Source organism: Siphonobacter sp. SORGH_AS_1065, from assembly GCF_030818595.1.
Classification (GTDB): domain Bacteria; phylum Bacteroidota; class Bacteroidia; order Cytophagales; family Spirosomataceae; genus Siphonobacter.
Map to the genome: position 1 here is coordinate 4,449,872 of NZ_JAUTAM010000004.1, position 115,343 is coordinate 4,565,214.

At 43.4% G+C, this 115,343-nt stretch carries 104 protein-coding genes, 2 tRNA genes and 1 riboswitch (2 of these 107 running past the window's edge); of the genes, 55 read left to right on the forward strand and 51 right to left on the reverse strand.

All coding sequences use genetic code 11. The features are described from left to right. On the reverse strand, window positions 1-355 hold the 5' portion of the coding sequence (locus QE390_RS19230; RefSeq protein ID WP_307143365.1) for an OsmC family protein. It extends 65 nt beyond the left edge of the window; 355 of the gene's 420 nt are visible here — the first part of the coding sequence; its start codon is at window positions 353-355; its stop codon lies off the left edge, out of view. A gap of 187 nt (window positions 356-542) precedes the next feature. Here QE390_RS19230 and QE390_RS19235 point away from each other — a divergent pair, with 187 nt between their 5' ends. Continuing rightward, on the forward strand, window positions 543-1,139 hold the full coding sequence (locus tag QE390_RS19235) for a hypothetical protein (RefSeq protein WP_307143366.1): 597 nt from the start codon (window positions 543-545) through the stop codon (window positions 1,137-1,139). 51 nt (window positions 1,140-1,190) lie between these two features. Here QE390_RS19235 and QE390_RS19240 read toward each other — a convergent pair whose 3' ends face one another. Beyond that, window positions 1,191-2,165 (reverse strand): polyprenyl synthetase family protein, encoded by a 975-nt coding sequence (locus QE390_RS19240; protein ID WP_106637811.1) that lies wholly within the window; start codon window positions 2,163-2,165, stop codon window positions 1,191-1,193. Window positions 2,166-2,351: 186 nt separating this feature from the next. Here QE390_RS19240 and QE390_RS19245 point away from each other — a divergent pair, with 186 nt between their 5' ends. Genes QE390_RS19245 through pssA form a run of 4 tightly spaced genes read left to right on the forward strand, consistent with a single transcriptional unit; the run spans window position 2,352 to window position 5,255 of the window. Further along, window positions 2,352-3,122, forward strand: coding sequence for an alpha/beta fold hydrolase (locus QE390_RS19245; RefSeq protein ID WP_307143367.1), 771 nt, complete (start codon window positions 2,352-2,354; stop codon window positions 3,120-3,122). Beyond that, window positions 3,122-3,844, forward strand: coding sequence for an SAM-dependent methyltransferase (locus tag QE390_RS19250; RefSeq protein ID WP_307143368.1), 723 nt, complete (start codon window positions 3,122-3,124; stop codon window positions 3,842-3,844). Before QE390_RS19245 ends, QE390_RS19250 begins: the two co-directional genes overlap by 1 nt. A 28-nt stretch (window positions 3,845-3,872) precedes the next feature. Further along, entirely contained in the window at window positions 3,873-4,529 is a 657-nt protein-coding gene (locus QE390_RS19255; protein WP_307143369.1) for an MBL fold metallo-hydrolase, read from the forward strand. A gap of 27 nt (window positions 4,530-4,556) precedes the next feature. After that, on the forward strand, window positions 4,557-5,255 hold the full coding sequence (pssA, locus tag QE390_RS19260; RefSeq protein ID WP_307143370.1) for a CDP-diacylglycerol--serine O-phosphatidyltransferase: 699 nt from the start codon (window positions 4,557-4,559) through the stop codon (window positions 5,253-5,255). A 252-nt stretch (window positions 5,256-5,507) separates the two neighbouring features. Here pssA and QE390_RS19265 read toward each other — a convergent pair whose 3' ends face one another. Continuing rightward, complete coding sequence (locus tag QE390_RS19265; protein ID WP_307143371.1) at window positions 5,508-5,864, reverse strand: CoA-binding protein; 357 nt, start codon at window positions 5,862-5,864, stop codon at window positions 5,508-5,510. A gap of 206 nt (window positions 5,865-6,070) precedes the next feature. Between QE390_RS19265 and QE390_RS19270 the strand changes: the two genes are divergently transcribed. Continuing rightward, entirely contained in the window at window positions 6,071-6,649 is a 579-nt protein-coding gene (locus QE390_RS19270; RefSeq protein WP_307143372.1) for an NUMOD4 domain-containing protein, read from the forward strand. Between the two features lie 70 nt (window positions 6,650-6,719). On the opposite strand, the gene QE390_RS19275 is transcribed toward QE390_RS19270, so the two are convergent. Then, entirely contained in the window at window positions 6,720-7,016 is a 297-nt protein-coding gene (locus QE390_RS19275; RefSeq protein WP_307143373.1) for an iron-sulfur cluster assembly accessory protein, read from the reverse strand. A gap of 207 nt (window positions 7,017-7,223) precedes the next feature. On the opposite strand from QE390_RS19275, the gene QE390_RS19280 reads away from it, so the two are divergent. Further along, on the forward strand, window positions 7,224-7,751 hold the full coding sequence (locus QE390_RS19280; protein WP_307143374.1) for a hypothetical protein: 528 nt from the start codon (window positions 7,224-7,226) through the stop codon (window positions 7,749-7,751). Between the two features lie 114 nt (window positions 7,752-7,865). On the opposite strand, the gene metF is transcribed toward QE390_RS19280, so the two are convergent. Next, window positions 7,866-8,819, reverse strand: coding sequence for a methylenetetrahydrofolate reductase [NAD(P)H] (metF, locus tag QE390_RS19285; RefSeq protein ID WP_106637803.1), 954 nt, complete (start codon window positions 8,817-8,819; stop codon window positions 7,866-7,868). A 418-nt stretch (window positions 8,820-9,237) separates the two neighbouring features. On the opposite strand from metF, the gene hflX reads away from it, so the two are divergent. Next, a complete protein-coding gene (hflX, locus tag QE390_RS19290; protein WP_373424552.1) occupies window positions 9,238-10,395 on the forward strand; it encodes a GTPase HflX in 1,158 nt (385 codons plus the stop codon). Between the two features lie 60 nt (window positions 10,396-10,455). Then, window positions 10,456-10,527, forward strand: a tRNA-Arg gene (locus tag QE390_RS19295). Window positions 10,528-11,639: 1,112 nt separating this feature from the next. Here the strand turns inward: QE390_RS19295 and QE390_RS19300 are convergent. The 5 genes from QE390_RS19300 to QE390_RS19320 all read right to left on the reverse strand — a co-directional run bounded on the left by QE390_RS19300 (window position 11,640) and on the right by QE390_RS19320 (window position 16,781). Next, window positions 11,640-12,305, reverse strand: coding sequence for a hypothetical protein (locus QE390_RS19300; RefSeq protein WP_307143377.1), 666 nt, complete (start codon window positions 12,303-12,305; stop codon window positions 11,640-11,642). Then, entirely contained in the window at window positions 12,302-13,765 is a 1,464-nt protein-coding gene (locus QE390_RS19305) for an NACHT domain-containing NTPase (protein ID WP_307143379.1), read from the reverse strand. The genes QE390_RS19300 and QE390_RS19305 overlap by 4 nt, the downstream gene beginning before the upstream one ends. 128 nt (window positions 13,766-13,893) lie before the next feature. Then, entirely contained in the window at window positions 13,894-14,310 is a 417-nt protein-coding gene (locus tag QE390_RS19310; protein ID WP_307143380.1) for a hypothetical protein, read from the reverse strand. 332 nt (window positions 14,311-14,642) lie between these two features. After that, the gene (locus QE390_RS19315) at window positions 14,643-16,370 is read right to left on the reverse strand and encodes a diadenylate cyclase (RefSeq protein ID WP_307143381.1); all 1,728 of its coding nucleotides are present in this window, start codon (window positions 16,368-16,370) and stop codon (window positions 14,643-14,645) included. A 249-nt stretch (window positions 16,371-16,619) separates the two neighbouring features. Then, window positions 16,620-16,781, reverse strand: a complete 162-nt coding sequence (locus tag QE390_RS19320; protein ID WP_307143382.1) for a hypothetical protein — start codon at window positions 16,779-16,781, stop codon at window positions 16,620-16,622. 160 nt (window positions 16,782-16,941) lie between these two features. On the opposite strand from QE390_RS19320, the gene QE390_RS19325 reads away from it, so the two are divergent. Continuing rightward, complete coding sequence (locus QE390_RS19325) at window positions 16,942-18,126, forward strand: sorbosone dehydrogenase family protein (protein ID WP_307143383.1); 1,185 nt, start codon at window positions 16,942-16,944, stop codon at window positions 18,124-18,126. Between the two features lie 65 nt (window positions 18,127-18,191). Beyond that, window positions 18,192-18,264 (forward strand) — tRNA-Thr (locus tag QE390_RS19330). Window positions 18,265-18,628: 364 nt separating this feature from the next. Here QE390_RS19330 and QE390_RS19335 read toward each other — a convergent pair. Next, a complete protein-coding gene (locus QE390_RS19335) occupies window positions 18,629-18,799 on the reverse strand; it encodes a hypothetical protein (RefSeq protein ID WP_307143384.1) in 171 nt (56 codons plus the stop codon). A 210-nt stretch (window positions 18,800-19,009) separates the two neighbouring features. Between QE390_RS19335 and QE390_RS19340 the strand changes: the two genes are divergently transcribed. Then, window positions 19,010-19,588, forward strand: a complete 579-nt coding sequence (locus tag QE390_RS19340) for a hypothetical protein (RefSeq protein WP_307143386.1) — start codon at window positions 19,010-19,012, stop codon at window positions 19,586-19,588. A 384-nt stretch (window positions 19,589-19,972) separates the two neighbouring features. Here the strand turns inward: QE390_RS19340 and QE390_RS19345 are convergent, their stop codons facing one another. Continuing rightward, window positions 19,973-20,419, reverse strand: a complete 447-nt coding sequence (locus QE390_RS19345; protein WP_307143387.1) for a tellurite resistance TerB family protein — start codon at window positions 20,417-20,419, stop codon at window positions 19,973-19,975. 624 nt (window positions 20,420-21,043) lie between these two features. Here QE390_RS19345 and QE390_RS19350 point away from each other — a divergent pair. Beyond that, complete coding sequence (locus QE390_RS19350) at window positions 21,044-22,474, forward strand: hypothetical protein (RefSeq protein WP_307143388.1); 1,431 nt, start codon at window positions 21,044-21,046, stop codon at window positions 22,472-22,474. A gap of 9 nt (window positions 22,475-22,483) precedes the next feature. Continuing rightward, complete coding sequence (locus QE390_RS19355; protein WP_307143389.1) at window positions 22,484-23,518, forward strand: T9SS type A sorting domain-containing protein; 1,035 nt, start codon at window positions 22,484-22,486, stop codon at window positions 23,516-23,518. Between the two features lie 310 nt (window positions 23,519-23,828). Here QE390_RS19355 and QE390_RS19360 read toward each other — a convergent pair whose 3' ends face one another. The 8 genes from QE390_RS19360 to QE390_RS19395 all read right to left on the reverse strand — a co-directional run bounded on the left by QE390_RS19360 (window position 23,829) and on the right by QE390_RS19395 (window position 35,299). Further along, window positions 23,829-24,359 carry a ferritin-like domain-containing protein gene (locus QE390_RS19360; protein WP_307143390.1) on the reverse strand — a complete coding sequence of 177 codons (531 nt, stop codon included), beginning with the start codon at window positions 24,357-24,359 and terminating at the stop codon, window positions 23,829-23,831. Between the two features lie 157 nt (window positions 24,360-24,516). After that, window positions 24,517-27,651 (reverse strand): efflux RND transporter permease subunit, encoded by a 3,135-nt coding sequence (locus QE390_RS19365; protein WP_307143391.1) that lies wholly within the window; start codon window positions 27,649-27,651, stop codon window positions 24,517-24,519. A 102-nt stretch (window positions 27,652-27,753) separates the two neighbouring features. Next, window positions 27,754-28,809, reverse strand: a complete 1,056-nt coding sequence (locus QE390_RS19370) for an efflux RND transporter periplasmic adaptor subunit (RefSeq protein WP_307143392.1) — start codon at window positions 28,807-28,809, stop codon at window positions 27,754-27,756. Between the two features lie 18 nt (window positions 28,810-28,827). Beyond that, window positions 28,828-30,168, reverse strand: coding sequence for a TolC family protein (locus tag QE390_RS19375; protein WP_307143393.1), 1,341 nt, complete (start codon window positions 30,166-30,168; stop codon window positions 28,828-28,830). 41 nt (window positions 30,169-30,209) lie between these two features. Continuing rightward, window positions 30,210-30,689, reverse strand: a complete 480-nt coding sequence (locus tag QE390_RS19380) for a MarR family winged helix-turn-helix transcriptional regulator (RefSeq protein WP_307143394.1) — start codon at window positions 30,687-30,689, stop codon at window positions 30,210-30,212. 157 nt (window positions 30,690-30,846) lie between these two features. After that, entirely contained in the window at window positions 30,847-31,287 is a 441-nt protein-coding gene (locus QE390_RS19385; RefSeq protein WP_307143395.1) for a hypothetical protein, read from the reverse strand. Window positions 31,288-31,396: 109 nt separating this feature from the next. Then, window positions 31,397-32,896, reverse strand: coding sequence for a glycoside hydrolase family 130 protein (locus QE390_RS19390; protein ID WP_198555168.1), 1,500 nt, complete (start codon window positions 32,894-32,896; stop codon window positions 31,397-31,399). A 105-nt stretch (window positions 32,897-33,001) separates the two neighbouring features. Then, window positions 33,002-35,299, reverse strand: a complete 2,298-nt coding sequence (locus tag QE390_RS19395; protein WP_307143396.1) for a glycosyltransferase family 4 protein — start codon at window positions 35,297-35,299, stop codon at window positions 33,002-33,004. Between the two features lie 232 nt (window positions 35,300-35,531). On the opposite strand from QE390_RS19395, the gene QE390_RS19400 reads away from it, so the two are divergent. Next, window positions 35,532-36,413 carry an SDR family oxidoreductase gene (locus QE390_RS19400; RefSeq protein ID WP_307143397.1) on the forward strand — a complete coding sequence of 294 codons (882 nt, stop codon included), beginning with the start codon at window positions 35,532-35,534 and terminating at the stop codon, window positions 36,411-36,413. A 48-nt stretch (window positions 36,414-36,461) separates the two neighbouring features. Here QE390_RS19400 and QE390_RS19405 read toward each other — a convergent pair whose 3' ends face one another. From QE390_RS19405 to QE390_RS19420, 4 genes are all read right to left on the reverse strand, one after another. Beyond that, complete coding sequence (locus QE390_RS19405) at window positions 36,462-36,911, reverse strand: response regulator (protein WP_307143398.1); 450 nt, start codon at window positions 36,909-36,911, stop codon at window positions 36,462-36,464. A 174-nt stretch (window positions 36,912-37,085) separates the two neighbouring features. Then, entirely contained in the window at window positions 37,086-37,418 is a 333-nt protein-coding gene (locus QE390_RS19410; protein WP_157830247.1) for a hypothetical protein, read from the reverse strand. A 21-nt stretch (window positions 37,419-37,439) separates the two neighbouring features. Next, window positions 37,440-38,012 (reverse strand): hypothetical protein, encoded by a 573-nt coding sequence (locus QE390_RS19415; protein WP_106635930.1) that lies wholly within the window; start codon window positions 38,010-38,012, stop codon window positions 37,440-37,442. A 141-nt stretch (window positions 38,013-38,153) separates the two neighbouring features. Continuing rightward, a complete protein-coding gene (locus QE390_RS19420) occupies window positions 38,154-39,515 on the reverse strand; it encodes an FAD-binding domain-containing protein (RefSeq protein WP_307143399.1) in 1,362 nt (453 codons plus the stop codon). A gap of 979 nt (window positions 39,516-40,494) precedes the next feature. Between QE390_RS19420 and QE390_RS19425 the strand changes: the two genes are divergently transcribed. The 5 genes from QE390_RS19425 (at window position 40,495) to QE390_RS19445 (ending at window position 46,641) form a co-directional block, all read left to right on the forward strand. Then, window positions 40,495-42,699 (forward strand): hypothetical protein, encoded by a 2,205-nt coding sequence (locus QE390_RS19425; protein WP_307143400.1) that lies wholly within the window; start codon window positions 40,495-40,497, stop codon window positions 42,697-42,699. A gap of 180 nt (window positions 42,700-42,879) precedes the next feature. Beyond that, window positions 42,880-43,923, forward strand: coding sequence for a hypothetical protein (locus QE390_RS19430; RefSeq protein WP_307143401.1), 1,044 nt, complete (start codon window positions 42,880-42,882; stop codon window positions 43,921-43,923). A gap of 518 nt (window positions 43,924-44,441) precedes the next feature. After that, window positions 44,442-45,038 carry an outer membrane protein gene (locus QE390_RS19435; protein WP_106635919.1) on the forward strand — a complete coding sequence of 199 codons (597 nt, stop codon included), beginning with the start codon at window positions 44,442-44,444 and terminating at the stop codon, window positions 45,036-45,038. Window positions 45,039-45,257: 219 nt separating this feature from the next. Continuing rightward, window positions 45,258-46,046 carry a carboxypeptidase-like regulatory domain-containing protein gene (locus QE390_RS19440; protein WP_106635918.1) on the forward strand — a complete coding sequence of 263 codons (789 nt, stop codon included), beginning with the start codon at window positions 45,258-45,260 and terminating at the stop codon, window positions 46,044-46,046. A gap of 193 nt (window positions 46,047-46,239) precedes the next feature. Then, window positions 46,240-46,641, forward strand: a complete 402-nt coding sequence (locus QE390_RS19445) for an Hsp20/alpha crystallin family protein (RefSeq protein ID WP_106635917.1) — start codon at window positions 46,240-46,242, stop codon at window positions 46,639-46,641. A gap of 406 nt (window positions 46,642-47,047) precedes the next feature. On the opposite strand, the gene QE390_RS19450 is transcribed toward QE390_RS19445, so the two are convergent. Further along, window positions 47,048-47,413 (reverse strand): hypothetical protein, encoded by a 366-nt coding sequence (locus QE390_RS19450; RefSeq protein WP_106635916.1) that lies wholly within the window; start codon window positions 47,411-47,413, stop codon window positions 47,048-47,050. Window positions 47,414-47,592: 179 nt separating this feature from the next. On the opposite strand from QE390_RS19450, the gene QE390_RS19455 reads away from it, so the two are divergent. Further along, on the forward strand, window positions 47,593-48,309 hold the full coding sequence (locus tag QE390_RS19455; RefSeq protein WP_106635915.1) for a YebC/PmpR family DNA-binding transcriptional regulator: 717 nt from the start codon (window positions 47,593-47,595) through the stop codon (window positions 48,307-48,309). An 85-nt stretch (window positions 48,310-48,394) separates the two neighbouring features. Here QE390_RS19455 and msrB read toward each other — a convergent pair whose 3' ends face one another. Continuing rightward, entirely contained in the window at window positions 48,395-48,943 is a 549-nt protein-coding gene (gene msrB, locus QE390_RS19460; protein ID WP_106635914.1) for a peptide-methionine (R)-S-oxide reductase MsrB, read from the reverse strand. A 192-nt stretch (window positions 48,944-49,135) separates the two neighbouring features. Here msrB and corA point away from each other — a divergent pair, with 192 nt between their 5' ends. From corA to QE390_RS19475, 3 genes are all read left to right on the forward strand, one after another. Further along, window positions 49,136-50,221, forward strand: coding sequence for a magnesium/cobalt transporter CorA (gene corA / locus QE390_RS19465; protein WP_307143402.1), 1,086 nt, complete (start codon window positions 49,136-49,138; stop codon window positions 50,219-50,221). A 175-nt stretch (window positions 50,222-50,396) separates the two neighbouring features. Continuing rightward, window positions 50,397-52,748 carry a bifunctional UDP-N-acetylmuramoyl-tripeptide:D-alanyl-D-alanine ligase/alanine racemase gene (locus QE390_RS19470; protein WP_307143403.1) on the forward strand — a complete coding sequence of 784 codons (2,352 nt, stop codon included), beginning with the start codon at window positions 50,397-50,399 and terminating at the stop codon, window positions 52,746-52,748. Window positions 52,749-52,835: 87 nt separating this feature from the next. Beyond that, window positions 52,836-53,762, forward strand: a complete 927-nt coding sequence (locus QE390_RS19475) for a fasciclin domain-containing protein (protein WP_307143404.1) — start codon at window positions 52,836-52,838, stop codon at window positions 53,760-53,762. Window positions 53,763-54,056: 294 nt separating this feature from the next. Here the strand turns inward: QE390_RS19475 and QE390_RS19480 are convergent, their stop codons facing one another. Both QE390_RS19480 and QE390_RS19485 read right to left on the reverse strand, forming a co-directional pair. Further along, window positions 54,057-54,734 carry a hypothetical protein gene (locus tag QE390_RS19480; RefSeq protein ID WP_307143405.1) on the reverse strand — a complete coding sequence of 226 codons (678 nt, stop codon included), beginning with the start codon at window positions 54,732-54,734 and terminating at the stop codon, window positions 54,057-54,059. Between the two features lie 108 nt (window positions 54,735-54,842). Then, window positions 54,843-56,048 carry a class I SAM-dependent methyltransferase gene (locus QE390_RS19485; protein ID WP_106635909.1) on the reverse strand — a complete coding sequence of 402 codons (1,206 nt, stop codon included), beginning with the start codon at window positions 56,046-56,048 and terminating at the stop codon, window positions 54,843-54,845. A 111-nt stretch (window positions 56,049-56,159) separates the two neighbouring features. Here QE390_RS19485 and QE390_RS19490 point away from each other — a divergent pair, with 111 nt between their 5' ends. Continuing rightward, the gene (locus QE390_RS19490) at window positions 56,160-57,620 is read left to right on the forward strand and encodes an MFS transporter (protein ID WP_307143406.1); all 1,461 of its coding nucleotides are present in this window, start codon (window positions 56,160-56,162) and stop codon (window positions 57,618-57,620) included. Window positions 57,621-57,659: 39 nt separating this feature from the next. Here QE390_RS19490 and QE390_RS19495 read toward each other — a convergent pair whose 3' ends face one another. Genes QE390_RS19495 through QE390_RS19505 form a run of 3 tightly spaced genes read right to left on the reverse strand, consistent with a single transcriptional unit; the run spans window position 57,660 to window position 60,276 of the window. Next, window positions 57,660-58,631 carry a sensor histidine kinase gene (locus QE390_RS19495; protein ID WP_307143407.1) on the reverse strand — a complete coding sequence of 324 codons (972 nt, stop codon included), beginning with the start codon at window positions 58,629-58,631 and terminating at the stop codon, window positions 57,660-57,662. After that, on the reverse strand, window positions 58,573-59,472 hold the full coding sequence (locus tag QE390_RS19500) for a tetratricopeptide repeat protein (RefSeq protein WP_307143408.1): 900 nt from the start codon (window positions 59,470-59,472) through the stop codon (window positions 58,573-58,575). Before QE390_RS19500 ends, QE390_RS19495 begins: the two co-directional genes overlap by 59 nt. Before the next feature lie 30 nt (window positions 59,473-59,502). Then, on the reverse strand, window positions 59,503-60,276 hold the full coding sequence (locus tag QE390_RS19505; protein ID WP_307143409.1) for a response regulator: 774 nt from the start codon (window positions 60,274-60,276) through the stop codon (window positions 59,503-59,505). Window positions 60,277-61,517: 1,241 nt separating this feature from the next. On the opposite strand from QE390_RS19505, the gene QE390_RS19510 reads away from it, so the two are divergent. The 3 genes from QE390_RS19510 to QE390_RS19520 all read left to right on the forward strand — a co-directional run bounded on the left by QE390_RS19510 (window position 61,518) and on the right by QE390_RS19520 (window position 63,828). Then, window positions 61,518-62,555: a PmoA family protein gene (locus QE390_RS19510; protein WP_307143410.1), complete on the forward strand. Its 1,038-nt coding sequence runs from the start codon at window positions 61,518-61,520 to the stop codon at window positions 62,553-62,555. Between the two features lie 301 nt (window positions 62,556-62,856). Further along, on the forward strand, window positions 62,857-63,354 hold the full coding sequence (locus QE390_RS19515; protein ID WP_106635904.1) for an AAA family ATPase: 498 nt from the start codon (window positions 62,857-62,859) through the stop codon (window positions 63,352-63,354). A 9-nt stretch (window positions 63,355-63,363) separates the two neighbouring features. After that, window positions 63,364-63,828, forward strand: a complete 465-nt coding sequence (locus QE390_RS19520) for a methylglyoxal synthase (protein WP_106635903.1) — start codon at window positions 63,364-63,366, stop codon at window positions 63,826-63,828. A 51-nt stretch (window positions 63,829-63,879) separates the two neighbouring features. Here the strand turns inward: QE390_RS19520 and QE390_RS19525 are convergent, their stop codons facing one another. Together QE390_RS19525 and QE390_RS19530 are read right to left on the reverse strand one after the other, a co-directional pair. Beyond that, window positions 63,880-65,049 carry an MFS transporter gene (locus QE390_RS19525; RefSeq protein WP_307143411.1) on the reverse strand — a complete coding sequence of 390 codons (1,170 nt, stop codon included), beginning with the start codon at window positions 65,047-65,049 and terminating at the stop codon, window positions 63,880-63,882. Window positions 65,050-65,123: 74 nt separating this feature from the next. After that, window positions 65,124-65,510, reverse strand: a complete 387-nt coding sequence (locus QE390_RS19530; protein WP_307143413.1) for a DoxX family protein — start codon at window positions 65,508-65,510, stop codon at window positions 65,124-65,126. A gap of 233 nt (window positions 65,511-65,743) precedes the next feature. Between QE390_RS19530 and QE390_RS19535 the strand changes: the two genes are divergently transcribed. Next, window positions 65,744-66,268: a GNAT family N-acetyltransferase gene (locus tag QE390_RS19535; RefSeq protein WP_307143414.1), complete on the forward strand. Its 525-nt coding sequence runs from the start codon at window positions 65,744-65,746 to the stop codon at window positions 66,266-66,268. A 4-nt stretch (window positions 66,269-66,272) separates the two neighbouring features. On the opposite strand, the gene QE390_RS19540 is transcribed toward QE390_RS19535, so the two are convergent. Next, complete coding sequence (locus QE390_RS19540; RefSeq protein ID WP_106635900.1) at window positions 66,273-66,704, reverse strand: hypothetical protein; 432 nt, start codon at window positions 66,702-66,704, stop codon at window positions 66,273-66,275. Between the two features lie 341 nt (window positions 66,705-67,045). On the opposite strand from QE390_RS19540, the gene QE390_RS19545 reads away from it, so the two are divergent. After that, window positions 67,046-67,672: a DUF1080 domain-containing protein gene (locus tag QE390_RS19545; RefSeq protein WP_106635899.1), complete on the forward strand. Its 627-nt coding sequence runs from the start codon at window positions 67,046-67,048 to the stop codon at window positions 67,670-67,672. A gap of 171 nt (window positions 67,673-67,843) precedes the next feature. Continuing rightward, window positions 67,844-69,481 (forward strand): M1 family metallopeptidase, encoded by a 1,638-nt coding sequence (locus QE390_RS19550; RefSeq protein ID WP_307143415.1) that lies wholly within the window; start codon window positions 67,844-67,846, stop codon window positions 69,479-69,481. 72 nt (window positions 69,482-69,553) lie between these two features. Here the strand turns inward: QE390_RS19550 and QE390_RS19555 are convergent, their stop codons facing one another. Next, window positions 69,554-69,727 (reverse strand): Arc family DNA-binding protein, encoded by a 174-nt coding sequence (locus QE390_RS19555; RefSeq protein WP_106635897.1) that lies wholly within the window; start codon window positions 69,725-69,727, stop codon window positions 69,554-69,556. A gap of 67 nt (window positions 69,728-69,794) precedes the next feature. Continuing rightward, complete coding sequence (locus QE390_RS19560) at window positions 69,795-70,643, reverse strand: SPFH domain-containing protein (RefSeq protein WP_106635896.1); 849 nt, start codon at window positions 70,641-70,643, stop codon at window positions 69,795-69,797. 1,530 nt (window positions 70,644-72,173) lie between these two features. Between QE390_RS19560 and QE390_RS19565 the strand changes: the two genes are divergently transcribed. The 3 genes from QE390_RS19565 (at window position 72,174) to QE390_RS19575 (ending at window position 75,396) form a co-directional block, all read left to right on the forward strand. Next, the gene (locus tag QE390_RS19565) at window positions 72,174-72,947 is read left to right on the forward strand and encodes a DUF4290 domain-containing protein (protein ID WP_307143557.1); all 774 of its coding nucleotides are present in this window, start codon (window positions 72,174-72,176) and stop codon (window positions 72,945-72,947) included. A gap of 82 nt (window positions 72,948-73,029) precedes the next feature. Beyond that, a complete protein-coding gene (gene murA / locus QE390_RS19570) occupies window positions 73,030-74,337 on the forward strand; it encodes a UDP-N-acetylglucosamine 1-carboxyvinyltransferase (protein ID WP_307143416.1) in 1,308 nt (435 codons plus the stop codon). 84 nt (window positions 74,338-74,421) lie between these two features. Next, on the forward strand, window positions 74,422-75,396 hold the full coding sequence (locus QE390_RS19575) for a polysaccharide deacetylase family protein (RefSeq protein ID WP_307143417.1): 975 nt from the start codon (window positions 74,422-74,424) through the stop codon (window positions 75,394-75,396). A 205-nt stretch (window positions 75,397-75,601) separates the two neighbouring features. Here QE390_RS19575 and QE390_RS19580 read toward each other — a convergent pair whose 3' ends face one another. The 4 genes from QE390_RS19580 to QE390_RS19595 all read right to left on the reverse strand — a co-directional run bounded on the left by QE390_RS19580 (window position 75,602) and on the right by QE390_RS19595 (window position 83,125). After that, window positions 75,602-76,348, reverse strand: coding sequence for an NIPSNAP family protein (locus tag QE390_RS19580; protein WP_307143418.1), 747 nt, complete (start codon window positions 76,346-76,348; stop codon window positions 75,602-75,604). A gap of 109 nt (window positions 76,349-76,457) precedes the next feature. Beyond that, a complete protein-coding gene (locus QE390_RS19585; RefSeq protein WP_307143419.1) occupies window positions 76,458-78,602 on the reverse strand; it encodes a carboxy terminal-processing peptidase in 2,145 nt (714 codons plus the stop codon). 144 nt (window positions 78,603-78,746) lie between these two features. Further along, complete coding sequence (locus tag QE390_RS19590; protein WP_106635891.1) at window positions 78,747-79,517, reverse strand: FKBP-type peptidyl-prolyl cis-trans isomerase; 771 nt, start codon at window positions 79,515-79,517, stop codon at window positions 78,747-78,749. Between the two features lie 626 nt (window positions 79,518-80,143). Further along, window positions 80,144-83,125, reverse strand: a complete 2,982-nt coding sequence (locus QE390_RS19595) for a DUF5689 domain-containing protein (RefSeq protein WP_307143420.1) — start codon at window positions 83,123-83,125, stop codon at window positions 80,144-80,146. 469 nt (window positions 83,126-83,594) lie between these two features. Between QE390_RS19595 and atpA the strand changes: the two genes are divergently transcribed. The 5 genes from atpA to QE390_RS19620 all read left to right on the forward strand — a co-directional run bounded on the left by atpA (window position 83,595) and on the right by QE390_RS19620 (window position 89,295). Continuing rightward, window positions 83,595-85,184: a F0F1 ATP synthase subunit alpha gene (atpA, locus tag QE390_RS19600; protein ID WP_106635888.1), complete on the forward strand. Its 1,590-nt coding sequence runs from the start codon at window positions 83,595-83,597 to the stop codon at window positions 85,182-85,184. An 80-nt stretch (window positions 85,185-85,264) separates the two neighbouring features. Further along, window positions 85,265-86,146: an ATP synthase F1 subunit gamma gene (gene atpG / locus QE390_RS19605; RefSeq protein WP_106635887.1), complete on the forward strand. Its 882-nt coding sequence runs from the start codon at window positions 85,265-85,267 to the stop codon at window positions 86,144-86,146. Window positions 86,147-86,370: 224 nt separating this feature from the next. Next, window positions 86,371-87,333, forward strand: coding sequence for an alpha-E domain-containing protein (locus tag QE390_RS19610; RefSeq protein WP_106635886.1), 963 nt, complete (start codon window positions 86,371-86,373; stop codon window positions 87,331-87,333). Between the two features lie 141 nt (window positions 87,334-87,474). Then, window positions 87,475-88,221: a peptidase gene (locus QE390_RS19615; RefSeq protein ID WP_307143421.1), complete on the forward strand. Its 747-nt coding sequence runs from the start codon at window positions 87,475-87,477 to the stop codon at window positions 88,219-88,221. 222 nt (window positions 88,222-88,443) lie between these two features. Next, window positions 88,444-89,295 (forward strand): transglutaminase family protein, encoded by an 852-nt coding sequence (locus tag QE390_RS19620; protein ID WP_106635885.1) that lies wholly within the window; start codon window positions 88,444-88,446, stop codon window positions 89,293-89,295. A 5-nt stretch (window positions 89,296-89,300) separates the two neighbouring features. Here the strand turns inward: QE390_RS19620 and QE390_RS19625 are convergent, their stop codons facing one another. The 4 genes from QE390_RS19625 to QE390_RS19640 all read right to left on the reverse strand — a co-directional run bounded on the left by QE390_RS19625 (window position 89,301) and on the right by QE390_RS19640 (window position 92,590). After that, window positions 89,301-89,552, reverse strand: a complete 252-nt coding sequence (locus QE390_RS19625; RefSeq protein ID WP_106635884.1) for a NifU family protein — start codon at window positions 89,550-89,552, stop codon at window positions 89,301-89,303. A 90-nt stretch (window positions 89,553-89,642) separates the two neighbouring features. Continuing rightward, window positions 89,643-90,752: an Mrp/NBP35 family ATP-binding protein gene (locus QE390_RS19630; RefSeq protein WP_106635883.1), complete on the reverse strand. Its 1,110-nt coding sequence runs from the start codon at window positions 90,750-90,752 to the stop codon at window positions 89,643-89,645. Between the two features lie 123 nt (window positions 90,753-90,875). Continuing rightward, window positions 90,876-91,856: a GSCFA domain-containing protein gene (locus QE390_RS19635; protein ID WP_307143422.1), complete on the reverse strand. Its 981-nt coding sequence runs from the start codon at window positions 91,854-91,856 to the stop codon at window positions 90,876-90,878. Window positions 91,857-91,909: 53 nt separating this feature from the next. Beyond that, window positions 91,910-92,590, reverse strand: coding sequence for a YggS family pyridoxal phosphate-dependent enzyme (locus tag QE390_RS19640; RefSeq protein WP_307143423.1), 681 nt, complete (start codon window positions 92,588-92,590; stop codon window positions 91,910-91,912). A 161-nt stretch (window positions 92,591-92,751) separates the two neighbouring features. Here QE390_RS19640 and QE390_RS19645 point away from each other — a divergent pair, with 161 nt between their 5' ends. From QE390_RS19645 to moeB, 11 genes are all read left to right on the forward strand, one after another. After that, window positions 92,752-93,726 (forward strand): hypothetical protein, encoded by a 975-nt coding sequence (locus tag QE390_RS19645; RefSeq protein ID WP_307143424.1) that lies wholly within the window; start codon window positions 92,752-92,754, stop codon window positions 93,724-93,726. A 212-nt stretch (window positions 93,727-93,938) separates the two neighbouring features. Beyond that, window positions 93,939-94,301 carry a 30S ribosomal protein S6 gene (gene rpsF / locus QE390_RS19650; RefSeq protein ID WP_106635879.1) on the forward strand — a complete coding sequence of 121 codons (363 nt, stop codon included), beginning with the start codon at window positions 93,939-93,941 and terminating at the stop codon, window positions 94,299-94,301. 84 nt (window positions 94,302-94,385) lie between these two features. Further along, the gene (gene rpsR, locus QE390_RS19655; RefSeq protein ID WP_106635878.1) at window positions 94,386-94,637 is read left to right on the forward strand and encodes a 30S ribosomal protein S18; all 252 of its coding nucleotides are present in this window, start codon (window positions 94,386-94,388) and stop codon (window positions 94,635-94,637) included. Between the two features lie 88 nt (window positions 94,638-94,725). Then, the gene (gene rplI, locus QE390_RS19660) at window positions 94,726-95,169 is read left to right on the forward strand and encodes a 50S ribosomal protein L9 (protein WP_307143426.1); all 444 of its coding nucleotides are present in this window, start codon (window positions 94,726-94,728) and stop codon (window positions 95,167-95,169) included. A gap of 560 nt (window positions 95,170-95,729) precedes the next feature. Further along, window positions 95,730-95,824: riboswitch (TPP riboswitch) on the forward strand. 91 nt (window positions 95,825-95,915) lie between these two features. Continuing rightward, window positions 95,916-96,131 (forward strand): sulfur carrier protein ThiS, encoded by a 216-nt coding sequence (thiS, locus tag QE390_RS19665; protein ID WP_307143427.1) that lies wholly within the window; start codon window positions 95,916-95,918, stop codon window positions 96,129-96,131. A 1-nt stretch (window position 96,132) separates the two neighbouring features. After that, entirely contained in the window at window positions 96,133-97,998 is a 1,866-nt protein-coding gene (gene thiC, locus QE390_RS19670) for a phosphomethylpyrimidine synthase ThiC (RefSeq protein ID WP_307143429.1), read from the forward strand. Next, window positions 97,995-98,762, forward strand: coding sequence for a hydroxymethylpyrimidine/phosphomethylpyrimidine kinase (locus tag QE390_RS19675; RefSeq protein WP_307143430.1), 768 nt, complete (start codon window positions 97,995-97,997; stop codon window positions 98,760-98,762). Before thiC ends, QE390_RS19675 begins: the two co-directional genes overlap by 4 nt. Further along, on the forward strand, window positions 98,759-99,394 hold the full coding sequence (locus tag QE390_RS19680) for a thiamine phosphate synthase (RefSeq protein ID WP_307143431.1): 636 nt from the start codon (window positions 98,759-98,761) through the stop codon (window positions 99,392-99,394). Before QE390_RS19675 ends, QE390_RS19680 begins: the two co-directional genes overlap by 4 nt. Further along, the gene (locus tag QE390_RS19685) at window positions 99,369-100,139 is read left to right on the forward strand and encodes a thiazole synthase (RefSeq protein ID WP_307143432.1); all 771 of its coding nucleotides are present in this window, start codon (window positions 99,369-99,371) and stop codon (window positions 100,137-100,139) included. The genes QE390_RS19680 and QE390_RS19685 overlap by 26 nt, the downstream gene beginning before the upstream one ends. A 24-nt stretch (window positions 100,140-100,163) precedes the next feature. Further along, window positions 100,164-101,282: a 2-iminoacetate synthase ThiH gene (gene thiH, locus QE390_RS19690; protein ID WP_307143433.1), complete on the forward strand. Its 1,119-nt coding sequence runs from the start codon at window positions 100,164-100,166 to the stop codon at window positions 101,280-101,282. Further along, window positions 101,279-102,340, forward strand: a complete 1,062-nt coding sequence (moeB, locus tag QE390_RS19695) for a molybdopterin-synthase adenylyltransferase MoeB (RefSeq protein WP_307143434.1) — start codon at window positions 101,279-101,281, stop codon at window positions 102,338-102,340. The genes thiH and moeB overlap by 4 nt, the downstream gene beginning before the upstream one ends. Here moeB and QE390_RS19700 read toward each other — a convergent pair. From QE390_RS19700 to rfbC, 3 genes are all read right to left on the reverse strand, one after another. Then, on the reverse strand, window positions 102,329-102,892 hold the full coding sequence (locus QE390_RS19700; RefSeq protein WP_307143435.1) for a thiamine phosphate synthase: 564 nt from the start codon (window positions 102,890-102,892) through the stop codon (window positions 102,329-102,331). The two genes, moeB and QE390_RS19700, sit on opposite strands and share 12 nt — an antisense overlap. A 1-nt stretch (window position 102,893) precedes the next feature. Continuing rightward, on the reverse strand, window positions 102,894-103,415 hold the full coding sequence (locus tag QE390_RS19705; RefSeq protein WP_307143436.1) for a hypothetical protein: 522 nt from the start codon (window positions 103,413-103,415) through the stop codon (window positions 102,894-102,896). Window positions 103,416-103,480: 65 nt separating this feature from the next. After that, on the reverse strand, window positions 103,481-104,050 hold the full coding sequence (gene rfbC / locus QE390_RS19710; RefSeq protein ID WP_307143437.1) for a dTDP-4-dehydrorhamnose 3,5-epimerase: 570 nt from the start codon (window positions 104,048-104,050) through the stop codon (window positions 103,481-103,483). 188 nt (window positions 104,051-104,238) lie between these two features. Here rfbC and pyrF point away from each other — a divergent pair, with 188 nt between their 5' ends. Further along, entirely contained in the window at window positions 104,239-105,084 is an 846-nt protein-coding gene (gene pyrF, locus QE390_RS19715) for an orotidine-5'-phosphate decarboxylase (protein WP_106635867.1), read from the forward strand. A gap of 6 nt (window positions 105,085-105,090) precedes the next feature. After that, window positions 105,091-106,323 carry a glycosyltransferase family 39 protein gene (locus QE390_RS19720; RefSeq protein ID WP_307143438.1) on the forward strand — a complete coding sequence of 411 codons (1,233 nt, stop codon included), beginning with the start codon at window positions 105,091-105,093 and terminating at the stop codon, window positions 106,321-106,323. On the opposite strand, the gene QE390_RS19725 is transcribed toward QE390_RS19720, so the two are convergent. The 3 genes from QE390_RS19725 to QE390_RS19735 all read right to left on the reverse strand — a co-directional run bounded on the left by QE390_RS19725 (window position 106,295) and on the right by QE390_RS19735 (window position 109,721). Continuing rightward, on the reverse strand, window positions 106,295-107,332 hold the full coding sequence (locus QE390_RS19725) for a hypothetical protein (protein WP_307143439.1): 1,038 nt from the start codon (window positions 107,330-107,332) through the stop codon (window positions 106,295-106,297). The two genes, QE390_RS19720 and QE390_RS19725, sit on opposite strands and share 29 nt — an antisense overlap. A gap of 281 nt (window positions 107,333-107,613) precedes the next feature. After that, window positions 107,614-109,350, reverse strand: coding sequence for an alpha-glucosidase (locus tag QE390_RS19730; RefSeq protein ID WP_307143440.1), 1,737 nt, complete (start codon window positions 109,348-109,350; stop codon window positions 107,614-107,616). A gap of 188 nt (window positions 109,351-109,538) precedes the next feature. Next, window positions 109,539-109,721, reverse strand: coding sequence for a hypothetical protein (locus QE390_RS19735; RefSeq protein WP_307143441.1), 183 nt, complete (start codon window positions 109,719-109,721; stop codon window positions 109,539-109,541). A 287-nt stretch (window positions 109,722-110,008) separates the two neighbouring features. Between QE390_RS19735 and QE390_RS19740 the strand changes: the two genes are divergently transcribed. Next, window positions 110,009-111,529: a DUF4394 domain-containing protein gene (locus tag QE390_RS19740; RefSeq protein ID WP_307143442.1), complete on the forward strand. Its 1,521-nt coding sequence runs from the start codon at window positions 110,009-110,011 to the stop codon at window positions 111,527-111,529. Window positions 111,530-111,585: 56 nt separating this feature from the next. Here QE390_RS19740 and QE390_RS19745 read toward each other — a convergent pair whose 3' ends face one another. Next, window positions 111,586-112,101: a DUF1877 family protein gene (locus tag QE390_RS19745; protein ID WP_307143443.1), complete on the reverse strand. Its 516-nt coding sequence runs from the start codon at window positions 112,099-112,101 to the stop codon at window positions 111,586-111,588. 188 nt (window positions 112,102-112,289) lie between these two features. Here QE390_RS19745 and QE390_RS19750 point away from each other — a divergent pair, with 188 nt between their 5' ends. Next, complete coding sequence (locus tag QE390_RS19750) at window positions 112,290-114,425, forward strand: M3 family metallopeptidase (protein WP_369804093.1); 2,136 nt, start codon at window positions 112,290-112,292, stop codon at window positions 114,423-114,425. Window positions 114,426-114,912: 487 nt separating this feature from the next. Then, a protein-coding gene (locus tag QE390_RS19755) for a hypothetical protein (protein WP_307143444.1) crosses the window boundary here: on the forward strand, window positions 114,913-115,343 show its 5' portion. Its footprint extends 238 nt past the window's final position; the window shows 431 of its 669 coding nt (coding positions 1-431); the start codon lies at window positions 114,913-114,915; its stop codon lies beyond the right edge, outside the window.

The window sequence follows — 115,343 nt, forward strand, 5'->3', positions numbered from 1 at the left end:
TGGCTCCAGCCGCAATTTCCTGAAACTGTTCTTCACTGATATTCGGAATTTTAGCCGTCAATACGATATTACTTTCCGTTACTTCTCCTTTAGAGGGGTCCAGCACAACGGTAGCCTTCGCGTTGATCTCGTCAGCGATGAAACCGGCTGCGTTCAGGTCGAAGCTGAGTTTCATGGCAAAACAACCCGCGTGAGCGGCTGCAATGAGTTCTTCAGGATTCGTTCCCACTCCGTCTTCAAAACGCGTATTAAATGAATATTGGGTTTCGTTTAATACCGTACTTGCAGTAGATACTACTCCTGAACCTTCTTTGCCGGTGCCTTTCCAGACGGCTGTTGCGTTACGTTTGATCATGGTTGTGATAGATAATGAAGATAGATTAGAAATCTTCGAAAGATACATTCAAAATAAGTATACCTCCTTTATAGCTCCCCGGTAATTTCTGCAACTCCTTAATCTTCGTCCCTAAAATAGGGGATTTCCAACGATCTGCCGAAGTCTGACCTTTGTACCTGTTCATTCAAAAAACCTTCAACATAAGATGAAAGCTATGATTACCATTGTAGGTCTGGTACTGGTTGTACTAGCTACAGGATGCAAAAAAGGAGAAGACGCTAAACCTAGCAAACCAGCCGAAAGGCCCATGGAAACGTTCCTGAAACGAACGGATCTCACGACTACAAATTTCACTACAGGCCGCTGGGAAGTAGGGTATGTGTTTACGGGGAATGTGCCGGGGAAAATTACTGAAATCGGGTGTAAATTGCCTCAAACGGGTACCTATGTCGTAACGGTGTGGGATGTGGCTACAAAAACATCCTTGCGTCAGAAGAGCATTGAAATTTCTACTCCGGAAAAGATGGTAATGGCCCCCATTGATCCGCTTGAAATTACGGATGCCACTAAAAAATACCTTATCAGCGTCAATACGCTAAGCGGAAACGTAAACAAACCTTACTATATCATTAAAAAAACCGGAGGAGAAAGTTTTATGCCTTTCACTACGGGTAGCGTAACCATCCTGCAAAAGCAATCCAAATCCATTACATCGACGACAACAGAATCGGTATTTCCTACGGATAATATAGCTACGGATCTATTTACTGGAGTTGCTGATTTTACCTTTATTCCCGACTAATTCTCCTTCATTAAAAAAGCTCCCGGCTAGATTGGTCCGGGAGCTTTTTTATTATTTCGTCCGCTCAATCGTGAATTGAACCAGATTTTTCAGGGATTCACTAAAAGGATTAACCGGAAATTCCTTTAAAATTTCAAGAGCTTCATCTACATAGCGTTTCATTACCTGCGTGGCGTATTCGATGCCCCCCGATTTCTTCACAAAATCAATCACTTCGGCCACTTTCTTCGGATTCTCAGAATCGTTCTTGATCATGTTTATAATCCGGCGTTTGGTAAACCAGTCGGCCTGATTCAAGGCAAAAATGAGCGGTAAGGTCATTTTCTTTTCCTTGATATCAATTCCCACGGGTTTCCCGATTTCAGCATCGCCATAATCGAATAAATCATCCTTAATCTGAAACGCAATGCCTACTTTTTCTCCGAAGAGACGCATCCGGTTCACAATGTCCATCGTCATTCCCACCGAACGGGCTCCGACGGCACAACAGGAAGCAATCAAAGTAGCCGTTTTCTGACGAATGATTTCAAAGTAAATATCTTCTGAAATGTCCAGGCGACGGGCTTTCTCTATCTGCATTAACTCCCCTTCAGCCATTTCCTTCACCGTCTGGTTAATGAGTTTTAGAAAATCAAAGTCCTCGTGATCGACCGCCAGCATCAAACTTCTGGACAGCAGGTAATCCCCCACCAGAACGGCGATTTTATTTTTCCAGAGAGCTTTCACGGAAAAGAAACCCCGACGGTAATTCGAATCGTCCACTACGTCATCGTGTACGAGCGTGGCCGTGTGAACCAGCTCAATTAAAGCGGCTCCGCGATAGCTTGAATCGTTAATAGTTCCGCAAACGCCGGCCGCCAGAAAAACGAACATGGGCCTGATCTGCTTCCCCTTCCGCCGAACGATATAATTCATGATTTGATCCAGCAACATGACGTCGCTTTTCATGAAATCACGAAATTTTCCCTCGAATGCCTTCATTTCGGCATCGATGGGGGCTTGTATTTGTTGAATGGAAAGACTCATGTGTGGTGATCAGTATTCAGAGAAGACCGTTCTTCACTCGCTAAGACCTCGAAATTTTCTCTATGAATACGGTAATCCTCGGCAAGTTTACGAAGGATTGGCTTCGCGTGGATAACTTTGTCCGCAAAAGTTGTATAGTTAACCCGGAATTTTTTCAGAAAATTCCAGAAACAGACTTCAGTACCTATGAAATTGTTCTTTCGGCAAGCGGGCGAGACTGGCCCCGCCATCGTGATATTGCATGGAGTTTTTGGCTCGGCTGATAACTGGCTGACCGTGGGCAAACAAATGGCCGACCTGGGTTTTCGGGTTTTTATGCTGGATCAGCGAAATCATGGCCGCTCGCCCTGGAGTGATGACTTCGGTTACCAAGAAATGGCCGAAGATCTACAGGAGTTTCTCAACGACCAGCAGATTACCGATCCTATCCTGATTGGGCATTCGATGGGTGGCAAAACCGTTATGCAGTACGCCATGAACTACCCCGATACCTGGCAGAAAATGGTGGTGGTGGATATTGCTCCCCGCTTCTACCCCGTTCATCACACCAGCATTCTCAAAGGCATGAATCTGATGCCGCTGGCGGCTATGAAAAGTCGGCAGGAAGCGGAGATGTTCTTTACGCAATACGAAGATCACCCCGGCACCCGGAATTTTATTCTGAAAAACCTCGCTCGTGGAGAAAATGGCGGCTTTAGCTGGCGGCTGAATCTGCCCGTATTAACCCGGGAAATTGAAACCGTGGGCGGTGAATTGAGCGGCATTCGGACGATTACCAAACCCGTTCTGTTCCTGAAAGGGGCTCTATCGTCTTACATTACCGACGAAGATGAGAAGGAAATTCGCCGCCTTTTCACGGACGTTCGCATTGAAACCATAGCCGGAGCGGGCCACTGGGTACAGGCCGAGCAACCGCAGGCGTTTATTGAAGCAGTGATGAAATTTATCCGGGGTTAATGATGGCAGAAGAAACGCACCCAACTTTGTTTTTATTACCCACCGTACTAGCTCCCGAAACGGCAGAGACGGTATTGAGTCCACAGATTCGGGAAGTGATTAGCCGCACGGATATTTTCTTCGTTGAAAACCTGCGAACAGCCCGTCGATTTATCTCTGACCTGAAAACCGGACGAAAAATAGACGAGCTTACTTTTTTTGAGTTACACAAGGACACACCGCGAACAGAAACGCAGCAACAGGTAAAAGACTTACTCAAGTTGGGGAAAGATGCGGGCATTCTCTCGGAAGCGGGCTGCCCCGGCATTGCCGATCCGGGAGCGGTAGCTGTTGGACTAGCTCACGAGAATGGCCTTCGGGTTACTTCACTGGTAGGGCCGTCGTCCATTTTATTAACGCTGATGGGTTCGGGTTTTAATGGGCAGTCGTTCACCTTTCACGGTTATTTACCGATTGATAAAGGCGAACGTTCGAAACGAATCAGGGAGCTGGAAAAGAAAGCCCAAAGCGGCCAGACCCAGCTTTTTATGGAAACGCCTTATCGAAATGGAGCCTTATTTGACGATCTGTTACGGACTTGCCAGCCCCATACGCTGTTATGTCTCGGCAGTAACCTCACGGCGGAAGATGAGTTACTCCGAACGCTAACCATTAAACAGTGGCAACAGCAAAAGCCCGATTTACATAAAAAACCAACGATGTTTGCCCTGGGCACTTACTAATCCCTTTACCCAATCATCTACTGAATCTATGCTGAATTTACAGGTTTTTACATTCAACGCCCTTCAGGAAAATACCTACGTGCTTTGGGATGATACGAAAGAGGCCGTGATTATTGATCCTGGTTGTTATACCAAAGAAGAACAGGAGGAGTTAAAGGATTTTATTGAAGATCAGGGTTTGAATGTGGTGAAGCTCCTGAACACGCACGCTCACGTGGATCACGTGCTGGGTAATGCTTTCGTGAAGCGGACCTATCACGTTCCCTATTTCCTGCACCCGCTTGACTTGCCGATTTTAAAATCCGTAGTTGTTCGGGCACCCTCCTACCGATTCTTTAACTACGAAGAGGCCGAACCCGATGCCTGGCTGGAAGAAGGTACGAATGTAACCTTTGGGAACACTACCCTTGAAATATTGCACGTGCCGGGCCATGCTCCGGGTCATGTGGCTTTTGTGAACCGGGAATACAATCTCTGCATCGGCGGGGATGTTCTGTTTCAGGGAAGCATTGGCCGCTGGGATTTTCCCGGCTGTAACTTTGATGACCTGATCAGCAGCATTAAAAACAAGCTTTTTAAATTGAACGACGAAGTACAGGTCTTTCCCGGACATGGTCCTTCGACTACCATTGGTCGCGAGAAACAATACAATCCTTATGTGGGGGCTAATGGGCAATACGCCTGATTAACAAACTTTATTTTTCTGAAATGTATGCTCAAGCACCTTCCTAATGCCATGACCTGCGGTAACCTGCTGTGCGGTTGCGTCGGCATTGTTGCGGCTTTTAATAATGATCTTTTGCTGTGTTCGTACCTGATCGTCATCGCCGGAATTCTGGATTTCTTTGATGGCTTTGTAGCCCGGTTAGTCAAAGCTCAATCGGCCATTGGTAAAGAACTTGATTCGCTGGCCGACATGGTCACTTTTGGCGTTTTACCATCCATTATCATTTATCATCTGATTCTGGAAAGTGTTCCTGATTTAGTCAGCACCTGGAAGTGTTACTTCGCCTTTGTCATTGCTGTATTCTCGGCCCTGCGACTAGCCAAGTTTAATATCGACGAACGACAAACCTCTGGATTCATCGGCCTGCCTACGCCCGCCAATGCCTTCCTTATTGCTTCCATTCCGGTTATTCTGCGTCAGCACGAAGAGTGGGGTCCTATCATTCTCAATGCCAATTACCTAATTGCGTTTAGCTTCATCATGTCCTTTTTGCTGGTGATGGAAGTCCCCCTTTTTGCTTTGAAGTTTAAAGGGTTTGGCTGGAAGGGTAATGAAATTAAATTCATTTTCCTCCTCGTCTCGGCCTTACTGGTTATCCTGCTAAACTTCACATCTGTTCCTTTAATCATTGCCTTATACATTTTGCTTTCGCTTTTTAATAATACCCGAAAGACTAGCTATTAAATTCAGCAATAAAAAGAAAAGAAGCCCCTTAGTTAAGGGGCTTCTTTTCTTTTTATTATTCAGGTAATTGAAACAATAATTGACTAACACCAACGTTTACTAGGCACTATTTAAATCAGTACACTTAACATATAAGGATCTATTAAGAAATTTCAATTATAACAAACGTAGGGCCAATTATACCCAGTTCATATTCGATAGTATTTAGGAAAAATCACTCATTAATAGAATCTAACCTGCCTTGGTTAATACTTAATACTGCCTAGTACTCAACATGACCAGCGTGCATCCCTCAATCGCTTCAACTCCTTGATCCTCTGCCATTTGCTCGAACTCAGGATTCTCTGTACCGGGGTTAAAGATGATTCTACGAGGTTTTAAACTAAGCAAATAATCGTACAATTCGGGTTGCCGTGTTGGGTTAATGTATAGAGTAATAGTATCAATGTCTTCGAGCTCGGGTTGTCCATTTAAGATCTGATTACCAGATACTTGCCCATTTTCTTTTCCAATTAATACGATTTCATGCCCATGCCCTAGCAGGCTATTCGCTGCCAGATATGAGTATCGGCCGGGATAGGTAGAGGCTCCAACAATTAAAGTTTTCATATTTTTTTTATTTAATAGGATAAATCATGTGAATCGTGAAAATTTCTTACGATATTCGGCACTGGTTTTGTCGTGATGAATAAAAAAAGTTTACCATCTGCTCTGAACAACTATATCTTCTTTCATCTCCGCCCGCCCAAAACCAATCTACATTTAAAGTAAGTTAACCCGTCAACCTGACTTGAACGGATGTTAATTAATTAATCATGAGCGAGAAGAAATCTAGTAGTTTTTGGAATGAGAAATGGATTAAGATTCCTTTTGAAGGCATCGAAAATCCCCCCCATTACGAAGTATCAAACTATGGAAGGCTTCGTAGTTTCCAGAACGATCCTGAGGGGGAAATTATTAAGGGGTCTATCATTCAGGGATATCGTTCTCTGAATATCCGTATCCGAGGAGGTAAAGTCATTAACCGCTACCTGCATCGGCTGGTTGCTGATTTTTTTGTGGAGCGTTCCGACGCCGACCGTAAATTTATCATTCACCGTGACCACGATAAGCTGAACAACCACTGGGAAAACCTGAAGTGGGTTACTCGCGATGAAATGACCGAGCACCACCGAACCAATCCCCAGGAAAAACCACGCCCAAAACGCACGAAAAACTACAAACTGACCGAAAGTAAAGTACTGATGATTAAAAAGATGCTGAAGAGCGATAAGAATCGTCTGAAGATGATTGCCAAGCAATTCGGCATTACTCATACGCAACTAAACCGCATTCGTTCCGGTGAGAACTGGGGACACGTGAAAGTTGAGGACGATACTGAAGGTATGAAATAGACCTTTGATTCCTTCACAAGAAAAGCCCGATAGCAATCTAATCTATCGGGCTTTTTTTTGGGGCGTTGATTTAAGATCTGGGCTGAAAAACAAACCCTTCGCCGTCTTCATCAAAATCAATGGTCAGACCAATCACGTACATCAAATGCCGGCGATCTACGTAAATCGTAATTCCTTCCAGAGTATACTCATCATCGTCAGGCGACTTGGTATCGAACCCTAACAGAAACGAAGCCCCACAAGCCGCCCCTTTCAGCCCTACCCGCAAGCCATAAAACTCAGGCAGGCTCTTGCTCTCGATGATCGCACGGATCTGCTCCTGGGCCTCCGAAGTTAGAGTGATGGGTATTATGTTCTGCGTAATCATTCTGTTCGTTTCGAGTTTAGTGTTTTGGGTTAGGAGTTGAATCCATTCAAACAATATCCTCTATATTTACTGGTTTAATATTTTCCTGCAAACTGCAAACTGCAAACTGCAAACTGCAAACTGCAAACTGCAAACTGCAAACTGCAAACTGCAAACTGCAAACTGCAAACTGCAAACTGCAAACTGCAAACTGCAAACTAAACTCCTATGCAAGACCTTATCAGTGATCTTATTAAAGTAGCCTTACCCGCCGGATTCGTTTTATATGCTTTTTACCTGACCATAAAAGCTTTCCTGAACAAACAGCTTATTGAACAGCAGCAGAACGCCCAGGGAGAAGCTCTGAAGCAGGTATTACCCTTACGTTTGCAGGCTTACGAACGCCTCACACTCCTACTTGAACGCATTAGTCCCAATAGTCTGCTTATTCGTAACGCTGGACAAGCCATTACCGCCGTTGAACTACAACAGCTATTACTCGCTGAAATCCGGCAGGAATTTCAGCATAACGTAGCCCAGCAGATTTACATCAGCCATGAAAATTGGGAACGCCTGCGTTTAACCGTACAGGAGGTTACTTCCTTAATCAATCGTTCGGCCTCAGAAGTTCCCGCCGAAGCCCCAGCTCTCGACCTCGCCCGCAAGATTAGCGAGTTATCCGTAGGCCGCCCCATGGAAGTATGGCAAGAAACCCTAAACGCAATCAAACAGGAAGCCCAGAAAATCTGGCAATGAGTTGATGTGTTTAGCGTTTGGGGTTTAGAGTTAAAATGTTCAGCAAATAGCTTTATCATTTATTTTATGAGATCAATAACTCAAAACACTAAACCCAAAACGCTAAACATTAACTTAAAATACGGCTTCCGCGATTCGCTTTACGGAATCGGATTTACCCATGGTGTAGAAGTGCAATACCGGCACACCGAAGTCTAGCAACTCCTTGCACTGCTTGATACCGAACTCTACACCTACTTCCCGTACCTGCTGATCATTCTTACAGTCTTCCACGGCCTTCACCAATTCCTCGGGAAAATCGAGGTGGAAAATGCGGGGTAACACCGTCAGTTGTTTCTTCGTGGAAATGGGTTTCAGTCCCGGAATGATGGGGACGTTAATGCCTTCGGCCCGGCAGCGTTTCACGAAATCAAAGTATTTCTGATTATCGAAAAACATTTGAGTCACGATATAGTCGGCTCCCAGCTCTACCTTCTTTTTGAGGTAACGCAAATCATTGGCGTGATTGGGAGCTTCAAAGTGCTTCTCTGGGTAACCCGCCACCCCAATGCAGAAATTCGTAGGCTGAGCTTCCGTTTCTTCATGCAGCAGCCGACCACTATTCATATCTACAACCTGCGAAATCAGATCCGTAGCGTACGCGTGTCCGCCTTCTTTGGGTTTGAACACACCCGCAGATTTCTCAGGGTCGCCTCGCAGAACCAGCGTATTATCAATGCCGAGGTAATGTAAATCGTAAAGAAAATCTTCGGTCTCGTCCTTCGTAAAGCCACCGCATATCACGTGCGGCACGGGATCGACCTTGAAACGTTCCATTAACTTCGCACAAATCCCAACCGTTCCGGGGCGACGACGCACGGGAACCTTCTGAATCAGGCCACTCGGATGCTTTTTTTCAATGAGTTCTTCGCGGTGATAAGTAACGTCTACGAAGGGAGGTTTAAACTCCATCAGAGGCTCAATGGAATCGAATAATTCAGTGACACTCTGTCCTTTAATCGGAGGGATGATTTCGATAGAAAAAAGCGACTTTCCGTTCGCCTGCTCTATGTGTTCGGTAACTTTCATGGGGAAACTAGGATAAGTCTGGCAAAGTACGGAAAAACTTCAGGCTTTGTGCTGATTGGGCTTCATAGTTTTACTTTTCTAAGCGTCAATTTCCGCGAACAGTTCAGTTTTTTCTGGAATTTTAATTATTTTTGCACTGATTTTGAACCGAATATCAAGGTTCTGCTGTTGCCTTATCAACCCTATTATTCGACGATTCTACCATCATGTGGATTAATTTTTTCTTCTAAGTACGTTCATGATTCATTCCTGAATCATTTTCTTCTATTATTCACAAGTAGTGGTGACGGGACCAGGCGGCCGTTCTGCGGTAAACACCTGATTTTGCAACCTGATTACCCTGTCTTGCTACCTTAAAAGACCTTATATAGTTTTGTTTAGCACCGAAAAAGATATAGAAACGGCGGTTTTAATCGCCATGATTACGCCTAAGCAATCCGAAGAACAGACCACGGAATATCTGGCCGAGCTGGAGTTTCTGGCTGAAACGGCGGGCGTAAAAACTGTTAAAACCTTCGTACAACGCCTCGAACGCCCCGATCTGAATACGTTTCTGGGCAAAGGACGTTTCGAAGACGTCGTGGCTTATGTCATCGACAACGCAGTGGATCTCATCATCTGTGATGACGACCTGAGTGGCCGACAAATCCGCAACATGGAAACGGCGTTTCAGGCTCGCAATAAGGAGGTGAAGATCATCGACCGAAGCCTGCTTATTCTCAACATATTCGCCATGCGTGCCCAGAGCGTTCAGTCCCGCACGCAGGTAGAACTGGCCCAGCAACAATACGTATTACCCCGCCTGACCCGGATGTGGACGCACTTATCGCGGCAACGCGGCGGTGTGGGGATGCGTGGACCCGGGGAGAAAGAGCTGGAAACGGATAAACGGATTGCCAACGACCGCATTTCCTTTCTAAAGGACAAACTGGCTAAGATTGACCGTCAGGCCGTAAACCAGCGGAAAAACCGCGAACAGATGGTTCGGGTGGCTCTGGTGGGCTATACCAACGTTGGAAAGTCTACCTTAATGCGGCGTTTGGCCAAAGCGGATGTATTCGCCGAAAATAAACTCTTTGCCACGGTAGATTCGACCGTGCGAAAAGTAACCATCGAAAACATTCCTTTCCTGCTGACAGACACGGTTGGGTTCATTCGTAAGCTGCCTACCATGCTGATTGAATCCTTCAAATCAACACTGGATGAGGTACGTGAAGCGGACATTCTGCTGCACGTAGTCGATGTTTCACACCCCAGTTACGAAGAGCACATTGAAGTAGTTAATCAGATTCTGTCGGAAATTGGAGCGGCGGATAAGCCCGTCATCCTGGTCTTTAACAAGATTGACCTCTATAAACCCAGCCCTGAACTGGAATTTGAGGCTCAGGAAGGGAATTTCTCGCCCATCGAGTTTCTGAAAAACAGCTACCTCGACACCGAGAAGCCCAAAGCGATTTTCATCTCGGCGGAGAAAAAAGAAAACATCGACGAGCTGCGTCAGTCGCTGTTAAATCTGGTCAAAGACAAGCACTTCCAGATTTTCCCGAACTGGCTCGACCTGCCGAATGCATATTAAATGAAAACAGAGTTGGTTTTTGTGAAGATTCCTTAGAATTTTGCAAAAACCAACGCTTCTGGCACTGTAGTTCAACGGATAGAATAGGCGTTTCCTAAACGCTAGATGCGGGTTCGATTCCCGCCGGAGCCACTTTCAACAAATAAAGCCCTGAATTTCAGGGCTTTATTTGTTTTAGGTCACGAAATAGGTCACATTACTTTCCGCTATAGATGACACTTCGCTAAATATCAACTGTGACGTAATGATGAAAGAACTTATAGTGAACCCTTGGAATTATATTCTTTATCTAGATGTAAAAGGATCCTACGTACTGTCTGTAATATGCGGTTCTATAGGGCTATATGATATTATGTTTCTTCTAAATAAAAAAGAAACGGCTCTCTTTTTGGAAAATGGTACTGAGTACTTAGACATTCTAAACTCTGAAGTAAGAAATAAACCATACGAATACATTAATCGTAAAGTCAATTAAAAACATTAAGGAAGATGATTACTTGCTACTATTATTATTTAATTTAATCGAATCATCGCTAATAATAAGCGACCGATATCTAGCTAAGTATTCATTAAATAGATAATAATTATTGAGGCAAATAGCCTACAATACCTGTACACCTCCATACTGGAATTCAAACCAAGCAATCCGTTTTCTTAATGGCTATTTGCTTCTTATAGTACATTGATCCATTCGTATAAAAACAACAATTAATGTTCAAATTGGCGTCTTTTAGGATTAACACTTGGGGCATTCAAAATGCATATTAAGCTCCTTTAGAACCAAGTAAAATGCTCATTCGAGGTCTATCTATTCCTCAAATGATGCAACGTAGTATTCATAGGTTTTTCATCGATGATAGCTATGCTAGAAGCTATCCAAAAATCAACTATTCACTTGTATTATTAAAAGCAAGCGGATACATCTACCCCCCCAGACATCCAACCCATGAGTTACATAAAACTAGGAAGCGAAAATGAGCAGCTTCTACGAGATTTAGATCAACTGATCGAAAAAAGGCTTGACAAGAAATTGAATAGCCATCTGAACAAGATTTTACAAGCTATTCAGAATATGACAACAGAGTTACCGGAAGGTATATAGGTATCTGAAGTTTGTAGGAAGCTTAATATTGAATACTCTTTGTTTAAAGATCTTAAGAAAAAGCACAATCTCAATACATTCAAAGTAGGAGTAAGGTTTTTTATTGAAATTGACAGTTTAAAAAAAACATTCCCAAATACTTTTATTTATTATTTAACATATAATTTCTACATTTTTTTTGAAAATTATCCATCTTTGTTACAAATTCAACTTGTTTAATACTCGACTTTATATTATAACCTTTAATTAAATCAATTTCTTTTTCAGTTAAATTATTATATTTACTTGTATTTGTATAGGCTCTTAATTTTTCTAAAAAACTAACAACTAGAGGCAATGCTTCATCAAATAAATACTGTTTAATTATATAGGCATCATTTCTCAAATCTTCATCAGTCACAAATAGCCTAAACCTAGATTCAAAAACAGATAATTCATTATAATTATCCTTAACTATAATCGCTACACGATTAATTTCATTGATATCCAACATATTATTAATATACGTATATATATTTAAAGTCATACTTTGAACAACATAAAGTTTTTCATTAAACTCTACTATAGATTTTCTAGCTTCTAATGCTACACCTAATTGAAGATTACTAGATATATTTAAATTAAATCTAAGTTTCTCATTTTCAATTAGAAAAACATTCCTGGTGGATTCAATTAGATGTGTTATTTCAGTTATATCTTCTTTAGTAGCTAGATTTTCTCCTTTTTTAGAGAAATAAGATGGCAGCATCTTACCAAAAACGAATCCAAGACCAATTAGGCCTAAAGTTGACAAAATTTCATTAATCATAGACCTTTCAATAAAAAATCATCACTATTTTGTGATTGAGATTTAATATCTTCAATAAATTGAAACAATTTATTGATATCGAAATAAAATTTAAAACCAATACCTTCTTCTAGAATCGCGTTTAAATTACCAACATTTTCTACCTGCTCATTTTTAACGAAAGGGCTTTTAATATGTATTGACGCTCCTTCACCTTGACTTAAACAAATGGATTTAATTATCCAGTTATATTCTTCTATAGTTTTATAAACATGGCTAGATACCCTAGTAATTCCTAACATTTCTTCTATATCATTAGTAAATAAATTAAGAATACTATAGGCACTATTATGAGATACTAACATAGCAATCCTTTTAGTAGATAATTCAGGTACTATCCATGACCTTGGAGACATTTCATTGGGCGTCCTAAATGAAGCTACTTTCCTATATACTTCATCTCTAAAATCTTTACTTTTTGTAAATTCAATCACATCTTTTTTGGGAACTAAGTAAAATCTAATTTTATAAAAAAATAGTATAATCTTCCTATTGATTACATCATTATTATTTCCAACATTATCATTGGAATAAATGCTGTTATATAGATTTTCAGCATAGCGTAACAAAAATATATTTCTAAACCCTAGCGAATCAATACTCCTATAAAGATCGAGCATATTTAAAATTTTATAGACATCATCTCTTTGACACATTTTAGTAAGAATAACTTCCTTATTCTCACCGGCATCTGTAAATACGAATTGTGCAGCAAAATATTCTTGCAATGACTTATGAGCCCATTTAAAATAAAACCCATCAATTATAAACAATGGCACAGCACTAGTCAAATCATTTAGAAAATCACTTTCTCTAAATTTCAAATCTTTATGGTATTCTTTAGCTTTTGTCAGTAAAGGGATAATTTCATCTCTAGTAAACTCAATTGTATTGTTTTTTAAACTTATAAAACCTATATATCTCAGAATTTTATGAAAATCTTCTATATCTAAGTTATGGCAGTGTTTTGTTCTTTGAAAAGCACCTTCTTTTGTCAAATCATGGTTTTCATACAAAGCATCATATACTTGTCTATAAAAAACATGTTTTTTCAAGGGTATAGTATTTTTAAATTCATAAGAAGTATAGAGTAAAGAAACTAAAAGAGGGTTAACTAAAAATTCCTTAATTGAGCCATATACTTCTTCAACTTTCTTAATTAATTGACCTGATAATTCACCATTTTGGTTATACTTTCTCAATAAAGAAAAGGCTTCATTCTTCTTCAATGGTCTTATAAAAAAATGCTCAAAACCTGAAAATGTAGCTAATGCTGGTTCATTTCTAGAACTGATTAAAAATAAATTATTAGAATATCTACTTGTAAAATTTTGAATCTGATCTGTTGTTTCACCTCTAGAGTCAAGCGGAATTTCATCATACCCATCTAACAATATGACAAATCCACCTGTAGTCAACATACTAATTACAAATTCGCGGCTAAAAAATGTATCATTTGGTGATAATTGATCTATTATTTCATCAATTATATTTTTACTTTTATTTACTCTTCTAAGTTCGATAATGATAGGTATATAATTACCCTTGTCTAAAACAGATAAAAAATCTTCTTAATTAAAGTCGATTTACCCATACCAGCAGTATCCTTTATAATAACCTTTTTATAAAAAGGTAGAAAATTATCATGAAATCCATTTATAATATACCTTCTCTTATTATTACTTTCCAACACAAGTTCTAAATCTATGTAAAGGTCAGATAGAGCTTTATGTTGATTTTTAAAAACCAGTGTACTTACTACAGAATATTTGGATTTGGATCTAGATCTTTCAATGTAATCTTGAAACTTATTAAATAATCTATGAACTGCTTCATCATACCTAAGACCTAGCTTTGAACCTACAGACTTGATAGTTGGTATAAAGTATGTTTCAAATAATAATTTCACACTTGGCACCGCTACTCCAGTAGTAACTATTGTATCCAACACATTCTTATCAGCCATTCTTGGTATGTAGTTAGAGTTTGCCTAAAGATAACTTTTTGATACTTATAGTGCTACTAAGATTTCCAAATAATATTAACACATTGATTGTAAGTAATTTACACATTCCCGCCGGAGCCACTTTCCACGAATAAAGCCCTGAATTTCAGGGCTTTATTCGTTAAATATCGCAAAATAAGTTGCATTGCTTTGTGCTATAGGGTAACTGCTAAAAAACATAATATAAGCAGTTATCAATCAGAAATAAACCGATTAAAACTGCTTATTCTAGCCATCAATATAGACAATTACTACCAAATAATAAGTATAAATATTCAACAAAACACTATCAACTAATCCAAATAATAAGAATCATTCATATCACTATTAGGCTGGAATTTACCGTAGTCAATGTTCGCTAGTCCTTCTTCCGTCAATTCATTTCCCAGTTTTTCGCTGAGGGTATTGATGATGTTACATTCTTCTTCCGTTAAGTAGAAAGAATGTTCTCGGAAATAATTCATCAGTTTATTGTAGCTATGCCTTCTGTTTCCGTGAATTGTCTCCATTTCTCTCAGTTTCTTAATGGCTTCTTCTATATCCTTGTGGTGAATTTTAGGCATTAGATTCGGAATCAAGTCAATCATGCCATCTTCTGAAACAATCACAATAACCGTGGGAATTTCTTTAGCCACGTAGTCATAATAGCGGATGGCGGAATTGAATCGGGCCCCTCTGGACGAGTCGCCGTTTTTGGTAGCCATACCATCCAGTATCACCCCAATGGCATAACAGACGGAATCTTTGTCTAATAAAACCGATCCATCAATAGAGGTGATCTGTTTCATTAAAGACGCTTCCAGTTTCCTGGGCTTGATACAGAAACATTGATTACTGAGTCTTTTCGCTTCGCTTTCGGCCTGGTCTGAAATCACCAGCATGGTGCCGTGCTTCTGTTCAGATGCCACGGTACATATCTCCCAAAGCGAATTCAGATCGCCTTCGGAAATGTCTTTAAAAATACGACTGATGCGAACATGGAAATCTTCCCGGTCTATTCTCTCTTTAGGGAGGGCAGGAATCTGATAATCGACAATCATCATGACCTTGTCGTCGTGAAGCACTTCCCAGACGTAATGGCTTTTAAAGTTGATTACAAACAGTGATTCCTGATTGGCGTTGTAGGTTCCTGTTATCTTTCCTAATCCGTATATTCGGTAGGAGTCAGAGACAATTAGCGTCTCGTCATTACATACTTCCAGAAACTTCCTTACTTTCCTGTAATCGTATATACTGATGGGCTCTTCCAGTTCTAGCACCAGACTAACATTCATGTGATGCTGCTTGGCGATAACCATCTTCCCGATGCTTTCACTTCCTTCGTATTTAAGCGAGGAAATGGAATTACAGACCTCATAAAGATCTACCAGAGCTTCGTGCATTTCGACGGACATGGCTACCGAATGCATGAAATCTTTTGCCGCGTTGATCATTAATTCTTTTTCGGCTCTGATGATTGAATGAGGGGTATTTACTTTAGAACTGTTAATGGTATGAATACACTCTTTCAAAAAAAGCGTGATCACGCTATGGATAAAGGATTTAGATTTTACTACATAGTCTAGATACGTATCCTTTTTTAAGGAATAAAACTTATCTAATGTGTTTTTATTCAGCTCCAGCACCACAAATAACTGGTAGCCTTTCAGCAAAGAAGCCCCTGAGATAAATCTTTCAATATTACTGTCGTATAGCTCTCTATTTAATATTTTATGGACCGCCTCGCCCAACGATTTACTTTTTATATAGTCTTTATGGGTTTTCGCATAGGACTTATTTGAATAATTAAGTCTGCTTTCAATATCTACTTTTTCTAAGGCAGAAGCTAATAATTTTACCTCTTCAAAAGCTTCAGGATTTACTTTTTCTCCTGAGGTAATGATGGATACGGCCTTTCCCTCTTCTTCAGGAATACAAATGATCGATACCAATGGCTCGAATTGTACATCCAGCAGTGCAAATAACCTTTTTGCATACAATTCAAATAAAACCTGGAAGGTTTGTTCAGGGGCAGGTATCATAAACGAGGGTTCTGTTTCAATGAAATGCTAGGGACTCTATTCAACTTCAATACGGCTAACACAGACCGTCTCAACGCTAATTAACTTTAGGGATTTTTCTTTAGTGGGTAAAGCCATTTTTATTACTTCTAAATCATCCGAAAGCTTTACCCGATTACTAATCCTATTTCGGCTTTAGATTATCTGAGCTACTTTTCGGATGATACGACGTTAGAATGAATCGAAAAAGGATGACGCTTTTATTCGCTACTACTGGCTTCTTCTTCGAATGAATTCTTCAATCAACGATTCCGTCAGAGGTTGCCCCTGACTCTGAATTTCTTCCAGTTCCTGGGCTGTTAACTGTTCCTGGGCCCGCTTCATCAGGGCTTCCTGATCGGTCTGCGTTGGTTTCTGATCTTCCATGCTCATGAGTATTTTAAGGTATTACTTGATTCTGGATATTCCTAAAAAAGCTCTTCCAGGCTAACGACGTAACGTCATTTTTCGTAACATTACTATTAGTCATGGCCTCTGGTATTCAATTTTAAGTTATTTCAGAACCGAAACGGTATTAACCAATTCTATTCCTATGCTTCGATCTTTTGTTACCCTGGGACTTTGTCTGAGTCTGAGTTGTGGGTACGTCGCCTGCCAGTCTACCGACGGAGCCCTCACGGAGAAGCCTCTTCCGGTTCATATTCAGTTAATTTCTGATCAACTCCTCTACCCCACTGCCTTTGCTGTGCCGGGTGATGGATCTGGACGTTTATTCGTGACCGAACAAGTCGGTCGCATTCGGATCATCGAAAAAAATAAACTCAACCCCACGCCTTTTCTCGACATTAGTTCGATGGTCATCAAACGCGATGGTTACGATGAACGCGGTTTACTGGGACTGGCCTTCCATCCCCAGTTTTCAAAAAATGGGAAGTTCTACGTCTATTACAGTGCCAAAACCAGCGGTCGGGGTAATCATAAGAGCGTCATTGAGGAATTCACCAGCCATCAGAAAACCGCTGACCCTAAAAGTGGAAAAGTGGTGCTGGAATTTGACGAACCCGAGTCCAACCATAATGGTGGCGATCTCAAATTCGGTCCTGATGGGATGCTATACATTGCCGTAGGTGACGGCGGAGGAGCCGGAGACAAGCATGGCGAACATGGTAACGGCCAGAATATGAATACCCTATTAGGAAAAATTCTGCGAATTGACGTCAACCAATCGCCTTACGGCATTCCGCAGGATAATCCTTTCAAAAATAAACCGGATGTTCGACCAGAGATTTTCGCGTATGGCCTACGTAACCCCTGGCGAATCAGTTTCGACCAGGGCACGGGCAAACTCTTTGCGGGGGACGTCGGACAGAATCAGTACGAAGAAGTGGATATTATTACCAAGGGCGGCAATTATGGCTGGCGGGTGCGGGAAGGCTATCACGCCTACAACGAAAAAGATCCAGACCCTAAAAACTACATCGACCCTATTACCGAGTACTCTCACAGCGAGGGCATTAGCATCACGGGCGGTTTTGTGTATCGGGGCAATAAAATTGCAGCCTTGAAGGGCAAATACATCTTTGCCGACTGGTCAGGCCCCACCTGGTACTTATCTGAATCTCAAGGAAAAACCTGGCCCCGCGGATCATTGCAATTACGAAATCGCCCGGCTAACTGGCAGGTCTATAGTTTTGGAGAAGATGAAGACAAGGAACTGTACATTCTCGGCGTAAACACGGAAAATAATAAAGGCTTTCTCTACAAATTAACACCCTAGCCTAGAAATATTACCCTAGAGCTTGACAAGCAACCTATTCAGGCTCTATCTTTGTGCGACCAAAAGCCTCCTTAGCTCAGTTGGTAGAGCGACGCATTCGTAATGCGTAGGTCGCAAGTTCAAGTCTTGTAGGAGGCTCAACATCTTAAAGTAGATCCTTCTTACCGCTGATTCTTCAGCGGTTTTTTTTATTTCAGGCAATTTGTTCAAGACGTGTACCCTATTTAGTTACCGTTCAATCAGCGAGTTGTTTGAAGGCACCCCACATTTCCTTCCCTTGGTCAACTTCATCATTAAATCCTTTGACCTGCTTCTTGGTTTCAGCAAGCTTTTCGTCAACTTCCTAAACTTCCTTGAGCTTGGCAATCCATTTTTCCGAGCCAATTTTAGGTTGGAAAGTTCCCGATGTAGCAGTTTGAAACTTGCCTAGAGCTCTTTCTTGGTAACGTCGTTGACATCGATGCTTTTAGCCATTTCCTTTATTTTTGGCATTGACCTTTTTCTAGACTAGTTTAAGTTGATTCCAACCCTCCGAGCCCTTTTCACCATTGAGCTCCATCAAACGAAGCTCGGAATTGATGTTTTTACTAATCTGTTGTAAATCGTCCAGGGATTCTTTGGCTGAAGCAGCTTCAATCTCCAACCGCAATTTCCCAATCTCTTCGAGTGTCATAAGCTATAAAAACAGAAGGTCACGATGCGAAAAAGCACCGTAACCTTGAGCCCTGCCAGAACAGTTTTAAATTTAATTTGAATAAGTTAAACAACTTAGTTAAAGTTGTAGTGATATATTTATATACGTCTGTTCATTATGACTAAATACACTCGAAAAAAAGTATCTATATATTCATTACACAAAAAGATCAAACAGAAGCGGAAATTTATGCCTGACCCAGTCTCATTAAAAGATGTAGCTGATCTAGTTAATCCCCTATTTTCACTGGTAGGAAGCATTTTTACTGGTTTTGCAACATTTGCTGGACCGATATTAGCAGTATGGTTAACCTACCAGTATGCCAAAGGATCAGGGCTTCTAGATGTACAGAAAGAAAAAAATGAATTAGCCAAAGAAAGAATTGAATACCAGAAAGAGAAACTTATTGACGAAAATGATGCATTAGAAAAAAGAAAACATGAGCTCAGTAAGTCTAATGAAGGTTTAATTGAGAAAAATACTACTCTTAATAAAAGCTATAATGAGTTAAATGAAAATTATAGGATTACCAAAATTGAAAATGATAAAGCAATAGCAGAAAACAATACATTAAAATTAGAAAAATCTAAATTATTGGATGATATCCATAATTTGCCATCAGCAATCTTATTTTTTAAACAGCTTGGATTCATAGGAGAAATATACATAGACCAAAAGGAATATTTTAAGTATAGTGGATTTAAAAAAACCACTGAAGATATCATTAACCTTAATCTAAATAATTTAAGTCTAGCTGAATCCTTTTAGAGATTGGGAATTTCGAAATCAGTGACAATACAAATAGCATGAATAATAGGGGAGACAAGTCCGCATGTCTTAAATTATACGATTCAGCTAATACAGCTATAAAGGGCCCTATGATTATCCTGAGCTCAAGTTATACAGGTTCACAACGGTCAATACATGAAATCTATGCAGGATTCAAAGCTTATAAGAAGCTTTCTATAGAAACTAAGCGACTATTGATTAAATCCATCAAGTCGAAATATCCATAATTAATATACTAATTTTCAATAATTTAAATATTATACATATTTGATTTGATCTTAAATTTTCGAAACAGAGAATCTTTAACACAAGGTCATGGCACTTCACACTCCATGACCTTGAATATAACAAAGACAGTTAGTATTACCGAATTTTGTTTTTCAGTAAAGCTACTTCTGTAATCTTTTGAGCTTGTGCTTCTGAAACTGAAAGAGCATCCTTTAAAAAATCCAGTACTTTAGCCTCCTCCGGGTCTACTACTCCATCTGCTAGAATAATATCTACTGCATAAAATAGTGTAGTTTCCCTCAAATCAGCACTAATTGATTTTGCAGCTACTTCTACCAGACCCTTAGCCCCTCCTAGGGTTTTAAAGTTATCGCGAGCCTTATGGATATAGGGCATGGCATTAGAGGTTCTTAAGAACTTGTCTTTAGTACTTAAAAATGAGGCCAATTCATCTATTTCATCATCGCTTAAGTACCCATCGGCACAGGCACAAGCATAGAGAATAGATACAAAAGCTTCACGCTCATCATTAATAGTAATTTGAACAGGTTGGGCTTTAAAAAGAGAATCAAAGAATCCCATAAATTTAATTATTTGCGTTTGAGCTGGAAATTTAGTAAATTCTCTAATTTTGTTAATATTTAGCAATAAATAATTTTTCTATTGAAAATTCCTATGTACTCATAATCCAGACTTCAATTATCACTATACCATATAAAAAAGAATTATAGCTTATATAGTAAGTAATATAGCTCCCGGAATAATGTAGCTATCAAAGTTATGGGTTTCCGTTTTCATTAGATAGTAGTAGGTACTTAACTCCCTACTTCTTCCAGAAAGGCAATCTAACCTTCGCTCACTCCAACTATTACAACATTAAGCCTAAAAACAACATTTGAAACATCAGATATTGCCAGTTATAGACTAGATAATGAGCAACATAAATCGCTCCTTCAAGTCCTATAGAGAACTTACCAACGGCTAGACGCCCTCCTACTTGGTCAATCTCAAAAGTCTACTTTTAGAATATATTCGAGAACATAGTTTTGAGTTAGGAATATCTAAATCCTATAACTTTTGAACTTATTGTCTATCAACAATAACTCTTGAGCATATATTTCTAACTCTTGCTGTCTTTATGATACGTATATTGCCGAATATTCAAACTATGGAATAGCCATAACCCCCTATCTATCAAACTTATTTATGAAACAGCATTACCTTAGTGGGCTATTGTTAGGTTGCCTATTAGCGGGCGGGGCTGCTCAGGCTCAGCTAGTTATAGATGGCACTAATTTCACTAATATGGGTACAGTCACCAACCGCGATGCCTATACTCTCATTACCAATGCCTCTGGTTCCGCTTACTCGGCTTCGGGTGGAGCCGTTTTCCAGCATTACGAAACCTCTGCTGATGCTTTCAGAGTGAATAGTGCCTACAATGCCAACGGAACTGGAGGAAGTACCGATGCCTTTAGTGGTCCCAACGGAACCGCTGGTACGCAGGGGGTGTCAGGGTCAGTAGCTCCTAACTTTTCTACCCTGCTGCTTCAAAATGGCAGTACCAGTCTGTTTGCCTTTACCAATACAGCTGGGGCCAACGTTTATACTGCCGTTACCTTTCAAAACGCCTTAACGACTACCCTCCGCAATTTGCATCAGGCGGGAGCCCTTCGCTTCCAAGCCGGGGCTACTTACTCAGGCGGCACTACCGATGCTCAGCACGTGGACGGCTATGTTTCCAAAATCGGCAACACGGCTTTTACTTTTCCTATAGGTTCTGCTACCGACCTGCGGACGTTGGCTCTGGCCGCTTCCACGGATGCCAGTAATCACATCAGTGCGGCTTGGTTTGCCGGTAGTCCCGCTACGGTGACGGATCCTTCCGATAATGCTACCCACTCGGTGACTTCTTTAACTGGTCCTATCACGGGTGTTTCTACTGTGGGCTTCTGGGATTATATCCGCGTAGCTGGATCAGGAGCTGTCAATGTAACCGTCTCCATCCCCGATGTTACCAGTTTTGGTACGGCTGCCTCACTACGACTGGTGGGCTGGAATGGCTCATCCTGGATTAACTTAAGCGGTTCCACCGGAGCAAGCGGCAATACTGAAAACAGTACGCTCTCAGGCACGATTCCTGCCGGCACTACCATTACGGCTCTGGCCATTGGTAAAGCCGCTGCTGCTCTGCCCGATTTGACGGTAAGTGCAGAGATTGATAACAGCGAGTTCACACAACCCGGTCAGACTAACGGCCACGGCTATCTCGTCACCCTCTACGAAATCAAAGGCGTAGCCACTTCTGACGTGATCACTTTTATCATCCAGCGGCCCGCCAACTGGAGCTTTGACTACCCCGCCAACGCGACCACCATCAATGTCAACGGCGGTACCACGGTTGATAATGCCAACTGGACCCTCTCTGCCTCAGGTCGCTTTCTCACTGTCACTTCCAAACCGGGCGTGAGCATTCCGGCCAATGGCTCCGTTAGAATCGGTATCAATTTCTTCGTACCTACTGCTCTGGCTGAAAACACCACCCAGAACGTAACCATTAACATTAACGCCGGTACTGGCGGCGGGGAAACGCCCTCCTCCAACAACCTTGCAGTCACCGCCCTGACTTTCAACTAATTATCATTCGTGAAAAAAAACTATTTTCTTACCCTGGCCCTGCTTGGCTCAGCTTTAGGGCTGCGGGCTCAGGATATGAGCGTCGAGCTCGCGGCTAACTCCCCTGCCGTGGTGCAGGGTGGAACCGATTTCATCACCCTGCGACTCTGTAACAACAGCTCCAGCATTCCCCTGGCCGCCAATCGCATTCGCCCCCGCGTCAGCTTTCCCTCGGAGATCACCACCCCCACTACCGTCACCAACGCCGACGGATCACCCCTGACGGGTTTCAGTGAAGAAACCCGCCTCTCGACCAACGTCGTTCGTCTGATCAATACTTCCCCCATCGCCGCAGGCACCTGCGTCAACCTCCGCCTTTACTACGAGGGAACCCAGGCTGGCAGCCAATCAGCTACCGCCAATACTGCCTGGCAGGGAGCTCCCCCCATCGAAAACGATGCGACCAACGATAACGCGACCCTCACCCTCAACGTCACGGCTAGTACTCCCGTCTCGCTGGCAGCCTTTACCCTGCGAGCTCAGGGGCATAACGCCGAGCTGAGCTGGAGCACGGCTCAGGAGCGAAACAATGCCTTCTTTGAGGTGCAGCACTCCACCAATGGCCGCAGCTTTGAGACCGTGGGACAGGTCGCTGGCAAGGGTACCACTGCCCAGCGGCAGCAGTACCACTTTACTCATGCGGAACTCAACCCCGCTCTGACGCATTACTACCGTCTCAAACAAGTAGATTTCAACGGTAAATCAGAGCTGAGTGTGGTGCGTTCGCTGCAACTCGAAGGCTATCAGGGCATTAGTTTGTGGGCGGCTACCCAGAGCGATCGGACCGTCAAAGCGGTGGTGAATTATGGCGATGAGGAGCTGGCCAAAGCCGCCCGGGTGAGTCTGCTGGACTTATCAGGTCGCACGCTGAGTACCCAACAACTTGAGCTGGTGAAAGGGCTCAATGCCATCGAATTCCAGACATCTTCGCTGGGTTCAGGCCTGTACCTCATCCGACTGGAAAACCCCAGCAAAAACCAGGCCGTCAAAGTAGCTCTGCCTTAAATTAAGGCTTTACGTATAGACTTGAAGAATTGTATTTCAACCGTCCATGGGCTGACCGTTCGCTCAAAAACAACCTAAACATTTGTTAATAATATCTATTTTATGATTAACATTGCTTAGCTATTTTACACAACCAAACTTCACCTGGAGTCGTAAATAGCGTGGGAGTAATCCCATGGTTGGAGACGTTGGCGGACGTCGTAGCGTTCGGGTAAAACCGGGCAGTTTATAAAAACCAACCCATCAAAAAAATCCATACTGGTAGTATGGATTTTTTTTTCAAAAGTTTCTTACCTATAAAAACAGAAAGCTAGTTTTCTATCAATGACGAAGCGTTAATAAACGTTTCTGCCAGATTGGTAAGCTTTACATCCGTTGCTTCTTCTTCCTGTAAAGTAGCATGCAACAGCCGGGCTGCTTCTTCGTAACCCAGAATTTTTGCCCATGCGGTCAAGGTACCGTACGAAGCAATTTCATAGTGCTCTACTTTCTGACAAGCAGCAATAATACCCGCGTCTCGCGTCAGCGTACCCGATTGCGTCTCAGCGACTATATCCTGACCTTCTTCTACCAGTCCAGCCATGGCTTCGCACTTGACGCCTTCGGCTTCTACGCCAATAGAAGTAAAGATTTGCTCCAGGCGGGCAATCTGTCCTTCCGTTTCTGCCAGGTGTTTGCGTATACCGTTTTTCAATTCATCCGAGGTAGCCGCCGCTTCCATTTCGGGTAGGGCTTCGGTCAGTTTGTTTTCTGCCCAGTAAATGTCTTTTAATTGAGCGATGAATAATTCGGAAAGGCCCTCAGCCTTATCTGTTTTAAATAAATCTGCAATACTTGCCATGATTGTACATAGGTTGGTTTGTATCAATCATTCCGAAAAGGATATTCCACTGCTGAAAAGGGGTGATCCAGCCACGACAGAGGCGAAGAGTTACCCCAAAGAGGGCAAAAAAAAACGGCTCCCTTTTGAAAAGGAGCCGTCGTTTGCAAATGAAGTGTTATTCATTCATTAATCGGGAAGCCGTCAACTCTTCAGGCTTTTGGGGTTGAGGTTCTTTTTTCTGGAAACGAGCCAGAATACGATCCACAACTAGGTACACCGAAGGTACCACAAACAAGGTTAAGACTAACGAACTCGTCAAGCCACCAATGATTACCCAGGCCATCCCATTTTTGGTTTCGGCCCCTGCCCCACTAGCCAGAGCGATAGGTAACATCCCGAAGATCATCGCCAGCGTAGTCATCAGGATTGGACGAAGACGTTCTTTACCTGCTTCTACCAGAGCAGCTACTACCTCTTTACCTTCAGCCTTGAGGTGGTTGGCAAAATCTACGATCAGAATGGCGTTTTTCGCTACCAGACCCATCAGCATGATCATACCTACAATGGAGAATACCGTTAAGCTTTCCATCGTCAGAGCCAGAGCTAGTAAAGCTCCAATCAGGGCCACGGGGATGGAGAAAAGTACTACGAATGGATACACTACACTTTCGTACAGGGCCACCATGATAAAGTAAACCAGCAGGATAGCCATGATTAAGGCCAGACCCAGGCTACCAAAGGCATCCGACTGTTGCTGTAGCTGACCTAAGTACTGCACAGAAACGCCTTCGCCTAAATTCACAGACTTCATCTTTTCCTTGATGTCGTCCCCTACCGTTCCTACCGGACGGCCCACTACCTGAGCGTTAACAGTAATCGAAGATAATCGATCATTACGCTCCAGCACGCTTTCTCCCACGCGTTCGTCTACCTGAGCAAACTGCGATAACTCAAAAGAACGTCCCTGGTTGTTCACAAATAAGAGGTGTCCTACGTCATTGGCACTGGATCGGTTAAATTGATCCAGGTTCACCAGAATGTCATATTCATTACCATTCTGCTTGAATTTAGCCCGGTCGTCACCACGGAAAGCCGTTTGCAGGGCCACCCCAACATCAGCGGCACTAATGCCCAACTGAGCCATTTTTTCACGATCCAGCTTGATGGAAACCTCGGGCTTCGGATCTTTTACCGAGTATTTTACGTCCTGTGTACCGGGGGTCGATTTTGTTATCTTCAGCACTTCCGCTGCTGCTTTGCGGATGGAGTTCATGTCGGTACCTTTTACGGCAATCTGAATGGGTGCTTCGGATGCCCCTACAATACCTACCGGGCTTGCCGTTACTTTCACTCCAGGAATTTTACTGATTTCTTTCTTAACCTCCATCCCGAACTCATCGGTTGAATAGGTTCGTTCTTTCTTATCCACCAGTTTCACGTTAATATCCGCGATGTTACTGTTGGAAGTCGAAGCGATAGCCGTACTGGTATACCCTACGTTTGAAAACACGTTTGTTACGCCGGGGTGCTTGAGCAGAATTTGTTCTGCTTTCTGAACGGCTTCGTTGGTTTGGTAAACCGAAGTCGTTGGAGCTAACTCCAATTGAATGGCAATCTCGCCCTGATCAGAGGCAGGCATGAAAGCACCTCCAATGAATCCAGCGGGAACCAGAGCAATGGAGCCTACAAAAAGTAGAATCACCACCAGGAACACCCAGCGTTTATGGCTCAGAGCCGTCTTCAGTACGCTACCGTAATAAGCAATGAGGCGATCAATGAACCGTTCGAACCCTATGTTAATTTTTCCCCAAAGTGATTTTGGATTCAAATGCTCCAGCTTACCGAAACGAGATACCAGCAAAGGCGTGATGGTAAAGGAAACCATCAAACTCATCAAGGTAGAGAATACTACCACGAGGGCAAATTCCCGGAGGATATTTCCAATCAAACCGCCCGTCATGGCTAGTGGCACGAATACCACAACGTCAACCAGGGTAATAGCCAGAGCGGTAAACCCAATTTCACTCCGTCCGTCGATAGCGGCCTGACGACGATCCTTACCCATTTCCATGTGGCGGGTAATATTCTCCAGAATTACAATGGAGTCATCGACGAGGATCCCTACCACCAGCGAAAGGGCCATCAGCGTCATCAGGTTTAGCGAGAAGCCTGATAAATACATCAGCATAAACGTCGGCAGAATCGACGAAGGTACCGCGACAAGAACGAATAAAGAGGATCGGAAACTGTGCAGGAATAAGAGCATTACAACCGACACAATCACCACCGCCAGAAATAAATCGTCTACTACGGCAGTGGCTGAAGCCAGGGTATAAATAGACTGATCCGCCGCAATATTGAATTTCAGTCCAATGGACGAGTACTGTTTTTCAAGCGTAGCGATCCGTTCTTTTACCAGCTTACTTACGTCAACGGCATTGGCATCACTTTGCTTTAATACCTGAAGACCCACCGAAGGAATACCATTGATGTGGTTGATGGCAGTAACCTTAGCCGTACCATCCACTACTTCTCCCAAATCTTTCAGTAATACGTCACCACCGCCGGGTTTACGAGCTACGATCAGCTCCCGCATTTTGGCAACGGATTGCACCGTCGCATCAAAGTGAATGGAATACTGGGACTGTTGCGTTTCAATTTGACCCGCCGGGTAACTAGCATTGGCATTATATACGGCCTGAGAAACCTGACCGATGGAAATACCATAGGCCCGTAATTTAGCAGGGTCAATGTTCACCTGAATTTCCCGCTCGGTTCCACCGACTAAGTTTACCTGACCTACCCCAGCTACATTCGATAACTGTGGTTTCAGTTTTTCATCGATCAAATCGTAGAGTTGCGTTGGGGCCAGTTTGGCCGTTACGCCCATCCGCAGAACGGGTAACTCATCCGTTGAGAATTTATTGAGAATCGGATCGTCTACGTCGTCGGGTAACTGCGAAAGAATCTGATCGATTTTCCGCTGAGCATCCTGCTGGGCCTGATTCACATCAACGCCGTTTTTCAGCTGAATGATAACGGAAGAAACACCTTCCTGAGATGTGGATTTCAAACGATCCAGACCTTCCAGAGACGAAAGGGCATCTTCTATTTTTTTGGTAACGTTGGTTTCCACCTCATCGGCGGCAGCCCCCCGATAAACCGTAGAAACACTGATTACGTTCGCCTCAAATTTGGGCAGCAGGTTATACGAAAGCTGCTGATAACTAATGACTCCAAACAGAATGAGTACCGTAAAAATGGTAGTCACCAGCAAGGGTCTTTTTATGGCTACTTCGGTTATCGACATATTTTTATTTAGTTTTTCGTTGATGGTTGTAAGTTGTTAGAAAGGGGTAATAACACCTCCAACAAACTGTCAATCAAACAACTAGTAACAAACAACTATCAACTACTTCGTAATTTGCACGGCAGAGCCTTCGCTTAGGTTGATCTGACCTGTGGTTACTACTTTTTCTCCGGCGTTGAGGCCCGATAATACTTCAATGTTATCGCCTAATTCACGACCTACCTGAATCTTCCGCTGCTTCACTACCTGGCCTTCTACTACATACACGTAAGGATTTTTCACACTCTCTACCAGAGCTGAACGTGGAATTTGCAGGGCTCTCTGATTTGATTTTTGTGAGAAATCAACGTTCACGAATGTTCCCGCCTTGAGTGTATTACCGTTTTGAATCGTGATCTCTACGGGATAATTGTGTTGCTCATCCCCCTGAGGAGCGATATAACTGATGGAGCCGTTGAACACGCGATCAGGAAATACGCTGGTGGTTAACTTAACGCTGTGTCCTTCTTTCAGTGCATACACATCACTTTCGTTCACTAATACCTGCACTTTCAAACGGCTGATATCCAGAACGGTACCCAGAGAAGTTCCTACGTTTACGTATTCGCCGGGTTCGATGTTTTTCTTTACGACACGACCGCTAATCGGAGCTTTGATCGTAGCATCCGAAATCTGTTTTTTGATTTGCTGAGCCTGATTAACAGCGTTATCGTAGTTATACTTGGTGTCGTTTACCTGTAATTCGGTTGTAGCGTTGCCCGCGTAAAGCGTGTTGTAACGGCTTACATCCTTTTTCAGCTTTTCGATGTTCAGTTGAGTTGCTTCAAGGGATAACTCTTTCAGTTGGTTATCTACCTGTACCATCGTAGCCCCCTGGCGAACCGACGAGCCTAACTCGAAATTAACCTTCATTACCTTACCTGCAGCCGTAGCCATAATTTCGGCTTCCCGGAACGGAATCAGGTTACCCGTTTTGATGAGTTGCTGGGACACTTCGCCTTCCTGCACCGTTGCAACGGTTACTGGAATCTGGACGTTTGTGTTGGTCGAAATTTGATTTTTCTCGTCAAGTTTTTTCTTGTTCGACGCAAGCTGGAAGCCAATTAACCCAATAATGGCAACGATTGCGATGATGACGATTATGGTTGTACGTTTCATGGTTATAGGGAAAGACGTCTAAAGTTGATTATAGAAATTCAGAAGTGTACCCTGCGACTGCTCCAGATCGAGCTGAGCCTGGTAATAGTTAATGAGTGAGTTGATATAATTCGATTGAGCCTCACGGTAAGACTTATCCGCATTCAGTAAGTCCGTCAGGTTTTTAACCCCCTGCTTGTATTGAAGCGTCGTGATGTCATACACCTGCTGAGCAAGTTTCACCGTCCGGTCGTCATTTTCCGTATTGGTTCTGGCCCGGATCAATTGAGACTCAGCGTTGTTATACTGCAACTTGTATGCCTCCGTATTCAAACGCTGCTGTTCTTCCTGCGTCATTACCGTCAACCGATTCTGCTGATACTGAGCGTCTCTTCTAAAGCCATCAAAAATGGGCAGATTCAAACGCAGGCCAACCGTACCAAAACCCAGGAAGTTTTGAAAAGCTCCCCCGAACTGATTCGAAAAAGAAAGCGTACCGTAACTCGCATTGGCCGTTAATGTGGGAAGATACCCAGCTTTTGTACGGGCCATCTGAATGCGTTGCAGGTCCAGATTCCGTTCGCCCTGTTGGAAACTAACCAGGTTTCGGGGATCAAATTCCTGCTTTTGTGCCTTAGGTAATTGTTTCAGAATACTCGAGTCCGTTAACATTAAGGGCTGATCCTGAGACAATCCCATTTGATACTTCAATTGATTGATGGCTAATTCCAGCGAATTCTCGGCTAATACCAACTGTGAGCGAGTGTTGTTGTAACTCACTTCCGTATTAGTATAATCCACGGGCTGAATCACGCCGTTGTCCCGTTGCAATTTCAGAACCCCTAGTACCTGTTCGGTACGGGTCATGTTATCTTTCAACAGAGCAATCTGTTGCTGGGAGACAAAAACCTGGTAATAGTTTTTGGTGATGTTATAAATCACATCTTCCTGCGTCTGGCGAGTATTTAGCTCGGCTAATTTCTGGTTGGGCTCATTTGCCTTGATGCCCAGAATAAGCGTTTTGTCGTAAATCGTCTGCGTAGCCTGAGCCGATACTGTATTTTGGTACTTCTGACCAAAAGCAACGGTCAGTGGTTCGGGGTTGCCGAAGGTTCCAGCGGGAATAACACTTCGCTGCAACTTGATGTTATCCGTAAACGTACCCGTACCCGTTACCTGTGGTAAATATTGAGAGATTGCTTCACGGGCCTGCTGGTTGGCCGTTTCAACTTTGTACTGGGCAAGTCTTACGCCTCCAAAGTTTTTCAGACCATATTCCAAGCACTGTTTTAAGGTCCACCCCTGCTGCGTATTTTGAGCTCCGCTGAGTGAGGGTAACACCGCCATCAACATTGCAATCAAAAAAGTGTTCGTTTTCATGGGAAACTGTTGATATATCAATAATAAATCAAATAGGAAGATTACTTTTCTGCATTTTGGGCAATGGCTTCTATTTTGCTTCGGATTCTTCGCAAGACGGCGATTTCATCCGCTTCAAAATACTTTTCAATTTCAGTATTCATGCCTTCCAAAGCCTCAGTAGCCTTCTCCACAAAGAGCTTACCTGCTGGTGTTAGAACTACTACATTCTTTCGCTTATCCTGACCATCAGTCGTACTTCTCAAGTAACCATCTCGCTGTAAGGTCTGGATAGACCGCTGAATACCAGCTTTATTCTTTTGAAGAATATTTGCAATATCCTGTTGAGAAGGTGGATTTTTCAAATAATTGATCGTCATCAAAATTCGAATCTGCTCAATTTGAAGAGCATATCCCAGCTTGTTCAGCCAACGATTGGTATCCCGTACAATCAAATGAGAAAGCCCCAAGATGTTTACGATAAAAAGCTTCTTAATTCGTTCAACGGAAGCCTCATCTTTTAATTCATAATTTTCTTTCATGGGATTCATGCTGCAAAACTAACATTCGTTTACATATCAACCAATACCGTTCAAAAAATGTTTCCACCGATCATCATTAATTTAGGGCATAAAAAATCCCGTCTGCGGTTACACACAGACGGGATTTTTTTATGTACTCAGCTATAAATAGGGCTGTTTATGCAAGAGCGGTAGTACGAATGTTTCGTAACCAGCTTAAATTTTCAGACATGTATTCCCGACGCTTGGTCAGGGTTTTGTATAACTCAGGGAAAGCGGTCAGACAACGGTGCTCCATTACTGATTCAAAAGCGTTCAGAATAGAAACGGTACCGCTCTCACAACCATCCAGTTCTTCATCCCAATCCATGGCAGGAGAAGCAGCCACCACTTCCGTTTCCTCTTCTTCCTGTATTCCATATTGACGTGTATACCGATGGAGTTCATCTGCCAGGCATTCGTTTTCAACGTTCATCCGTGATAAACGTTGTCTGAGCCGAGGCATTTTAGCTTCATGACTCAGGTGAGCATACTTGGATTGACATTCCCGGGCCGCCCGAACGAGCTGGCTTAGAGATTGGACCAATACGCGAAGTTCGTTAGGTGCAGTAGTTCCCATGATATATAGTATGTTAGTCTGACGGATTACGGATTACCTATTTAGTATCAAAACCATGCCGTGCGATTAAATTACTATCAATCAATGAATTAAGGCAATAAAATCCCCATTATCTGGATTCAGTCTCAACCGTTTCCGCATTTTTCCCCACCGCATTGTCCCGCTCCTGTAACAAGGCCTGCATCAGCTCATCCATGGGAACTGTTGCAAAGCCCGTCGAATAATCAGACATGGCATAGGGAATTAACAGCTTGTCAGCGTGAATAACCGCTCCACAGGTATAAACCACGTTAGGTACATACCCCTCCCGCTCTTCCCCCTGCGGGGTTAGAATGGGGTAAGGCAAGCGGGCTAATACTACCTCTGGATTATTAAGGTCCAGCAGGAACACACCAATGCAATACTTCCGCATTGCTCCCACCCCGTGGCTTAATACCAGCCAGCCTTCCGGCGTTTCGATGGGAGAACCACAGTTTCCTAACTGCACAAACTCCCAGGGATACTTGGGAGCTAATAATAGCTTGCTGGTTTCCCAGAAAAACAGGTTATCCGATTCCATCAGGAAGATGTTCTCACCATCCTGCCGACCCAGCATGACGTATTTCCCATTTACTTTTCGTGGAAACAAAGCCATGCCCTTGTTCTTGACGACATCCCCAGCCATGGTTTTTACCCGGAAATCAATGAAATCCCTGGTTTCGAGTAACTGCGGAAAAATAACACGTCCGTTATAAGCCGTGTAAGTGGCGTAATAGGTGGTTTTTCCATCTTCCTCCGTGAATTCTACGAAACGGGCATCTTCCATGCCATTCATTTCATTGGGAGAATAAGGGAACAGGATGCGTTCGCTCAACGCCCGATCATCACTGTAGTTAATGATGTAATTCGCCTTCATTAAAGCCAGAATTCCATCGCCTGCCACCCGATGCGTCTGGTAGGCCGGGGCTTCCTTCACGACCGGATAAACATCTGAATAACAAACTTCTTCGGGCAACTTACTGACAATGCTATTCGCAAATCCATCGTCAAGGCCCAACTCATGGAGTTTTCGCTGAAAAACGTCTCTTGAAAGATACGCTTCTTCGTAAGAGTCAGGCGGCGTTACATACCGGGAATACCCATCAAGCCAAATGCCTGCATTCTGATCGACAAAGCCGGAGCGGAAAACGATGGACGAGATGTGCCCCTCACCCGTAGCCCGCAGACTAATAATGAATCGACGGCAACCTTCGGGTAGATTGGATTGGTCGGGATGCCAGACGATGGAAGGATTAAAGAGAGCCGCAGCTTCCAGGGCGTACTCGTTAGTAAAGTAAGCCCCAATCAATAACTGGTGTAAGGGGCTCAATTCTTCCTCCAGATCAAAATAGGAAAGAATTTCTTTGGCCCGACGGTCCAGATACGTTTCAACGGCTTGGTGGCGGTGGCGAAACTCCTGAAATACCTGAGAGAGCTCTGCTTCGACTTCCTCTGCTGTCAGAGCTAGCAAACGGTTCACAATTAACACCATTCGCTCGTTGCCCAAATGAAAAGGCCGAAACAAAACCCGGCGGGGGTCTGGGTTAATAATTAGTGGGTAACGTTCTACATTCAACAGAGATTTGGTCATCTTTCAGTTCGATAGAAGTGAATTGTTCTCAATCCTAATTACCATTAGATAATGATAATCAAAATTGAGAACAACAATAAATAGTATACTAAACCTACGTTTACTTTAGTTATTCAGAGACTTGGATTCAGCCTGCTTCCGGGCTTTTTTCTGCATGATAGCAGATTGTTGCTGCGACTGGGCGGCCCGGATTTCAGCTCTGGCCATTAAAAAGGCCAGGCACGATTCAGCTCCCTGATTACAGTTCACCGAATGCGGCTGTAATCCATCATAGCAACCACCAGACGTCTCGTCATATAACGGTAAACCGGTATCATTCTTGCCTAAATACCATTCAAAAGCAGTATTAGCCGCATCGTGCCAAACATCCAGTCCCGTATAAGCGTGAGCTGCCAAGTACGCTCCAATGGACGCTGCTGCCTCCAGAGGCTGCTGATCAAACAGAGCAGGTTCACTACCCATAGGATAGAAACCTTCGGAGCCAATGGGTCTGAAGTGCCCTGCCGGAGCAGTTTGCACATCGCGTAACCATTCCAGCGTATGCAGACCTACCAACTGATGTTCAGGAACATCCGAACATAACAGAGCCTGTGATAAACGAGCGTTATCGTAACTCAGGATAGGTTCGAACCAATACCAGTGTGGACGAGCGGCCTGACGCAGAAGACCACACAAACGATCACCTAACTGTTTCCTTAACTCTCGTTTATGACGTTCACCAGGATAACGATGCAGGTATTCGCTCAGACCCAGCATGGTGAAAGCCCAGCTTCGGGGTGAGGTCATTTCCAGAACTTTATCGATAGAACGGTCGAACAAATCACGAGCCCAGTTCCGAAGATCAGGACGTCGAATTCGGGCAATCATCCCACCTAAAGCCCAGATAGCCCGGCCATGACTGTCATCCGAACCGTAGCTTTCCAGCCACTCCCTTCCGTAAGACATAAAGTTACGGAAACGTCCCTTTTCGGGATCAAAAGCATGATTTAAAAACGATGAAAATACATCGATCATCCAGGGAATACGGGCATCAACGATTTCTCCGTCGGCATCCAGATACGAAGCCAGCAATAAGGCCCGGGCGTTGTCGTCCGTACAATACCCTTCTTCGCGGTGAGGCAAGGTATAACGGGCGTGCTGAATGATTCCGGTAGAATCGGTTAATCGGTATAAATGATCCAGTTTAAGACTCGGCATTACCGTATAGTTCAGGTTAATCCGAGACGAAACACTGTATCCAAATAATTGTCGGTAATTGCCTACCACTTCCCGCCATACCATCGGACGGCTGAATTCATAAGCCCGCTCCCGCATTTCCTGACGATATTGTGGATCATCAAACATATGAATCAGAGCTTCAGCGATGGCTTCAGACGAACCAAAGGGTACCAGTATGCCGCGGTTATTAGCCAATAATTCTTCGGCATGCCAGTAAGGCGTGGACACCACGGCTTTACCACAGCCTACCGAATAGGCCAACGTTCCCGAGGTAATCTGGGCGGCATTCAGGTAAGGGGTTAAGTATACATCCGCCATTTCCAGATACTGAAGTAAATCTTCAAGCTCGGCGAAGCGGTTATGAAACTGAACGTGTTCGGCTACTCCTAAATCTTCAGCCAGTTTGATAAGGCTGTTTCTATATTCTTCACCACGCTCCCGAATCAGGTTAGGGTGCGTAGCTCCCAGCACTACGTACGTTAACTCCGGGTGTTTAGCTACTACGGCAGGTAAAGCGGCAATAGCCGTTTCGATACCTTTATTAGGAGAGATTAACCCGAAGGTTAATACTACCTTTTTATTTTCCAGCCCGAATTTGTTTTTAAAATCATCGGGATTAGAGAAGGGAACGTCGGGGATGCCATGAGGTATAACCGCAATTTTTTCAGGGCTGATTTCATAAATCGTTTCCAGAAACTGACGTCCTTTTTCGGACATTACCACCAGAAACGAAGAGCGTTCGGCAATTTGACGCAACACGCGGTCCTGTGAGGGCGAAGGGTCCTGAAGAACGGTATGCAAGGTGGTAATGACGGGCATTTTTACCCGATTGAGCAAATCAATGATGTACTCACCCGATTCCCCACCGTAAATACCGTACTCATGTTGTAAGCAAAGGGCTTCTACACCCGACTCATTTAAATATTTAGCTGTTTCCAAATAAGCTGACCTACTGTTCTGGTCGAAGGTATACTTTACTTCAGCGGGATAATCATAGGTTCCGGGATGATCCTCAACGGCCACTACAAACGTGTCCAGATCTTCGTAACGTTTTTGAAAATACGTTCTCAGATCATGCGTAAAGGTGGCGATTCCACACTGACGAGGGAAGTAATCTCCCAGAAAAGCAATTCGACGAACAGGTAGAGTATCAATCAAATCAGAAAAGAGCTTGTTACTATTCATAGTAAAGACGATTTATGACTCATTTTGGGTTGCTAGCACGTATAGGCTTTTATCTTAATAAAAGACAATATTTTCTTAGGCAGACAGGTTGCTTGATGAACTAAAAAATCGATACCAATTCATTAATAAGGCCACTATTCAGCGTTTTTTTCAAATTGTGGTAACATTTCCCCGTATGATTAGGGTACAATTCCAGATTTTCATAGAGCGATTGGGTACTGTTTTTTAGCTCTTGGCGGTTCCAACCAAAAATAAAACGCATATGGAAACGCAAACACCCGCTCAAACGCAAAGTCATCAACCGGGTCTGGAAACGGAAATGAACCCTAAGCCAATTTTCATCCGGGCTTCCTATCGAGGGTCAGAAAAATTAAAAGGGAAAGTAGCCCTGATTACGGGTGGTGATAGTGGCATTGGTCGCTCCGTGGCGGTTCATTACGCCCGCGAGGGAGCTGACGTAGCTATTGTTTACCTGGAAGAGAACGAAGACGCTTACGATACTCGCGAACTCGTGGAAGCGGAAGGTGGCCGTTGTTTATTGATTCAGGGGAATGTCCAGCAACCGGAATTTTGCAAAGCAGCCGTCCAGACGACCGTTCAGACGTTAGGGCAACTGGATATTCTGGTCAATAACGCCGCCGAACAACACCCTCATACATCTTTCCAGGAGTTGAGTCCCGAAGAAATGGAAAGTACTTTTCGGACGAACATTTTCTCTTTCTTCCACTTTAGCTGGGCCGCTTTGCCCTACTTGAAGACCGGTAGTAGCATTATTAATACCACTTCGGTAACGGCTTTTCGGGGCAGCGGAGGCTTAGTGGATTACTCTTCTACCAAAGGAGCCATTACTTCCTTTACTCGTTCGCTCTCGCAGCAACTGGCAGAGAAGGGCATTCGAGTCAATGCCGTTGCTCCCGGTCCAATCTGGACGCCTTTGATTCCGGCCACCTTTACGGCTGATAAAGTTGAAAAATTTGGAAAAGATACCGCTCTGGGCCGAGCCGGGCAACCCTGTGAAGTGGGTCCGTGTTACGTTTTTCTGGCTTCCGAAGATGCCAGTTACATGACGGGGCAAACGCTACATCCAAACGGGGGTGACGTGGTAAATGCCTAATAAAAAAGGACGATGCCTCTCTTCACTTCTAGGCATCGTCCTTTTGCTTTATCCGCAGGGAGGAAGTTTAACGGTATTAAACCAGAATTTCCCCAAATGTTCAACCATACTCAGTGTCTCAGTGTACGAGCTCGGCTTAACCAGATAAGAGTTAGTGCCTATGTCGTACGTATCCTGAATGTCTTTGGGGGCGTGCGATGTGGTTAATACCACCACCGGAATTTTCTTTAAATCAGGATCATTCTTCAGCTCTTTCAATACCTCTTTGCCGTTTTTGCGGGGCATATTCAAGTCTAGTAAAATGAAGCCCGGGCGAGGACTGTCTTCAGGATTTTCGTAACGACCCTTTCGTTTCAGGTAATCGCAACACTCCTGTCCGTCTGACACAAAACGAATGTCGTTGACCTGGTAATACTGTTCGAGAGCCTCCCGGAATAAATCCCGATCATCGGAATCGTCTTCTGCCATCAACAGGACGAAATCCAGCACCTTTTTCATCTGATAAGTTTCTAGAATAGAGCAAACACCTGAGCTAAAATAAGTGCCTAACTAACCTAAAGGTGTGAATAAATGTTTAAAATAGATTTTATTTCTACTTTTTTGATGGGTAAAAAGAAAGCCTCATCAACTGCATTGATGAGGCTACCTGACGTTTGTCTGCAAACGTAGTTTCTAATTGGTATTGGTCAGCGTGTTGTCTCCGTAATATTCCTGCGAGGGATGAGGCTTTGAGACACCCTGATCGCGGGTATCCATCTGCTCAATTTCGTCGATTTCATCATCGCCAATCACAATGTTGGAATCATCGGGGAAGTCTTCCTCAATAACGGCTTCATCGTCTGTTAGCTCTGGGTCTTCTTCGTCATCATAAACGGTTAGATCTTCTTCCTCGTATTCTTCATCATCCAGATCTTCATCTAACTCTTCGTCTACCTCATCTTCTTCTGGAGATAAGGAGGCTCTTACTAACTCGTCTTCTTGTGTTAATTCATTAGCCTGGTACATATCATTTATAAAGTTTAGTGATTAATCGATCTGTGTTAACTCGTCAACGGGTATCTCCCCCTGATCCGTTAATAATACCAAGGTGTTCTTTCCCTGTTGCAGGTTCTGACCCAGTCCCAGCACAAAGTAAGGGGCTGTACTGTAACGTTTGCCGGAGTTAAGAACCAATAAAGATTGCTCGGGATAAAACACATAGGAAACGCCATTTTGCGTGCCCTGCCAGCCCCCCATTGGTGTCTTTTCAGGCTCGGCGGTGGTTGCCTCCTGGGTACCTAGCCCAGTAGAAGACTGCTCCTGTCGGGAAATCGTCTCACCTGCGTGTAATGTCTCATAAGCCATCTCCTGTGAAACGGCTCTCGGAGCGAGCTCGTTAATCAATCCCAGCAAACGAGTTTTAAGACTATGATTATTCCAGTCAGTGATCATGAGCATTCCATTTTGCCATTGTCCCTGACCACCCAGCTCGGGCGAATTGAATTGTACTTGCCGACCTTTTGAACGTAACAAACCGTGCCAGATTTGATCTACGGCACTAGCACTGAAATCAAAACGTTGAGCGGCCTGTTCTAGAAAAACTGCTGTTCCCTCTCCCATTGTAATAGTTGTTTTTTCAATTGAAAGAAAAAGCCGTTCCAACTATTCCTTTCTGTACCCTCTAATCAACTGATTAGATAAAGCTTCTTTTATAAACTAATGACAAGAATCTGTTTTCCAATTCATTACCAATAAACGTTATTAACTGCTTAACAATCTGCTTTGTAACTTTTTCTTACGCATTCTTCGAGGAATCCATTCTTTAGGCGGTACTGGGTAGGAACTTCCCAACCAAACCGAGTATCTGTTTTGATCTGCTCGTTTGAGTAACCAGGGTTCATGTAAAAATCGGGGAGGTAATGCCACCAGCTCAGGTAACCAAATTCGCATAAAGTGAATGCTGGAAGGCATGGTATGTGATTCTTTAACGGGGTTCAAAAACGTTCTGGAACCGAGCGGCTGCGAAGCGTAATAATAAAAGAGTCGAGGTTCAAAGTCGAGTGAATGCTGAGCCAGCCAGCATAAACCCCTGGCTTCAAACTCAGGTAACCTTTGTTTTAAAACCGAGCGTAATAAGGATCGTAAACGAGGGATGAGGTAACCCGTTTCCAGCAGACATCGCATGGCGGCATCTACCAGCGGGAAACCCAACGTCCCCGTTTTCCAGCGATCGAATAACCTTTGCTGATTTTCATCGGCAGTAGTCCCCAAATCTTCACTATCACAGGCATACCCTTGATGAGTAGTGAACAGGATGTGATCTCGCTTGTATAAGTGCGTAAGGAATTCTTTTAAAGCCTTGGGGTAAAACCCTTCCTTCATGGCCTGTTGGCTCGCCTGAAACACTTGCCGAACCGAAATATTTCCCCAGGAAATGTACGGAGACAAACGGCTCGCATTATAGCGACTTAAATAAGGGTTGTTATCGGCTTCAAGGTACTGCACAGCCCTGATTTTCAGAAAGCTGTTTAACCAGTCTTCTGCCTGTTCTGGCCCTCCTCGCTGAAAATGAAAATCTGGAATGTGATAATGGTCGGGTGTATCAATAACGGCTAGTTCCTCAATAAACCCAATACTAACCGAAGCAGGCTTTAGTTTGGATAGATCAGGGATCATCACTGGCTTTTTCATTTCTTTTTGCCAGAATTTTTTCCAGTCAGCCGCTAGTGGTAACTCCTCCAGCGGTTCAGAAGCGTGCCACTGAATTTCGTTTTCATCACAGAAAGCCTCAATTGCTGCATTTCGATGCTCAAGAACGTTAAGCCCCCTTTCCCGATAAGAAAACACACAACCTACACCGTAGCGACGATGAATCTTCTTTAGAACGGCCAGAAAATCGTTTCGGAAGACGTGTAGCACAATACCCGAGTTTTTCAGTATGCTGTTCAGGTTTTGTAACGATTCCATAATGAATCGTCCATGCCGGGGGTTAAAGTGACCTTCACTTAACAAAGCGGGTTCGTAGCAGTACAACAGCAACAATGGTTGCCCCGCTTCAATGGCAGCCTGCAATGGGGCATGATCTGCTAGTCGAAGATCTCGTTGAAACCATAGAATATTCATAGCTGAAGATTAAGTCTTAAATGGGCGAAAGAATTGTACCAGTTTTGAGCGGCCGCCGTTGCGGTTTTGAGTTTTGAGTTTTGAGTTTTGAGTTTTGAGTTTTGAGTTTTGAGTTTTCTAACCCTTGCAGGGTTAGAGCCGGTGGCTACGTTCTTCCTCAACTAGTTTGCCAACGTTAGAAAGCGGTTTTTAGCTTTGAAGCAGATCATATAAAACCAGAGGGGTTCAACAAGAATGGCCACAGACTGGACAGATCTTCTGCCCTGGCTGGTGTCTTCACCAGCCATTCATAGCCTAGTGGTTGGTGTCCTCACCAACTAGAGCGGATTATTACCAATCCCCAAACGCATAGCAATCAAGCATTTCTACTAGAGACGCAACTTCATTGCGTCTGGGTACAGGCGGTTTTCGTCACTTCCGCCCTGGCTGGTGTCCTCACCAGCCATTAATTAGTAGCCTAGTGGTTGGTGGGGACACCAACCAGAGCATGAGACGCTCGTACGCTAAATCCTTCGATGGACTTTGTTCTAAAATTAGTGGTATTACTATACTTTATTGGATCAATTTTAATAAAAATAAGCCTTTAAATCTTTTAAAACATGCGGTAGCTTTTAATCCGCACAACAGGTTAAACTTATTCAAGAGTTGCTAGGGCATAACGACATAAAAACCACCCCACGATATACCCACGTAAGTAACAGAACGCTTGAGAAAATACAGAGCCCTTTTGATGAACTAAAAATAAGTTGGATTAAGGTTAGAAAAATCTTATCCTTAGGCGTACAAACTTGAATAATACAAAAGTACGACAAGAATAGGACAACAAAATATTGTTTTAACACCAAACAATACAAAAAGTACGACAAAACTTTCGTTTATTTGAGAGTTATGTGCCATTTTAGGAGCGACAGTGCAAATTTGAACGGACAATAGTAAATAAACAGAAACGACTTGCAAACAACAAAACAAAATTGACCTTATGGCGGAAGCTTTTCTCACGACAAGAAGAGGTTTTGTTGACAGCATAACCTTATCACGATATGACTATTTGGATTGGGTTATTGAAGATCAGACAAAAAAAGACAAACTAAAATATTGGCTTGAAAAGAAATCGGGCTTTCTACTTTACGATATTGAAGACACTTGCTTTTTTACATTTTCCAAACTTGCTGACGAATCCACAAAACAATATCGTATAAATGGTTCAAAAACAATTTCTGCCCCGTTCAAAAACACTCAACTTATCTCAAATCTAATTGCGACACTTCTGAAAGAAGAATTGTCCAAGCATTATAAGCAACATCTTAATCAAAATGTTTTTACGATTGAAACAGTTGATTTATATCCATTTCATTTACTCAAAGCAATTGAGTTCAACATTGAAGTATTTCCAACAGGACATTACTTAATTCATATTCTACCTGTTTCAAAAATTATTGGGAGCAAATCACCCGTTGACAAACCTTTTATTAGTCTTTTGAAAACGACCAATAAAAATAATTCCAACACAGACGAAATGGAGTTTAGTTTGGTTAATGGAGAAAAGTTTTATAGAAAAAAATTTGATTTACTTGATAAGAACCTAACCAAGAAGTTGGATGATATACTTACAGGCAACGCACACTTCATAGCAACTTTTGATTATCATTTTTTAGCAAACTATTCTCCTGATATATTCGGAAATGTAACTGAAAATACTTCAAAAAATTTGAAGAATGCAATCAAGTTTATTAATCCAGTTCTTGACAATATTAACCTTCCTGACTTCCTCAAATTATCAGAGGAAAAATATTTCAAGGTGAATGTTCTTGAATTGGAAACAAAAAACAATTTACTAGTTGGTAGCCAATCAGAGAATGTTACGATACATTCAAAAACACAAACGAAATTTGGACTCCGTTTGGAATACACACGAAACGATATTGCAGCGGATGAACTAATTGCAATATTTCTTAAAAAGGAAAGCCTAATTGAACAAATCAATCAATTCACCTTACCGTTAACTCTAAAAGCGAAAGTTGAACAACAAGAGGGTTGGAAACATCCATACATTACAAAGTTGTTTACCAACCCAAACGACATTTATTCAAAATCAAATGTTCAAAGTGCTTGTTTCTACAATGGAATTTACAAACCAGTTAGTGATTGGAATATACTTCCAATTGTTTGCGATAACTTGAACATTTCAATATTTAAAGAGCTTGTAAGCACATTCAATAAAGGTTCTTCCCATTTTAATATTCTTCCATCAATTACAATTGACAAGAATGCAGAAATTAATCGTGAGCAAGTTCAAGAAATAATTCGGACACAAACTAACAAAACAATGATTGCGGTGTTTTGCAAATACCAAATGCCGAGAGATTTTTTTGAACCACTCAAAAATTTTAAATTACAAATCTATCAAGGCGACACTTCTGACAACAGGCAAAACAGAGCAAAACTTTCAAACTTCGTTTGCAAATGTCTTGAAAAATTAGGCGGTGTAATTGCTGCAATTGCTGACACTCACACAGGTGAAAGTGGTTATTTTATTGGCATTGACTTAGGACATACAACACACGGAGAAGAAAAATTTTCAAACTTAGCAACTGTAATTTTTGACCACCGTGGACTTTTGATAGGAAATTATATCGTAAAGCAAATTCCAAGAAAGGAAAACTTAATTGAAAACCACTGCATAACTGCTTTCAAAAAACTTGCAGGCATTCTTACAAAAGGCAGGTTGCAACAACCAAAATATATTGTTATTCATCGTGACGGAAAACTTCATTCCACAGACATTACTGTATTGACAAATGCTATTCGCAATGTTTGGGGAGAAATAACAATTGATATAGTTGAAATAATCAAATCAGGCTTTCCAGTCATTGCAATGAAAGACGAGAAAGGAATTGCAATTAACCCATCATCAGGAAGTTCCTATCAAGACAATGAACACCAATATTCAATCCTTGTAACAAACATTCAAGCAGAAGAATACAGTGCAGTTATTAGTCCGATTATCATAAAACATAAATTTGGAAACACCGACTTTAATAAAATTGTTGACCAAGTTTATTGGTTTACCAAAGTTTATACGAACAACCTTTATAATTCTACACGACTTCCAGCGACAACATTAAAAGCAAACAACATTGTCGGAACTTCAACGAAACAACACAAACCAACTTACTTAGGATGAAAAGAAAAACGGCACATAAGAGCGGTTTGGCAAAAGTGGCGGTTTCGTTCTCCGCAGACACATTTGGGGTTAATCAAACATTGGTACTCCGCATCAACGATTTGTGGTAAAAATCGCCACCTTCGCCAAGCCGCAAACCGTTAGATGCTATGGTAGTGCGACAACGAACAGTTACTAAAAATGGATAACGAAAACGATATATTAAAACGCTATCAACAGCAACAATTTGAAGAACGAATGGAAGAGCTGACCCAAAACTCATCTCTTATCCAGTCTTTCATTGACTATTGCGACAGTAAACAAATAAAACTAACCCAAGACAACTTTGATTATGTCCAGACTATTGGAATTGTAGCGACATATCCAAACATAGTTCATCTCCTAAATGATAAAATTTCTACAGACAAAGAAGAATTAGTAGAAGTAAGTGTTTTAGACAAAGAGTTCAAAAAAGAACGCTTTGCTTCGGGTTATTACTACTCAGACAAATATATGGTAATGGCTCACCCATATTTCAGACGAGGGCATTACGAAAACAGCAACTTTGCACCACGCTTTATAGACATTTATTGGGGCTATGACAAAGACAACATTCAAAAATATATTGCGATTGACAGTGACAGAGTAAGAATTAATGTTGACAATCGTATGTATATGGAGTTTGACACTTGGTATGGTGCTAAATTCAAAAAAACAATTTCTGACATTGAAGACGGAATTGTTAAACTTCGCCCACCGTTTGGACTTGAACAATTTGACATTGAGTTCTTCTTTGGTAATACATATTCTCTTGATATAAAATGGACATCTAAAAATGGAATTAAGGTTTTCCAAGCAGAAGAATTTAAAGCAGACAAAAGCAGAATTATTAAAAACGGAAAGGAATACTATCCAGTAAAATATTTACACGCTGAATTTGACAACCACGCAGGGACATTCAGGCATTTTGATGGTGCTATTCATTTTTATACCGAAGAAGAATATTATCAAAGACGAGACAACGACTTTAATCATAATAACAAGAACAGTTTGCAATTAAAAACTCTTTCTCAAAAGCTATTTAAGGTAAACGGACAAGTAACGATAGACGAATGGATTCAACTAGTTAGTCATTATCTACAGGGCGACCCACTTATCTTTGAGTATTTTGAAGGTAAATTACCCGACAACATATTAGAGACACTTGAAAAACTTACGACATACAGACAAAACCACAGCACCTAACAAGGGTTTTGCGTCAGGCGGGGTGACGTGCAAACTTGGAGTTTTGTTCATCTAATGAATTTTAGCAATAAATTGAAACTTTGTACTCCGAAGCCCGCCCGAACGCAAAGCCCTATTCGTTATACCCAATGGTATAAGGACAGACCATAAAATTAAAGTCTCCTGCCCTGGCTGGTGTCTTCACCAGCCATATCCATCTGGACAACAATCAGGGCAGATGGATATTCATAGTAGAGACGCGAATTCATCGCGTCTGGGTAGAAGCCGCCTTTGTTACTATCCCAATGATTCCCGTCTCCCAGCCAAACGCGATAAAGTTGCGTCTTTGAATAGAACGGCGTTTGTCTTTTCATCGGGCCATGCAACGAAAAAGGTCCCATTTGCATCTACCTTTTAATTCAAAACGCGGGGATGGTGGACAGAAAACCCGAACGGTTCAGCAGCTTTCTTATATAGAATTTGACCATCTGAGCGTTTTGCTTTTGTTTTGTGATTAAAATTTAGAATTCCATCGGCAGATGCTTCGACAACTCCCCCTCCTATTGTCCCTGATTTTCATTAGCTTAGTATCAACTAATGGCTCAGCTCAGGTGTTACATTTAAAACCCCATTTTGGTCTGAAAGCCGGTTTGAGTTCTGGTAATACCATTCGTACGCCTCAAAGTGACGTAGTCTCTCGTTTTAATTCGGGCTTGCACCTGGGTGGATTCTATCGCCAACGCTTCAACAAATTCGTGATTCAGCCGGAAGTAGTACTTACCCAGCGAGGTGGTTCTTTTAAGACAGGTACGTCCATCACGCGTAATACTTTTTATTATGCCTCGGCAGCCGCCGTTTTGGGGTATATCATCACGGAAGGATTAACCATCGAAGCAGGCCCTGAATACGCTTATGCTCTGAACGGACCCAATAGCACGCCTCGCGGTCCTGACAATCGTACAGATTATGGATTCACGGCAGGTTTACGCTACGATTTCATGGATGCTGCTGACAAAGTAAGCCTGGGGCTTCGGTATAGTCGCGGATTTAATAACCTCATCACCAGTGAACCCGGCATTACCTTTACCAACCAAACGGTTCAGGTTTCACTGATTTACAACTTCTATAAAGAATAGTAGACCATTGAGGTTGGACTGTTTACAGAACGGGCTAAAGTCGGTTTAGTAAAAAGTCATAAAAACGCCCGAAGCCATGCATCCTTCGGGCGTTTTTTTGCATCATGCCTCTGTATTGGTTTAAACAGAGCGTTAGGGCCTGGCACAGCTTTCGTACAGCAAGCTTCGTAGATTGCCTGATCTTTATGGGAATTCATTTCCTAAAATCTCATAACAGCCATGAATACTCGTCGAAAATCAATACATTTGTTTATAGATATGTTTGCCAAAGGTAATCACCTATACCGAATGACTAACCGATTATTTATAGTACTCTCAGCGTTCTTACTCGTGTTCTTATCCAACGAGTCAGGCTTTGCTCAGGGTCAAGTGAAAACCATTCAGTTCTCTGGAGTTGTTGTGGGTGGAAAGCAATCCGAAATTTTGCCCGGAGCTACCATCTGGATTCCTAAGTCTGGCGGGAGTACCGCCACCACTAACAACGGTTATTTTAGCTTACCCGTTTTTCCCGGTGATAGTATCATTTTCAGTTATACCGGTTACCGCCGCCAATACCTGATCATTCCTAAGAACTATCATGAAGCTTCTTACTCAGCCAAAATCGTGCTGCGGGAAGATGCTATTACCCTGCGGGAAGTAAAGATTTATCCGTTTCGGAACTACGAAGAGTTTAAAAAGGAGTTTCTCGCGATGAATCTTCCCGATGCTCGAGAACGTGAAGCTTTAGCTCGTAATACTGACCCTGATTACCTTCGTCGCATGGCGGTAATGCAGGGAGACGGTCCTAGTGCTTCTTTCCAGGAATCTCAGCGACAGATTACCAGTTATAATGCCAATAAAGGTTTTGCCAACACCATTCCTTTCTTTAATCCATTTGCCTGGGCAAGTATGATTAAGGACATCAAGAATGGGGCCTTGAAAGATAATTCCTGGAAATCGCTTTACAACGATGCTCCGCTTTTGAACACGAATCGTGATTCTTACATACGGCAGCAACGAGGTAACTAGTCTCCTGAAATCTACAAAACAGAACGTCCGCCCTAAAAAGCGGACGTTTTTGTTATCTAGCTCAACCTCAGCCTGTCATAATTACATTCTTTCAAAAAATACGTAGATTATATTCCCCATTCCAATGTCATTATGGCTTCTCTAGGGTTCTGGTAGGGTATTTTAACTTTACCCACTAAAATTCATTAAAGCCATGAAATCTCAAATCTCAATACCGAAAGAAATTCTTGCTAATATTGACTTTGCGAATACACTCAACGGAGGGCGGGCTGAATCATTAGTCTGGGTTAACCGTGGAGAGAGTGGTTATGAAGTATTCGTAAAGATGCCGGGAGTTGATCCCGATGATTTACAGGTTGACGTTGAAGACGGACACCTTTGGTTATATACGTTGCATCCTGTTTTGAAAATAGAAAAAGATGAAGAGGTAGAAAGCTTTTTACCCTTCACCCTAGGAGACTTGATTATTCCCAGTGACGTTGACGTGGAACATATCTCTGCTCGATACCGCAATGGTCGTTGGCGGGTGTTTCTTCCCTTTCACGAAGGCAATGATGAGGGTTACCAACGTCACATTGATTTGGACTGGGAATAACTTTTGTTGATCTATTCTTTCGGCAGGAGATTTTCTAACATATTAGCGAAGGGGCTGGCACAGGTGTCAGCCCCTTTTTTCATGATCCATTCGAGGCTCGTTTCTTGTGTAGTCGCTCGGCTCTAGCCAATACGGTGCAAACGCTTTCCTACACAAAACGCCCTGGTTAACATCGGCCAGAGGCTTACCAAATTATAGCCTCACCAGGCTAGAGCCGAGCGACTGCGGGTATTCAATTTCACTAAAGGGCTGCCAACAATAATGTAATGTACTTTTCTCCATTAATCCGCGTTTCCGACGTTTAGCGTCTCGGACGAACCGTATACCCCCCCAGACGCGATCAATCACGTCTCTATATATTTAAAGCACAAAAAAGGACTGGTAAATTACCAGTCCTCTTGATGACTTACAGTCCTTTCGTCTCTTCGTCAGTTTCGCTCTTATCAGACTGAACGGTTTCGGATTGATCGATTGGCTCCTGAACCGTTTTTTCCTGTTCCTGGGATTCTCCCTCGTTGTGAGCCATTTCGTAACTTTCTTTCAGGTTTTCTGCATCGGCTACCGGGTCCTGCGTAATTCGGTCGGTGTCTTCGTCGCGTAACGGGTAACTTACACCCGGATCTCCCTGACCCGGATCAGTGCTGTAACCCTTCTCGGGGTCGCGTTTTTCCAGGTGTTCGTAATGATGCTTATGTTGATTATCTTCCTGCCACTCCAGATCATGCTGAGGGACATGATAAGGATCCTGTTCTTTTTCTTTATCCGGATTCATGATACACAGATTTATGTTGATTCTGGTTATGAAAAAGAAAAGACTATTCCAGTGAATAAAAATCCCATTTCATAAGTCAGCTCTCATCATGTATTTTTGCAGAAAATCAGATTTGGGTAACTCCTCTAAAACCCGGATTCATCAAATCTGACAAAATCACTAACGATTCACTACTTAGTATGGGAAGAGCTTTTGAATTTCGAAAAGCCCGTAAGTTCAAACGATGGGGCCAAATGGCCAAAACCTTTACCCGAATTGGAAAGGATATTACGCTGGCAGTAAAAAGTGGTGGCTCAGATCCAACCGCTAACTCGCGTTTGCGGGCGATGATTCAGAATGCGAAAGCGGCGAACATGCCTAAAGAGAACGTAGATCGTGCCATCAAGCGGGCTACAGCTAAGGATCAGGAAGATTACAAAGAAGTAGTATACGAAGGATACGGCCCTCACGGCGTAGCAGTTCTGGTGGAATGCACCACTGATAACACCAACCGTACTGTGGCAAACGTACGCAGTTACTTCAACAAGCTGGGTGGTAGCATGGGTACTTCCGGCATGCTTGATTTTATCTTCGACCGTAAATCGGTATTTAAAATTGCCAATAAACCCGGTTTGGATATTGAAGAACTGGAGTTAGAATTAATCGATTTTGGTGCCGAAGAGTTATTCCTTGATCAGGAGACCGATCAGGTTATTATCTACGGAGAATTCACTGCTTTCGGCGGCTTACAGAAATACCTGGAAGAAAACGGTTACGAAATTCAGGGAGCAGAATTCGAAAGAATCCCGAACGACTCGAAAGAACTTTCGGAAGAAGAAGCCCTGGAAGTTGAAAAACTCATTGAGCGACTTGAAGAAGACGATGACGTTCAGAACGTGTATCACAACATGAAGTAATTCCGCTTCGTTACTAAATCATAAAGGCCTGAAAGATTTACTTTCAGGCCTTCTGTTATTCATAACTTACCAAATCTAGCAACCATTATTTAGCCGCTTGCTGCGAAGCATCGTCAGGTTCAAAATCAAGCACTACCGAGTTCATGCAATAACGTTTGTGAGTGGGAGCCGGACCATCATCAAATAAGTGTCCCAGGTGCCCGTCGCAACGTCCACATAACACTTCAATGCGGTGCATACCGTGCGAATGATCTTCTTTGTATAAAACGCTATGAGGTCGTATTGTTTCAAAGAAACTGGGCCAGCCACAGCTACTGGCGAATTTGGCGTCTGACTTGAATAAAGCGTTGCCACAAGCCCGACAGTAATAAGTACCTACACCCGTGAAGTTCCAGTACTTTCCACGGAAAGCCCATTCCGTGGCAGCCTCACGAGCCACTACATACACTTCAGGTTCCAGAACTTTCTTCCACTCCGCATTCGATACATGAAGTTTCGTAGTATCCGTCCGGGAATAATAAGGGTTTTTCGTTTTCACTTCCATATTTTTAGGCTTATCCTTTGATTGTGACTGGCAGCTTCCCATCATCACTGTGGAGATAACCAGTAGTAAACTTAGCAATGATGCTTTCATAGATGGATTTAGAAAAATGTTATGCCTTTCCAGATAAAACATGAAATCAACCCCTAACGTTCGTTAGTAAACAAAGTTTTTCTACTTACAAAAACGCCTGCTGCTTTATAAAAATGGTACATGTTTTTCTAAGTCTTTAAGCGTTAACCGACTTTCGATTTCTATCGCTCCAGAGCATTTCAATTGGCACTTATGTCCTCTCGCAAACATAAATTTGAACGTAAAAATTTAGGTACTTCTCCTGGTACACTCGAATACATTGGTCCTCCCCTGGACGATCATGTTCAAATCATACGAACGGTATTCAATAAGGCTGAACAGCAAATCGTATCGGTTAAAAGCATGGCTGATGTCGGTCCCTCGCCTAATCCCGATTTTATTACCTGGCTCAGCATTGATGGTATTCACAAACCCGATCTCATTGAACAAGTCGGACGGATTTATGACCTGCATCCGCTGATGTTGGAGGATATTCTGAATACCCTGCAAAAACCCAAATTCGACTTTTATGGAGATAATACCCTATTTCTGGTGATGAAATGGATTAAATACAATCCTGTCACTCGTGAAGTAGAACCCGAACATGTTTCCTTCGTACTTGGTCCGAATTGGGTCATTTCCTTTCAGGAAGAACGAACCCGCGATATTTTCGAAACCATTCGCCAACGAATCAAAGCCGGAGCTGGGAAAACCCGTCAAAACGGGCCCGACTACCTGCTCTATGCCCTGGCCGATGTGATAGTCGATCAGTATTTTCGGGTGCTGGACTGCGTAGAAGAGAATCTGGCGAACCTCGAAGAAGCCCTTTTTCAAAAAGCTCAGCAAAAGCACATTCAGGAAGTGTACACGGTTAAACGCGAATTAGGTGTGATGCGGAAAGTGGTGGCTCCATTGCGGGAAATTGTACTGGCCCTGACCCGGGAAGTCCCTTCAACGGATAAGTCACTTATTTCCAGCAATACCGAGTTATACCTCCGCGATTTATACGACCACATTAATCAGGTGAATGAAACCATTGAAATCTACCGAGATCAGATGACGGGCCTCATGGAATTGTATAACTCTACCATCAGTAACCGGTTGAACAACATCATGAAAGTGCTTACCATCATTTCCGTGATTTTCATGCCTTTAACGTTTATTGCGGGTATCTACGGAATGAATTTCGAGTTCATGCCTGAGTTACACTGGAAATACGGCTATCCTTTCGCCTTAGGACTAATGGCTGTTATGGTCATAGCCATGCTAGCCTGGTTCCGGGTCAAAAAGTGGATTTGAGTAGTTTTCGGTTTAGATTTTAACCACAGAGTTTCACAAAAGAAAACTCGGAGTTACTCTGTGCTAAACTCAGTGCAACTCTGTGGTTGAGACTTGGTAGCAAACCTGAAAACTGTCAACCGAAAACTGAAAACTCTATTACCTTTGCCCTTTCTTCGTACGTCTTTTGATTGCCATGAATACTTCCGCTCGTTATTTACTTACTGACAGCCGTCAGTTAACCAGTCCTTCTGAATCTGTTTTTTTTGCGATACGCGGGCCGCATCACGATGGGCACAAATTCATCGCCGAATTATACACCAAAGGCGTTCGGGAGTTTGTAGTTGAATCGCCTGATTTTCAGACTGATTTATTTCCTCAAGCTACCTTTCATCGGGTAGCTAATTCGATCCATGCCTTACAGGAATTAGTAGCCGAGCACCGAAAACAATTCGATATTCCAGTTATTGGCATTACGGGTTCTAACGGGAAAACCATTGTTAAGGAATGGCTGGCTCAGCTTCTGAGCCCCGAGTTTACCATTTGTCGTAGTCCCAAGAGTTATAATTCCCAGTTAGGAGTTCCCCTCTCGGTTTGGCCGCTTGATTCGCACGATACACTGGGTATCTTTGAAGCGGGCATTTCCCAGCCCGGCGAAATGGCCCGACTGGAGGCCGTTATTCAACCCACAATCGGGATTTTTACCAACATTGGTACGGCTCACGATGAAGCTTTTACGGATCGTAAACAGAAGATCCGGGAAAAGCTGGAGTTGTTCCGTCACGTAAAAACGTTCGTCTATTGCCGGGATTTCGAGGAAATCACTGCCGAATTAGCCGACTTTCTTCCCGCGAATTGCCAAATCATTGGCTGGTCTACTAAGGATTCTTGGCATTCCTTTACTACCCAAAGTAACATTAGTTCGGCGTGGTGGGAGAACCTGAATCACTGCATTGCCATTCTACGGTTATTCGGCGTTTCAGATGAAGAAATTCAGCGTCGAATTTATGCCCTTCGCCCGGTTTCCATGCGTCTGGAACTCAAGGAGGGGATTAACGACTGTTACCTGATTGACGACAGCTACAACAATGATTGGGCGGGGCTAAAAATGGCTCTGGACTTCCTGTCAAACCAGCACGAACGTCCGCATAAGGTTGTCATTCTGTCGGATGTATTGCAATCTGGCATGCCCGAAGCGGAATTGTACGAACAGATTGCCCGATTACTGAAAGATAAAGGCGTTAATCAGCTCATTGCCATCGGACCTGCTTTGCAACGCAACCAGATGGTTTTTGCTTTACCCGCCAAGTTTTTTGAAAGCACTGAAGACTTTCTGAGCAGATTCCGTACCACTGATTTTACCGAAAGTGTGGTGCTGGTCAAAGGAGCCAGAACCTATCATTTTGAGGATATCATCCGTAAACTTTCCCTGAAAACGCACGGTACCGTTCTGGAGGTAAACCTGGATTCCTTATCCCATAATTTGAATTATTTCCGGGAAAAAATTGGTCGCCAAACCAAGCTAATGGTGATGGTGAAGGCTTTCGCCTACGGAAGTGGCATTGAAGAAGTAGCTAATTTGCTGCAATTTCACCGGGTCAATTACTTGGCTGTTGCCTATCCTGACGAGGGGGTTCGCTTACGGCAGGCTGGTATTCAGTTACCCATCCTGGTACTAAATACTTCGCCCGATAACTTTCAGCAGGTTCTAGACTACAACCTCGAACCAGAGATTTTCAGTCCCCGCATCTGGAATGAGTTTATAGAATATTTAAGTACCCGAAAGAACCGCACGGAACCTGTTTCTATTCACCTGAAAGTCGAAACGGGCATGCATCGACTGGGATTTGAAGAATCTCATCTGGATTGGTTAGGTTCTGAATTACAGCGACATCCAGAGATCAAAGTAGCCAGTATTTTCAGCCACTTAGCGGCTGCCGACGAAGCCCAGTTTGACGATTTCACCCGAACGCAAATCGCACGGTATACGTACATGGCGGATCGGATTTCCTCTTTCATTGCCTATCAACCCATCCGGCACCTGGCTAATTCACCCGGTCTGGCCCGTTTTCCTGAAGCTCGCTTTGATATGGTTCGGTTAGGGAAAGGGCTCTACGGAACCGCCGTGAAAGAAGACGATCAGCTTAATCTGAAAACCGTCGGAACCCTGAAAACCATCATTTCTCAGATCAAAAATGTCCCCCAAACCGAAACGGTTGGGTATGGTCGTAAAGGTGTTTTATCGCGTGATTCCCGAATTGCGACGATTGCCATTGGGTATGCGGATGGGTATGACCGTAAATTTAGCCGGGGAACGGGTAAAGTACTGATTCAGGGACAACTGTGCCCCATCGTCGGAAACATTTGTATGGATATGTGTATGGTGGATGTGACGGATATTCAGTGTTCGGAAGGCGATGAAGTCATTATCTTCGGCGACTTCCCTACCATCCGCGATTTGGCTTCCTGGATCGGAACCATTCCCTATGAAATCCTGACCAGCGTGGGCGAACGAGTAAGCCGCGTGTTTTATCGGGAAGGTAATTAAACGGCTTGACCACTTATTCGGAAAATCATAACCTACAACCCATTCTAAGCGTTACCTTTAGGACTGATTAAACAGACAGTACAACCTATGAAAATGAATCTGAGTATTGTACCAACCCTTCGATTATTATCTATTACCCTACTAGCAGGATTAGCCCTCGTAAGTTGCAAAAAAAGCACGGACGAGTTAATTGATGAAGAAGCCGGCGACAACATCATGGTGGTTGCCAAAGCTGATCCTGAGTTATCAACCTTCGTTTCGGCCCTTACTAAAGCCCAGTTGGTTACTACACTGGAACACGGAAAATACACCGTGCTAGCCCCCACTAATGCGGCTTTTTCCAGCAGTGGCATTGATATTAATGCCCTTTCTTCGGACTCACTCAGAGCTATTCTTTTACCTCATATTGTGGTATCAGAATATAAAATAGAAAACTTGGATTCTTCTTCCCATGTTACGGCTATTAACCGACCCGTTTATTTTTCGAGCGTAGATGCCATTCTTTACGTCAATGGAGGTTCTAAAATCGTCAGTGGTGATCTTGAGGCTTCCAATGGTATTTTGCATAAAGTCGATCATCTTATCTCTACTTCTCAGCATAATATCATTCAGTATATCCGATATACGCCCGAATTTTCTACGCTCTATAGCTTACTGAAAAGGCCCGCGTTAAGAACCCTGACAGACTCCATTGCCAAAGGGACTTATACATTACTGGCTCCCACCAACGAGGCATTCCGCAATTTTAAAGATACGTTGAGCAGCGATTACCCAAGAAATATCGTTGCCCGTCATGTCATTAGTAACCGCGTTTTTACCAGTAACTTTAAGAGTAATACGGTAAACACTTTGTGGAGAAATCACCCAATTAACGTAAGCCGGGACGCTTCGGGTATTATTACGCTGTATGCCGGAGCAGATTCAACGGCTACTAAAGCTAAGATCCTTACTACAGGATCTAATATTTCTACTACCAATGGAGTCGTTCATCGGATTGATGCCGTAATTAAATAACATTTGAATTTTTCCATAACAGAGAGGGCCCGGTTCTAATAACCGGGCCCTCTCTGTTATGGAAAATACTTGCCGTTTACAGGCGAACTGACTTGATCTAGGAATTCTTTATTAACCCCGATACCTCCGCATTCTCCAGAAGGTCTCTCCCTGCGTTCGAGATGACAGAGGATTGGACGTTTACAGGCAAGCTTAGTGAAAAAGCGATTGTAATATGGAGTGTCACAGACGCTTTTCTCAGGCATCCGCGATACTGTCGCGGACGAACTTGCTTGAATAAATCTTAGGTAGTCATTAGGGTTTGCGGCTTTTTACCGATTCATTATTTTTCTTCTGATCTTGCAGCAAATTCGAAGCCTGTTCTACTTCACTTCTCAGCCTGACACTGTCTGCCTGTAATTGAGCTAATTCCTTCTCGTTCTCTTCCAGACGTTTGAACAACTTGGTTTTTTCGGCTCGATTATCCTTTAAATTCCGCAGATTTCGTTCTGACTTACGAACCACATCTTTCTGTTTATCCGTCGCTTCTTTCAGCGTCTTATCTGCATCACTTACCTGTGATTCGTAATCCACTTCTTTGTGAAAATCCTGAAGAATGGCCTCTACTTCACGACCGTAATTGTTAGTGCTGGAAGCATACTCGTAACTCCCCATATCTACCGAAAGAAAAAGCGTTGTGCCTTTCGATCTGGAATCGATCTGACTCACGATCAGTACGTTTTTATCGGAAAAAGGCACCTTTGCATATTCCACTTTGTAAACGCCACCCCGTTCCGATAATACCCGTCCGTATTGAGCCAGCTTTTTTTTCCAGGCCTGTTCTACAATTCGGCTATCAACGCTGGTAGTCATTAAATAACCTACTCGCTTCACTTTAGCTACGTCCTGTTGAACGGGTTTAATATCTGCCTGAGCGAACACTCCTGCACTACTCATTAACAAAAGGACAAGAGTCAAAAATTTCGTTTTCATAAAAGGATTAATTTGAAGGTAAATTTGATGTGTTGATACCTCTAACGGAATAAGTAATTTAAGGGCTAATTAATAACGAAAAATTAAATTTATAAGTACAAAGACTCACTATAACTTTTCTGGATTTACTTTTTCGGTAACCAGGATTAATTTCTTCTGATTTTCATCCGAAGTAGCAAATACATACACCTCTCCTCCATCGTTTAAACTCAGTTTTTTCCTTAAATCTGCCACTCCCATTGGAAAGTTACGCACCGTAATATGAGCTTTTCCTGAGGGTATTAATCGATGAATTTCCTTTTTATCAGCCTTAGTTACCGCATTGATTTTAAAAATCCGTCCGGGAAATTCAGGCTTGTAACTATCCGATGTATATAAATGACTACTTACCGCCAGTTTGTATAAGGAATCTCCGGCAATACTTTTGAAAGCTCCGGCTTTTAAAAGGGCTGCATTAGGCTCATATAAATAGGTTAAGGGTTGCGAAAATGGGGGGCTTGCCGACTGCTCTTCCGCTCTGGTAAAAGTAAACTTCTGTTCCTGATTGTTCTTTAAAAGATTTACTGCGACTATTTCCGTTTCGGTCCGTTGATTACTAACCTGAAAAAGTAATTCCTTCACCTCATCTTCCACTGCAATCACATATACTTTCTGCACGCATTGTAACTGTTTCACCGCCAGGTCAATATCCAGCATGGGCGAAAGTTTTATCAATACATTATTGGCCTTTTCAAGCAATAGGTCTCTAATTTCCAGCACATTAGGTTCACAGTCTGACAAGTAAACCATTTTCTGATTGCTTTGATTCCGGCGAGCGGGGTCCAAGTAAAGCCAGTCCAGTTTTTCAGTACTTTCCTTTAACCATTCCACGCCATTGCCCGGTACCCAGTTTACTTCTGCGGTAAGCCCAACCTGAGGAAGATTCCATTTCGTCAATTCAAATAAATCAGCTTGTTGCTCGCAATACGTCGCCTTTCGAAAATTAGCGGAAGCCGCCCAGAAATCTACGCCCATTCCGCCCGTCAGGTCGGCATAAGTATCGCCACGCATCAGGGAAGATTTCCAGCGTGCGGTTCGTTCGGAAGAGCACTGTTCCAGCGGAATGATTCCAGGAAAAAGTACGTCAGAAGCCGCTAGCCAGGAAGGCAGTTTTCCTTTTGCTTTCTGTCTACACTGAATTTGCAGAGCAATCTCTTTAATGGGTAACCCCGGAAAACGGTGTGCGGAGAGCAGCAACCGTTGCCAGTCTTCATCCTGATGTTGAGCAATAAACGAACGGACTTCGGGCTGGGTCAGGATTGAAATCAGGGACATATTTGACGGGTAAGCGTACGGAAAAGTTTCTTCCAATACTAGAATAAATTAACAAAATAACCTTATTTTTCGACCAAATGCTCCATCGGGCAAGCAGTCAAACCTCTACACATGCAAAGTAAAACGTCTCCCCTGATTACTTCAAAAAAACGTCTTTGGGAAGTAATATTCGCTTCTTCCGCCGGAACCGTAATTGAATGGTATGATTTCTACATTTTTGGCAGCCTGGCAGCCATTATTTCTACCAAGTTTTTCCCGCCAGAAAACCCTGCCGCAGCGTTCTTAAGTACCCTGGCCACCCACGGAGCCGGATTTGTGGCTCGTCCTTTCGGGGCCATTGTCTTTGGCAGGTTAGGTGATATGATCGGGCGAAAATATACTTTTCTGGTTACACTGATGCTGATGGGCGGCAGTACGTTCGCCATCGCATTTATCCCACAGTACGCTTCTATTGGCATTTTGGCCCCAATTATTCTTTTAGTACTGCGGGTTTTGCAGGGGTTGGCTCTTGGGGGAGAATATGGTGGTGCGGCTACTTATGTGGCTGAACATTCTCCTGATAATCAAAGAGGTAAGTTTACCAGTTATATCCAAACGACGGCTTCCATTGGCTTTTTCATCTCCATTATCGTTATTCTCGGCTGTCAGTTTACGTTAGGAAAATCAGTATTCAACGAATGGGGCTGGCGATTACCCTTTGCTTTGTCTGGTTTTCTGGTTGTCCTCTCCTATTTCATTCGCAGAAATATGGATGAATCCCCCGCGTTCGCCAAGCTTAAGAAAGAAGGTAACATTACCAAAACTCCTTTACGGGATGCTTTTAAGAGTAAAGCTAATGTTCGGCTTATGTTAATTGCAATGTTTGGAGCCATTATTGGTCAGGGAGCCATCTGGCACACCAGCCAGTTTTACGCCCAGATTTTCATCACTAAAATTCTGAATGTTGAATATAGTTCGGCCCAAACAGTAATGGCTGTTGCCGTTACCTGTGCCACGCCATTCTTCGTTATTTTCGGAACCTTATCCGATCGAATTGGCCGTAAAAAGGTAATGATGGCGGGTTTATTGGGAGCTAGTTTGTTTTTATATCCACTCTACAAAGGATTAGATCACGCAGTCAATAGCGGCACTATCCTGGAAACTAAAATCACTCCCGAAGCTCAGGTTTCTACTTACACGGATGGCAAAAAATTAACGCAAACGTATCTTAAGCTTCCTAACGGGAAAACAGAAATAAAAACTGAAATCATACTTCCTACCACTACTCTTTTTATCGTTGGGTTATTAGTCTTTATTCAGGTCTTATTTGCAACGATGGCCTATGGCCCCATTGCTGCTTTTTTAGTGGAATTATTTCCTACAAAAATTCGATATACGTCACTTTCCATCCCTTACAATGTTGCTAATGGAATATTTGGTGGTTGCTCACCATTCGTAGCTACGTGGTTGGGGAGTTTAACAGGCTCAAAATTTGCCGGTCTTTATTACCCTATTTTATTAACGTCCATTTCTTTCATCGTAGGGATGATTTTCATTAAGGAAACCGCCGGCAGTAAGCTGGAAGACGAATAAAAAAAGGCTGCCTGTGCAGCCTTTTTTTATTCATATCCTTTATACAGTCATCACTAAATCAAATCGTGTTCCATTTTCATTATTAACCTTCAGAATTGCCCCAATTTGTTCACTTAGTATAACGATCAATCGTTTTCCAAAGGAGCCCGTTGGCTGTTGCCATTTATTCATATCTATTCCGGGACCATTATCTTTAATTTCCAAATGAAAAGGTTTATTTTCATTTAGGATGATACTCAATTGCGGGTTATCAATATGTGCGAACGCATGTTTAAATGAATTAGTAATAATCTCGTTTAGTATTAATCCTAAAGGAACGGCTACTTCTACGTCAAGCTCTATTTCAGCAATATCCACTCGTAAATCGAAATCTTCAATTTTATAGCCGTAAGCGTATAACAATCCTTGGGCCAGATCACTAATATATTCTTTCATATTCACCTTCGTTATATTCTCACTTTCGTAAAGTTTCTGGTGAATCAGAGACATGGCTTCTACCCGTTGCTGGCCTTCTTTTACAGCTTTTACGGCTCCCTCGTCTTCCAGTCGGGTGGATTGCAATCGTAATAAACTGGAAATAATGGCCAGGTTATTTTTAACCCGGTGATGCAGTTCTTTCATCAGATTTTTCAACTGATCAGACTGTTCACTTATCTGTTTATTGCGACTCCATATTAGAGCATTTGTCGACTCCAACTCCTTATTCACCTGTCGAATACGTCTGTATTGCCACAAGGCTACAGTGAACATAATTAGTAAGGCACCTGCCCCGCAAAATAGCCACCAGAATTGTCTGCTTTTAGAGGTATTTTCTTCGTCCAAACGAATAATTTCCTGTTCTTTTTCCTGCGTTTTGAAGCGGGTTTCTGCCTCTGCTAATTGCTTATTTTTGTCCGTTCTATTGACCGTATCGTTGGACGCAATCCATTTTTCCTGGTACTGAAATGCACTTTTAAAATCCTCTTTTCGTTCCGATATTTTTGTTAATGTACCGTATAATTTCCTGTTCATATCGGTATCTTTCAGGCTGAATTTCGCACCATTGAAGAGCCATTTTAGCATACTTCTCAGCTTCGTCCAATCGATTCAAGGCAATCAATGTATTAGGATAATTCATGTAAATATATCCTTTTATATAATTATCATTTTTTCGATTGGCTATAGCCAAGCATTCTTTATACATAGCTTCAGACTCTTTATACATACCGGCATTTTTATAAATAATGCCCCGATTAAACCAGATCATTAAATATTCTTCTTTCTGGTTACCAGCGTATTTCATGGCTTTGCTATTGTATGTAAGAGCTTTTGCATAATTTTTACGCATATCCTCCATCGTAGCCAATTCCATGTTAAACTGGATAATCAGATCTTTATCCTGTATGGAATTAGCTAGTACCATTCCCTTTTTAAAATAAGGCTCTGCCGAGGCAAAATCATTTAGCGAAATATACGAGAACCCAATGAAGTCCAGTATTTTGGCTTGACGCTTTACCTCTTTCGTGACAGTGAAAAAATGTAATGCTTTTTCGTAATGCAATAGAGCTTCTGGCAGGTTGCTTTTATCCCTTGCCAGAAGCCCATACGAGAAATAGGTTCTCCCCAGGAGGATGGTATCCTTTAGATGCGTAGCGATTTTCAATAACTCATCAATAGCCTGTTTTGAATCAATGTATCGGGCATGGTTCGACATGTTTGCTTCATATCTGGAGATAGAATCAAACTTTGCCTTTTCCGGTAAATTTTCAATACTTTCTAGGTAGGCATTAAAAGGCTGAATTTTAGAGGTTTGAGCCTGTGTAGGTAAAAACAATCCCAGATTTAGGATAAGGGTTAATAAAATACTTCTCATTCGATTCAATATTGGAGAATACAAAACCCATCAATTAATCTGGAAAATACGCATGAACTCATCTTTATACTGCCGTCCCATGGGAATGGTGTACTGATCAGCGACAATTTCTTTTTCACTGAAACTCTTTATCTTACGAATATTAACCGCATATGAGCGATGTACCCGCATTAATTTTTCGACCCCAAGTCGCAGTAATGTCAAATTCAGGGTTAAACGAATCGAATATTTTTTATCGCTGGTTACAATCGTTGTATACGTATTATCAGCTTCCAGGTAAATGATATCCTGCATATCAATTCGCACGAACTGATAATTATGTTTGATGAAGATAGATTGTTCAATTTTCAATATGACTTCTTTAGATTGAACATCTTTATCCGTAATCTTATTCTGATCTTTCGTATAACCAGAAGCATCCCGGGCTAAAAAGTTCTGAATAGCCAATTCAATAGAAATATTCAGATTAGCATTATTAATAGGCTTGAATAAATAGGCAGCTGGATAGGTAAGTTTAGCCCGGTCTTTGGTTTCCTTGTCGGCCAATGCAGTAATATAAATAACTGGAACATTTTTAATGTTCTGCAACTGATTTATGGTTTCGATCCCATCCCATTCCCCTTTAATATTAATGTCACAAAGCACCAGGTCAACCTGGTTTTGCTGGTAGATTTCTAAAGCTCTTTTTCCATTGTTTGCAATTCCAACTACATAATAACCTTCGGTTTCAAGGGTATCACATAAATCCATTGCCAAAACGGCTTCATCTTCAATGATTAATACTCGCACACGATTTTCCTGCATTGGATTAACGTTTACCTAATTTTAACACCGATTGATTAACTTACTTTGTATTACCTAATCACTAACCATTAAATTATTATCACTTGATATTAATTCTAACTAGGATTAACTAATACCATTTATATGACCCTATAAAAATAATAAACGGAGCAATAAAGCTCCGTTTATTTATGTATTCTCCGTATTAAATGTTGTTTTTTAAAATTTAGCAAAAAATCTTCTACATCTTAGACAGATAAACCACTTCAAGGGAATAAAAAAGAGAAAGGTACGAATCGCTGCAGGACGGCGGCGGCGTTCTATCTCTGAAGCTTTGCAAAAAGGGCAACACTTCGTAGTAGCCATGTTCGTAGTAATGATTTAGGCGTGGTGGGTTGTATTGGTGAGGAGACTAGCGTTCCCTTTTGGTGTTTCTGGTGCTTTTGAAAAGTGGCACGGACAGAACAGTAATGGCGATACAAAATTACTCTCGAGAAAGAGAAGACTCCTTAGTCGTTTGCCCTCTTGTAAAAAGCCTCTCTTCCTCTTGAGTATTCATAAATTAATCCAAACCGGATTTAAGTTCTTGCAATGCATCTCTTAACAGAGCTCTGAATAAGTTTAAGAAAAGATGCAATTCCTTATGGCGGGTAATTCGGTTTCTTATAAGTACTACAAATGTAGTGTATTTAGGTACCTGAATTTTATAAATGTAGGTAAACTAAACTTGAAGGGTAGTCAATGACTTATTTTAGTGAGTAAACACGCTAAAAAGCTATTTTTTAAAATTTATTTTGATAATTATTTCTTAAAATAATCCAGTAAATGAATTTATTCACCCCACCCTTTCTTATACAGAAACTATTGACTATCAAATACTTAAATTATAATTTACATTTGTACATATATTACCAAAAGATAATATGTACAATTTTAAAATTTTATTCTATTCAGGATGAACAACTTATGAAAACATTATTCATGCAAATTTAGATACACTATCATTCTTCTTTATTACCAGATTTTAATAGCCTGTAAAGCTATTATATTTACACTTATTATATAAGTTTTTATTAAATTAGAATAGTTTTCAAATTAACTGTATCTACATTTAAATTAGAGATTTCTATTCTCCTGTAATCTTCCATTTCGCTTGTCCTTAATTTTCTCTCAGTAATAAATAATGAATGCTTTGTGGGGTTAGCACCATGGTTAAGGGTCATATCATTGGTAGTTTCGCATGGATTTAACATTACTACTCTATGACTTCTCTCTCTAAACTTCTATTATGTAGCTCAGCCTTTTTCCTCAGTGTTCAGGTAATGGGGCAAAAAATGATTGAGCTGAAATCTGACGAAAAAGCTAAAAAGGTGAATGTTCTCGTGGACGGAAAGCCCTTCACCAGTTACTTCTATCCGGGAGAGCAGGTACTGAAAAAAGCCGTGCTTTATCCCGTTTATTCACCTCAGGGTAACCTTATTACTCGCGGCTGGCCTATTGATCCACGTCCTGGCGAACGAGTAGACCACCCTCACCACGTAGGCATCTGGTTTAATTACGAGGATGTAAATGGGTATGATTACTGGAATAACTCTAACACACCACCTAATCCCAAAGCCAAATATGGTACCATTCGGCACACGGGAATCAAGGCTAAAAAGGACGGAAAACGAGCCGAGTTAACCGTTACTGCCGATTGGCTGGAAGACAACGGTAAAGGTCGAAAAGTACTGGAAGAGCGTACCACCTATTTCTTTACCGCTACAGACAAGCAACGCATCATTGATCGGATGACCGTTCTTAAAGCAACCGAAGATGCTCATTTTAAGGATGTTAAAGATGGCATGTTTGCCATTCGCGTAGCCCGTCAGTTGGAGTTACCTTCTACGAAAGCAGAAAAATATACGGATGCCAATGGCGTAGAAACGGCAGTTCCTAAGCTGGACAATACGGGCGTAACGGGTAACTATCGTTCCAGTGAGGGCATCGAAGGTGCTAAAGTGTGGAGTACGCGGGGTCGGTGGATGAATCTGACGGGAAAAATTGGGAAGGAAACGGTTTCCATTGCGATGATTGATCATCCTAAAAATGTGAACTATCCTACTTTCTGGCACGCCCGCGATTACGGATTGTTTGCCCTGAATCCATTAGGTGAGAAGGTTTTTACAGAAGGTAAAAAAGAGCTTAACTATCAATTGAAGAAGGGACAGTCTGTTGTTTTCCGGTATCGGGTTGTGATTACTTCCGGCGGAGCTACGGATGCGGAATTAAACAAACTAGCCGATGCTTTTGCTAAATAACCGTGGTTAACTAACTCCTGAAAAGTCCGCAAATGTTCTGATTTGCGGACTTTTCTATGAATAGCGTAGTGCGTTACCTAATGACTGATCCCTACTGGTAATCCTCCCCTTTCATTCCGAGCGAAGCATGTTGCTTCCCCGAATTTCACCCAAGGACTCTGAAGGTATGTATGGTCTCTCGATTCTCAATCGGTAAAGATTGCCCAGGCCATAACTCACATCAAGGCCCCGCGATTATAAATTTTAAACACTCGCGAAGCTAATGGATTTACTTTCACGGAATTTTTAGACCTTGCCAATTATGAAACAAATGGTCGTTTTGATTGGCGTTAGTGGAAGCGGAAAATCAACCTGGGCGAAAGAATTTTGTCTGAATCAGCCGAACTGGTTGCGAATCAGTCGGGATGAATTAAGGCGGAGTCTGTTGCCCGTTTCACTTGGCACCTACTGGCACTGGCCTAAGGAAGATCAGAGCCGAATTGAAAATCTGGTTGATCGGATGCATACCAAACTATTGATTGATGCCTTACGGTTAGGCTGGAACGTAATGATGGATAACACGCATCTGAAAAAGACGTATTTTGAAGAATACATTACCTTAATGCTGCGAAATTTCCCTTCTTTCCATATTCAATACCGATTGTTTGATACACCTCTTGAAATTTGTCAGGAAAGAGACCATCTTCGGGCTGATTCAGTGGGTGCTAATGCCGTAGCGTATCAGTACTCGCAATTGCAGGAATTAAAAAGCAAATTTGATTTTCAACCTTTTACATGGCCTTCTGAAACCAATTCATAAATTACCCTTATGGCAAGCAGACACTTAAACGCTCATAAACGCATCGCCCTCGTGGCTCACGATCATAAAAAAGCCGAGATTCTGGAATGGGCTTTGGCGAATCAGGAATTCTTGAGTAAGCACCAGTTATTTGCTACCGGCACAACGGGCCGATTGCTGGAAGAAGCGTTGAAACTCCCAGTTACTAAACTACTCTCAGGACCACTTGGCGGCGATCAGCAAATTGGAGCCATGATTGCCGAATCGAAGATTGATGCCATCATTTTCTTTTGGGATCCGATGGAATCTCAGCCGCACGACCCGGACGTGAAAGCTTTATTACGACTGGCAGTAGTTTGGAATATTCCGATGGCCTGTAATCGGGCCACTGCCGACTTTCTGCTTAGCTCGCCCTTCATGCATCAGGATTACGAATCACAGTTGACCGATTACAGCACCTACCTGAAACGCCAGGTAGTCGAAAACTTCGATTAATGAAAAAGGGGCCGTGCAAATGATTTGCACGGCCCCTTTGAGTAGCAATAATTAAGCTAATACCCGTTCTCTAACCGCATTTTTCTGACGATAGTAGACCACCACAGACATCAGGAAACCCGTTAACGCCAGCATGGCTCCCACCCACTGGGGCGAAGTATAACCCAAACCTGCGGCAATCGGTAAACCGCCCAGGTAAGCTCCGAGGGCGTTGCCCATATTAAAACCAGCCTGACTTACAGAAGACGCCAGCATTTCTGAACCATTGGCAGCCCGAATCATCAGGATCTGAATGGGTGCTCCAAGCGTGAAGGAAATGGCTCCGGTTACGAAAGTCATTACCAGAAGCGGTATTTTGAAAGGAGCGATGAATGATACAACCGTCAACGAAACCGCCATTAATAAGAGGAATAAAGCCGTGGCTTTGATGGGAGAGAGTCGATCAGCCGTGAAGCCCGCAATGGCATTTCCAACGGCCATACCCACACCTGCTAGCACCAAAATCCAGGTAATCTGGTCGCTTCTAAATCCTCCTACTTCGGTTAGTAAAGGAGCAATGTAACTAAACCAGGCAAACAGTCCACCCGTTCCAATGGCGGTAATTCCTAGAATCAGCCAAGGTTCTACGCGGGTAAAAATCTTCAGATCTTTGATAATATTAGAATCCCCCACCGTAGGTAAATTGGGTAATAACTGCTGGATACTAAACATCGTTATCAAGCCAACCCCTGAAATGATCAGGAAAGTAATTCGCCAGCTCATGTTATGCCCGATATACGTTCCCAGTGGAACACCAATGATATTGGCAATGGTTAAACCCGCAAACATGACCGAGATTGCCTGAGCTTCTTTACCCGGCGTTGCCAAACGGCTGGCCACTACCGCACCCACACCAAAGAATGCCCCGTGAGGTAAGCCCGACAGCAATCGGGTTAACATCATGAGTTGGTAGTTCGGAGCAAAAGAAGACAGAGCATTACAGAAGGTAAACAAGGCCATTAGGCCCAGCAGAATTTTCTTCGGAGGATAATTCCCAGCGATACCAACCAGCAGAGGTGCTCCTAAAACTACCCCCAGAGCATAAGCCGAAATCAGGTGCCCTGCTTCGGGAATGGTGATTTGCAGATCTCTGGCAATATCCGGCAAAATACCCATCATGACAAACTCCGTCATACCAATGCCGAAGCCGCCCACAGTTAAGGAAATAAGACTCTTTTTCATATAATTTTCAAAGGGAAAAACGCTGTTTGCTCAAAAGTGCTGGATCATAAATGCCTGGTGACATGCTTGGTCAGCTATTTCCGGGTCATTTTATCCAGTGAATACGAATTATGGGAATGTTCAAATACAAGTAATACAGTCAGAAAAGCTACATGAATGAGCTGTGACGGAATGGCTCCCCAGTCTTCTACCATTGACGAACCAAAAATGAGACTAATCATAATCCAGCTTCCCGCAGTCAAGGCCAATCGAGTAAACAAACCCAGCACAATCAGAACGCCTACCATTAACTCGGCAATCGGCAAAGCATAACTAAATGGCGTGACCAGGGATTCAGGCAACAAAGAATCTTTGAATTTATCTACCATCCAGGCACTAAAGCCACTTAATTTCGGCATCCGAACCAGTCCATGCCCTAACAAACTAGTGCCGACCGCTAAGCGGGCTAGAAAAAATGACATTCCATTATTCATCTGACTGCCAGGTAAAGTTCTGATCGTCTACGAGTGGCCACTAAATATGCAACCCTATGCTTGCAGACACTAGGTAAACAAAGTTCATCAAATCCTTTGAGTTAAATAAAAAAAGTACAAGAAACATTCCACAATCTATAAATATTCTAACTTATTGGTTTGGCAATCCAATTCAGTCTTCATGACAATGATTGCTCTTCACTTCATCACATTGGCGTTTTATGTTCATACGTATTCAGAACGAACATCACCCCTACTTCCCTGAGGTTTGGAATTTGTTACAATCCGCTTTCCACACAGGCGAAAGACGCGACCTGAAAACTTTAAAAAGAACGTTGGCAGACGAACAAATGCAATTACTGGTTTGGGAAGAAAACCATGAGTTTTTAGGAATGGCCGTCTGCTGGGACTTCAAAAAGTTCCATTTTCTGGAATACCTGGCCGTCCATGCCAACGCCCGGGGCAAAGGAACGGGAACGACCCTCATGCAGCAACTGCTGACGGATCAACCCCTATTACTCGAAGTGCAACCTCCTACGGATGCTATTAATGAATCCAGAATCAGGTTTTACGAACGGCTGGGTTTATGCCTCAATGACTACTCCTATTACCAGCCTCCCTATCAAAAAAGAGGCGAGACCTTTCCCTTACGGATCATGTCTTCGCCTCAGTTATTAACTTCCGAACAATTTGAAAACTATACAACTATAGTTAAGCAGGAAGTCTATGAAAAATGGTATCTATAATTACCTAACGTTTTAGCAATTTGAAAGTCAGTCCTGCTGCTAACCCACCCGCCAGGTACCAGCCAATAGTCATCAGCTTAGTAGCTGTAGTACGATTGCTCGGAGCCTCTCCCAAGCCTAGCGGTCCCGGCAACAGTACAGCTCCAATACCGGCAGCCAGTCCTAAAATAGCCCCATTTCTAAGGCCGTTTTTGGGCTTATCCATGCTTACCAATCCATAATAAGCGGCATTCGACATGATATCGCCTACCAGAGAAGCTTTGTGCAGCGTCTCTTCTGAAGGTGACAGGTAATCGGGTAGTAATTTAGAAATAGCCCGTTTACCTAACAAATCAATTCGGGGAGCATCATCAACGGTTTTACGAGCCGTTTCATGCAAGAGTGTCAGCGTAGTAGCTCCAACGACTCCACTGGCAGTTGCTGCAAAAGAATCCATACAGTATATCTATTTTTTTATCCGTAAACTTATAAATAATGTATGCCAGCCTATTTTATTTTTAATATAGCATTTCTAAACTTGTTTCAAGTATCAAAAAACAATGCTTCATTATCCTAAAATGATGCTCAATAATCATGATTATTTTTTTTCATAGCAAACAACTCCCTAACCTACCTTTTTAACGTAAGTTAATTTTAATGAGGGTATTTAGGAGCGATCTTACATTCAAAATCACTCTTTATTGCTAATAACTATTAGCATTCTTATCATTTATGTTTAAAATTTACTTTGTCATTACTTCTTCTAATTTTTATTAACCTCTACATTTTTATTGAAAAATGAAAAAACACGTAGCATTACTCATTGCTCTTACCACTTGCTCCTTGAGTTTTATTCCTCCCAAAGACCAGTGGATTTCTCTTTTTGATGGCAAGACCTTGAAAGGCTGGAAGGTCGGTAAAAACGCCGACACCTTCAGTGTTGAAGATGGCTGCATTAAGGTAGCAGGGCCCGTGGCTCACTTGTTCTACGAAGGCTCCGAACAGCCTTTCAAAAACTTTGAATTTCAGGCTAAAGTTAAAACTACACCAGGCTCTAATTCAGGGATTTACTTTCATACTGCGTATCAGGAAGACGGCTGGCCAGCGAAGGGTTATGAAGTTCAGGTAAACAATTCTCATACCGACTGGAAACGCACCGGCAGCCTTTACAATATTCAGGATGTAAAAGAGGTTTATGTTAAAGATAATGAATGGTATACTGAACAGATTACCGTGCAGGACAAACACGTGGTTATCAAGATTAATGATAAAACTGTGGTAGACTACACTGAACCCGCTAATGCAGAGCGTCCGACTGACATGAAGCAACGCCTGATTAGTTCTGGAACCTTTGCTTTACAAGGCCATGATCCCAAAAGTGTTGTGTATTTTAAAGATATTAAAGTTCGAAAGTTAGCTGATTAAATGTATAGAAATCAGCCAACAAGGGTTAGTTGTCGCAGGACGGCTCGTCGTTATCTAAAAATGGGTATTTCACATACTCATTTTTAGATATATTTAGTTAGTTTTACTTTCCCTTACCAAAAATTCACTACACTTTTCCAGCAGCTCATTGCTCAAATGAATGTATAACCCATGAAATTCTATTTAAGTATTTTTATTACCATTGGTATTGTTTTTCCAACCTTCGCTCAAACGTATGAATTCTCCAGGCTTGATACTTTACGCGGCACCATAACCCCCGAAAGGGCCTGGTGGGACCTGGCTTTTTATGATCTCAATGTTCGTTTTAATCCTAAAGACAGTACACTTAAGGGCAGCAATCAGGTTTACTACAAAGTCCTGAAATCCGCTCAGGTCTTACAGATTGATTTACAAAGACCCATGCAAATCAATCGAATCGAACAGGATGGTCGGTCACTTACCTATACTCAGGATGGCGATGCGTACTTTGTTCAGCTTCAGAAATCGCAGGTTCCCAATCACCAGGAATCATTAACGGTTTATTACGAAGGTAAACCCCACGTAGCCCGGCGGGCTCCCTGGGATGGGGGTTTTGTTTTTTCTAAGGATAAAGCCGGACAGCCCTACATTGCAACGGCCTGTCAGGGTCTGGGAGCTAGTTCCTGGTGGCCGAATAAAGACCATCCTTACGACGAGCCGGACAGCATGAATATAACCGTGACGGTTCCACAGCCGTTGATGGATGTATCCAATGGCCGGTTAATAAAAACTACCGAAAACAGCGACGGAACCCGGACTTTTCAATGGAAAGTAGTTAACCCCATTAACAACTACGGCGTTAATTTAAACATTGCCAATTATACGCATTGGTCGGAAACGTACCAAGGATTAAAAGGGCCACTGGCGTTGAATTATTACGTATTACCGGAACACCTGGAGCTTGCGAAAAAACAGTTTCAACAGGTTCCGATGATGCTGAAAGCTTTTGAATACTGGTTTGGTCCCTATCCTTTTTACGAAGACGGATATAAACTCGTAGAAGTGCCCTACCTGGGCATGGAACACCAGAGTTCTGTTACCTACGGCAATGGCTTCAGAAATGGGTATTTAGGCCGGGATTTATCGACTACTGGCTGGGGTTTAAAGTGGGATTTTATCATTGTTCATGAATCCGGCCATGAATGGTTTGCTAATAGCATTACCAATTATGACGTGGCCGATATGTGGATTCACGAAAGTTTTACGAACTACTCTGAGTCTTTATTTACTGAGTATTACTTCGGAAAAGAAGCCGGAGCAGCATATGTAATTGGGTGTCGAAAACTGATTAAGAATGATCGGCCTGTGGTTGGTATACATAATCTTAACTATTCAGGATCAGGAGATATGTATTATAAAGGTGGAAACCTGCTTCACATGATCCGTCAGATTGTTAATAATGACGAACGCTGGCACCAGATGTTATTAGGTATCAATAAAACTTTCTACCATAAAACAGTCACCGGAACGCAGGTTGAAAATTTCATAAGTCAATCTTTAAACTTAAAGCTTGCTAAAGTTTTCGAGCAATATTTACATGACATTCGTATCCCAGTATTTACCTATGAGTTTAAAAATAATGAACTCGTTTATCGCTGGGAAAACTGTGTATCTAAATTTGACATGCCCATTAAAGTCAAAATTGACGATCAAGAAATAGTTTTAAAGCCAACAGATCAGTGGCAAAAATTAAATAAAATCAAGCCCAACTCTACCGTTACTGTAGATATTAATTACTACGTTAACAGCAAAAATATTACCAAGAGTTAGTAGTTTAATTCTAGAAATCATAAAAAAGGACAGATACGAAGCGTGTCTGTCCTTTTTTATGACTGATACTCCTTAGGAACGCTCTTTGGGGAGGCGATTTTTACTTTTTAATGCTTCATGTAATAGAAATTCAATTTGTCCATTCAAACTACGGAATTCATCATCTGCCCATTTTTGCAAAGCTTCCAGTTGTTCAGGAGCCATTCGTAAAACAAAGGCTTTTTTTGCTTCTTTCTCTTTCGCCATAACTTGTAATTGGACCTTTAACAAGAGTTTCTATACTCCCTTCAATCTATTCCTGCCCATCGATCTGTTAATGATATAAAGTGCCCGTATTGACTACGGGGTTAGCCGCTTTGTCCGAACAAAGTACCACTAAGAGGTTACTCACCATAGCGGCTTTTTTCTCCTCATCCAGCTCAACTATGGCGTTCTCGGTCAATCGTTTTAAAGCCAGGTCTACCATACCCACCGCTCCTTCTACAATTTTAGTTCGGGCGGCAACCATGGCCGTTGCCTGCTGACGCTGCAACATGGCGTGTGCAATTTCTTCCGCGTAAGCTAAGTGCGTAATCCGGGCTTCAAGAATGGTTACCCCAGCCCGAGCCAGACGTTCACTTAATTCACTTTCAAGCTTTTCATTAATCAAATCTCCCCCCGAACGGAGCGTTATTTCCTGCTGATCATCGTCAAAATGATCGTAAGCGTAGGTACCCGCCATGTGACGTAGGGCGGCATCACTCTGAAGTTTCACGTACTGAACGTAATTATCTACCTCAAATTTAGCTTGGGCGGTATCATTCACCTGCCAAACGACCACCGCACCAATCACGATTGGGTTACCGAGTGAATCGTTGACCTTGATTTTATCCCCTTCCAGATTTCGAGCCCGCAGTGAAATCGTTGATTTCATGTAAAACGGATTCGACCATTTAAAACCGGAATCTTTAACTGTACCCGCGTAATTTCCAAATAACACCAGAATTTTAGCTTCGTTGGGGTTTACAATGAAAAAGCCAAACGAAGCAATGAGGGCGGCCAAAAGGACTACAACCGCCACAATCGGCGAGTAAAAGAATAACCCAATCCCGACCGGAAAAGCCAGCAAAGTCAACGCCAGCATTAAATAACCTGAAGGAGGATGAACGATTTTGTCTCTCATAGTAGTTGATATTAAAATGATATTACAATAATACTAACGTATTTAGAACTGTCTCGGTGAAACTGGATAAGTGGCTTTAAAAGAGGATCATCTGATTATTTGGTTGTCAGGTGGTTAACTAGCAGTTTTTTAATTGTAAGGTGAGTTTGCTTCTCTTGGTTCAAGAGATCCGTTGCAGGAAGAGCTTATACTCCATATTATCATCTACAGTGACGCGAAGGACGTTATTATCTTTTCGAACCCATTAACTTGGTTACCGTCAAGCTACCCGCAATCCTAAGTAAGGTCTCTCCCTGCGTTCGAGATCACAGTTGAAGGATTTAGGTTAACTCCCGCAGTCGCTCGGCTCTAGCCGAGTGACTACCTAGCTCTAGGCCTTTGGCCGGTAGACTGCGAACCAGTAGGAGATCAGCCAACAATGTTTCCCCAACCAAAACAGGCTTGCTAACACCGGCCAGAGGCCTGCCAAACCATAGCGTCACTCGGCCAGAACCGAGCGACTGTGAAGAAATTCCCTAACGAGGGATAACAGCGAAAAAGCTCCCTGCTGTCATCCAGAGCGAAACGAAGGACCTTACTTAGGATTGAGTAACACTTTCTAGCCGAGCGACTGCGTGCGGGGGTGGATATGAAGCGTTAGACGAATGATGCCAGCTTTTCCGCTGGCATCGGTTGGGCTGAAGTAGTTGGGGTTGTCTCTTCTCCTGTCATCCAGAGCGAAGCGAAGGACCCTATTTAGGATTTAGCAACACTTTCTGACTGGAAGTTAATCCCGCAGTTGCTCGGCTGTAGTAAAGCAATTGCGAGGTAATTTATACTAACCTTAACACTGCCCCATTCCTACATAAGGTCTCTTCCTCCGTTCGAGATGACAGCTCGAGGAGTTAGGTTACCTATGGAGGGAGATTCCTTACTAGCATTTTCTTACAGTCGCTCGCCTTTGGCCAGTAGGATACGAACCAGTAACTGGTGAGCCAACATCTTTCCTCAACAAAAACAGGCTTGATAATCTCGGACAGAGCCGAGCGACTGCTAGAAGGGCTTTGGAAAATAAAGGCAGATAGGAACCTGTCTCATAAAATAAGAACGAGATGGAATCTCGCACCATAGGAGGACACCTTATTTAGGATCACGGATAAGCATGATGCTCACTAACCTTGTCACTAAACGCTAGGCATTTCTAGATTGCTTAAATCACAAACGATAAAACGTTTAAGGCCTACAGGAAGCATATGATTATGCGTACAAAAGTCGTTAAACTTTATACAGCTGGAGGTTTCTAAGTGAGTAATAAGCAAATGGCTGGTATTACATTTTAGTCTTCTAGCGATGAGAACAGTCTAGTCGATTTTAATCCATTATTTTACGGATTTTATCAATAATTTTCTATTTCTGGAAGCTCTTACCGTTTGGAACTTAGGGGCTTCTTTATACATTTGCAAAACTTCACGAGTATGATGGGTTTATATCTTCTCCCGGTTACGCCGGACGCTTTGTCAGGGCTTATCCTTATGTGACCAACAATCCACAATCTCGTCCACTGAAAACAAATACATTCGATTGAAAGAATACGGAAGTAATATCCAAAAACTCGTGGATTATCTCGTTACGATTTCAGACCGCGAGAAACGCACGAAGCAGGCCTACGTACTGATTGAGCTGATGCGACAAATCCACCCATCCATGAAGGAGGGTCAGGATTACACTAATAAGCTTTGGGATGATTTATACATTATGTCGCGGTTCCGCCTCGATGTGGACAGCCCATTCCCTCCTCCATCGCCAGAGGCCATTGGGAAAAAACCTAATCCTGTTCCTTACAATACCCATCATCTACAGTTTCGTCACTACGGTCGAAATCTGGAAGTTATGGTGGAAAAAGCGATTTCATTAACTAACGAGTACGAGCGATGGGCTTTCGCCAGTTACATTGCCAAGATGATGAAGAGCTTTTACACCGCCTGGAATAAGGATAACGCCGATGATTCGACCGTTTTAGAGCACCTGAAAATTATTTCGAAAGGCGGCCTGAATACGGAAATTGACCGTATCCGTAATGAAGGGTATTTAGACATTGCTCCCCGGGACCGTTATTCCAGCAATGCAGGTGGCAGCAGTGGTCATCACCATTCGCACACGCATAGCCGTCCGAATAATAACTATCGGAACAATGATCGAAATGATCGCAGCGACCGGAGCGAACGTGGGGGTCAACCGAATAATTTCCAGCGTCGGAATAACAACAATAATAACAATCGGAATAATCCGAATAATCATTTCAATCGTAACAACCGAAAAAAATAATTTATAGGTTTTAAGGAATCAGCAAGAGCCGTACGTGGCTTTCCGCCTGATCTCGTTTTTCTATACATTATTCACTGTAAAGATGGCTTCATTCAAAGTAACAGGAGGAAGAAAACTGAAGGGCGAAATTGTCCCTCAAGGTGCTAAAAACGAAGCACTTCAAATTATCTGTGCGGTACTTTTAACGAAAGAACCCGTTACGATTCATAACATCCCCGGCATCCGTGATGTCATTGCCCTGATTGATTTATTGGGGGAAATGGGTGTAAAAGTAACCTGGCTGAGTGAATCTTCCGTTCGTTTTCAGGCGGATGACATTAACATGGGTTACCTCGAAACGGAAGCCTACAAGCATAAAGCAGCCTCTTTACGTGGGTCAGTAATGACGCTGGGCCCCCTGTTAGCCCGCTTCAAAAAAGGCCGGATTCCCCGCCCCGGTGGTGACAAAATTGGTCGCCGTCGTCTGGACACTCACTTCCTGGGTTTTGAACGCCTCGGGGCCCGTTTTGACTTTGATCCTCAAGATGGTGGTTTCTATAAAGTAGATGCTTCCAATCTGAAAGGCACCTATATGCTTCTTGATGAAGCGTCCGTAACCGGAACGGCTAACGTATTAATGGCCGCGGTTTTAGCGGAAGGAACAACCACCATTTACAACGCCGCCTGCGAACCTTACCTCCAGCAACTTTGCAAAATGTTGGTTCGGATGGGTGCCAGCATCAGCGGTATCGGCTCTAACTTACTTACAATTGATGGCGTCAGCGAACTGAAAGGGACCGATCATACCATGTTACCTGACATGATCGAAATCGGTTCGTTCATTGGCTTAGCCGCCATGACGCAGTCTGAGATCACCATCAAAAACTGCTCCATTCCTGATCTGGGTGTTATCCCAAGCGTTTTCCAGAAGTTAGGTATTAAACTGGAATTCCGGGGTGATGATATTTTCGTTCCCGCACAGGATCATTACGAGTTGGAAACTTTCATTGACGGCTCAATGCTAACCGTAGCAGATGCTCCCTGGCCCGGCTTTACGCCTGACTTGCTGAGTATCGTGTTAGTAACGGCCATTCAGGCTAAAGGAACGGTACTGATTCATCAGAAGATGTTCGAAAGCCGCCTGTTCTTCGTTGATAAACTCATCGAAATGGGTGCCCAAATCATCCTTTGCGATCCGCACCGGGCCACGGTAGTTGGGCTGAATCGCCAGTTGCAGTTACGCGGCATTCGCATGACTTCTCCTGACATTCGTGCGGGCGTTTCCTTGCTCATTGCTGCCATGTCGGCCAACGGCGTTTCCATCATTGATAATATCGAGCAGATTGACCGTGGGTACCAAAACATTGACACCCGCCTCAATGCCATTGGAGCCGAAATTATTCGTTTGTAACTGTTAGGTAATCTCCCTTATTTTAAAAGCCAGTATCTTTCAGGTACTGGCTTTTTGCATTCCCTCTTTTACTACTTTACTAGCATGAAATTAATCTTCACGATTTTTTGCCTTGCGTTAACCCCAGTGGTTTCCGCTCAGACGTACGCCGAAAAGCTGGGGTTTCCGAAGGGCAAGAAAGTCATCATTTTTCACGTCGACGATGCCGGGATGAGTTACGACTCTAACGAAGGTACCCGCAAAGCCCTGAGTAGTGGCGTGGCGACCTCGACGAGTGTGATGATGCCCTGCCCCTGGGTACCTCATTTCATGAACCTGGCTCAACAAAACCCGACCTGGGATTTAGGCGTTCATCTTACTTTAACCTCCGAATGGAAAGATTATCGCTGGCAGCCCATAACAGGTAAGGAAAAAGCTACTGGTCTTTATGATCCGCAGGGTTATTTCTGGCGAGGCGTTGCGGAGGTTGTCTCCCATGCCTCTCCCGACGAAGTAGAAAGTGAGATGAGAGCTCAGATTGCCCAATTTCGTCAATTTGGGCTAGAACCTTCACATATCGATTCACACATGGGCACGCTTTTTCAGCCTAAGTTTATAGAACGCTACGTTAAAGTAGGAATCGAAGAGAAGATTCCCGTGATGTTTCCGGGTGGACATAATACCTTGATTCAAAAGGAAAGCCCGATTGATGTGAAAGCGACTAAAATGATTGGAGAAAAACTTTGGGCGGCCCGTTTACCCGTGCTGGATGATCTTTTTACCGAAACCTATAGATGGAAGTCTCCCGCTGGACAACCCCTTACTGATCAAAATTTACGAGCTTATAAAACTCAGAAGTTTCTTGCGTTATTACAAGAATGTAAGCCCGGACTAACGATGATCATTGTGCATTGCACAGACCCTACGCCTCAGTTTTCAATCATTTCAGATTCAGGCCCTACCCGCAAGGGTGATCTATTAGCGATGCTTAATCCCGAATTAAGAAAATACATCGAACAGAATGACATTATTTTGACCAACTGGCGGGACATCAAAGAACGCCGTAAACAGGTTAAGTAAATAGTTGTTCGTTTGGGATTATTAGTTGACAGTCTACGTTTTACAACCGAATCATCTAGTTCTTATAACAGTTTAATAATATACTTTTTTGTTATAAAGTATTGATTATCAAACAATAACCAAAAAAATCAATTACTTACCATTAAATAACTGTAAAAACTTAGTAACAAAAAAGGCTTCCCATGGGAAGCCTTTTTTGCTGAACTTATTTCAGAGGAGAAAAATCCGTTGGTACTAAATAAAGATTGGTTACCCATTCCGTTAAGGAGCCATTGGCTAGTTTCTCCGAAGCCGTCCGAACCGAGATCCATTCCGGGTCTTCGCGGAAAGCTTTGAAGGCCTTTTCTCCTGCTTCTTTACTAGGCTGGGTCAATAGATACATGAGAATGTTATCTGCGTCGTCCTGCGTCCAATAAATGAAATTATTCATGCCGTGTTTTTCGAACAGCTTCGTAGTATGGTTCCGAAACCGAGCTAGTAATAAAGGCAAGTTGTAAGGAGTCGTTTTATAGGTACGAAGCTGAAACACCCGGTTCCCCTTGGGACTCATATCTAAGGCTGGAGAAAAGTCGGTGGTGTGAAAGAACTGGCTGATCACCTTAGAAACGATCCTACCATTTTTTTCAGATTCGCTGGCTACTTTTTTCCACTCCGGGTCATTACTAAACGCTTTCCAGCTCGAATCGCGAGCCGCCCGATTGGGGTACGACAGGAAATAAATCAGACAGCTATCGGGTTTGTGTTGGGGAACAAAGTAACCTACGTTAGTCATACCATGTTTGGCAAAAATACGCATGGTGTGATTTCGGAAACGGTTCATTAAATCAGGTTGCTTTCCCTCGGGTGAATAATATACCCGCATTTCGTACAAACGGGAATCTTTGGCTGGGGAAGACTGGCTGAACGCTGAGGTAAGATTCAGACAAAGTAATAGAACTAGGACAATACGCATGGAATTAGAGGTTATTTATGATCGCTGCAAAAGTCAGGTAAATTTTGAAATCCACAAAAAAAGGGAGCTGAACATTCATGTCCAGCTCCCTTTTAATCGACTATCGGTATTATTTTAGAGAAATCCAGTCTGCTAAAATCCGAATGGACTCTTTTAGCTCGGCGTCTTCCTTGAATTTAGAAATGAAATTTTCTTTCATCTTCTGACGAATATCAGCCGAAGCAACGTCCTGGCCAGGCATTCCTCCACCGGCAGTGCCAAGTTGGGTTAACTTATCGCCCAGCAGCACTACTTCATAAGGATTAGGTTTACCTTCTCCGAGTTTAGCCAGCTCGTCTTTCCGCTTTTTCGCCTCTTCCATTTCCTTCCGACGATTCGCTTCGTTCAACGAAAGCAAGGTCTTGTCTTTATTTTTCTGGAAGTCCGAAACTTCAGCCGTCAGGCGTAATAGATCGGGATCCGCCTTATAACGTTCGTTGTACTTCGTCCGCAGTTTTTCAAGGGTCTTTGGATCTACATTGGTGTATTCCGTAAACACACTTGGTTTGATCTGATCCCAGGGCAAAGCCGTTGGTTGAGAGCTTTCACCGAATTCTTCGGCACTGAAACGAGAAGGTAACTCAATATCTGGCGTAACTCCTTTATGTTGCGTACTGCTACCCGTAATCCGGTAGAACTTGGCACGCGTCATTTTCAGTAACCCTACTTTTTCCGTTTCCTTGGGCAGGAATTGGTTCAGATCAAGTAACTGCTGAACAGTCCCTTTACCGTAAGTCGTTCCTCCAATCACCAGACCACGTTTGTAATCCTGAATAGCTCCAGCAAAAATCTCGGAAGCGGAGGCACTAAAACGGTTTACGATAACCGCCAGCGGACCTGCATATACCTGTTGTGGATCTGGATCATCATCGGCATCGATACGACCCATGGCATCTTTCACCTGAACAACCGGACCGTCTTTAATGAACAAGCCCGTCAGTTTGATCGCTTCATCCAGTGAACCACCGCCATTATAGCGTAAATCCAGCACAACTCCGTCTACTTTAGCCTGCTTAAACTGTTCCAGGAAACGCTGAACATCACGGCTGGTTGAAGTATAATCCTTATCGCCTTTCCGCATTTCTTCAAAGTTTTGATAGAAACCGGGCAGGGTAATGACTCCCATGCGATATTCCTTATTACCGTAAGTCATCGGAACGATTTCTGCTTTCGCTACACCGTCCTCCAGCTTCACTTTATCGCGAACAATTTTGATTTCATGAGGCTGACTTCCGGGAAGAGCATCTGGCTTCAGAATATTCAGCCGAACCGTTGTGCCTTTAGGGCCACGAATCAGTTTCACCACATCATCCAATGCCCAGCCAACTACGTCAACCATCTGGCCATTTGTGCCCTGAGCTACCCCTACGATGCGGTCATTCTCACGAACCTGACCACTTTTCATAGCCGGACCGCCGGGTACTAATTCACGGATTTTCGTGTAATCATTTTCAGGCGTTAAAGTAGCCCCGATTCCTTCAAAAGATTGAGCCATTTCATCCTTGAAACGAGAGGCATCCGGCGGAGCCATGTAACTCGTGTGCGGATCAATCACTTCAGCAAAGGAATTCATGAAGGACTGAAAAACGTAATCGCTCTTTACCTTACTGGTTTGCTTGTCAAGGTTCACGTAACGATCCTTAATCAGTCGGTAAATAGCGGTGTCTTTCTTACCCTGAAGTTTATAATCCAGAGCCTGACTCTTCACAATTTTACGCCACAAATCATCCAGCTCGGCTGTGCTATTAGCCCACTGAGCTTTGTCACGATTGGTTTCGTAAGACTCGTCTTTGCTAAAATCAAAAGGCTTATCTGTCAGCTTACTAACGTAGGCCATACGTTCGTGAAAACGTTTCATGAACAGATTGAACAGATCATACGCCGGGGTAAGGTTACCAGCCTGAAGGTAATCATCAATCTGGTAGCGGTACTTTTCAAAGGCCTGTACGTCAGAAGCCAGCAAGTAGGCTTTACCATTATCCACTTCCTTCAGGTAATTCGTCCAAACTTTAGAGGAGAGCGAATCATCCAGTGGCATTCGGCGGTAGTGGTATGAAGAAAGAATGGTGGTGACTACTTTTTCAACTTCTTTCTGAGAAGCCGTAGGTACTAAAACAGTGGGTTGATCCGAGCTGAAGTGCTGGGATTCAGAGGGATGTTCTCGTTGAAACCCCAATAACACCAGCGGCACAAAGGCGAGCAAATAGCTTTTCATAGACATGTTATCTTGAGGCATTAATCGTCGGAAAATGTGGGTATTAATCGGCAAAGAGTATCTAAAAAAACAATACCCGACATTTACCCCGTTGCTTCTATTTAATCTTTGCTATAGGGATCGGGGGTTCAAACCAACGACTCTTTACTTTTCAATTTCTAATAATTCAACATCAAAAATCAGAGCTGAATACGGGGGAATCTGACCAGCGGCACGTTCGCCGTACGCCAACTGATAAGGGATGTAAAAACGGAATTTAGAACCCACTGGCATTAACTGTAAGCCTTCCTGCCAGCCCTGAATCACCCCGTTCAGTGGGAAGCTAATCGGTTCGCCACGTTCCACGGAGCTATCAAATACGGTTCCGTCAATTAAAGTACCGTGGTAATGCGTTTTTACTTTATCAGCCAGGGTTGGTTTTGCCCCATTACCCTGTTTCAAAATCTTGTATTCCAGTCCACTAGACGTAGTAACAACACTATCTTTCGTTTTGTTCTCTGCCAGGAATTTTTCTCCAGCCAAACGATTAGGCTCAAATTTCTTTGCGTTTTCAGCCTGAGCTTTAGCCTGCTCTGCTTCCTGCGAAGAACGCATTTTGGCACTGAAATTGGCAAGGGTGCTTTGGTATTGCTCCTGGGTCAGAGCGTATTTTTCATCCTTGGAATCCCGAACGGCTTTAGCCACCAGATCCAGGTTCAGATTAGTCAGCGAAGGGTTTTTCAGGCTACGGGCAATGTCCATACCAATGGCATAACTCACGGAATCCATCGACGTTTTCAAAGCAGACGCGGGGGACACAGCCGTCTTTGCAGCTACTGGTTTTTTAGCTACGGGTTTAGGAGCGGGTTTCTTCGTTTGTGCAAGGGCCGTTAACGAACAGGACACCAGAATAATAGCAATACTACTTTTTTTCATGAAGCAAACTTACTGATTTTGAAGTACAGGCCTTCTCAGAAAGGGATAGTTGGTAGTGAAATAAATTAAACGAACGAAGATAGAAATTACTTTTAATACCTACCTAAAACGTTAGCAATTGATGAAAATTATAGCGTAAAAAGGAAATTTGGCTTCCCTTCTTCCTAATAAATCTTAATACCGTGCCTGTATTGCCAAATTTTAACAAAAAAGCCGGAAATCCATTGCTGAATTTCCGGCTTTTGCTTTCTCGCTTAACTTTTCAGTTGGTTTGATACGTGAGTTTACCCCTGTTTACCAGTTTTTTCGCAAAGAACACGCCTTTGTATTCCAGGCAAGTGGCTTCGAAAGCCTTTCCCGACAGAGGGTATATTAACTCCTCCAACCTGGCATCTCGAACAGAAAGAGACCTTACTATAAGATTTGAGATACCCTTTTCCTGCTTGAAAGTTAATGGAAAGCAAGTAAGTTCCTTCACTCTAGATGACTGGTTCGGGGTATAAATGTAATCCTTTAACGATCTTCTCGAACAAAAGGCAAAATCACGGTTTCATCATTTTCATTTTTAGATAGCCTTTACGTTTGTTTCTCACTCTCTCCAGCAACTACTGAAAATTACGAGTTACTTATTGTTTAACTACTTTTCTGTAAGTTGTTGAATGAGCTGTACTAATCTTCAATAGGTATGAACCCGAAGCCAGCTCCGTCATTTGTATTTCGTTCGTCGAAGACTTTTTCAATAATACTCCTGACAAGCTATACAACTGAACTTCAACCAGGCCCTTGCTATCTACTCTAATGACATTAGCAGTCGGGTTCGGGCCTACCCGCAGGGCGTCTACTTCAACGGAGATTGCTCGTGAAACTTCAGCATTCCCATTCAGATCCATTTGCTTCAGGCGGTAATAATTCAGGCCACTTCCGGGGGTTTCGTCTAGGTACTGATAGCGAACTACCGAAGTACTATTTCCTTTACCTGTTACGTTTGCTAATGTTTCAAAGTTCTGTCCGTCCTTACTCCGCTGAATTTCGAAATGGCTGTTGTTCTTTTCGCTCGCCGTAGCCCAGGTTAATTCCACCTGCTCCGCTTCGTTTAACTTTCCTTTGAAGTCCAGCCAGGTTACCGGAGTTGGATTATCAGCGGTGATTGATAATTGTGTAAACGTAGGATAGTGATCTGTAGTCGTATTAGCATAGTTACTCACGCTAGGACGCAGCGAGTAAATGCCATCTACCGAAACAACACTTGCCAGCGTACGCCCCCCTGCATTTGTAGAAACGATTTCATTTGAAACGAAAGCGTGATCGATATAATCAGAATAGCTAACCGTACTGGCACAACCAGCAGTACTGAAAATCCGCGACAGACAGCTCCAGTTGGCATTAGGACGCGTATCGGCGATGTTGGTCGTAGCGGGGTTCGCATACAGGAAAGCCTTTATACTACTGATTTGGTTGCTTCCCGCGATGGACTGATCTACGTCGTCGTTGAAGTCACCAGCCATGATGATTTTTTCCGAAGCAAATTGTGCCTGCAAGGAATCATATAGCACTTTATAATCATAAACACGACGGTCATACGAAGCCACGTCTGAACCCGACTTGGCATGTAACACGATGAAGTTCATTCGGGTAGCTTCGGTTGCAGAATTCAGCTTTACGTCTGCCTGGAACAGGAACGGTAAACGACCAGAAGCCCAGAATTGTGAATTATTACCCGTAGGATAGTTCGTTACGGGAGCGTTCGTCAGTAAGGGACGAGAAGCCACTTTCGTGATCTGATCCGTACGATAAATGATACAAACCCGCTGCCCCATTGGATCAGGGCTGGCAACTTCTGAATACGAATAACGTGAAGAACACTCACCCGCATACTGACGAGTAGGATACGTAGCATTCAGGCCCTGAATTAACGCTCCGAATGAAGTGGAAGGATCGGAAGGGTTAGCCGCATTATAACTACAAACCTCCTGCAACATGAATACGTCCGAGCCAATGTTACTCAGTACGGTTTTCACGTTGTTCAACTGAAGCGTTTCGTTGGTGGGGCCATACTGCGTATTTCCTAGCCATTCCACGTTCCAGTTGGTTACTTCCAGTTTAGTTTCACTCGTCGAAGCCGTAGCCGTTCCGCAGCTTCCCCCCTGTAGAGGCGTTGAGCCAGGAACGTCTTCTACCGAACGGGGTAAGATTTGACAGCCATTATTAAAGATCGTTACGACACCCGTTGGTTTGAAAGCGGCAGAGGGGCGAGTCGCTCCTGAGAGATTCGTCGAACTTAAAACTCGCATAATAAGCCCGTTACTTAACGTATAGTTCGTATTGGATCCAAGAAAGGTTGTTCCTGCGGGACTCGAAACGGTTACATCTTCATTCAGAGTAATCAATTCTCCCTGATGGTTACATAAATCAGCAGGTGCAATGACCAGCGGAGTTACTGGATTATTAGCTGCCGTCGTCTTTTGAAAACAAGTTAAAGAAGCCAGTTCTTTTTCAGTATTGTATTCGGTAAGGTTTCCGGTCACTTGAACTTCATCTCCAACCCGAAGCTCTTCAGGTTGTTTGCCTGCGTTATCGTAAATTAAAATTCCGCCCGTAGCATCCTGAATATAAATGTTAGTACTGGAAAAAATCCCTGTAATTCTACCCGTCACCGTGAAGGTAGCCCCAACTGAACCAGCCCGAGCCGAAGAAATAGGGACAGATGCGGCGGCACAAGGCTCAGTACCCGTAGGCACTTGAGATACATAACCACTTACTTTTACTACTACGTTAGCCGTTCCACCGGAAATAGTAAGATCACTTGTTCCAGAAGAAGGATAGGCACCCACGGGCAGTCCTGTCTTCAGGCGAACGTACACGGGTGTACTGGCTAAAGCATTACTACCGTAAGATACCGAGAGGGTGTTACTGAAAGTGGTATTATCTAATGAAATCTCAAAATTTTCAGGAGCAGTCAATGCAATAGAACCGCTGGCCGGATTAAGATTACGCCCCGACAAATTGAATGTTTTAGCATTCGATACGCTACTACCTTCTTCGTACGTCAGAGAAGAAACGGAAGATACGGAAGTCAATAAGGTAGGGGCAACACTATACCCTGTAAACAGGAAATCATCAATTCTGTGGTTACCACCATTAGAATTACCACTTTTTTTAATAATCCGAATTTTTACATTAGCATTATTATCATAGTCCGTAGCATTTCCCGGCGTGCTAAAAGATATTTTACCGCAGGTAGTCGTTAAACTATAAGTACCTAATTCTACAAAGTTGCTCCCCGTATTGCCTGAAGAGATTTGAACGGCTAATACGTCACTCGTTCCGGTATTAGATGTTCTTGAATTGAAGCTGATCGTGAACGGACCGGTAAAGCCCGAAGTACTAGCGGCTATTTCAATATAATCGCCTGGGTCCCAGCTTTGAGCAGAATACCCGTCACCGGTACAGCCATTTTTCCCGATACTTGATAAACCACTGGCAGTCCAGCTACCTGCTGCGGGCGACTTTGTCGTAAAATCATACGACAAAATGGAATCCTGGGCAAAGCTTTGAAAATAACAGCTAAGGAAAAAGGCTGTTACAAAGAATTGTAAAAGTTTGTTCATGAGTGATTGATTAGTGTTCCAACTTAAGCAAATTTATCAATCACTCTAGAGTACTATATACTAAGTTTAATTAAGAAAACGTTAATTAGTAATAATTATTCATAAACATCAATTAATTCATACTTAAATCCTATTAAGAGCCTTATAACTTTTAGTACGCGGCTTGTATAATGGTTTCAGATTACTTATGAAGTTCCACTATATCTCTCGCGGCTCTATTACGAATCTATCTATACGTCAAAGAGATGAACTGTACTAAATACTTTATCTGTAAATTCAAATTATAAGTTTGCCTACAAACGCATTTTCTAAGAAAAGTATAAAATAAAGACAGGAAAAAGTTTCGATTACCTACGGAAAATCAAATTTCGTCGCTAATTTTGCGGGCGATTTCAGAGTTCATACTCTTTCCACACTCTGAAAACAGATTAATAACTCTGAGTTTCATATAACTTTCCAATACTGCTGTATGGCATCAGTTAGACCCGACGAGGTATCGGCGATATTACGGGAGCAACTTTCCGGAGCAAAGTCTGCCGCCGAACTCGAAGAAGTGGGTACGGTCCTCCAGATCGGTGACGGTGTGGCCCGTATTTACGGACTTTCAAATGTACAAGCCGGTGAGCTGCTCGCCTTTGAAAATGGCGTTAAAGCTCTGGCTCTTAACCTCGAAGAAGACAATGTCGGGGCCGTGTTATTAGGTGATTCTTCTGACATTAAAGAAGGTGATACCGTAAAACGGACTCGTCAAATCGCCTCCATCCGCGTGGGTGAAGGTATGCTTGGTCGTGTGGTTAATACCCTGGGCGAGCCTATCGACGGCAATGGCCCTATCGCTGGTCAATTATACGATATGCCTATCGAGCGTAAAGCTCCCGGCGTTATCTATCGCCAGCCTGTAACCGAACCGCTGCAATCAGGTATCAAAGCAATCGACGCCATGATTCCTGTAGGCCGTGGCCAACGGGAATTGATCATCGGTGACCGTCAAACGGGTAAAACTACCGTAGCGATCGATACCATCATTAACCAGAAAGAATTCTACGAAGCAGGTCAGCCTGTGTATTGTATCTACGTGGCCTGCGGTCAGAAAGCTTCTACTATTAAACAGGTAGAACAAGCTCTTCGTAAAGCTGGTGCGATGGATTACACCGTGATCGTAGCCGCTGGTGCGTCTGACTCTGCTCCTATGCAGTTCTATGCTCCTTTTACGGGTGCTGCTATCGGTGAATTCTTCCGTGACTCAGGTCGTCCTGCTCTGGTCGTTTATGACGACTTATCGAAACAGGCCGTTGCTTACCGTACGGTTTCTCTGCTCCTTCGTCGTCCCCCCGGACGTGAAGCATACCCCGGAGACGTATTCTACCTGCACAGCCGTTTATTAGAGCGTGCCGCGAAAATCATCGCTAACGATGAGATCGCTGCTCAGATGAACGACTTACCAGAAAGCATTCGCCCCATCGTGAAAGGTGGCGGTTCGTTAACGGCCCTCCCCATCATCGAAACGCAGGCAGGTGACGTTTCTGCGTATATCCCAACGAACGTAATTTCGATTACTGACGGACAGATCTTCCTTGAGTCTAACCTCTTCAACGCTGGTATCCGCCCTGCAATCAACGTAGGTATCTCGGTAAGCCGCGTAGGTGGTAACGCTCAAATCAAGTCGATGAAGAAAGTAGCGGGTACGCTGAAACTGGATCAGGCCCAATTCCGTGAGCTCGAAGCTTTCGCGAAATTCGGTTCTGACCTCGATGCGGCTACGAAACTGACCATCGAACGCGGTCGTCGTAACCTCGAAATTCTGATTCAGAAACAAGGAGCTCCTCAACGTGTAGAAGAACAAGTGGCCATGATCCACGTTTCTACCAAGGGCTTAATCGATAAAGTTCCGGTAAATCAGGTTCGCCAATTTGAAGCTGACTTTATCAACTTACTCCGTGATCAGAACGCGGACGTATTAAAACAACTGAAAGCAGGTAAGTACGATGATGCGATCACTTCAACCCTTGAAAAAGTGGCGAAAGAAGTATCACTCAAGTACGAACTGACTGTTGCCTGATCTGATGTTCGGTAGCCCATTGTCTGATTAGACAGTGGGCTAATCTACTCTCACTATCGAACGTCTCTTCATCGAACACCATGGCTAACTTAAAAGAAGTTCGTAACCGGATTGCCTCCGTAAACTCTACCCAGCAGATCACCAAAGCCATGAAAATGGTGGCGGCGGCTAAACTGCGTAGAGCCCAGGACAGCATCATTCAGATGCGGCCTTATGCTCATAAACTGGGCGAAATGCTGCAAACCGTTTCGGCGGGGGCTGAAGGTGCTCAGGAAAATCCCTACAAACAGGAAAGACCCATCGAGCGAGTTCTCATCGTGGTCATTACCTCTGATCGCGGTCTTTGCGGTGCGTTCAATGCGAACGTAAGTAAGGCTGCCCAGACGGTTATTAATCAAAAATACGCGGCTCAGCAGCAAGCAGGCAACGTACATATTTTATCGATCGGTAAAAAAGGTGGCGAGTTCTTTACTCGTCGTGGTTACAAAGTGAACCACGCCTACGAAGATACCTTTACCCGATTGAGCTTTACCGTTGTTCGTCAGGCGGCAGAAGACATCATGGCGGCTTTCGTCAAAGGCCAGTATGATATCGTAGAAATCGTTTTCAACGAATTTAAGAACGTTGCTACGCAGGTCATTCGCGTGGAGCAATTCTTACCCATCGTTGAAAAAGAAGCAGACGATAACGCAGTAAAAGGAGATTATATTTTTGAGCCTTCGGAAGAAGAAATCATTAAAGAACTGATTCCGAAATCACTCAAAATTCAATTATACCGGGCCGTTTTAGAATCTAATGCTTCTGAACACGGTGCCCGTATGACGGCCATGGACAAGGCTACTGATAACGCAGGTGAACTTTTAAAGAACCTTCGTATTGAGTATAACCGTTCTCGCCAGGCTGCCATTACTACTGAAATCCTTGAGATTGTGGCCGGTGCGGAAGCACTTGCCGGAGCATAATCTCCCGTTCTGGTATAAGCATAGACCCTCATTCGTTTCGAGTGAGGGTTTTTTGTTACCTTTCTCTATATTGCTGATTGATCTAATCCCCTTCAGGGATTACCTAAAAAATATAGTTTTAAATAAAACGGAATATTTCAGAATATAATTTTGAAATGACTATCATTTAAACCATATTGAGCCTTATTATTATTAATTAACCGAATATTATTCCCATTCAAGCTATGCTAAGTCGCGTTGCAAATTCTATTTACTGGTTAAATCGATACGTAGAAAGAGCGGATAATTATGCCCGATTTGTAGATGTTAATTTTAATCTGATGCTGGATTTACCGCCAGATGTAGAAGAACAATGGGAGCCGCTGATCATTGCCACCGCCGACAATAAACTTTTTTATAAGCATTACGAAACCACCAGTCGGGAGAATATTATTTTCTTCATGACATTCGATCCCAAAAACCCTAATTCCATTCTAAGCTGTTTGCAAAACGCCCGCGAGAATGCCCGTACCATTCGGGAGGCCATTTCACGGGAAATGTGGGAACAGATTAATGCTTTATACTGGAAAGTTAAAGAAGCGGCCACGCAATCTAAAAATTGGGAAATGACTCATTTTCAGGATTTTTATGAGCATATCAAACTGGGCTGCCAGACGTTTTACGGGATCATTGAATCAACCATCACGCGTAACGAAGGATGGCATTTTGCCCGCCTTGGCCGAATGCTTGAAAGGGCCGATAAAACCACGCGTTTCCTGGATGTGAAATACTTTACGCTGCTGCCCGAAATAGCGGCGGTAGGCTCGCCACTCGATTTATTACTCTGGTCTTCGGTATTAAAGTCGGTTTCGGCTTATAACATGTATCGCCAGCGATTCAAGAATATGTCCCCCGCTCACATTGTAGAGTTTCTGATTCTGGAAAAAAACTTCCCCCGGTCAGTAATGCACTCGCTGAAACGAGCTGAACTTTCACTATACGAAATCTCCGGGGGATATATCGGCAACAGCTACACTAACCCAGCCGAACATTTGTTAAGTAAACTTCGCAGTGAGGTTGAATTCATGACGATCGAGGACGTTTTCAGCTCGGGCCTGCATGAATTTCTGGATAACTTCCAGTCAAAAAACAATCAGGTAGGAAAAGCGATTTTCGAAACTTATTTTGATTTAAAACCTGTCATTTAGTTTGGCAAAGGCAAGACAATCCCTTATCTATGCTCCGACAAACATTTACTTTTGTTAGGGTTTCTGTTCTCCTGTAAAAGATCAGTCATGACATTGATTACCAAAATCAAAACCTAACGCTAGAAGCACCCATTACCACTTATGACGTATTGTCTGGGCATAAAAACCAAAACTGGGCTAGTCGCTCTGGCGGATACTCGCCTCACGTCTGGTTCTGAAGTAACGACCAATAAAAAGATTTCTATTCACGAAGTAGAGCACCATTCCTTATTCATCATGACTTCCGGCCTGCGTTCCGTGCGGGATAAGGCCATTACCTATTTTCAGGAAGTTATTGCCGAAAGAGACGCGAACTTCAATAAACTATACAAGGCCGTTAATGCCTTTGGTGAGCAGGTCAGGCGAGTAGCCCGGGAGGATAAATCAGCGTTGGCCGAAGCGGGACTTTCTTTCAATTTGTACGCCATCGTGGGCGGACAATTGCAGGACGACGACGAGCATAAGTTATACATGCTTTATCCCGAAGGAAACTGGATTGAGGTGGGACCCAACACTCCTTTTTTTATCATTGGCAATACGGGCTACGGTACCCCTATCTTACGCCGGAGCCTACGCTTTGAGACTTCCCTTCAGGACGCTTTAAAAATTGGCTTTTTGTCCTTTGATTCTACGCGGGTTAGTGCGAACGATGTAGATTTTCCAATTGATGTGGCCGTTTACGAAAAAGACAGTTTTCACATGCATGAGCATCGTTTTGAAAAAGAAGACGTCGAACAAATTGCTCACCAGTGGGGAGCACTACTCCTATCGTCTGTCCAACGACTACCCAGTGACTGGATGGCTCCCATATTCGAATCTCAGAAAAACCTGGTAAGCGACCGGACTTAACTACTGAAGCTTTTGTGGCTAGAAAAAGGATAATGGACTCATTATCCTTTTTTCATTTTTACTGCAATATCCATTCAAGAGATTGCTAAAATGCGGTAGATCCATTGGATAAATAACCCATATACCATATCTTGCATGTAAGCCCTTTACCTTTCTTTCACTGCTCTCGAAGGGACTGATTGGTTTTTCTCCTTATGTTTTCCTTAAAACCTCTTAGCGTCAATGCTTTATCGTGTACGTCATCAACTGAACTATACCTATTCTTCGGCGGTAACTCTGAGTCCCCACCGGATTTATTTACAGCCTCGATCAACGGCCTTTCAGTCATTAAAGAGCACGAAAATTCAGATCTTACCGGAGCCTGACAAGACGGTTCAAATTTCTGATACCGAAGGGAATACTCAACATTTGTTATTCTTCAGCGTACCTACCAATCAACTTCAATTCATAGCTGAGTCGGAAGTAGAAACGAGCTTATCCAATCCTTTCGATTTTATTCTTTACCCCTTTGAATTTCAGAAGTTACCTATCAAGTACTCCCAAGAGGAACGGAAATTATTAACGCCGTATCTGGAAAAAGAAGGCATTACGCCCTCCGTCGAGCAGTTCACTAAACTCATTGCCACGGAATCTCGCTGGGATACCCTGCAATTCCTGATTCGACTCAATGAATTTATCAACGAAGAATTTAACTACGAAATTCGCGAAACAGGCTTCCCTCAGGAGCCGGACTATACCCTTCAGAACCGCAAAGGTTCCTGTCGCGACTATGCTAGTTTATACATGGCCTGTTGCCGGAGTCTGGGGCTGGCTTCCCGGTTTGTAAGCGGTTACTACATCGGCTCTTCAGATGCTCCGCAATACCTTCACGCCTGGGCAGAAGTATATTTACCCGGAGCAGGCTGGCGAGGTTTTGATCCTACGCAAAACTGTCTGGCAGCAGAATCACATCTAGTGCTGGCCGTTTCAGCATCCCCGGAAATGATAAGTCCGGTACACGGGAAGTATACCGGACAGGCAGAATCAAGTCTGGAGGCTACCGTAACGGTTACTCCAGCGGAAATATTATACTAATACCGTTATAAGTTCACGGCAACAATGCTTGATATTTCGGGCACCTGACGGCGGATGGCATCTTCAATGCCTCCGCGGAAGGTCATAGCTGACATAGAGCAGGACCCACAGGCTCCCAATAACTCCAGCTTAACGGTGTTATCATCCGTAATTTCGATGATACGGACATTACCACCATCGGCTTCCAAATACGGACGAATACTGTTTAAGGCCTGTTCTACTTTCCCTGATAGTGGATGTTCGAGATTCGTTTCCATTATAGTCTGATAATGCTTTTGATCTGTCTGAATTATATATTCAGAGGCAGAGTGTTCCAATAATTTATGAATACTCCTGTTTTTTGCTTCTTATACTGTCATTTCAACGGGCTTGGTCTTCTCAAGCGTTGCGTTTCGAATGGCTACCTGCTGAGCTAATTTTTCAGCCGTTTTCTGGAAAGCCACCGCCGTCAAACTATCGATTTGAGTAGCCGCAGGTTTTCCTTCGTCGCCAGCCTCACGAATACCCTGAACCAACGGAATTTCTCCTAAGAAGGGCATTTCATAATGTTCAGCCAGCCATTTACCACCGCCTTTACCAAACAGATAATACCGATTGTCAGGTAATTCAGCAGGCGTAAAATAGGCCATATTTTCGACGATTCCCAGAACCGGAACGTTAATTTGTGGCTGAAGGAACATTTGCAGTCCTTTTTTAGCATCAGCTAAAGCCACTTTCTGAGGGGTCGTAACAATGACCGCACCCGTGATTGGAGCCGACTGCACCAGCGTCAGGTGAATATCGCCCGTTCCGGGAGGTAAGTCGATTAACAAATAATCCAGTTCACCCCAGTTTACGTCCCCCATCAACTGCTTCAGAGCCTGGCTGGCCATCGGACCACGCCACACCATCGGACTGTCGGCAGGAACCAGAAATCCCATCGAAATCATTTTAATCCCATACTGAAGAATGGGATTAATCATGTTTTTACCCTCTAGTACCGTTACGGTTGGTTGCAGATCTTCCGCACCAAACATCACCGGAATCGAAGGACCATAAATGTCAGCGTCCAGAATTCCGACTTTAGCTCCTGAATTTTTCAGAGCAATCGCCAGGTTTGCCGTTACGGTCGACTTTCCTACCCCACCTTTGCCGGAAGCAATGGCGATGACGTTCTTCACCGTTGACAGTACTGTTTTATTTCCGAAAGCTGTCGTTGTTACGTCAGCCGTCATATGAATTACCACCCGTAATTCGGGGTCAACCAACTCATGAATGGCATCTTCACAACGCTGACGAATAACCTCCTTCAGGGGACAAGCCGGGGTTGTTAATACCACCGTAAAACGTACTTCACCCACGCCCAACTCCACATCCTTGATCATGTTCAAGGTAACCAAATCCTTCTTTAAGTCCGGTTCTTCAACGGTCCCTAAAGCTTTAATAATATCTTCTTTCTTAATTCGTAATTCGCCCATAAAGTAAGATTCATCAATGGAGGTTTAATCCTTTAAAACCCGCCCATTCGTAACCACAAAGGTAACCAGTAAGTTTCGTAGCACCTTGTTTATCTTCCTGTATTTCCCCTATTTAGAAGCATTTTATAGCCGGATATTGCTCAGGCGACGCTCAATCTCGCTTACTTCCATTTGCGTATTTACAGGTAATTGAAGAAAATCGGTTTTTAGTTTTTCCAGAAAGCTTTGATAAGTACCCGTGTTTGGTTGGAAAGGCCGATGGTTCAGGGCTTTAGTAAGCCGCTGCCAGTCCTTCGCAAACTGGCTCAGCTCTTTACTAAAGTACGTTTGCTGAAATTTTTCGAAGATATACTCTTCAGCCATCTCGCTGGGATGAACCAGATCGGTTTCATAAAATCGGTAATCCCGCAAATCGTCCAAGAGTAACTCATAGGCTGGGAAATAGGCAGTGTCCTGGTAATCGGTAATCAGGTAATGACAGGCCGCCCGCAGGATGGACTTACTCACTGAATTCTCCATCATGCCGTCTTTAGCATGACGTACAGGACTTACGGTTAAGAGAATACGTAAACCCGGATTTATTTGCTTCAGTAAGGTATATACGTTACCAAATTCCTTACAAATCGTTTTAACGCTTAACAAGTCTTTCGTAAAAATCCGGGCAGGCTGTTTGTGGCAGTTGGCTACGTAAGCAGGCGTATCATTGAGCTGATACACCCACGAAGAACCTAAAGTCAGAATTAATACCTGAGCTTTAGATAGACATTCTTTTAAAGACACTAACTGATTAGTAATTAGCCGATTAAGCTCTTCCTGATTAGAAGCAGATATCGAGGAATGGAAATCGTAATGCAACCACTTTCCCTCCCTTTCCAAAAATAACCGAGGATCCGCAGGCTGGTCTTTCAAGGCATTGGACAGGATTTTAAATAAGGCCACTGGGCTAAACAGCGTACCAAACGGCTGATACAAACCTGCCATTTTATACTGTTGCAAACGCGTTCCGACGACTTCAGCGAAACAGGAACCCATCGAAACGACGCTCGAATCCAGGTTGATTTTCCAATCAGAAGCAGGAATAGTGAATTCGGTTCTGAAGTTCATGGGAAAGAAAAAAAGGAAGGTCTCCAGCCTTTTTCTGAAAACCTTCCGGTTGATTATTCGGCGTATTCGCGGGCTCCAAAAATGGCACTACCTACGCGAATCAGCGTGCTTCCTTCCTGTAGGGCAGCTTCGTAATCACCGCTCATTCCCATAGAAAGTTCCTGCAACTGACAACGATCCGTCTGCGGAACCGTTGCTTTCATACGGTCAAAAAACTGCTTCAATCCCCGGAATTCCATTCGTACCTGAATGTTATCTTCGGTATTCGAAGCCATCCCCATTAACCCTACAATCCGCACATGCTGTAAACCATTCAGAGCTTCTGAATGCAGGGCCGCCTCTGCCTCCTGAAAACTGAATCCAAATTTTGTTTCTTCGGTGGCAATATGAATTTGCAATAAGCAGTCAATCACCCGTTTAGCTTTTCCAGCCTGCTTGTTAATCTCCAGCAATAATTTGAAACTATCTACGGAATGAATCAGGGATACAAAGGGAGCAATCGGCTTGACTTTATTTGTTTGCAGGTGGCCAATCATGTGCCACTGGATGTCTTCGGGAAGTTGCTTCCACTTATCTACCATCTCCTGCACTTTGTTTTCTCCAAAAATTCGGGCTCCAGCTTCGTAAGCTTCACGAAGCGTTTCTACGGGGTGAGTTTTGGTAACGGCAATCAAACGAGCTGGATACCCAGCCATGTTTTTTTTAATTGTATTCAGATTTTCAGCTACGCTCATTCTATAATTGTTTCCACAAAAGTAGTGGTAAACTCGTCAACGGCCTACCACTTTTAGGGGACAACGTTAAATTTCTAATTCGGTTTTCCTGGATAAGTTGTTGACTTGTTCCGTCTTAGCCGTAGTTTTGTCTACCCGTACCTCCATTTTATTACAAACGCATGGAACCTTACGATTATACCCGCTCAACACCACAGAAAGACTCTGACAAAAAAAATTACTTCATTGCTGCCCTTGTTGTTATGGGTGGACTTGTGGCCATTCTGGGCTTCCTGTACTTTAACGAAAGGAATGAACGGGAGACGCTTTCGTCCCGGACAGTAGCTCAACAACGCGAGATCATCAAGACCAATACCAAGCTCGACTCCATCTCGACGCAACTGGATGCTAAAATTGCTGAAATCCGTATGCTGGGTGGTAATATCGACGAGTTAATGCAACTGAAAACCAAACTCGAAATCGATAAACAAAACATCATCAACGCCACTGAAGCCGATATCAAAAAGTACGAAGCGAAGATCAAGGAATACAACGTAATTCTGGCCCAAAAGGACAAAGACATTGTTAAACTTCGGGAAGAAAACGGGCTCCTCACTACTCAAAATCAGGAACTGACGACCAATAACGAAGGACTGAAAACGGAAATCGAAAAGACCAAACAGTCTTACGGTGATTCGCTCAGCACCTTGAAGAATAACAATAAGGAACTGACTGATAAAATTAACATTGCTGCCGCTCTGAAAGCTCAGAACGTGATGGTGTATGCCATTAACTCGAACGGCAAGCAGCGGGAAAAAATCAAAGCGGATAAGATTGATCAGATTCGAATTGCTTTTGGTTTGGGCGATAATGCCCTGACCGAGAAAAACGAAAAGGAAATTTACGTACGAGTGCTGGATCCTTCGGGAGCTATTATTTCTGATATGGCGACGGGCTCCGGCACTTTTATGTATCAGAACAAGGAGATGATTTTTACCACCAAGAAAGACATTACCTATCAGGGCAATGGGCAGCAGGTGGATGTCATTTATAAACGTGGCATTCCATTCAAAAAGGGTAAACACCAGATTGAGCTGTTCTCGGAAGGCGTGAAAATTGGCGAAGGCACGTTTGAAGTGCGTAGCGGTTTGTTTTAAGGTCTTATTCAATTCAGAAATCTCAAAGCTTCAACCGGAAAGGTTGAAGCTTTTTTTGACTTAAGTTATACCGTGTATCTGCGTTAATCTTCTCTCCTACAATTAATTATAAAATATTTAAGGGGAGGGTTTTATTATTATAGATAAAGTATGTACTTTTGCGGCTCGATTTTCGATTAATATTAATTTTTTCACATTTTCCGTACTAACACATGTCACAAAAACAGTACGAGACAGTATTCATCCTTACTCCCGTTTTGTCTGACGTCCAGACGAAGGATGCTGTCGACAAATTCAAAAAAATTCTTACGGATAACGGTTCAGAACTGATCCACGAAGAGTCTTGGGGCCTGAAAAAACTGGCTTACCCTATTCAAGGAAAAGGAACTGGCTTTTATTTCCTGGTAGAATTCAAAGCGAACCCAGACGTAATCGCTACTCTCGAAACAGAATACCGTCGTGATGAGCGAGTGATGCGTTTCCTTACTATCTCTCTGGACAAACACGCGATTGCTTACAACGAACGCAAGCGTAAAGGTCTGGTAGGTAAGAAACAAGAAGCTTCCGCTGAATAATTAATCGTTAGTAGTTATTCGTTGCTGGTTGTTTGATCTAACAACTATCAACCAATAACCATCAACTAAAATCATTTCACGACCATGTCATTACAAAACGAACCTCTGGATAAAAACCAGAACCGCAAAAAATATGACCGCTTCAAGAAAGCCGGCATTAAATACATTGATTACAAGGATCCTAACTTCCTTCTCAAGTTATTGAATGAGCAAGGCAAGATTCTTCCCCGTCGTATTACTGGTACTACGCTGAAGAACCAACGCAAAGTAGCTCAGGCTGTGAAGCGTGCCCGTCACATTGGGTTATTACCATACGTTGGCGATTCTCTGAAGTAGTTGGCCGTTGTCTGTCTACAGTTTTCAGAAAAACTGACCACGGACAACCGAAAACTGGAAACTCATAAAACTCATTTAATTTAAAGAAATGGAAGTTATTCTCAAAACCGATATCGCGGGATTGGGTTATAAGAACGATTTAGTAGCGGTGAAAGCTGGCTACGGTCGTAACTACCTCATTCCCCAAGGATTCGCGGTAATGGCCAGCGAAGCCAACAAAAAAATCCTTGCTGAAAACATTAAGCAAGCTGCTCACAAAGCCGAAAAACTGAAAAAAGATGCTGAAGAATTAGCAGCTTCTATCGGTGATCTGACGCTGGAAATTCCTGCTAAAGTAGGTGAAAGCGGACGTATCTTCGGTCGTGTAACGAACACTCAAATCTCTGACGCTCTGAAAGCAAAAGGTTTTGAAGTAGATCGCAAGAAAATCACGCTTGATTCTGAAGTTAAGTCACTCGGCGATTACTCTGCTACGCTTGACCTTCACAAAGAAGTGAAGCACAAAGTAGCTTTCGTTATCGTAGGCGAATAAGCTTTAGCTCTTCATAAATGCAAGCCCCCACTGGTTTATACTGGTGGGGGCTTTCTGCGTTATATTTTTACCGACAGCATTTTTATACTTTCATTTCAGATTTTCTTGGCTTCCTATTGAATTATTGCTGCCAGCGAAAAAGCTGGCAGCGACATTTTAAGCAACGTAGTCCGACCCGATTTTAACCTACTTTCATCTTGGTTGCCGCTGCCAGCTTTTTTGCTGGCAGCATTTCTCCCCTTCCATTACCAAAGCTTCTCGGCTTCCTATTGACTTATTGGCTGCCAGCGAAAAAGCTGGCAGCGACATTTTAAGCAACGTAGTCCGGCCCGATTTAACCCACTTTCATCTCGGTTGCCGCTGCCAGCTTTTCTGCTGGCAGCATTTCTCCCCTTCCATTCCAAAGCTTCTTGGCTTCCTATTACTACCAATATAAAAACTAATCGAACCACGCTGGCAGTGGCATTGCTAAGCCCTGGACACACCTGGCCTTTTTAGTTAAAAAATTACGTTCATTCTTTGAAAGCTAATAAGTCTTTCTACCTTTGCCTCGCTGAAAAGCCAAACTTTAGGGGTGCCCGTTGAATTGGGCTGAGACATACCCTTTGAACCTGACCAGGTTAGGACCTGCGTAGGGAAAAGTGAGGATCTTACATTCTTTCTGGAAACACGTCCGTATGCACGGGTGTTTTCATTGCTCTCCTCGCAAATTTTCTGTCTCCCCTGGGCTTGTGCTTTCATGCGACATGAAACGCATTATGATCGTATTTGTCAACAACCAAGCCGTTCTTACGCCAGAGGCTACGTCTCTGCGTTCGCTGTTGACGCAACTGGCCCTCGCCGAAAAAAAAGGCATTGCCGTTGCCGTTAACAATGCCATTGTTCCCCGTCTTGCCTGGGAACATTTTATCGTATCCGAGAACGAGAAAATCACCATTCTTCAAGCCACTCAGGGAGGTTAACATGAAAAACGAAAAACTGCCATCGCCCCAAACCATTACCCGTGCTCCACTGACAGGTTCACGGAAAGTCTATGTTCCCGGTACGCTGCACAATATTCAGGTAGCCATGCGGGAAATCACCCTTTCGGATACGGTTACGAATTTCAACGGCAAAGAAAGCCGACAACCCAATGCTCCCGTTACGGTCTATGATACCAGCGGCCCATACACCGATCCCAATGCTACTATTGATTTACAAAAAGGTCTACCTCGACTTCGGGAAGCATGGATTAAGGATCGGGCCGACGTTGAACAACTGGCTTCTTTTTCTTCAGCCTACTGCAACGAACGATTAGCGAACCGTAGCCTGGATGCTCTGCGTTTTGAGCATATCCGATTACCTTTAAAGGCTAAAAGAGGGCTAAATGTCAGCCAGTTACATTATGCCAAACAGGGAATCATTACTCCCGAAATGGAATACATCGCCATTCGGGAAAACCAGCGAATTGAACAGCAGGAAGCCTCTCTGAAGCAACAGCATCCGGGCAACAGTTTCGGAGCGAATACGCCACAAAAGTTCATTACTCCCGAATTTGTCCGTCAGGAAGTTGCTGCCGGACGGGCAGTTATCCCTTCCAACATTAACCACCCGGAAAGCGAACCGATGATTATTGGCCGCAATTTTCTGGTGAAGATTAATACCAACATTGGTAACTCCGTAGTTAGCTCCAGCATTGAAGAAGAAGTAGAAAAAGCAGTCTGGAGTTGTCGGTGGGGTGGTGATACGCTGATGGACTTATCGACGGGAAAAAACATTCACGAAACCCGCGAATGGATTATTCGCAACTGCCCCGTACCCGTAGGAACGGTTCCCATTTATCAGGCTCTGGAAAAAGTAAATGGAAAGGCTGAAGACCTTACCTGGGAGATTTTCCGGGATACACTCATCGAGCAAGCCGAGCAAGGCGTGGATTACTTTACCATTCATGCGGGTGTATTACTTCGCTATATTCCCTTGACTGCCAAGCGAGTAACGGGTATTGTATCCCGTGGGGGTAGTATTCTGGCGAAATGGTGTCTGGCTCACCACAAAGAGAATTTTCTCTACACGCATTTTGAAGAAATCTGCGAGATTATGAAGGCGTATGACGTTTGCTTTTCGCTCGGCGACGGCTTACGTCCTGGTTCGATTGCCGATGCTAATGATGCAGCTCAGTTTGCTGAACTGGAAACCCTCGGGGAATTAACCAAAATTGCCTGGAAACACGACGTTCAGGTGATGATTGAAGGTCCCGGTCACGTGCCCATGCATCTCATCAAAGAGAACATGGACAAGCAATTGGAACATTGTCACGAAGCTCCTTTCTATACCCTCGGCCCGCTGACCACGGATATTGCTCCGGGTTATGACCACATTACCTCGGGTATTGGTGCTGCCATGATTGGCTGGTTTGGTACGGCCATGCTGTGTTACGTAACCCCCAAAGAACACCTGGGCTTACCCAATAAAAAGGACGTGAAAGATGGGGTGATTACCTATAAAATTGCCGCTCACGCCGCCGACTTAGCCAAGGGCCATCCGGGGGCTCAATACCGGGACAATGCCCTGAGTAAAGCTCGCTTTGAGTTCCGCTGGGAAGATCAGTTCAATCTTTCACTGGACCCCGATACTGCCCGCGAATTCCACGACGAAACGCTTCCCGCCGAAGGAGCTAAACTCGCCCACTTCTGCTCCATGTGCGGACCCCATTTCTGCTCGATGAAGATTACGCAGGAAGTACGGGCCTTCGCCGAACAGCACGAGATTGAAGGGGAAGAGGTTTTCGATAAAGCCATGAAGATCAAATCTGAAGAGTTCGTTCAGCAGGGCGGCGAAATTTACTTATGATCCAGACCGAACGACCTTACGTATTAAGCATAGCCGGGCTCGATCCCAGTGCCGGGGCCGGAATTCTGGCGGATGTCAAGGTTTTTGAAGCTCAACAAACCTATGGTCTCGCAGTTGCTACGGCTCTCACGATTCAGCACGATGCTTCGTTTCGGAAGGTTCATTGGGTTAGTCTGGAAGAAATCATTGCTCAATGTGAGCCGCTTTTTGAACGCTATCCGATTCAGGTGGTGAAGATTGGATTAATCGAATCGATGTCGGTTCTGTCGGGACTGCTGGATTGGTTAGTCCTTCAAAACCCAAAGATTATCCTCCTCTGGGATCCCATTTTGAAGGCTTCGGCGGGATTTGATTTTCATCGGTTAACACTGAATGAGCTGGTACCTATTCTGCAAAAGCTGACGGTAATTACACCCAACATTCCCGAAATACAGCAGATTACTGGAGAACAGAGCCCTCAGAAAGCGGCTCAAACCTTGAGCAATTACTGTAACGTTTACCTGAAAGGCGGGCATAGTTCTTCCGAAAATGGGCAGGTGACCGATTACCTATTTGACACCCATCAAACGGTAATCGCGTATCCCGCTCCTTTTATTCCAAACGGCGAGAAACACGGCAGCGGTTGTGTCCTGTCAGCGGTTCTGGCAACTGGTTTAGCCAAAGGGTTTTCGCAAAAAGAAGCTAGTGCCAGGGCACGATTATACATGAATCGCTACCTCGCCAGCACGCTTTATTTATTAGGTTTTCACGATCCAATCGTATGACTATAAGCCGATTACATTACATCGTCACCACTCCCGAACAGGCTTGCTCGGCCTGTTCGGCGGGGGCGAACTGGATTCAGCTTCGGCTGAAAAATAAACGTTACGAAGATTGGAAAGCAATTGCTCTGGAAACCCAGGCCGTTTGCCATTCCCATCAATCCCGGTTGATTATTAACGATAATACTCATCTGGCGGGTGAAATTGGCTCTGACGGATTGCATTTGGGCAAAGAAGATATGCCCCTTACCGAAGCCCGTCAATTACTAGGTACTGAAATCATTATCGGTGGAACAGCCAATACGCTGGAAGATATTCTGATGCATGCCGAGGCGGGAGCCAACTACATTGGTCTGGGACCTTTCCGGTTTACAAAGACCAAAGAAAAACTGAGTCCCATTCTTGGATTAGCTGGTTATGAGTCTCTTATGAAAGCGTTGCAGCAGCGTTCCATTACCATCCCCGTCATTGCCATCGGAGGGATTACCCTGGCAGACGTTCCTGCCTTGCTGGACACGGGCCTTTATGGAATTGCTGTTTCTTCGGCGATTACTCAGGCTGCCAATCCTGCTGAACAAACCCGATTATTCATCCAAAGTTGCCTATCTCATGAATCAACCCCTGATTATCGCTGATCGTACGTTTCAATCCCGGCTTTTTACCGGAACGGGAAAATTCGGTTCGGTTCAACTCATGCAGGAAGCACTGGCGGCCTCGGGTACAGAACTGGTTACCGTGGCTCTGAAACGGGTAGATGCGGGTAACGCTGAAGATGAAATGTTAACCCACCTGCCCGATGCTCATTTGTTGCCCAACACTTCCGGCGTTCGCACAGCAAGGGAAGCCGTTTTCGCGGCTCAAATGGCTCGTGAAGCTCTGGAAACGAATTGGTTAAAGCTGGAAATCCATCCCGATCCTAAATATTTATTACCCGACCCCATCGAAACGTTAAAGGCTGCCGAAGAGCTGGTAAAGCTGGGTTTTGTCGTCTTACCTTACATCCACGCCGACCCGGTTTTATGCAAACGGCTAGAAGAAGCAGGCGTCGCCGCAGTTATGCCTCTCGGTGCTCCCATCGGAACCAATAAAGGCTTACGCACGCTCGATTTTCTGGAAATCATTATCGAACAAAGCAACGTTCCGGTGGTAGTGGATGCGGGTTTGGGGGCTCCCTCCCACGCTGCTGCCGCCATGGAATTAGGTGCAGATGCTGTACTGGTAAATACAGCCATTGCCGTCTCCGAACAACCCGTGCGAATGGCTCAGGCTTTCAGAATGGCCGTAGAAGCCGGACGCACGGCTTATGAAGCCCGACTGGCCTCGACTTCTGCCTATGCTCATGCCAGCAGTCCTCTAACGGCTTTTCTGGATGAATTGTAGAACCACGCTCTAAACGATTGAAACATGATGTTTAAAACCTGGTTTGATCATTATCACTGGGATACGGTTACTCAGGAAATTCAGGATACGACACCGAAACGCGTGGAGCAGGCCTTAGCCGCTAAGAAACGTTCGGTTGAGGATTTTAAAGCCCTGATTTCTCCGGCGGCTCTGGCCTACCTGGAACCGATGGCTCAGCTCAGTCATCAGCTAACCCAGAAGCGTTTTGGCAAAACCATTCAGCTTTATGCTCCCTTGTATTTGTCCAACGAGTGTCAGAACATCTGCACCTATTGTGCCTTTAGTCTAGATAATAAAATCCGCCGCAAAACGCTGACGGACGAGGAGATTCTCCGGGAAGCCGCAGCCATCAAAGAGCTGGGCTATGAGCATGTGCTTCTGGTAACAGGCGAAGCTAATCAGACGGTTGGAGTTCCCTACCTTAAAAATGCCATCCGATTATTGCGGCCCCATTTTGCTAATATTTCGATGGAAGTTCAGCCACTTGATCTTGAAGAATATCAGGAGTTAATAGTCGAAGGGCTGCACACGGTTCTGGTTTACCAGGAAACGTATCACGAAGAAACGTATAAAACGCACCATCCTAAAGGCAAAAAGTCTAACTTTCATTATCGGCTTGCAACTCCCGACCGGTTGGGCCAGGCGGGAATTCACAAGATTGGCCTGGGAGCATTACTAGGCCTTGAAGACTGGCGGACGGATAGTTTTTTTACCGCTTTGCATTTACAATACCTCGAAAAAACGTACTGGCAGAGTAAGTATAGTATTTCTTTTCCCCGCCTCCGTCCCATCCAGTTGACAGATCATTTTCAGACGTTTAAAGCCTGCATGAGCGACAAGGAACTGGTGCAGTTAATCTGTGCCTATCGCTTATTCAATGAAGACGTCGAGTTATCGTTGTCAACCCGCGAAACACCACGTTTTCGGGATCACCTGGTCAAGCTGGGCATTACACACATGAGTGCCGGATCGAAAACGAACCCCGGTGGATACGTTGTCGAACCTGAATCGCTGGAGCAGTTTGAAATCTCCGATGAACGTACCCCCGCTCAGATTTCATCCGTCATTTTAAATCAGGGGTACGTACCCGTCTGGAAAGACTGGGACCCTTCATTCGTATGAATCAGGAAGAATTAGAACGATACAATCGCCACATCCGCCTGCCCGAGATTGGGTTACAAGGACAAAAACTACTCAAACAAGCCCGCGTCGCGGTTATAGGGGCGGGCGGTTTAGGCTGTCCTGTTTTGCAGTACTTAACAGCCGCGGGCGTGGGCACGATTGGGATTATTGATGGAGATACGGTTTCCCTGAGCAACCTGCAACGTCAGATTCTTTTCTCACCCGAACACATCGGTCAGTCAAAAGCTGAGACGGCGGCTCATGTATTACGTCAGCAGAATCCACATATTGAGGTGATTGCTCATCCGGTATTTCTAAACGCAGCGAATGCATTAACCCTCCTCGGAAACTATGACATTATCGTCGATGGTTCGGACAATTTTGCGACGCGTTACTTGGTTAATGATGCCTGTGTCCTGTTGAATAACCCGCTGGTTTTTGGCTCCATTTTTAAATTTGAAGGACAAGTCAGTGTGTTTAATTACCGGGGCGGCCCTACGTATCGCTGCCTATACCCCGAACCCAGCGAACTTGAAGCCTGTAGCGTGGTGGGTGTGCTGGGGGTATTACCAGGTATCACGGGCTGCCTAATGGCGAATGAAGTCATTAAGTTGATCACGAATATAGGCGAATCTTTAAGCGGCACGTTGCTCTGTTTTAATACCCTACAGTTCAGTTTTTCAACGTTTTCATTCGAGTTAAATCCTGAAAATCTTCGGATTACTGCTTTGCAAGACGCTTCCCAAATTTGCGAAGCAGTTATTTCAGAATTAACCGTTTCAGAATTCTGGCAATGGATGAATCAGGATGATAAACCTTTTTTACTGGATGTTCGCGAAGCAGAAGAATACGAACAAGATAATCTGGGAGGAGCGTTAATTCCACTAGCCGAACTTCCGGTTCGTTACCACGAACTTCCTGCTCACCAAACGATTATTGTGCATTGCCAGTCTGGAATACGCAGCAAAAAAGCGGTTCAGTTATTACAAGAAAAGGGCTTTACCCAAGTGCATCATCTCAGTGGAGGACTGTATGCCATTCGACAATTACAGCTTTAATTGTTGACGTAATTCTCGCAAAGCATTCGCTGGATTTTCATTGTTCCATAAACTTCCCATCAAGGCGGCTCCATCAAATCCTGACCGTTGTACGGCGGCGATATTACCTTGATGAACGCCTCCTAAAGCAACAATCTTAGGCAGGTTTTCACCTTCGGAACGAAGCTTTTTCAGTTGATACTCAATTGCTGTTAAGGAAAGAACCGGTCCATACCCGGGTTTGCTGATACTCTCGAAAACGGGACTGTAAAAAACCAGATCCACTTTATTAGTCCACAACGGCCAGTCAGATAATTGATGAATGCTGGTAGAAAAAGCCCGCTGATTTACAGGTAATACTTGTTGATCTTTTTCTTTCAAATGCCAGAGGTAACTCGTTGGCTGTAAAGAAGCCAGTAGAATTTTATTCGAGTGATGAATCGGCGGTGGCTGCGTTAGTACATCCGTTTTTCGCCAATACAGGTAATCCAGCCCCTCCGACCACAATTCTTCAATTATGTTTTGATCTGTCACTGAATCGGGAGTGATGGCTACGCATAAAAAAGAATCCATATCAGCTAAATTTCAACGTAAGTAGTATCTGTTTCGATCCTTTCGTTACCCGCCATTCGCTCGTAGTTCGTTGCTCTACGTCAAAATTTTCGTTCACCAAAAGAGCCTCATAAAAACGAACTGAAACGGATTGTAAAGGCTTTTGCAGGATTTTCTTTTCCAGAAAAGAAAGCAATAATAATCCCGGTACAATCGCCAGATTCCCCGTATGAATAGGGTTATCATCGCCCGTTTCCTCCAGATAATTTAAAACCTGTTCTTCAGAAAAGCTATACGTTCCTGCGTGCGGGATCGGGTCTTGTTCTTTCGGGACGATGGGTAATAAAACTACTTTTAATTGGTCACGAGTCAGCGATTCGGTAATAACCGCCGCTTTCATCTGGTTTGGGAAGTTACGCCATTGCAAGCCCATAGTGCCACCCTCTTTCGTACTTATTTCAAGGGTCGCCAGGGCGTAATTCCATAATGCGGGCAAACGATATTTTTTTAGTACCGCCGCTATTGCTATCGCTGTCGATTCCATGTTTTATACACAAAAGCCCGACTTGTCAAGTACACAAGCCGGGCTTTTCACGTATGGTTTGAAGCTTATTTCGCTGCTAAAGATTCCTGAAATTCTTTCCAGGTAGGCAAAATCTGATCTTTGGCTGAAACAATCGGGGCTTCGATGCCGTATTTCTCAAATTCCCAGTCAATGCCTAATTCGGGATCGTTCCATAACAAACCTGATTCGGCTGCTTTGTTATAGAGGTTGGTGCACTTGTACATGAACGTCGCCTCTTCCAAAGCGATAAACCCATGAGCAAAGCCGCCGGGAACCCAAAGCATGTTACCAAGAGCCGAATCCAGTAAAAATTTTTCGTGCTGTCCAAACGTTGGAGAATTCGGACGAATGTCAACTACAACATCCAGCACTTTTCCCTGCGTACAACGCACTAATTTCCCCTGAGCATAAGGTTCATGCTGACAGTGTAGACCACGCAAAACGCCTTTTTTAGACCAAGAATGGTTATCTTGTACAAATTGGCTGGCTGACGGAAGGCCCGCCTGTTGAAAAACTGGTTCATTGAACGACTCCCAAAAAAAGCCGCGTTCATCTTCAAAAATTCGGGGAAATAACTCAACCAATCCGGTTAGCTGGCCAGGACGAAATTCCATGCAAAGTATAAAAGGGTTGCGTGTTAAAGAATAGCGAGACAATTTTGCTGGACAAAAATAGGGATTTCCTCATGCTCCATCGGTTTTTGTTGATGAAAGTTTATTTTTTAGCTTTCATTATTCATCCGTTCCAGCTCGATATCTCTGGTTTCCTAACTGAACTTTCGATTTAACTATCCCTACTACCCGTGACTCGTTCCGAACTTTTTGCCCAGATCAAATCTAAATCTTCTTACTTGTGCGTAGGCTTAGATACCGATATTCAAAAAATCCCGGCTCACCTACGCTCGGAGTCGGATCCGATTTTTGCATTCAATCGGGCCATTATTGAAGCGACGCATCACTACGCTGTTGCGTATAAGCCCAATCTGGCTTTCTACGAAGCCATGGGACCTCGGGGCTGGGAGAGCTTGCAGAAAACGCTGGAAATTATTCCCAAAGAATGTTTTACCATTGCCGATGCCAAACGCGGAGACATTGGAAATACGTCTGGACTGTATGCCCGTGCGTTCTTCGATAAAGAAGCATCGGGGCTGGATTTCGATTCCGTAACGGTAGCTCCTTACATGGGAGAAGATTCCGTAAAGCCCTTTCTGAATTTTCCGGGCAAATGGGTCATTCTGCTGGCCTTAACTTCAAATGCTGGAAGCAGCGATTTTCAGCGTCTGGAAGTTAAAAATGCCGAAGCAATTCATTCCAGAGCATTATTTGAACAAGTTTTGATGACTTCCCAGAACTGGGGTAACCGCGATCAGTTGATGTATGTCGTAGGGGCAACGCAGGCTCATCAATTACAGCGAATTCGTGAATTAGTCCCCGAGCATTTTCTACTGGTTCCCGGCGTTGGTGCTCAGGGTGGCAGCCTGGAAGAGGTTTCCAAGTACGGCATGAATCGTCAGTGCGGACTACTCGTTAATTCCTCGCGTGCCATTATTTACGCCTCCTCAGGTACGGACTTCGCTGAACGGGCCGCCGTCGAAGCTCGTCTGGTACAGCAGGAAATGGCGAAGTATCTAAACGAATATCTTAACTAGAAAACGTTGGGGTCTTTACTCAAACAATGGAGCCAGCAAACGGAAAAACAAAAACGCCGTTTCTGGTTTCTCTTTGTTACTGGTATTGAGTTACTTACCGTTGTCATGTGGTGGGGCAAACGCCCCATCCCACCCGATTACATTACTTACGCCCGCATGGCTGACGTATTAGCCAGCGGGCAAGGGTACCTGGATCAGGGACAGGCTTTTACTTTTTTTCCTCCGGGTTACCCGATCTTTCTCATGGTAATTCACGCTCTGGCGGATGTTTTTTCGCTGGAACGTACCCTAACGGTTATTGGCATCGATTTGCTGATAGGGGCTTTCTCCTTACTTTATTTTCGAAAAATTGCCCGTCACTTTCTTCCAGAAGTATCCGCTGAAATCGCAACGTTGCTCTGGGCGACTTATCCCATTCAGCTCCTTATGTATACGCAACCTAACAGCGAAATTCCTTTTCTGCTGACCTTTCTCGCAGCCCTGAGCCACTACCTGACTTATCTAAGAAAAGGTCAGGTAACGCAAATGGCTATCGGCGGATTTTGGTTAGGGATTTCCTGCCTGCTTCGTCCGATCACCCTCTATCTGGCTGTCATTTTAGTGATTTATGTACTTTGGTACAACTACCCGCAGGTCAACAGACGTCATTCTCTCGGAACAGCCATAGCTCTTTGGCTTTCAGGATTTTGTCTAACCGTATTACCCTGGGAATTGTATGTCTATCATTACAATCACGAGTGGATCATGGTGCAGGGAAAATCCGTTCTTGCCATTTACGAAGGCTTAATTTTTGGGCATAAAGCGTATCACGGCTCGCCTATTTCGGTTCCGAAAGACTTGTATGATTTCATGGACAAAGTTGCCTCTGCCCCTCCTACCTTACCTTCTCTTTTCCAGAAAGTAACGGAAGCTCAACCGCTGGTTTTATTGCAGTTACTGGGGTATAAACTTTTGAGAAGCTGGTACGGCCTCTGGGATAACCCGAATGAAAAATCAGTGATGATTCTTCAGTTTCTGTACCTGATTCCGGCCACCGCAGGAATAATTCGAAGCTTCTCCCGTCGTTATTTTTCCTGGTTTTTCTTCATTCCCCTGCTTCTGATTTTGTATTACTGGGGCACTACCCTTATCATTATTCCTCTGCTGCGATACATGATTCCGGCCATGCCCTTCGTAATGCTTTACATCGCTTTTCTCTTCGTTAAAAAGCCTACAGCACCTGCCGAATCACGTTCTTAATATTGAGCTCTACAATATCAACCATGCTGTTACATTTCAGATACAGCTTGTTTTTGTAATGATCCGCCAGTCCCTTTTTTAGCTCCACAATATTAGCCTCTGTCGATAAGGGATGACGATTGGCCACATCGCGTAGATGAGCCAATCGATGCCTTTCGCTTCGTATCCGGTGGATTAACATGGAGCGTTCTTCCTGTTGGTACTGCCAGACGGTTTTGTCGGTAAGGTGCTCCATCGCGAGCTTTACGTAAGGATAGTTTTCCTTGAAAAACTGTGGCATATACACCCGCCGATTCCCTTCGTAAAACTGCTGGTCAAAGTCGATGCAACGAATACGAAACTGAAAATCATCAAAATCGGGCGTGATTTGCCAAACGAAATTATACGAACGCATATCGCCCAACAGCATAATCAGGCAGCGTTCGTTAAACTTCACAAACTCCTTCGCAATTCGAATCGGGTTATACTCAATTTTGAGCATGTATTTCTGTGGGAATACATCGCCGGGAATTCCCGCAATGTGCTCTTCTACGAGAGTCGTATGATCAACCAGGTAATTAACGTCATTGGGCGATAACGTATGTTCCAGTTCCAGTCCGTAAATCCGGGAGGCATCCGCCTTTTTGACGTAGAAATAATCATAAACATCATTGAGTCGATTCACAATCCGAACCCGAAACGGATGCGTATTACCGAACGTACAGTAATCAATCCGGTCGATGTACTTGTGTTCGACAATGTGAAGATTACCCGAGGTATTGAGCATCGCATAAATTTTCTTCAGTCCCTTATGGATGCGATCAATGTCATACGAAGGATAAATGGGTGTCTCCCACAGCGTATCTTTTCCGTGTTTGTCAACCAGTGGAATAGACTCCTGAAAGTTCATCAAATCCGCATAACCCAAAGGTAACTTCGCCTCCCGCTGATACGTATGCAAGTACTTATGCAACTCCTGACTAATAGGAAACAGGGGTTTCTTTTTATGAATAACAACGTCTTCCTTCATGATTTTTGTTGATCATTCGCTCACGAATAAGCCTTAGTTTTTTTAATTCACCTTTCGTTCAGGCTTATTTCAGGTATTCTTTTATCTAATTCAATAGGCTACTTAAAACAGCAATCCTATCCAAAACCACATCAATAACTACCATTCAGAAATAGTATAGCTACAAATGAATGTAATAAACGTAAGAGCATAGCTCAGGCTTTTAACCAAACCAAGCCTTTTATGCCTGGTTTGGTTGCCATTCCATACAAAGACTTTGCTAAAAAAAAATACCCGCTTACCTAGTTTAGTTTGTAAATCACGGCTTGCCAAGGGAGAAGTGCAATGGTAGTGTTTGTAATGGTCGGTTTGGTGAGTAGGTTATTGATTTCTACGGTTGAAACCCGCATCGCTTTCGGGATGGTCACTTGGGAGGTAACGTCGCTGAAGTTTAACACAACCAGGAGTTTATGATTTCCTTCGATGCGGGTATAGGCGTAGATATTAGGATTGTTTTCATCCACAACTGTATAGTCGCCATACACCAAGACTTTGTTGTCTTTCCGGAATTTTACCATTTGCCTGAAATAATTGACACAACTTTCCGGATTGTTTTCCTGGTTTTGCAAATTGATTTCCTTATAGCTGTTACCCACCCTGATCCACGGCTGGCTGGTCGAAAATCCAGCATTGTCTCCATCGTTCCACTGAAAAGGCGTGCGTGAATTGTCCCGGCTGTATTTGATGTTTTTTTGCATGAACGCCGCTAGGTCACCGCCTTGACTTTGTTGGTATTTGTATTCATTAATAGTCTGGATGTCTTTAAATTCCGAAATGTCCTTAAATCCGGCATTCGTCATACCAATTTCGTCGCCATTGTAAATGTAAGGCGTGCCCCGCATAGTGAGCAGAAATGTAGAAATCAGCTTGGCGGATGCCTCCCGATATTGCTCCGAAGGATTGCCGATGCGGTCAATAACTCTGGACTGGTCGTGGTTGCCCATAAATATGGATAGCCAGCCGTCATTTTGAAATTCTTTGTCCCATTTTGTGAAGGTTTTCTTCAGCTTCAGCATACTATAATCGGGACTGGAAGACACGTCTACCGCATCGAATGCGTAGGCCATGTTCAATTCTTTTCGTTGGGTATCCACCAGATCGTGGGCGTCCTGCATGTTTCGTCCTGCCCCCTCGGCCACGCTCATCAAGTTGTATTTGGCGTACACCTCCTTATGCATTTCTTGGAGATAATCGTGTATGGGAGGCACCATAGCGTAGAACTGGACGAAGTTGGAAGCATTCAGTCCTTCAAATACAGGAAACGAAGTGTCCTTCACACAGAACTGAAAGGCATCCATACGAAAACCGTCCACCCCCTTATCGGCCCAGAATTTCATGATGTCGTACACCTCTTTTCTTAAATCCGGGTTACTCCAATTGAGATCGGGCTGTTTGCGGGAGAAATAATGCAAGTAATAGGAACGGGTCAGCGTATCGTATTTCCAGGCATCGTGGTTTACGTCAAACAAGCTGTAACGGTAAGGGGGCGTACCTTTTTCCTCCGGCCACCAGTGGTAATAGTTACGATATTTGCTGTCTCTTGAACTTCGGGCCTGGCGAAACCACTCGTGCTCATCACTGCTATGGTTGACGACCAGGTCCATAACGAGCCGCATGCCACGCTCATGCATTCCCTCTAACATCTGATCAAAATCCTTCATGGTACCGAACTCTTTCATGATGTTACGGTAGTCGCTGATGTCATAGCCATTGTCGTCATTGGGGGAGCTGTAGATGGGATTGAGCCATACAACGTCAACGCCCAGACTTTTCAGGTAATCCAGTTTTTCGGTAATTCCCTTCAAATCACCGACCCCATCACCATCCGAATCCTTAAAACTCCTGGGGTACAATTGATAGACAACCGCTTCTTTCCACCATTTCCGTTGTTTACTATAATTTTTGTTCACTTGAGCCTGTGCATGCAGCATTCCCATCATCCAGATTATGGTAACTAGTTGAATTGTTTTCTTTATCATACAGCAAGTAATTGTATATTTAAAAGGCAAAAAAATATCACTAAAGTGAAAATATACATACAGCTTTTCAATATACAGTCATAAATCGTGTAATACCGTAAAAACACATCAGATGGGTATATTCATCCATATTTTTACCGTTCAAACCTACTAAGTAAGCCTACAATAAAAGGCAAGTTCCGTAGTAGTTAAAGCTGTTGGTTGAGGATAACTGTAATTACTCTTGTAGGACGGGTTGAAGCTCTAATGACTTTTAAGGCAGCAACAAGCGGCGGCTTGATTGCCCTGGAAAACTTAGCCACCCGCATGAGGTTACTAATGACCTGAGTATCGGTACGTTTGCTGCGTTCAGCCACCGCATTCGTGTTCATTTTTAACCCCCAATTATCCAGAAATCGGACTACCTATTGCGGTAATAAATGTCCCTGGTAAAGTCTTTAAGGCAAGTATATTTTTTGTTTAGCAATTTAGATATTACTCTGATTTTAAAGGCTTTAGCTTTTCAATTCCCTGCATAAATCAGGTTAATTGATATTTATTAAAACCAGATTCAAAATTATTAGTTATTACCCTGCTAACAGATGGTAATAATTCGTTCGAATTTATTACGCTGTCATTACTAATCCTTTTTCATTTTCACTATAAACTTATCTGTTTCATGGTACATCTGTACAGAGGCATCCGCCAGTTGGGTGCCGTAGTGACACTTGCCGCTTTGGTTTCTCTGCAATCATGCATGGACCACCGGACTCCTCCGTCACCACTTCCCAATCAGATTTTCTATGGTTTAACTACCGACAACCAGTTACAGCAAATCAGCACGTTGTCACCCAACGCTCCGCTTCGCTCCTTCAAGGTGGCAGTGCCCGACGGTGAAAAAGTATTAGCTATTGACTTCCGTCCGGCAACGGGTCAATTATATGCAGTGACCAATGCCAGCAAGCTTTATACCATTAACCTCGCTTCGGACGGTTCAGCGGGAAGAGCCACGCTGGTAAAGGCTTTATCTACAGCCATTAACGGTACTGAAGTTGCTTTTGATTTCAATCCCACAGTAGACCGAATTCGCCTGGTTACTAATACCGGCCAGAACTTACGTTTACACCCTGAGACGGGTGATGTAGCGGCCATCGACGGTACTATTAACGGTGTTTCTGGAGCCACGATTACGGCTGCTGCTTATACCAACAGCCGTGCCGGAGTTACCACGACCACGCTGTATGACATTGATCCCGTAACCGACCGTTTGTATAAGCAGGACCCTCCGAACAATGGTACGCTTGTTCCCGTGGGTTCGCTGGGCTTAAACGTTGAAGCCGTGGGTGGTTTCGATATTTCTCCCGACAACTCGTTCACCCTGGCTTCCGTAAAAGTGGAAGGGAAATGGGAAATTGCCCAGGTGGATGTGGGCAATGGCAGCCTGAAAAAGCTGGGCGATCTGGATCGTGAATTACTCGGTATTGCTTTAGTACCCCAACCCGTAGCGTATTCTATCGATGCAGTTACCAACGAATTGCTGATTTTTGATCCTGCCAACGCCAGTGCCGTGACAACTAAAGCCATCACAGGTCTTCAAACGGGCGAACGTGTGCTGGGCATTGACTTCCGTCCGGCTACGGGCCAGTTATATGCTTTGGGTAGTAACAGCCGGATTTACGTAATCAATACGTCTTCTGGAGCCGCAGCTCCCGTAGGTTCTGGTGCGTTAAGTGTTGCCTTACAGGGAACAGATTTCGGTTTTGATTTCAACCCGGTAGCCGACCGCATTCGAATCATTAGTAACACGGGTCAGAATTTACGGGTTGAACCTTCTACGCTGGTAGCAACAGTTGATGGTACGATCAATCCTGGTACGCCTTCGGTAACGGCTTCTGCTTACACTAATAACTACGCTGGAGCTACCGCAACAACGTTGTACAACTTCGATACCAACACGGATATACTCTATCGTCAGGTTCCTCCTAATGATGGAACGCTGGTTCCTGTAGGTCCTTCTGGAGTGGACGCTTTAGGTAATAATGGGTTTGACATTGGGGGCACTACGGGTATGGCTTATGCCATTCTTCAGTCAGGAGGCAGCACGCTGCTTTACAAAGTTGATCTGACGACGGGTAAAGCTACGCAGGTTTCTGCTCCGCTAAAATCTGCCCGCGGCTTTGCCTTAGGACTTGGTTTTTAAGTTTTGTGTTTTTGATAGATAAAAAGGTACGGTGCATTTGGGCCGTACCTTTTTTGTTAGGCTAAAAACATAATAACTGCCTGCTTTTGAGTGGCCGCTTCGGCGTAAAAATCTTTCAGATGATCGAATCCCCGAAGAAGGTAACTTTTCGCTTCTGGTGCTTCCCAGTTTCCAGGATAAATACCCAGATCATTCATTACTCCTGCATTATACCGATCCATCAGAATTTCATTCGTGATTAAACTTAACATCTGATGGGCCCGAATAACCTCTGTGCTCGTCAGGTAACGTGGGGCAACTGTTGCAGTCGGCAATGCTACTTCCAGGGATTTTCTACCCGTAATGACCGTAGTAAATGGCTCGGTTAAAGCTTCTTCAAAGGGCTTTCCAGTCATCAAAAACACAATTCCTTCCCAGGATTTTTTTATGCTCGTAAATTCTCCTTTTGTAAAGATGGTACTGGCATGATCCAGATCTTCTACTAATGAATTACGTTCACTGACTTTGCCATTAAGCTGATAATCTTTTAAACGTGCTTCACTAACGCGAAGCAAAAAGAGATTCATGCTCATAATAATAAGGTTACTAACCGATCAGATCAGATGAACTGATACCAGTGTTTTGGATTATTCTTTTATTAATAAATACAAACATAGCTCTATAACTTATCAATCCGTCTACCGCTTTTTCCATGAGCGGTTTGGTAAAACACGGTTTCCTTAGCAAATTCGTTATTTGTTTTACCTAACATCAATAGACTATGAAACTTAAACAACTCCCTCTGCTGTTAAGTCTGGCGGCTAGTCCCTCGCTGATTCACGCTCAGGGCCCTAACGCTACTGTTAAGTCTGTACCTATGGAAGAAAATCCTCTTTTACAGGCGTTTAAAACTCCTTTTGAAACGCCCGCTTACGATAAAATCAAAGTAGAACACTTCATCCCAGCCATCCAGGAAGGCATGAAGCAAGGTCGGAAAGACATTGATATCATCATTTCTAACGCGGCAAAGCCCACTTTTCAGAACACCATCGTGGCTCTGGAAAATGCCGGAGAATTGCTAAGCCGCGTAACCCCCATTTTATTCCACTTGAACAGTGCGGAAACGACACCCGAAATCCAGAAAACGGTTCGTGAAGCTTCGCCGCTGTTAACGGATTACAGCAATGATATTTCGCTGAATGATAAGCTTTTTGCCCGGGTAAAAGCCGTCTGGGATGAACGCGACAAGCTGAAACTCAACAAGGAAGATCAGATGTTGCTGGAGAAAACCTACAAGGGTTTTGCCCGCAGTGGTGCGAACCTTTCGGAAACCGACAAAAACAAGCTTCGCGAGATTAATAAGGAGTTATCGCAGTTATCCATCGAGTTTAACGAGCATAACCTCGCGGAAACGAATGAATACAGCCTTGTGGTAACCGACGAAAAACGTCTTTCTGGGTTGCCTGACTTCGTAAAAGAAGCCGCCAAAGCAACGGCGAAGAAGATGAATAAAGAAGGGTGGGTATTTACGCTTCAGGCTCCCAGCTACGGCCCGTTCATGCAATACGCCGACGACGCAGCTTTGCGGAAAGAACTTTGGTTAGCGTATAATAAACGCGGTTTTAAAGGCGACAAAAACGACAATCAGGAAATCATCCAGAAAATTGTAAAGCTGCGTTACGAAAAAGCCAAGCTTCTAGGCTATAAAACCTGGGCGGATTACGTACTGGAAGAACGCATGGCAGAAAATCCGGCGAAGGTGATGGAGTTTGAGAAAAACCTGCTGAACTACGCCAAACCCGCAGCCGAACGGGAAATCAAGGAATTAACTGAATTTGCCAGAAAACAGGGATATGCTGAACCCGTTCTTCAACGTTGGGATGCGGGTTACTACGCGGAAAAACTGAAGAAAGAGAAGTACTCGATTAATGACGAATTACTGAAGCCTTACTTCAAACTTGAAAACGTTCTGGAGGGTCTGTTCACGCTGACGAATAAGTTGTACGGCCTGACTTTCAAGGAACGTAAAGATATTCCAACCTGGAATGAAGAAGTAAAAACCTATGAAATTCTGGACGACAAAGGCCAGTTATTAGCCATTTGGTACGGCGATTACTTCCCCCGCCCCGGCAAACGGGCTGGAGCCTGGAATTCGGGCACGCGTTCGCAGCATTTTGCCAATGGGAAAGATGTTCGTCCGCACGTATTGAACGTGTGTAATTTCACCCGTCCTACCGAAACGACGCCTTCCTTACTGACTTTCCGGGAAGTGGAAACACTTTTCCACGAATTCGGTCATGCCCTACACGCCATGAGCTCACACGTGAAGTATGACGCCCTGAGCGGAACCAGCGTCTCCTGGGATTTCGTTGAGTTACCCAGTCAGTTCATGGAGAATTTCTGCCTTGAACCAGAAGTACTGAAACTCTTTGCCAAGCACTACCAAACGGGAGAAGTTATTCCGCAGGAATATATTGAGAAACTGAAAGCTTCTTCCAACTTCATGGCTGGCGTAGGTACCGCTCGTCAGATTAACCTCGGCCTGACCGACATGGCCTGGCACGGACAAGTTCCCAGTGGAAAAACGGTGGCACAGGTAGAAGCAGAAGTAGCTGCTCAGACGGAAGTATACCCAATTGTGGAAGGTACGGCTCTTAGTCCAGCGTTTGCTCACATTTTTGCGGGGGGGTATTCAGCCGGTTATTACTCGTACATGTGGAGTGAAGTACTGGATGCGGATGCTTTTGATCTCTTCAAACAGAAAGGTATTTTCAACAAACAAGTCGCTAAATCTTTCCGCGATAACATCTTATCGAAAGGAGGTACTGAGAAGCCCATGGAACTCTATAAACGTTTCCGGGGCCGCGAACCTCAACCCGATGCCATGTTACGCCGGGCTGGTTTAATTGCTCAATAAGATTAGTTAAGACATAAAAAAGCCGCTTTCTTGTCGCAAGAAAGCGGCTTTTTTTATGCACTTAATTAATACCACTTTTTTGTTGCCATTAGAATTGTTTTACCCATTGTACAAAACAAACTACATATAATTAATTGATAATAAGACAAATATCTTTAATATTACAGTAGCTATAAACATACAGGAAGAGTCAGTAAAATACTTTATTTTCTTTCTTAGTACATATACAATATATAGATATCCACTTTACACTCATTAGATAAATATTTAAACCTTGTCTTATAAGCTTTACAAGTTATGAAATCAATTCTAAGATAAATCTTTTTTCAATTTTTGTATTCATTTTTATAACCCTATTTAATTCATGCAAATGATAATGAGCAATGAAAGTATAAAAATCAATAATGCTCAGTAGGGTTACTAAATAATTATTAACTTGGGCCTTTACAATATATTGAATGTCCAAGTTAACAATTATTTAGTAACCATGGAATCATCCAATCAAGCTAACTTAGCATTTCTTTTATTAGAAGCTATAAGTAAATATTACCCAATCGGTCTACCCTTTTATAGAGATAGGTATATAGGCTATTCTAAACTTGAGCAGATTGTAGAGGAAAAAATCAATACACTTATAGATGGTCACAGTGGCCCCAAGGATTGGAACCTATTTAAGCACGCTATTCACAATGACTTCCCCCAATTCGAGCTTTTAGATCTATCTTATTATCAAGAGCCAAGTTTAAAAATGGCTTTAAAGTTTTATTCATCATCAAATAACAGAATATATCAAGATTCTTATATAAATATTTCTGTTTCTCTAATGTCTTCCTATTTTACTGTATTCATAACTGAAAGCTTTACTTCTGAAGCTGATTATAGATATACTGTTAATGAGGCACCTTTAGTAAATAATTA

Excerpts from the sequence above, each read along its gene's own strand:
- QE390_RS19235 (WP_307143366.1), top strand. The coding sequence starts at position 543 with ATGAAAGCTATGATTACCATTGTAGGTCTGGTACTGGTTGTACTAGCT.
- QE390_RS19240 (WP_106637811.1), bottom strand. The coding sequence starts at position 2,165 with ATGAGTCTTTCCATTCAACAAATACAAGCCCCCATCGATGCCGAAATG.
- QE390_RS19245 (WP_307143367.1), top strand. The coding sequence starts at position 2,352 with ATGAAATTGTTCTTTCGGCAAGCGGGCGAGACTGGCCCCGCCATCGTG.
- QE390_RS19250 (WP_307143368.1), top strand. The coding sequence starts at position 3,122 with ATGATGGCAGAAGAAACGCACCCAACTTTGTTTTTATTACCCACCGTA.
- QE390_RS19255 (WP_307143369.1), top strand. The coding sequence starts at position 3,873 with ATGCTGAATTTACAGGTTTTTACATTCAACGCCCTTCAGGAAAATACC.
- pssA (WP_307143370.1), top strand. The coding sequence starts at position 4,557 with ATGCTCAAGCACCTTCCTAATGCCATGACCTGCGGTAACCTGCTGTGC.
- QE390_RS19265 (WP_307143371.1), bottom strand. The coding sequence starts at position 5,864 with ATGAAAACTTTAATTGTTGGAGCCTCTACCTATCCCGGCCGATACTCA.
- QE390_RS19270 (WP_307143372.1), top strand. The coding sequence starts at position 6,071 with ATGAGCGAGAAGAAATCTAGTAGTTTTTGGAATGAGAAATGGATTAAG.
- QE390_RS19275 (WP_307143373.1), bottom strand. The coding sequence starts at position 7,016 with ATGATTACGCAGAACATAATACCCATCACTCTAACTTCGGAGGCCCAG.
- QE390_RS19280 (WP_307143374.1), top strand. The coding sequence starts at position 7,224 with ATGCAAGACCTTATCAGTGATCTTATTAAAGTAGCCTTACCCGCCGGA.
- metF (WP_106637803.1), bottom strand. The coding sequence starts at position 8,819 with ATGAAAGTTACCGAACACATAGAGCAGGCGAACGGAAAGTCGCTTTTT.
- hflX (WP_373424552.1), top strand. The coding sequence starts at position 9,238 with ATGATTACGCCTAAGCAATCCGAAGAACAGACCACGGAATATCTGGCC.
- QE390_RS19300 (WP_307143377.1), bottom strand. The coding sequence starts at position 12,305 with ATGATTAATGAAATTTTGTCAACTTTAGGCCTAATTGGTCTTGGATTC.
- QE390_RS19305 (WP_307143379.1), bottom strand. The coding sequence starts at position 13,765 with ATGTTGACTACAGGTGGATTTGTCATATTGTTAGATGGGTATGATGAA.
- QE390_RS19310 (WP_307143380.1), bottom strand. The coding sequence starts at position 14,310 with ATGGCTGATAAGAATGTGTTGGATACAATAGTTACTACTGGAGTAGCG.
- QE390_RS19315 (WP_307143381.1), bottom strand. The coding sequence starts at position 16,370 with ATGATACCTGCCCCTGAACAAACCTTCCAGGTTTTATTTGAATTGTAT.
- QE390_RS19320 (WP_307143382.1), bottom strand. The coding sequence starts at position 16,781 with ATGAGCATGGAAGATCAGAAACCAACGCAGACCGATCAGGAAGCCCTG.
- QE390_RS19325 (WP_307143383.1), top strand. The coding sequence starts at position 16,942 with ATGCTTCGATCTTTTGTTACCCTGGGACTTTGTCTGAGTCTGAGTTGT.
- QE390_RS19335 (WP_307143384.1), bottom strand. The coding sequence starts at position 18,799 with ATGACACTCGAAGAGATTGGGAAATTGCGGTTGGAGATTGAAGCTGCT.
- QE390_RS19340 (WP_307143386.1), top strand. The coding sequence starts at position 19,010 with ATGCCTGACCCAGTCTCATTAAAAGATGTAGCTGATCTAGTTAATCCC.
- QE390_RS19345 (WP_307143387.1), bottom strand. The coding sequence starts at position 20,419 with ATGGGATTCTTTGATTCTCTTTTTAAAGCCCAACCTGTTCAAATTACT.
- QE390_RS19350 (WP_307143388.1), top strand. The coding sequence starts at position 21,044 with ATGAAACAGCATTACCTTAGTGGGCTATTGTTAGGTTGCCTATTAGCG.
- QE390_RS19360 (WP_307143390.1), bottom strand. The coding sequence starts at position 24,359 with ATGGCAAGTATTGCAGATTTATTTAAAACAGATAAGGCTGAGGGCCTT.
- QE390_RS19365 (WP_307143391.1), bottom strand. The coding sequence starts at position 27,651 with ATGTCGATAACCGAAGTAGCCATAAAAAGACCCTTGCTGGTGACTACC.
- QE390_RS19370 (WP_307143392.1), bottom strand. The coding sequence starts at position 28,809 with ATGAAACGTACAACCATAATCGTCATCATCGCAATCGTTGCCATTATT.
- QE390_RS19375 (WP_307143393.1), bottom strand. The coding sequence starts at position 30,168 with ATGAAAACGAACACTTTTTTGATTGCAATGTTGATGGCGGTGTTACCC.
- QE390_RS19380 (WP_307143394.1), bottom strand. The coding sequence starts at position 30,689 with ATGAAAGAAAATTATGAATTAAAAGATGAGGCTTCCGTTGAACGAATT.
- QE390_RS19385 (WP_307143395.1), bottom strand. The coding sequence starts at position 31,287 with ATGGGAACTACTGCACCTAACGAACTTCGCGTATTGGTCCAATCTCTA.
- QE390_RS19390 (WP_198555168.1), bottom strand. The coding sequence starts at position 32,896 with ATGACCAAATCTCTGTTGAATGTAGAACGTTACCCACTAATTATTAAC.
- QE390_RS19395 (WP_307143396.1), bottom strand. The coding sequence starts at position 35,299 with ATGAATAGTAACAAGCTCTTTTCTGATTTGATTGATACTCTACCTGTT.
- QE390_RS19405 (WP_307143398.1), bottom strand. The coding sequence starts at position 36,911 with ATGAAAAAGGTGCTGGATTTCGTCCTGTTGATGGCAGAAGACGATTCC.
- QE390_RS19410 (WP_157830247.1), bottom strand. The coding sequence starts at position 37,418 with ATGTACCAGGCTAATGAATTAACACAAGAAGACGAGTTAGTAAGAGCC.
- QE390_RS19415 (WP_106635930.1), bottom strand. The coding sequence starts at position 38,012 with ATGGGAGAGGGAACAGCAGTTTTTCTAGAACAGGCCGCTCAACGTTTT.
- QE390_RS19420 (WP_307143399.1), bottom strand. The coding sequence starts at position 39,515 with ATGAATATTCTATGGTTTCAACGAGATCTTCGACTAGCAGATCATGCC.
- QE390_RS19425 (WP_307143400.1), top strand. The coding sequence starts at position 40,495 with ATGGCGGAAGCTTTTCTCACGACAAGAAGAGGTTTTGTTGACAGCATA.
- QE390_RS19430 (WP_307143401.1), top strand. The coding sequence starts at position 42,880 with ATGGATAACGAAAACGATATATTAAAACGCTATCAACAGCAACAATTT.
- QE390_RS19435 (WP_106635919.1), top strand. The coding sequence starts at position 44,442 with ATGCTTCGACAACTCCCCCTCCTATTGTCCCTGATTTTCATTAGCTTA.
- QE390_RS19440 (WP_106635918.1), top strand. The coding sequence starts at position 45,258 with ATGAATACTCGTCGAAAATCAATACATTTGTTTATAGATATGTTTGCC.
- QE390_RS19445 (WP_106635917.1), top strand. The coding sequence starts at position 46,240 with ATGAAATCTCAAATCTCAATACCGAAAGAAATTCTTGCTAATATTGAC.
- QE390_RS19450 (WP_106635916.1), bottom strand. The coding sequence starts at position 47,413 with ATGAATCCGGATAAAGAAAAAGAACAGGATCCTTATCATGTCCCTCAG.
- QE390_RS19455 (WP_106635915.1), top strand. The coding sequence starts at position 47,593 with ATGGGAAGAGCTTTTGAATTTCGAAAAGCCCGTAAGTTCAAACGATGG.
- msrB (WP_106635914.1), bottom strand. The coding sequence starts at position 48,943 with ATGAAAGCATCATTGCTAAGTTTACTACTGGTTATCTCCACAGTGATG.
- corA (WP_307143402.1), top strand. The coding sequence starts at position 49,136 with ATGTCCTCTCGCAAACATAAATTTGAACGTAAAAATTTAGGTACTTCT.
- QE390_RS19470 (WP_307143403.1), top strand. The coding sequence starts at position 50,397 with ATGAATACTTCCGCTCGTTATTTACTTACTGACAGCCGTCAGTTAACC.
- QE390_RS19475 (WP_307143404.1), top strand. The coding sequence starts at position 52,836 with ATGAAAATGAATCTGAGTATTGTACCAACCCTTCGATTATTATCTATT.
- QE390_RS19480 (WP_307143405.1), bottom strand. The coding sequence starts at position 54,734 with ATGAAAACGAAATTTTTGACTCTTGTCCTTTTGTTAATGAGTAGTGCA.
- QE390_RS19485 (WP_106635909.1), bottom strand. The coding sequence starts at position 56,048 with ATGTCCCTGATTTCAATCCTGACCCAGCCCGAAGTCCGTTCGTTTATT.
- QE390_RS19490 (WP_307143406.1), top strand. The coding sequence starts at position 56,160 with ATGCAAAGTAAAACGTCTCCCCTGATTACTTCAAAAAAACGTCTTTGG.
- QE390_RS19495 (WP_307143407.1), bottom strand. The coding sequence starts at position 58,631 with ATGAACAGGAAATTATACGGTACATTAACAAAAATATCGGAACGAAAA.
- QE390_RS19500 (WP_307143408.1), bottom strand. The coding sequence starts at position 59,472 with ATGAGAAGTATTTTATTAACCCTTATCCTAAATCTGGGATTGTTTTTA.
- QE390_RS19505 (WP_307143409.1), bottom strand. The coding sequence starts at position 60,276 with ATGCAGGAAAATCGTGTGCGAGTATTAATCATTGAAGATGAAGCCGTT.
- QE390_RS19510 (WP_307143410.1), top strand. The coding sequence starts at position 61,518 with ATGACTTCTCTCTCTAAACTTCTATTATGTAGCTCAGCCTTTTTCCTC.
- QE390_RS19515 (WP_106635904.1), top strand. The coding sequence starts at position 62,857 with ATGAAACAAATGGTCGTTTTGATTGGCGTTAGTGGAAGCGGAAAATCA.
- QE390_RS19520 (WP_106635903.1), top strand. The coding sequence starts at position 63,364 with ATGGCAAGCAGACACTTAAACGCTCATAAACGCATCGCCCTCGTGGCT.
- QE390_RS19525 (WP_307143411.1), bottom strand. The coding sequence starts at position 65,049 with ATGAAAAAGAGTCTTATTTCCTTAACTGTGGGCGGCTTCGGCATTGGT.
- QE390_RS19530 (WP_307143413.1), bottom strand. The coding sequence starts at position 65,510 with ATGTCATTTTTTCTAGCCCGCTTAGCGGTCGGCACTAGTTTGTTAGGG.
- QE390_RS19535 (WP_307143414.1), top strand. The coding sequence starts at position 65,744 with ATGTTCATACGTATTCAGAACGAACATCACCCCTACTTCCCTGAGGTT.
- QE390_RS19540 (WP_106635900.1), bottom strand. The coding sequence starts at position 66,704 with ATGGATTCTTTTGCAGCAACTGCCAGTGGAGTCGTTGGAGCTACTACG.
- QE390_RS19545 (WP_106635899.1), top strand. The coding sequence starts at position 67,046 with ATGAAAAAACACGTAGCATTACTCATTGCTCTTACCACTTGCTCCTTG.
- QE390_RS19550 (WP_307143415.1), top strand. The coding sequence starts at position 67,844 with ATGAAATTCTATTTAAGTATTTTTATTACCATTGGTATTGTTTTTCCA.
- QE390_RS19555 (WP_106635897.1), bottom strand. The coding sequence starts at position 69,727 with ATGGCGAAAGAGAAAGAAGCAAAAAAAGCCTTTGTTTTACGAATGGCT.
- QE390_RS19560 (WP_106635896.1), bottom strand. The coding sequence starts at position 70,643 with ATGAGAGACAAAATCGTTCATCCTCCTTCAGGTTATTTAATGCTGGCG.
- murA (WP_307143416.1), top strand. The coding sequence starts at position 73,030 with ATGGCTTCATTCAAAGTAACAGGAGGAAGAAAACTGAAGGGCGAAATT.
- QE390_RS19575 (WP_307143417.1), top strand. The coding sequence starts at position 74,422 with ATGAAATTAATCTTCACGATTTTTTGCCTTGCGTTAACCCCAGTGGTT.
- QE390_RS19580 (WP_307143418.1), bottom strand. The coding sequence starts at position 76,348 with ATGCGTATTGTCCTAGTTCTATTACTTTGTCTGAATCTTACCTCAGCG.
- QE390_RS19585 (WP_307143419.1), bottom strand. The coding sequence starts at position 78,602 with ATGAAAAGCTATTTGCTCGCCTTTGTGCCGCTGGTGTTATTGGGGTTT.
- QE390_RS19590 (WP_106635891.1), bottom strand. The coding sequence starts at position 79,517 with ATGAAAAAAAGTAGTATTGCTATTATTCTGGTGTCCTGTTCGTTAACG.
- QE390_RS19595 (WP_307143420.1), bottom strand. The coding sequence starts at position 83,125 with ATGAACAAACTTTTACAATTCTTTGTAACAGCCTTTTTCCTTAGCTGT.
- atpA (WP_106635888.1), top strand. The coding sequence starts at position 83,595 with ATGGCATCAGTTAGACCCGACGAGGTATCGGCGATATTACGGGAGCAA.
- atpG (WP_106635887.1), top strand. The coding sequence starts at position 85,265 with ATGGCTAACTTAAAAGAAGTTCGTAACCGGATTGCCTCCGTAAACTCT.
- QE390_RS19610 (WP_106635886.1), top strand. The coding sequence starts at position 86,371 with ATGCTAAGTCGCGTTGCAAATTCTATTTACTGGTTAAATCGATACGTA.
- QE390_RS19615 (WP_307143421.1), top strand. The coding sequence starts at position 87,475 with ATGACGTATTGTCTGGGCATAAAAACCAAAACTGGGCTAGTCGCTCTG.
- QE390_RS19620 (WP_106635885.1), top strand. The coding sequence starts at position 88,444 with ATGCTTTATCGTGTACGTCATCAACTGAACTATACCTATTCTTCGGCG.
- QE390_RS19625 (WP_106635884.1), bottom strand. The coding sequence starts at position 89,552 with ATGGAAACGAATCTCGAACATCCACTATCAGGGAAAGTAGAACAGGCC.
- QE390_RS19630 (WP_106635883.1), bottom strand. The coding sequence starts at position 90,752 with ATGGGCGAATTACGAATTAAGAAAGAAGATATTATTAAAGCTTTAGGG.
- QE390_RS19635 (WP_307143422.1), bottom strand. The coding sequence starts at position 91,856 with ATGAACTTCAGAACCGAATTCACTATTCCTGCTTCTGATTGGAAAATC.
- QE390_RS19640 (WP_307143423.1), bottom strand. The coding sequence starts at position 92,590 with ATGAGCGTAGCTGAAAATCTGAATACAATTAAAAAAAACATGGCTGGG.
- QE390_RS19645 (WP_307143424.1), top strand. The coding sequence starts at position 92,752 with ATGGAACCTTACGATTATACCCGCTCAACACCACAGAAAGACTCTGAC.
- rpsF (WP_106635879.1), top strand. The coding sequence starts at position 93,939 with ATGTCACAAAAACAGTACGAGACAGTATTCATCCTTACTCCCGTTTTG.
- rpsR (WP_106635878.1), top strand. The coding sequence starts at position 94,386 with ATGTCATTACAAAACGAACCTCTGGATAAAAACCAGAACCGCAAAAAA.
- rplI (WP_307143426.1), top strand. The coding sequence starts at position 94,726 with ATGGAAGTTATTCTCAAAACCGATATCGCGGGATTGGGTTATAAGAAC.
- thiS (WP_307143427.1), top strand. The coding sequence starts at position 95,916 with ATGAAACGCATTATGATCGTATTTGTCAACAACCAAGCCGTTCTTACG.
- thiC (WP_307143429.1), top strand. The coding sequence starts at position 96,133 with ATGAAAAACGAAAAACTGCCATCGCCCCAAACCATTACCCGTGCTCCA.
- QE390_RS19675 (WP_307143430.1), top strand. The coding sequence starts at position 97,995 with ATGATCCAGACCGAACGACCTTACGTATTAAGCATAGCCGGGCTCGAT.
- QE390_RS19680 (WP_307143431.1), top strand. The coding sequence starts at position 98,759 with ATGACTATAAGCCGATTACATTACATCGTCACCACTCCCGAACAGGCT.
- QE390_RS19685 (WP_307143432.1), top strand. The coding sequence starts at position 99,369 with ATGAATCAACCCCTGATTATCGCTGATCGTACGTTTCAATCCCGGCTT.
- thiH (WP_307143433.1), top strand. The coding sequence starts at position 100,164 with ATGATGTTTAAAACCTGGTTTGATCATTATCACTGGGATACGGTTACT.
- moeB (WP_307143434.1), top strand. The coding sequence starts at position 101,279 with ATGAATCAGGAAGAATTAGAACGATACAATCGCCACATCCGCCTGCCC.
- QE390_RS19700 (WP_307143435.1), bottom strand. The coding sequence starts at position 102,892 with ATGGATTCTTTTTTATGCGTAGCCATCACTCCCGATTCAGTGACAGAT.
- QE390_RS19705 (WP_307143436.1), bottom strand. The coding sequence starts at position 103,415 with ATGGAATCGACAGCGATAGCAATAGCGGCGGTACTAAAAAAATATCGT.
- rfbC (WP_307143437.1), bottom strand. The coding sequence starts at position 104,050 with ATGGAATTTCGTCCTGGCCAGCTAACCGGATTGGTTGAGTTATTTCCC.
- QE390_RS19725 (WP_307143439.1), bottom strand. The coding sequence starts at position 107,332 with ATGAAGGAAGACGTTGTTATTCATAAAAAGAAACCCCTGTTTCCTATT.
- QE390_RS19730 (WP_307143440.1), bottom strand. The coding sequence starts at position 109,350 with ATGATAAAGAAAACAATTCAACTAGTTACCATAATCTGGATGATGGGA.
- QE390_RS19735 (WP_307143441.1), bottom strand. The coding sequence starts at position 109,721 with ATGAACACGAATGCGGTGGCTGAACGCAGCAAACGTACCGATACTCAG.
- QE390_RS19740 (WP_307143442.1), top strand. The coding sequence starts at position 110,009 with ATGGTACATCTGTACAGAGGCATCCGCCAGTTGGGTGCCGTAGTGACA.
- QE390_RS19745 (WP_307143443.1), bottom strand. The coding sequence starts at position 112,101 with ATGAGCATGAATCTCTTTTTGCTTCGCGTTAGTGAAGCACGTTTAAAA.
- QE390_RS19750 (WP_369804093.1), top strand. The coding sequence starts at position 112,290 with ATGAAACTTAAACAACTCCCTCTGCTGTTAAGTCTGGCGGCTAGTCCC.